This window comes from Pilimelia columellifera subsp. columellifera (assembly GCF_039532605.1).
In the GTDB taxonomy this organism is placed as follows: domain Bacteria; phylum Actinomycetota; class Actinomycetes; order Mycobacteriales; family Micromonosporaceae; genus Pilimelia; species Pilimelia columellifera.
The window spans coordinates 1-101,887 of the sequence record NZ_BAAARY010000015.1 but is presented as its reverse complement, the minus strand read 5'-3'; the positions used below and the strand labels follow the sequence as shown (position 1 = coordinate 101,887).

96 protein-coding genes and 2 pseudogenes are annotated in these 101,887 nt (G+C 71.2%); 62 read left to right on the top strand and 36 right to left on the bottom strand.

All coding sequences use genetic code 11. The features are described from left to right. Positions 1-177: 177 nt before the first annotated feature. Genes ABD287_RS15140 through ABD287_RS15130 form a run of 3 tightly spaced genes read left to right on the top strand, consistent with a single transcriptional unit; the run spans position 178 to position 4,558 of the window. On the top strand, positions 178-2,880 hold the full coding sequence (locus tag ABD287_RS15140; RefSeq protein ID WP_344173553.1) for a valine--tRNA ligase: 2,703 nt from the start codon (positions 178-180) through the stop codon (positions 2,878-2,880). Then, positions 2,877-4,220, top strand: a complete 1,344-nt coding sequence (locus tag ABD287_RS15135) for a bifunctional folylpolyglutamate synthase/dihydrofolate synthase (RefSeq protein ID WP_344173551.1) — start codon at positions 2,877-2,879, stop codon at positions 4,218-4,220. Before ABD287_RS15140 ends, ABD287_RS15135 begins: the two co-directional genes overlap by 4 nt. Beyond that, positions 4,217-4,558 carry a DUF4233 domain-containing protein gene (locus ABD287_RS15130; RefSeq protein WP_344173549.1) on the top strand — a complete coding sequence of 114 codons (342 nt, stop codon included), beginning with the start codon at positions 4,217-4,219 and terminating at the stop codon, positions 4,556-4,558. Before ABD287_RS15135 ends, ABD287_RS15130 begins: the two co-directional genes overlap by 4 nt. Here the strand turns inward: ABD287_RS15130 and ABD287_RS15125 are convergent. Further along, positions 4,469-5,641 (bottom strand): VOC family protein, encoded by a 1,173-nt coding sequence (locus ABD287_RS15125; RefSeq protein ID WP_344173547.1) that lies wholly within the window; start codon positions 5,639-5,641, stop codon positions 4,469-4,471. The two genes, ABD287_RS15130 and ABD287_RS15125, sit on opposite strands and share 90 nt — an antisense overlap. Positions 5,642-5,773: 132 nt before the next feature. Between ABD287_RS15125 and ndk the strand changes: the two genes are divergently transcribed. Next, positions 5,774-6,193 carry a nucleoside-diphosphate kinase gene (gene ndk / locus ABD287_RS15120; protein ID WP_344173545.1) on the top strand — a complete coding sequence of 140 codons (420 nt, stop codon included), beginning with the start codon at positions 5,774-5,776 and terminating at the stop codon, positions 6,191-6,193. Between the two features lie 68 nt (positions 6,194-6,261). Here ndk and ABD287_RS15115 read toward each other — a convergent pair whose 3' ends face one another. Further along, a complete protein-coding gene (locus ABD287_RS15115; protein WP_344173543.1) occupies positions 6,262-6,879 on the bottom strand; it encodes a DUF4360 domain-containing protein in 618 nt (205 codons plus the stop codon). 473 nt (positions 6,880-7,352) lie between these two features. Between ABD287_RS15115 and ABD287_RS15110 the strand changes: the two genes are divergently transcribed. Next, positions 7,353-8,021 (top strand): lysophospholipid acyltransferase family protein, encoded by a 669-nt coding sequence (locus ABD287_RS15110; RefSeq protein ID WP_344173541.1) that lies wholly within the window; start codon positions 7,353-7,355, stop codon positions 8,019-8,021. A gap of 125 nt (positions 8,022-8,146) precedes the next feature. Here the strand turns inward: ABD287_RS15110 and ABD287_RS15105 are convergent, their stop codons facing one another. Further along, the gene (locus ABD287_RS15105) at positions 8,147-8,815 is read right to left on the bottom strand and encodes a DUF4360 domain-containing protein (RefSeq protein ID WP_344173539.1); all 669 of its coding nucleotides are present in this window, start codon (positions 8,813-8,815) and stop codon (positions 8,147-8,149) included. Between the two features lie 331 nt (positions 8,816-9,146). Here ABD287_RS15105 and ABD287_RS15100 point away from each other — a divergent pair, with 331 nt between their 5' ends. From ABD287_RS15100 to ABD287_RS15090, 3 genes are read left to right on the top strand one after another with little or no spacing between them, the layout of a single operon-like run. Further along, a complete protein-coding gene (locus ABD287_RS15100; RefSeq protein WP_344173537.1) occupies positions 9,147-11,114 on the top strand; it encodes a TIGR03960 family B12-binding radical SAM protein in 1,968 nt (655 codons plus the stop codon). A gap of 9 nt (positions 11,115-11,123) precedes the next feature. Beyond that, the gene (gene rffA, locus ABD287_RS15095) at positions 11,124-12,296 is read left to right on the top strand and encodes a dTDP-4-amino-4,6-dideoxygalactose transaminase (protein ID WP_344173534.1); all 1,173 of its coding nucleotides are present in this window, start codon (positions 11,124-11,126) and stop codon (positions 12,294-12,296) included. A 19-nt stretch (positions 12,297-12,315) separates the two neighbouring features. Further along, on the top strand, positions 12,316-14,679 hold the full coding sequence (locus tag ABD287_RS15090; protein WP_344173532.1) for a hypothetical protein: 2,364 nt from the start codon (positions 12,316-12,318) through the stop codon (positions 14,677-14,679). A gap of 13 nt (positions 14,680-14,692) precedes the next feature. On the opposite strand, the gene ABD287_RS15085 is transcribed toward ABD287_RS15090, so the two are convergent. From ABD287_RS15085 to ABD287_RS15075, 3 genes are read right to left on the bottom strand one after another with little or no spacing between them, the layout of a single operon-like run. Further along, on the bottom strand, positions 14,693-15,448 hold the full coding sequence (locus ABD287_RS15085) for a class I SAM-dependent methyltransferase (RefSeq protein ID WP_344173530.1): 756 nt from the start codon (positions 15,446-15,448) through the stop codon (positions 14,693-14,695). Positions 15,449-15,476: 28 nt separating this feature from the next. Continuing rightward, the gene (locus ABD287_RS15080; protein ID WP_344173528.1) at positions 15,477-15,929 is read right to left on the bottom strand and encodes a GNAT family N-acetyltransferase; all 453 of its coding nucleotides are present in this window, start codon (positions 15,927-15,929) and stop codon (positions 15,477-15,479) included. A gap of 23 nt (positions 15,930-15,952) precedes the next feature. Beyond that, positions 15,953-16,942 carry a glycosyltransferase family 2 protein gene (locus ABD287_RS15075; RefSeq protein WP_344173526.1) on the bottom strand — a complete coding sequence of 330 codons (990 nt, stop codon included), beginning with the start codon at positions 16,940-16,942 and terminating at the stop codon, positions 15,953-15,955. Between the two features lie 156 nt (positions 16,943-17,098). On the opposite strand from ABD287_RS15075, the gene ABD287_RS15070 reads away from it, so the two are divergent. Beyond that, positions 17,099-17,482, top strand: a complete 384-nt coding sequence (locus ABD287_RS15070) for a GtrA family protein (RefSeq protein WP_344173524.1) — start codon at positions 17,099-17,101, stop codon at positions 17,480-17,482. Beyond that, positions 17,472-19,886, top strand: a complete 2,415-nt coding sequence (locus tag ABD287_RS15065; RefSeq protein ID WP_344173522.1) for a hypothetical protein — start codon at positions 17,472-17,474, stop codon at positions 19,884-19,886. The genes ABD287_RS15070 and ABD287_RS15065 overlap by 11 nt, the downstream gene beginning before the upstream one ends. Before the next feature lie 63 nt (positions 19,887-19,949). Here ABD287_RS15065 and rfbB read toward each other — a convergent pair whose 3' ends face one another. Both rfbB and ABD287_RS15055 read right to left on the bottom strand, forming a co-directional pair. After that, positions 19,950-20,921: a dTDP-glucose 4,6-dehydratase gene (gene rfbB, locus ABD287_RS15060; RefSeq protein WP_344173520.1), complete on the bottom strand. Its 972-nt coding sequence runs from the start codon at positions 20,919-20,921 to the stop codon at positions 19,950-19,952. Further along, a complete protein-coding gene (locus ABD287_RS15055; protein ID WP_344173518.1) occupies positions 20,918-21,985 on the bottom strand; it encodes a glucose-1-phosphate thymidylyltransferase in 1,068 nt (355 codons plus the stop codon). The genes rfbB and ABD287_RS15055 overlap by 4 nt, the downstream gene beginning before the upstream one ends. A 260-nt stretch (positions 21,986-22,245) precedes the next feature. On the opposite strand from ABD287_RS15055, the gene ABD287_RS15050 reads away from it, so the two are divergent. Together ABD287_RS15050 and ABD287_RS15045 are read left to right on the top strand one after the other, a co-directional pair. After that, complete coding sequence (locus ABD287_RS15050; RefSeq protein ID WP_344173516.1) at positions 22,246-22,995, top strand: TIGR03936 family radical SAM-associated protein; 750 nt, start codon at positions 22,246-22,248, stop codon at positions 22,993-22,995. 157 nt (positions 22,996-23,152) lie between these two features. Next, positions 23,153-26,089, top strand: coding sequence for an Rne/Rng family ribonuclease (locus tag ABD287_RS15045; protein WP_344173569.1), 2,937 nt, complete (start codon positions 23,153-23,155; stop codon positions 26,087-26,089). A 61-nt stretch (positions 26,090-26,150) separates the two neighbouring features. On the opposite strand, the gene ABD287_RS15040 is transcribed toward ABD287_RS15045, so the two are convergent. Beyond that, a complete protein-coding gene (locus ABD287_RS15040) occupies positions 26,151-26,471 on the bottom strand; it encodes a hypothetical protein (RefSeq protein WP_344173514.1) in 321 nt (106 codons plus the stop codon). 234 nt (positions 26,472-26,705) lie between these two features. Between ABD287_RS15040 and ABD287_RS15035 the strand changes: the two genes are divergently transcribed. The 5 genes from ABD287_RS15035 (at position 26,706) to ABD287_RS15015 (ending at position 29,795) form a co-directional block, all read left to right on the top strand. After that, on the top strand, positions 26,706-27,005 hold the full coding sequence (locus ABD287_RS15035; protein ID WP_344173512.1) for a hypothetical protein: 300 nt from the start codon (positions 26,706-26,708) through the stop codon (positions 27,003-27,005). A 215-nt stretch (positions 27,006-27,220) separates the two neighbouring features. Further along, complete coding sequence (gene rplU, locus ABD287_RS15030; protein ID WP_344173510.1) at positions 27,221-27,535, top strand: 50S ribosomal protein L21; 315 nt, start codon at positions 27,221-27,223, stop codon at positions 27,533-27,535. 9 nt (positions 27,536-27,544) lie between these two features. Then, positions 27,545-27,802, top strand: coding sequence for a 50S ribosomal protein L27 (gene rpmA, locus ABD287_RS15025; protein WP_344173508.1), 258 nt, complete (start codon positions 27,545-27,547; stop codon positions 27,800-27,802). Positions 27,803-27,904: 102 nt separating this feature from the next. After that, complete coding sequence (obgE, locus tag ABD287_RS15020) at positions 27,905-29,440, top strand: GTPase ObgE (protein ID WP_344173506.1); 1,536 nt, start codon at positions 27,905-27,907, stop codon at positions 29,438-29,440. Positions 29,441-29,555: 115 nt separating this feature from the next. Continuing rightward, positions 29,556-29,795 carry a hypothetical protein gene (locus ABD287_RS15015; RefSeq protein WP_344173504.1) on the top strand — a complete coding sequence of 80 codons (240 nt, stop codon included), beginning with the start codon at positions 29,556-29,558 and terminating at the stop codon, positions 29,793-29,795. Between the two features lie 127 nt (positions 29,796-29,922). Here the strand turns inward: ABD287_RS15015 and ABD287_RS15010 are convergent, their stop codons facing one another. The 3 genes from ABD287_RS15010 to ABD287_RS15000 form a co-directional block, all read right to left on the bottom strand. Continuing rightward, positions 29,923-30,510 (bottom strand): adenylate kinase, encoded by a 588-nt coding sequence (locus tag ABD287_RS15010; RefSeq protein ID WP_344173502.1) that lies wholly within the window; start codon positions 30,508-30,510, stop codon positions 29,923-29,925. A gap of 86 nt (positions 30,511-30,596) precedes the next feature. Next, positions 30,597-31,064, bottom strand: a complete 468-nt coding sequence (locus tag ABD287_RS15005) for a response regulator transcription factor (protein WP_344173500.1) — start codon at positions 31,062-31,064, stop codon at positions 30,597-30,599. A 341-nt stretch (positions 31,065-31,405) separates the two neighbouring features. Further along, positions 31,406-31,705, bottom strand: coding sequence for a MerR family transcriptional regulator (locus ABD287_RS15000; protein ID WP_344173498.1), 300 nt, complete (start codon positions 31,703-31,705; stop codon positions 31,406-31,408). A 514-nt stretch (positions 31,706-32,219) separates the two neighbouring features. Between ABD287_RS15000 and ABD287_RS14995 the strand changes: the two genes are divergently transcribed. Then, on the top strand, positions 32,220-32,795 hold the full coding sequence (locus tag ABD287_RS14995; protein ID WP_344173496.1) for a hypothetical protein: 576 nt from the start codon (positions 32,220-32,222) through the stop codon (positions 32,793-32,795). Between the two features lie 6 nt (positions 32,796-32,801). Here ABD287_RS14995 and radC read toward each other — a convergent pair whose 3' ends face one another. Further along, on the bottom strand, positions 32,802-33,464 hold the full coding sequence (gene radC / locus ABD287_RS14990; protein WP_344173494.1) for a RadC family protein: 663 nt from the start codon (positions 33,462-33,464) through the stop codon (positions 32,802-32,804). Between the two features lie 45 nt (positions 33,465-33,509). Here radC and pepN point away from each other — a divergent pair, with 45 nt between their 5' ends. The 9 genes from pepN to ABD287_RS14945 all read left to right on the top strand — a co-directional run bounded on the left by pepN (position 33,510) and on the right by ABD287_RS14945 (position 43,224). Then, positions 33,510-36,050 (top strand): aminopeptidase N, encoded by a 2,541-nt coding sequence (pepN, locus tag ABD287_RS14985; RefSeq protein WP_344173492.1) that lies wholly within the window; start codon positions 33,510-33,512, stop codon positions 36,048-36,050. Further along, on the top strand, positions 36,047-36,661 hold the full coding sequence (nadD, locus tag ABD287_RS14980) for a nicotinate-nucleotide adenylyltransferase (protein WP_344173490.1): 615 nt from the start codon (positions 36,047-36,049) through the stop codon (positions 36,659-36,661). Before pepN ends, nadD begins: the two co-directional genes overlap by 4 nt. Before the next feature lie 71 nt (positions 36,662-36,732). Continuing rightward, positions 36,733-37,158, top strand: a complete 426-nt coding sequence (gene rsfS, locus ABD287_RS14975; RefSeq protein ID WP_344173488.1) for a ribosome silencing factor — start codon at positions 36,733-36,735, stop codon at positions 37,156-37,158. Next, the gene (locus ABD287_RS14970) at positions 37,155-37,811 is read left to right on the top strand and encodes a histidine phosphatase family protein (protein ID WP_344173486.1); all 657 of its coding nucleotides are present in this window, start codon (positions 37,155-37,157) and stop codon (positions 37,809-37,811) included. The genes rsfS and ABD287_RS14970 overlap by 4 nt, the downstream gene beginning before the upstream one ends. A 13-nt stretch (positions 37,812-37,824) precedes the next feature. Further along, positions 37,825-38,292 carry a hypothetical protein gene (locus ABD287_RS14965; protein WP_344173484.1) on the top strand — a complete coding sequence of 156 codons (468 nt, stop codon included), beginning with the start codon at positions 37,825-37,827 and terminating at the stop codon, positions 38,290-38,292. A 218-nt stretch (positions 38,293-38,510) separates the two neighbouring features. Beyond that, the gene (locus ABD287_RS14960) at positions 38,511-39,278 is read left to right on the top strand and encodes a ComEA family DNA-binding protein (protein ID WP_425565636.1); all 768 of its coding nucleotides are present in this window, start codon (positions 38,511-38,513) and stop codon (positions 39,276-39,278) included. Then, entirely contained in the window at positions 39,275-41,779 is a 2,505-nt protein-coding gene (locus ABD287_RS14955; protein ID WP_344173480.1) for a ComEC/Rec2 family competence protein, read from the top strand. The genes ABD287_RS14960 and ABD287_RS14955 overlap by 4 nt, the downstream gene beginning before the upstream one ends. Further along, a complete protein-coding gene (gene holA / locus ABD287_RS14950; protein ID WP_344173478.1) occupies positions 41,733-42,719 on the top strand; it encodes a DNA polymerase III subunit delta in 987 nt (328 codons plus the stop codon). The genes ABD287_RS14955 and holA overlap by 47 nt, the downstream gene beginning before the upstream one ends. A gap of 1 nt (position 42,720) precedes the next feature. Further along, positions 42,721-43,224, top strand: a complete 504-nt coding sequence (locus tag ABD287_RS14945; protein WP_344173476.1) for a hypothetical protein — start codon at positions 42,721-42,723, stop codon at positions 43,222-43,224. Positions 43,225-43,498: 274 nt separating this feature from the next. On the opposite strand, the gene rpsT is transcribed toward ABD287_RS14945, so the two are convergent. Further along, on the bottom strand, positions 43,499-43,765 hold the full coding sequence (rpsT, locus tag ABD287_RS14940) for a 30S ribosomal protein S20 (protein ID WP_344173474.1): 267 nt from the start codon (positions 43,763-43,765) through the stop codon (positions 43,499-43,501). 287 nt (positions 43,766-44,052) lie between these two features. On the opposite strand from rpsT, the gene lepA reads away from it, so the two are divergent. Next, positions 44,053-45,927 carry a translation elongation factor 4 gene (lepA, locus tag ABD287_RS14935; protein ID WP_344173472.1) on the top strand — a complete coding sequence of 625 codons (1,875 nt, stop codon included), beginning with the start codon at positions 44,053-44,055 and terminating at the stop codon, positions 45,925-45,927. Between the two features lie 109 nt (positions 45,928-46,036). Beyond that, positions 46,037-46,321, top strand: a complete 285-nt coding sequence (locus ABD287_RS14930) for a GlsB/YeaQ/YmgE family stress response membrane protein (protein WP_344173470.1) — start codon at positions 46,037-46,039, stop codon at positions 46,319-46,321. Positions 46,322-46,491: 170 nt separating this feature from the next. Here the strand turns inward: ABD287_RS14930 and ABD287_RS14925 are convergent, their stop codons facing one another. Continuing rightward, positions 46,492-47,322 (bottom strand): hypothetical protein, encoded by an 831-nt coding sequence (locus ABD287_RS14925; RefSeq protein ID WP_344173468.1) that lies wholly within the window; start codon positions 47,320-47,322, stop codon positions 46,492-46,494. 128 nt (positions 47,323-47,450) lie between these two features. After that, positions 47,451-48,254: an enoyl-CoA hydratase-related protein gene (locus ABD287_RS14920; RefSeq protein ID WP_344173466.1), complete on the bottom strand. Its 804-nt coding sequence runs from the start codon at positions 48,252-48,254 to the stop codon at positions 47,451-47,453. Between the two features lie 45 nt (positions 48,255-48,299). Here ABD287_RS14920 and hemW point away from each other — a divergent pair, with 45 nt between their 5' ends. Beyond that, the gene (hemW, locus tag ABD287_RS14915) at positions 48,300-49,520 is read left to right on the top strand and encodes a radical SAM family heme chaperone HemW (protein WP_344173463.1); all 1,221 of its coding nucleotides are present in this window, start codon (positions 48,300-48,302) and stop codon (positions 49,518-49,520) included. An 82-nt stretch (positions 49,521-49,602) separates the two neighbouring features. Here the strand turns inward: hemW and ABD287_RS14910 are convergent, their stop codons facing one another. Beyond that, entirely contained in the window at positions 49,603-50,190 is a 588-nt protein-coding gene (locus ABD287_RS14910) for a DUF4870 domain-containing protein (protein ID WP_344173461.1), read from the bottom strand. 183 nt (positions 50,191-50,373) lie between these two features. Here ABD287_RS14910 and hrcA point away from each other — a divergent pair, with 183 nt between their 5' ends. The 14 genes and pseudogenes from hrcA to ABD287_RS14835 all read left to right on the top strand — a co-directional run bounded on the left by hrcA (position 50,374) and on the right by ABD287_RS14835 (position 63,799). After that, on the top strand, positions 50,374-51,396 hold the full coding sequence (gene hrcA / locus ABD287_RS14905) for a heat-inducible transcriptional repressor HrcA (protein ID WP_344173459.1): 1,023 nt from the start codon (positions 50,374-50,376) through the stop codon (positions 51,394-51,396). Between the two features lie 54 nt (positions 51,397-51,450). Then, positions 51,451-52,596: a molecular chaperone DnaJ gene (dnaJ, locus tag ABD287_RS14900; protein WP_344173457.1), complete on the top strand. Its 1,146-nt coding sequence runs from the start codon at positions 51,451-51,453 to the stop codon at positions 52,594-52,596. Continuing rightward, entirely contained in the window at positions 52,593-53,324 is a 732-nt protein-coding gene (locus ABD287_RS14895) for a 16S rRNA (uracil(1498)-N(3))-methyltransferase (RefSeq protein ID WP_344173455.1), read from the top strand. Before dnaJ ends, ABD287_RS14895 begins: the two co-directional genes overlap by 4 nt. Positions 53,325-53,431: 107 nt before the next feature. After that, entirely contained in the window at positions 53,432-53,779 is a 348-nt protein-coding gene (locus tag ABD287_RS14890; RefSeq protein ID WP_344173453.1) for a histidine triad nucleotide-binding protein, read from the top strand. A gap of 5 nt (positions 53,780-53,784) precedes the next feature. Beyond that, entirely contained in the window at positions 53,785-55,167 is a 1,383-nt protein-coding gene (locus ABD287_RS14885; protein WP_344173567.1) for a serine hydrolase domain-containing protein, read from the top strand. Positions 55,168-55,277: 110 nt separating this feature from the next. Next, positions 55,278-55,973: pseudogene (locus tag ABD287_RS14880) on the top strand (PhoH family protein); the annotation flags it as partial. A 927-nt stretch (positions 55,974-56,900) separates the two neighbouring features. Then, positions 56,901-57,242, top strand: a pseudogene (locus ABD287_RS14870) (PhoH family protein); the annotation flags it as partial. A 57-nt stretch (positions 57,243-57,299) separates the two neighbouring features. After that, on the top strand, positions 57,300-57,764 hold the full coding sequence (gene ybeY / locus ABD287_RS14865; protein WP_344173451.1) for an rRNA maturation RNase YbeY: 465 nt from the start codon (positions 57,300-57,302) through the stop codon (positions 57,762-57,764). A gap of 71 nt (positions 57,765-57,835) precedes the next feature. Next, the gene (locus tag ABD287_RS14860) at positions 57,836-59,134 is read left to right on the top strand and encodes a hemolysin family protein (RefSeq protein WP_344173565.1); all 1,299 of its coding nucleotides are present in this window, start codon (positions 57,836-57,838) and stop codon (positions 59,132-59,134) included. Between the two features lie 75 nt (positions 59,135-59,209). Next, positions 59,210-59,554, top strand: a complete 345-nt coding sequence (locus ABD287_RS14855; protein WP_344173449.1) for a cytidine deaminase — start codon at positions 59,210-59,212, stop codon at positions 59,552-59,554. Between the two features lie 163 nt (positions 59,555-59,717). Next, positions 59,718-60,629 (top strand): GTPase Era, encoded by a 912-nt coding sequence (gene era, locus ABD287_RS14850; RefSeq protein ID WP_344173447.1) that lies wholly within the window; start codon positions 59,718-59,720, stop codon positions 60,627-60,629. Between the two features lie 11 nt (positions 60,630-60,640). Continuing rightward, entirely contained in the window at positions 60,641-61,441 is an 801-nt protein-coding gene (recO, locus tag ABD287_RS14845; RefSeq protein ID WP_344173445.1) for a DNA repair protein RecO, read from the top strand. Further along, positions 61,438-62,244 (top strand): isoprenyl transferase, encoded by an 807-nt coding sequence (locus ABD287_RS14840; RefSeq protein ID WP_344173443.1) that lies wholly within the window; start codon positions 61,438-61,440, stop codon positions 62,242-62,244. Before recO ends, ABD287_RS14840 begins: the two co-directional genes overlap by 4 nt. Positions 62,245-62,710: 466 nt before the next feature. After that, positions 62,711-63,799 (top strand): helix-turn-helix domain-containing protein, encoded by a 1,089-nt coding sequence (locus tag ABD287_RS14835; RefSeq protein WP_344173441.1) that lies wholly within the window; start codon positions 62,711-62,713, stop codon positions 63,797-63,799. A gap of 57 nt (positions 63,800-63,856) precedes the next feature. Here ABD287_RS14835 and ABD287_RS14830 read toward each other — a convergent pair whose 3' ends face one another. The 4 genes from ABD287_RS14830 to ABD287_RS14815 all read right to left on the bottom strand — a co-directional run bounded on the left by ABD287_RS14830 (position 63,857) and on the right by ABD287_RS14815 (position 67,366). Next, positions 63,857-64,294, bottom strand: coding sequence for an RICIN domain-containing protein (locus tag ABD287_RS14830; RefSeq protein ID WP_344173439.1), 438 nt, complete (start codon positions 64,292-64,294; stop codon positions 63,857-63,859). A 273-nt stretch (positions 64,295-64,567) separates the two neighbouring features. After that, on the bottom strand, positions 64,568-65,326 hold the full coding sequence (locus ABD287_RS14825) for an energy-coupling factor transporter transmembrane component T family protein (RefSeq protein WP_344173436.1): 759 nt from the start codon (positions 65,324-65,326) through the stop codon (positions 64,568-64,570). After that, positions 65,323-66,768, bottom strand: a complete 1,446-nt coding sequence (locus ABD287_RS14820) for an ABC transporter ATP-binding protein (protein ID WP_344173434.1) — start codon at positions 66,766-66,768, stop codon at positions 65,323-65,325. Before ABD287_RS14820 ends, ABD287_RS14825 begins: the two co-directional genes overlap by 4 nt. A gap of 10 nt (positions 66,769-66,778) precedes the next feature. After that, positions 66,779-67,366: an ECF transporter S component gene (locus ABD287_RS14815; RefSeq protein ID WP_344173432.1), complete on the bottom strand. Its 588-nt coding sequence runs from the start codon at positions 67,364-67,366 to the stop codon at positions 66,779-66,781. 316 nt (positions 67,367-67,682) lie between these two features. Between ABD287_RS14815 and ABD287_RS14810 the strand changes: the two genes are divergently transcribed. Further along, positions 67,683-68,660: a permease gene (locus ABD287_RS14810; protein WP_344173563.1), complete on the top strand. Its 978-nt coding sequence runs from the start codon at positions 67,683-67,685 to the stop codon at positions 68,658-68,660. Further along, on the top strand, positions 68,660-69,397 hold the full coding sequence (locus ABD287_RS14805; RefSeq protein WP_344173429.1) for a TIGR03943 family putative permease subunit: 738 nt from the start codon (positions 68,660-68,662) through the stop codon (positions 69,395-69,397). The genes ABD287_RS14810 and ABD287_RS14805 overlap by 1 nt, the downstream gene beginning before the upstream one ends. A gap of 8 nt (positions 69,398-69,405) precedes the next feature. On the opposite strand, the gene ABD287_RS14800 is transcribed toward ABD287_RS14805, so the two are convergent. The 5 genes from ABD287_RS14800 to ABD287_RS14780 form a co-directional block, all read right to left on the bottom strand. Then, positions 69,406-69,801 carry a Fur family transcriptional regulator gene (locus ABD287_RS14800; RefSeq protein ID WP_344173426.1) on the bottom strand — a complete coding sequence of 132 codons (396 nt, stop codon included), beginning with the start codon at positions 69,799-69,801 and terminating at the stop codon, positions 69,406-69,408. Beyond that, a complete protein-coding gene (locus ABD287_RS14795) occupies positions 69,798-70,115 on the bottom strand; it encodes an ArsR/SmtB family transcription factor (protein ID WP_344173424.1) in 318 nt (105 codons plus the stop codon). The genes ABD287_RS14800 and ABD287_RS14795 overlap by 4 nt, the downstream gene beginning before the upstream one ends. 76 nt (positions 70,116-70,191) lie before the next feature. Continuing rightward, on the bottom strand, positions 70,192-71,079 hold the full coding sequence (locus ABD287_RS14790) for a metal ABC transporter permease (RefSeq protein WP_425565634.1): 888 nt from the start codon (positions 71,077-71,079) through the stop codon (positions 70,192-70,194). After that, entirely contained in the window at positions 71,076-71,783 is a 708-nt protein-coding gene (locus tag ABD287_RS14785) for a metal ABC transporter ATP-binding protein (RefSeq protein ID WP_344173559.1), read from the bottom strand. The genes ABD287_RS14790 and ABD287_RS14785 overlap by 4 nt, the downstream gene beginning before the upstream one ends. 59 nt (positions 71,784-71,842) lie before the next feature. Beyond that, positions 71,843-72,772: a metal ABC transporter substrate-binding protein gene (locus ABD287_RS14780; RefSeq protein ID WP_344173418.1), complete on the bottom strand. Its 930-nt coding sequence runs from the start codon at positions 72,770-72,772 to the stop codon at positions 71,843-71,845. A gap of 331 nt (positions 72,773-73,103) precedes the next feature. Between ABD287_RS14780 and ABD287_RS14775 the strand changes: the two genes are divergently transcribed. The 4 genes from ABD287_RS14775 (at position 73,104) to ABD287_RS14760 (ending at position 77,087) form a co-directional block, all read left to right on the top strand. Then, a complete protein-coding gene (locus tag ABD287_RS14775) occupies positions 73,104-73,445 on the top strand; it encodes an antibiotic biosynthesis monooxygenase family protein (RefSeq protein WP_344173416.1) in 342 nt (113 codons plus the stop codon). 24 nt (positions 73,446-73,469) lie between these two features. Beyond that, positions 73,470-74,039: an Rv0361 family membrane protein gene (locus tag ABD287_RS14770; RefSeq protein WP_344173414.1), complete on the top strand. Its 570-nt coding sequence runs from the start codon at positions 73,470-73,472 to the stop codon at positions 74,037-74,039. A 121-nt stretch (positions 74,040-74,160) separates the two neighbouring features. Then, positions 74,161-75,540 carry a glycine--tRNA ligase gene (locus tag ABD287_RS14765; protein WP_344173412.1) on the top strand — a complete coding sequence of 460 codons (1,380 nt, stop codon included), beginning with the start codon at positions 74,161-74,163 and terminating at the stop codon, positions 75,538-75,540. A 170-nt stretch (positions 75,541-75,710) separates the two neighbouring features. Further along, positions 75,711-77,087: a M14 family zinc carboxypeptidase gene (locus ABD287_RS14760; protein ID WP_344173410.1), complete on the top strand. Its 1,377-nt coding sequence runs from the start codon at positions 75,711-75,713 to the stop codon at positions 77,085-77,087. A gap of 642 nt (positions 77,088-77,729) precedes the next feature. Here ABD287_RS14760 and ABD287_RS14755 read toward each other — a convergent pair. The 3 genes from ABD287_RS14755 to ABD287_RS14745 form a co-directional block, all read right to left on the bottom strand. Then, positions 77,730-78,956: a trypsin-like serine peptidase gene (locus ABD287_RS14755; RefSeq protein WP_344173407.1), complete on the bottom strand. Its 1,227-nt coding sequence runs from the start codon at positions 78,954-78,956 to the stop codon at positions 77,730-77,732. A gap of 114 nt (positions 78,957-79,070) precedes the next feature. Beyond that, positions 79,071-80,141 (bottom strand): S-adenosylmethionine:tRNA ribosyltransferase-isomerase, encoded by a 1,071-nt coding sequence (locus ABD287_RS14750; protein WP_344173405.1) that lies wholly within the window; start codon positions 80,139-80,141, stop codon positions 79,071-79,073. Beyond that, positions 80,138-80,833, bottom strand: a complete 696-nt coding sequence (locus tag ABD287_RS14745) for an SDR family NAD(P)-dependent oxidoreductase (protein WP_344173402.1) — start codon at positions 80,831-80,833, stop codon at positions 80,138-80,140. Before ABD287_RS14745 ends, ABD287_RS14750 begins: the two co-directional genes overlap by 4 nt. A gap of 84 nt (positions 80,834-80,917) precedes the next feature. On the opposite strand from ABD287_RS14745, the gene soxR reads away from it, so the two are divergent. The 3 genes from soxR to ABD287_RS14730 all read left to right on the top strand — a co-directional run bounded on the left by soxR (position 80,918) and on the right by ABD287_RS14730 (position 84,598). Next, the gene (gene soxR / locus ABD287_RS14740) at positions 80,918-81,394 is read left to right on the top strand and encodes a redox-sensitive transcriptional activator SoxR (protein ID WP_344173400.1); all 477 of its coding nucleotides are present in this window, start codon (positions 80,918-80,920) and stop codon (positions 81,392-81,394) included. Positions 81,395-81,655: 261 nt separating this feature from the next. Then, the gene (locus tag ABD287_RS14735; protein WP_344173398.1) at positions 81,656-83,638 is read left to right on the top strand and encodes a sensor histidine kinase; all 1,983 of its coding nucleotides are present in this window, start codon (positions 81,656-81,658) and stop codon (positions 83,636-83,638) included. A gap of 204 nt (positions 83,639-83,842) precedes the next feature. Then, positions 83,843-84,598 carry a S1 family peptidase gene (locus ABD287_RS14730; RefSeq protein WP_344173396.1) on the top strand — a complete coding sequence of 252 codons (756 nt, stop codon included), beginning with the start codon at positions 83,843-83,845 and terminating at the stop codon, positions 84,596-84,598. Between the two features lie 57 nt (positions 84,599-84,655). Here ABD287_RS14730 and ABD287_RS14725 read toward each other — a convergent pair whose 3' ends face one another. Together ABD287_RS14725 and ABD287_RS14720 are read right to left on the bottom strand one after the other, a co-directional pair. Further along, a complete protein-coding gene (locus ABD287_RS14725; protein WP_344173394.1) occupies positions 84,656-84,937 on the bottom strand; it encodes an SHOCT domain-containing protein in 282 nt (93 codons plus the stop codon). A 29-nt stretch (positions 84,938-84,966) separates the two neighbouring features. Continuing rightward, complete coding sequence (locus ABD287_RS14720; RefSeq protein WP_344173392.1) at positions 84,967-85,410, bottom strand: DUF6325 family protein; 444 nt, start codon at positions 85,408-85,410, stop codon at positions 84,967-84,969. 210 nt (positions 85,411-85,620) lie between these two features. On the opposite strand from ABD287_RS14720, the gene ABD287_RS14715 reads away from it, so the two are divergent. The 6 genes from ABD287_RS14715 (at position 85,621) to ABD287_RS14690 (ending at position 92,672) form a co-directional block, all read left to right on the top strand. Continuing rightward, a complete protein-coding gene (locus ABD287_RS14715; protein WP_344173390.1) occupies positions 85,621-87,132 on the top strand; it encodes an MFS transporter in 1,512 nt (503 codons plus the stop codon). Between the two features lie 52 nt (positions 87,133-87,184). Continuing rightward, complete coding sequence (locus ABD287_RS14710; protein WP_344173388.1) at positions 87,185-88,414, top strand: DUF2786 domain-containing protein; 1,230 nt, start codon at positions 87,185-87,187, stop codon at positions 88,412-88,414. Between the two features lie 137 nt (positions 88,415-88,551). Beyond that, positions 88,552-89,394, top strand: coding sequence for a carbohydrate ABC transporter permease (locus ABD287_RS14705; protein ID WP_344173385.1), 843 nt, complete (start codon positions 88,552-88,554; stop codon positions 89,392-89,394). 22 nt (positions 89,395-89,416) lie between these two features. Beyond that, on the top strand, positions 89,417-90,745 hold the full coding sequence (locus ABD287_RS14700) for an ABC transporter substrate-binding protein (RefSeq protein ID WP_344173383.1): 1,329 nt from the start codon (positions 89,417-89,419) through the stop codon (positions 90,743-90,745). After that, the gene (locus ABD287_RS14695) at positions 90,742-91,782 is read left to right on the top strand and encodes an ABC transporter ATP-binding protein (protein ID WP_425565632.1); all 1,041 of its coding nucleotides are present in this window, start codon (positions 90,742-90,744) and stop codon (positions 91,780-91,782) included. The genes ABD287_RS14700 and ABD287_RS14695 overlap by 4 nt, the downstream gene beginning before the upstream one ends. Before the next feature lie 32 nt (positions 91,783-91,814). Beyond that, entirely contained in the window at positions 91,815-92,672 is an 858-nt protein-coding gene (locus ABD287_RS14690; protein WP_344173555.1) for a carbohydrate ABC transporter permease, read from the top strand. Between the two features lie 10 nt (positions 92,673-92,682). Here the strand turns inward: ABD287_RS14690 and ABD287_RS14685 are convergent, their stop codons facing one another. Beyond that, positions 92,683-94,896: a WD40/YVTN/BNR-like repeat-containing protein gene (locus ABD287_RS14685; RefSeq protein ID WP_344173381.1), complete on the bottom strand. Its 2,214-nt coding sequence runs from the start codon at positions 94,894-94,896 to the stop codon at positions 92,683-92,685. A 242-nt stretch (positions 94,897-95,138) separates the two neighbouring features. On the opposite strand from ABD287_RS14685, the gene ABD287_RS14680 reads away from it, so the two are divergent. Genes ABD287_RS14680 through ABD287_RS14670 form a run of 3 tightly spaced genes read left to right on the top strand, consistent with a single transcriptional unit; the run spans position 95,139 to position 97,542 of the window. Continuing rightward, entirely contained in the window at positions 95,139-95,717 is a 579-nt protein-coding gene (locus ABD287_RS14680; protein WP_344173378.1) for a copper chaperone PCu(A)C, read from the top strand. A 50-nt stretch (positions 95,718-95,767) separates the two neighbouring features. After that, the gene (locus ABD287_RS14675) at positions 95,768-96,955 is read left to right on the top strand and encodes a Dyp-type peroxidase (RefSeq protein WP_425565635.1); all 1,188 of its coding nucleotides are present in this window, start codon (positions 95,768-95,770) and stop codon (positions 96,953-96,955) included. 23 nt (positions 96,956-96,978) lie between these two features. Next, positions 96,979-97,542 (top strand): copper resistance CopC family protein, encoded by a 564-nt coding sequence (locus ABD287_RS14670; RefSeq protein ID WP_344173374.1) that lies wholly within the window; start codon positions 96,979-96,981, stop codon positions 97,540-97,542. Between the two features lie 12 nt (positions 97,543-97,554). Here the strand turns inward: ABD287_RS14670 and ABD287_RS14665 are convergent, their stop codons facing one another. The 4 genes from ABD287_RS14665 to ABD287_RS14650 are packed head-to-tail and all read right to left on the bottom strand — an operon-like array spanning position 97,555 to position 101,691. Beyond that, positions 97,555-98,055 (bottom strand): Pycsar system effector family protein, encoded by a 501-nt coding sequence (locus ABD287_RS14665; protein WP_344173373.1) that lies wholly within the window; start codon positions 98,053-98,055, stop codon positions 97,555-97,557. Beyond that, positions 98,052-98,858, bottom strand: coding sequence for a hypothetical protein (locus ABD287_RS14660; protein ID WP_344173372.1), 807 nt, complete (start codon positions 98,856-98,858; stop codon positions 98,052-98,054). The genes ABD287_RS14665 and ABD287_RS14660 overlap by 4 nt, the downstream gene beginning before the upstream one ends. After that, positions 98,858-100,897, bottom strand: a complete 2,040-nt coding sequence (locus tag ABD287_RS14655) for a hypothetical protein (RefSeq protein WP_344173370.1) — start codon at positions 100,895-100,897, stop codon at positions 98,858-98,860. Before ABD287_RS14655 ends, ABD287_RS14660 begins: the two co-directional genes overlap by 1 nt. Next, positions 100,894-101,691 carry a hypothetical protein gene (locus ABD287_RS14650; protein ID WP_344173367.1) on the bottom strand — a complete coding sequence of 266 codons (798 nt, stop codon included), beginning with the start codon at positions 101,689-101,691 and terminating at the stop codon, positions 100,894-100,896. The genes ABD287_RS14655 and ABD287_RS14650 overlap by 4 nt, the downstream gene beginning before the upstream one ends. Positions 101,692-101,887: the final 196 nt, after the last annotated feature.

The window sequence follows — 101,887 nt, the reverse complement described above, 5'->3', positions numbered from 1 at the left end:
GCACCCGAGAGAGTGTGGGAGAGTAGGACGCCGCCGGACAAAACAACCGTCACGCCCGGAGACCAACCACAGGTCCCCGGGCGTGACGCCATTCCACCCGTTGTCAGCGGCCCATCACCACGGCCTCACCAGCGACCGCGTCGGACCCCGGTCCTGGCCGCGCTCTAAACTCGTACGGTGACCGACGCGACTGAGCAGACCGCCCCCATGCACCCCCACGCCGTGGAGCCCGCGCCAGCTCCGGGCAGTGGCGACCAGGTAGCCAGTGGTGACCATGCAGCCGCACTCGCCAGCCGCTACCAGCCGGGCGAGGTCGAGGGTCGTCGGTACGCCCAGTGGGTGGCAGGGGGCTATTTCACTGCTGACCCGGCTAGCGACCGGGAACCGTTCACGATTGTCATTCCTCCGCCGAACGTCACCGGGTCGTTGCACATCGGCCACGCCCTGGACCACACGATCCAGGACTCGCTGGTGCGCCGTAAGCGGATGCAGGGTTTCGCGGCGTTGTGGCTGCCTGGCATGGACCATGCTGGCATCGCGACGCAGAACGTCGTGGAGCGGCAGCTGGCGGGCCAGGGGCTGTCCCGCCACGACCTGGGGAGGGACGCGTTCGTCGAGCGGGTCTGGGAGTGGAAGGCGGAGTCCGGAGGCGCGATCCTCGGCCAGATGCGCCGGCTCGGCGACTCGGTCGACTGGAGCCGTGAACGTTTCACCATGGACGACGGACTTTCGCGCGCAGTCCAGACGATCTTCAAGAAGCTGTACGACGACGGTCTGGTGTACCAGGCCGAGCGCATCATCAACTGGTGCCCGCGCTGCCTGACCGCGCTGTCGGACATCGAGGTCGAGCACTCTGACGATGACGGCGAGTTGGTGTCGATCCGGTACGGCGACGGCGCTGGCGGCGACGCGATCGTGGTCGCGACGACCCGGGCCGAGACCATGCTCGGCGACACGGCTGTCGCCGTTCACCCCGACGACGAGCGGTACCGTCACCTCGTCGGTACCGAGGTCGAGGTGCCGCTGACCGGCCGGCGGATTCCGATCGTGGCAGATGAGCATGTCGACCCGGCGTTCGGCACGGGCGCTGTGAAGGTGACCCCGGCGCACGATCCGAACGACTTCGAGATCGGCCAGCGGCACGGCCTGCCGAGTCTGACGATCATGGACGAGCGTGCGGTGATCACTGCGCATGGTCCGTTCCAGGGTTTGGACCGGTTCGAGGCCCGTCCGGCGATCGTGGCGGCCCTGCGGGCCCAGGGCCGGATCGTGGCCGAGAAGCGTCCGTACGTGCACGCGGTGGGCCACTGCTCCCGCTGCGGTACCACGGTCGAGCCCAGGCTCTCGCTACAGTGGTTCGTCAGCACGGGCCCGCTTGCCAAGGCCGCAGGCGACGCGGTGCGGGACGGACGGGTAAAGGTCGAGCCGCCGGAACTGGCAAAACGTTACTTCGCCTGGGTCGACAACATGCACGACTGGTGTATCTCCCGCCAGCTGTGGTGGGGGCACCGGATCCCGATCTGGTACGGCCCCGATGGCGAGGTTGTCTGCGTCGGGCCGGATGATCAGCCGCCCGGTGGCGTCGGCTGGCGTCAGGACGAGGACGTGCTGGACACCTGGTTCTCCAGCGGACTGTGGCCGTTCTCGACGCTGGGCTGGCCGGACGAGACAGCGGACCTGGCGAAGTTCTACCCGACCAGTGTGCTCGTCACCGGCTACGACATTCTCTTCTTCTGGGTCGCCCGGATGATGATGTTCGGTCTGTACGCGATGGACGGCCAGGCGCCGTTCCACACGGTCGCCCTGCATGGCATGGTGCGCGACCAGCACGGCAAGAAGATGAGCAAGTCATTCGGCAACGTGGTCGACCCGCTGGACTGGATCGAGCGGTTCGGCGCTGACGCGACCCGGTTCACATTGGCCCGCGGCGCGAACCCGGGCGGCGATGTCCCGATCAGCGAGGAGTGGTGCGAGAACTCGCGCAACTTCTGCAACAAGTTGTGGAATGCCACCCGGTTCGCTCTCATCAACGGGGCCACGGTCGCTGGGCAGCTGCCAGCGCCGGCGGAGCTGTCTGATGTGGATCGGTGGATTCTGTCGCGGCTGCAGGACACTGTCCGTCAGGTGGACGCGCAGTTCGAGGCGTACGAGTTCGCGAAGGTCTGTGACCTGTTGTTCCATTTCGCCTGGGATGACGTCTGCGACTGGTATCTGGAGCTGACGAAACCGGTGCTGGCGGCCGGCGGGGCGGACGCCGATCGGACCAGGCGGGTGCTGGGACACGTGCTGGACAACCTGCTGCGACTGCTGCACCCGGTCATGCCGTTCGTGACCGATGAGCTGTGGTCGGTGTTGACCGGCGCGGAGACGGTCGTCGTGGCGGATTGGCCGGTGGTCGACGGGGCCTACCGTGATCCGTCGGCTGAGCGGCGGATCGAGGCGCTGCAACGGGTCGTGACCGAGGTGCGGCGGTTCCGGGCCGATCAGGGGCTCAGACCGTCCCAGCGGGTTGCCGCCCGGATGTCGGGGCTGGACGGTCACGGCATCGACGACCACGAGGCGCTGATCCGAGCCCTGGTCCGACTGGACGAGCCAGGACAGGCGTTCGGCGCCACCGCGGTGCTGGCGGTCAGCGGCGACGTCACTGTGGAGCTGGACACCAGCGGCGCCATTGACATTGGCGCAGAGCGGGCCCGGCTGACCAGGGACCTGGCGGCGGCGGAGAAGGAGCTGACCCAGTGTCGGACCAAGCTCGGCAACGAGGCGTTCATGGGTAAGGCGCCGGCGCCGGTCGTCGACAAGATCAAGGCCCGGCTGGCAACGGCCGAGGCGGACCTGGAGCGGATCACCGCCGCCCTGGCCGCGTTGCCGAGCGCATGAGCGCCGGAGCGGAAGCGCGCGAGTTCGCGCAGGTCGACGCGGAGCTGCTGGCCCGGGGCAACACCCGGATGGTGTTCGATCTGGGCCGGATCACCCGGCTGCTCGACCTGCTGGGCAGCCCGCAGCGGGCGTACCCAAGCATCCACCTGACCGGGACCAACGGCAAGACTTCCACCGCCCGCATGATCGACTCGTTGTTGCAGGCGCATGGGCTCCACACCGGACGGTTTATCAGCCCGCATATGGAAACGGTCCGCGAGCGGATCAGCGTGGACGGCGAGCCGATCACCCCGGAGCGGTTCGTCGCGGTGTACCGGGAGGTCGCCCCGTTGGCAGCGCTCGTCGACGCCGGAGCGGACACCACGCTCACCTACTTCGAGATGACCGTCGCCATGGCGTTCGCGACCTTCGCCGACGCTCCGGTCGACGTGGCGGTTGTCGAGGTCGGGCTGGGCGGCGCCGAGGACGCCACGAACGTCCTCGAGGCCCCGGTGTGCGTGCTGACGCCGATCGGACTCGACCACACCGAATGGCTGGGGGACCGGGTCGCCGATATCGCCGACGCCAAGTCGGGCATCATCCACCCCGGCGCGACCGTGGTCACCGCGACACAGGACGACGAGGCGGCCGAGCCGATCCTGCGTCGCTGTGCCGAGGTCGGCGCGACGCTTGCCCGGGAGGGCGCCGAGTTCGGGGTGCGGGAGCGGGGCCTCGCCGTCGGCGGCCAGGTGTTGTCGTTACAGGGGCTTGGCGGCGTGTACGACGAGGTCTTCCTGCCGCTGCACGGGGCGCACCAGGCGCAGAACGCGGCCGTCGCGTTGGCGGCCGTCGAGGCGTTCCTCGGAGCGGGCAGAGCGCGGCAGCTCGATGCCGACGTCGTCCGGGACGGGTTCGCCCGGGCCAGCTCGCCGGGGCGCCTCGAAAGGGTGCGGACGGCGCCGACCATTCTGCTGGACGGGGCGCACAACCCACACGGCGTGCGGGCCACCGTCGCTGCGCTCGGCGAGGAGTTCTCGTTCCGGAGGCTGGTCGCGGTGGTGTCGGTCCTGGACGACAAGGACGCCCTCGCGGTGCTGGGGCTTCTGGAGCCGGCCGTGGACGAGATCGTGGTGACACGGAACTCGTCCCCCCGGGCGTTGCCGGCCGCGGACCTTGCGGCGCTGGCGGCTGAGGTGTTCGGACCGGAACGGGTCCACACGCACGCCGCGATGCCAGACGCGATCGAGGCCGCGGTCGCGCTCGCCGAGGAGGACGCCGACGCCGGAATCAGCGGCTCCGGCGTTCTCGTCACCGGGTCGGTGGTCACCGTGGGCGACGCCCGACGGCTGTTGGCCCGATGAGCGAGAGCGGGCTGCGGAACCCCGGCGCGGCCGCGCGTGGCCTCGGCGCCGGAGCATTGGTCATGGAAGTGATCGTGCTGCTGCTCGCGATCCAGCCGTTGCGGTTGGTGGGCGGCGGTCTCAGTCGTCCAGCGGTCATCACCGTGCTCGTCCTGGCGGTGGTCTCGTCGGCGCTGGCCGCCAGGATGGCGCACGAGTGGGCGTGGCGCGCCGGCGCCGGGTTACAGGTCGCGCTCGTGGCCGCCGGCCTACTGCACTGGGCGCTGGGCGTGCTCGGCGTCGTCTTCGGCATTGTCTGGTGGTACCTCATGCGTGTCCGCCGCGCCCTGGTCGGCTGAGACGGCGCGCCACTCGGTGAGCGCGACGCCATGACCGTCCGGGTCGCGGAAGGTCGCTGCCCACAACCGCAGCCGGTCGCCCTCGCCGACCACCCGCGGACCGGAGATGAAACGCACCCCCGCCGCACGCAGAGCCGTATGGCTGGCCGCCAGGTCACCCACGTCCAGATTGATATGGACGGTGCGGAGGGTCACCTGGGGCTGCCCTGGCGCGGAGCGCAGGACGAGGATCGTGTCGCCGGAGACCAGGATCGCGGCGTCGCCACCGCGGTCGATGATCGCGAACCCGAGCATGTCCCGGTAGAACGCCAGCGAGCGTTCCAGGTCGCTCACGGTCAAGGTCATGCCGACACCGTGGACGGCGCCGGCGACTGACGTGGCGCCGCCCGGCGGGGGACTGAGGTCGACGATCGTGGCCGGGCTGATGGTGGCGCCGACCGGGACGCCGGCGGCATCGCTGTGCTGCTGCTCCTGCGCCGGCGGGGCGTTCGTCGACGTGCCCGCGGTGGGATCGTCGGGGCGCCGGGCTGCTGGGATGTGCGCGACATCCGGGCGCGCCTCAAAACCCACGCCCGGGGCGGGGAGGTCTGGCTGTCCGTAGTCCAGGTCGTTGTCGTCCAGGTCATGGTGGGCGGGCGGGCCACCGTGCGCATCGACGTCATCCCACTGGATCCGCACATGGCGGCGGTCATCGACGGCTACGAGGACCGGCAGGGACGAGCCGGGGCGCGGCCACCGGATCAGCGGGGCACGCGAGTCGATCACCTTGACCGCTGTGGTCGGCAGCGACGGCGCCGTCAGCACCAGCTCAAGTTCGACCCGACCGTACTCAGCCTGATGGGTGGGGGGAGCCGTGGCGGTGATGACGTGGCCGGTCGCGGGGATCCACGCGCGCTCTCCTCCTCGCAGACCGTTGCTGAGCAGCAGTCCGCCGCAGGCGGCCAGGAGGACCAGGCCAACGAGGACCACCGGCCAGCTCGCCATGCCGGCGCCATAGGCGAGGATGAAGAGCGCGATGGCCCCGAGGGCCGCCGCGACGGCCTTGCGGGCGGTGCCGGTTGGCCGATTGGCGCCGTTCGTCACGTGCGAACCTCCGAGTGCTTTTCCGGACAAGGCTAGGCCCGGCCAGCCTGCCAGCCAAGCCCCACAGGCCGACGACGGCCATCAGAGCCGTAGGCTCTACCCCGGTCGCACAGGGACCTCGGGAGGAGCCACATGTCAGTCGGTGTAGAGCGCACGCTCGTTCTGATCAAGCCGGATGCTGTCCGTCGTGGGCTGGTGGGCGACATTCTGGCGCGTTGGGAGCGTAAGGGCCTCACCATTGAGGCGATGACGCTGCGGACGATGAGCGCGGAGCTGGCTGACCAGCACTACGCCGACCATGTGGACCGGGCCTTCTATCCGCCGCTGAAGGAATTCATGACGTCGGCGCCGTTGGTGGCGCTCGTCATCGCCGGCGATCAGGCGATCTCGGTGGTGCGGGGCATGATCGGGGCGACCGACGGTCGGGCTGCCGCCGCCGGCACCATCCGGGGCGATCTGTCACTGTCCAATCGGGAGAATCTGGTGCACGCGTCCGATTCCGCGGCCAGCGCCGCGCGTGAGGTAACGCTATGGTTCCCCGAACTGACCTGATCTGACCCGAGTGTGGGGGCGTCCCGATATCGGGACGCCCCCACACTCATTCGGCGGTCAGGCTGTCCTTAGCACTGCTTGGCGACGAGCTTGATGAACACGGCTTCCTTGACCTTCTCGCCCGCCGGGTAGGAAATCTCCACCGTGGACGACCCGTAACGGCTCTTTCCGGCCAGGACGCTGGTGTTCACGAGCAAGTCCCGCTGCTCGCCACACGTGGGGCCGACGGCGGCGTTGGACTGCACAGACGGATCAAAGGCGCCGGTGGTGTTGACCTCGTGCTCGAGGACCACCGAACCGCCCACGCCCGCGACGTTGGCGTCGACGTATAGCGATCCGTGCGCATCGCCTTCGATCTTGGCTTTTCCGTGAGCGCTGATCTTCTCGATGCCCCAGGTGTAGCCGGCGGGAACGCTGATACCTAGCTGCGCGTTGCAGTTCTTTCTGTTGATTCGCACCACCCCGATGGGTTCCGCCTTAATCGTCGGGTAGGTAACGGCCACCGTGCCGTCCGCCGTCGTGGTGACCTTGACATCGTCCTTGTCAGTGGATGCCTTCTTGCAACCAGAGCCACCGGCTGCGGTGAGCTTGGCGGCGATCGGCACCCCGGTGGCGCCGATCTGGATCGGGCTGGCCTGGGCCGGCGCGGTGAGTACGCTCGCGACGAGACCGGCTGCTGCCAGCATGATTCCGCCTGCGGTGAAGGTTGAGAGCTTGCTCATGTGCTTCCCCCTCTGGTCCGCGAGGAACTAACATTCCTCGCCTGACAAGCCGCACGTTAGACCCGGAATCGGCAACGATCACTTTCGACAGTCGGCTCTGATTTCTGGGCCATTTGCGACTTGCGCTGATGGATTTCTGTGGTAGGCCACGTCGGCGCTTAAGGCGCCGTCGGTGTGAGGGTTGACGGTGACCGTTCCAGCCGGCGCTTTGCCTCCGTCCACTATGGTGGCTTGAGTTTCCCTGTCAAGCGTTCCCGTGCCGGTGTCGACGCTTTCCCTGGTGGCGGCCATCTATACCAATTCCTTCATTCGCAAATTCCGACGTCGGTCGGGGCGTGTTGTCTAGTCTGCCGCCGCGCCGGACCGCACTCGGCAGCCAGCGGCCGCCCTCGGTTAGCGTGTACGTCGCAAGACTGTCGCCCCGAGGAAGGCTCTAGGTGCCCGCGCTCTACTCGATCGCAAAGTTGACCGTCGCCCCTGCGATGCTGACGGGCTGGCGGCCGCGCGTCGACGGGCTGGCGAACGTGCCCGTCGTCGGTGGCGCCATTCTGGCCGGCAACCATCTGTCGGTCGCCGACGAGCTGTTCGTCGGGTCGGTGGTGCCTCGCCATATCGCCTTCTGGGCCAAGTCGGAGTACTTCACCGGCGACGGTCTGCGCGGATGGCTCAGCCGCAGCGTCATGGAGGGAATCGGGGCAATACCGGTCGTCCGCGGCGACGGGCGTGCGGCGCTGGCCGCCTTCGACAACGCGCTGCCCGTGCTGCGTGCGGGCGGGCTGGTGGTTGTCTACCCCGAAGGCACCCGATCGCCGGACGGACGGCTGTACCGGGGCCGGACCGGCGTCGCCCGGCTCGCGCTGCGGGCCGGGGTTCCCGTCATTCCCGTCGGCGTGCGGGGGACCGAGAAGATCCAGCCGATCGGTGCCCGGATGCCTCGCCTGAGTGGCGTCCGGCCGTCGCTGAGCTTCGGCAGGCCGTTGGGCTTCGTTGGACGCCCGGACACCGCGACCGAGCGTCGGGCCATCACCGACGAGATCATGATGGAGATCCAGCGTCTCACCGGTCAGCAGTACGTGGGGCGTTACGCTCCGGCGCGCGCTGCCTGACGGCGGCGGCGGTATCGCCCGGCCACGGAGACACGCGCCACCGCTACGACAGACGGCGTTGCCGCAAGGCTTCCCTTGCGGCAACGCCGTTCTGATGATCGTCGGCTATCGCGCCGTCGGTCGGCTCACGAACAGGGCTTGATGCCCAGCTTCAGCGAGAACAGGGTGTCGTCGAGGCCACCCAGCTCCAACCAACTGGTTTCGGACTTGTCGCCGTCGCGGTGGTTGACCACGCCAGCGAGATTGACGTTGAGCCCGCGGGATTCGTCGCACTTGGCCCAGTTCGGCTCAGCCGGCTGGTCCGAATAGGTGAAGGTGTCATAGACGGGGCCGTCGAACGTCGCCTTCGCGGTGCTGCTGGCCGTCTCGCCAGCGAACTTGTAGGTAGCGCTCGCAGTGGCGGTGGAGCCGGCCGGGACGGTGGCATAACCGGTGCCATCGGCCCTGATGACGGCGTAGGTGTAGCCGACCGGCGGCGTGAGCTGCAGCGTAACAGCGCAGTTAGCGCGGGCCAGGTTCTTAAAGATGTGGCCGCCGTCGGGCTGGTTGTAGATGGCGCCGGCGAGGATGTCGATCGCGGGGTAACGGATCGCGATCGTGCCGTCATTGTTGACCGCGGTGACGGTGCGGTTGGGGCTGGCGCAACCCCCGCCTCCGCTGGTGACGGCGTCCACTGTGATCTGGGCGGCGGTGGGCGGCGGCGTGGGCTCGGCGGCGGCGAAAGCTGGCGTGGCCAGCATCGTCGCGGCGAGACCGGCGGCGGTGGCCGCAGCGCTACGAGCGGTGAGGTTCATTTTGGAGTCCCCCAATTGCCTTTTGTGACTGTGGGATTGCTTCCGAAGGCTAACCCACGTATCGATTTGTGTCAGTGTTCGTGCGGTCCGGTCGGGCGCTCACGGCACGGGTATGGCCGTTTGTTCGGCAGCGTTGTCCTGTCGGCTGAGCCGTCAGGAGCGGACTGCTGCTAGCCGCTGACTCTGCGTGAGTCGCGACGGGTGATCGTTCCTGAGGGACATAGCGACCCGTCTGTGCCGAGCGCCGCAGTGGCGTGGCGGGAGGAGGCGTGCCCGCCGACCCTGGCCGCAGCCCGCGTACCCTGGGTAATCGAAGATTCCAGGAGGTGCCATGTCCCAGGCCGAAAGCGTGTTTCCCCAGCTCGAGCGGCTTCTGCCGCTGGTGGGCAAGCCGATCCAGTATGTTGGTGGGGAACTCGGCGCGGTGACCAAGGACTGGCAGGACGCCGTCGTCCGGTGGGTCCTGATGTACCCGGACGCCTACGAGGTGGGGCTGCCGAACCAGGGCGTTCAGATCCTCTACGAGGTTCTGAATGAGCGCGCCGACGTCCTCGCCGAGCGCACCTACGCCGTCTGGCCGGACCTTGAGCGGCTCATGCGCGAGCACGGCGTCCCGCAGTTCACCGTCGACGCCCACCGGCCGGTGCGGGCGTTCGACGTCTTCGGAATCTCCTTCTCCACCGAGCTTGGGTACACCAACATGCTGACCGCGATCGATCTGGCCGGCATTCCGCTGCTGGCGGCCGACCGCACCGACGACGACCCCGTGATCGTGGCCGGCGGTCACGCCGCCTTCAACCCGGAGCCGATCGCCGATTTTGTCGACGCGGCGGTGCTGGGGGACGGCGAGGAGGCCGTCCTGGAGATCACCGATATCGTGCGGGCCTGGAAGGCCGAGGGCTCCCCGGGCGGGCGCGACGAGTTGCTGCTGCGGCTGGCGCGTACCGAGAGCGTCTACGTGCCGCGCTTCTACGACGTCGACTATCTGCCCGACGGGCGCATCCAGCGGGTGGTCCCGAACCGGTCCGACGTGCCGTTCCGGGTCCACAAGCGCACCACGATGGACCTCGACGCCTGGCCGTACCCGAAGAAGCCGCTGGTCCCGTTGGCCGAGACGGTGCACGAGCGGTACGCGGTGGAGATCTTCCGTGGCTGCACCCGGGGCTGCCGGTTCTGCCAGGCCGGCATGATCACGCGGCCGGTGCGCGAGCGCTCGATCACCACTGTCGGTCAGATGGTGCAGCAGGGGCTGGAGTTCTCCGGGTTCCGCGAGGTGGGTCTGCTGTCGCTGTCCAGCGCCGACCACTCCGAGATCGGGGACATGTGCTCCGGGCTGGCCGAGCAGTACAAGGGGACGAACGTCTCGTTGTCGCTGCCCTCGACCCGGGTGGACGCCTTCAACATCGACCTCGCGCAGGAGTTGTCGCGCAACGGCCGCCGGACCGGCCTGACGTTCGCCCCGGAGGGCGGCTCGGAGCGGATCCGCAAGGTGATCAACAAGATGGTGTCTGAGGAGGACCTCATCCGCACGGTGGTCACCGCCTACACCAACGGCTGGCGGCAGGTGAAGTTGTACTTCATGTGCGGCCTGCCGACCGAGACCGACGAGGACGTCCTGGAGATCGCCGGGATGGCCCACAAGGTCATCCAGGCGGGACGCGAGGCCACCGGCAGCAAGGACATCCGCTGCACGGTGTCGATCGGCGGGTTCGTGCCGAAGGCGCACACGCCGTTCCAGTGGGCGTCGATGGCGACGCCGGAGACGATCGACAACCGGTTGCGGATGCTCAAGCAGGCGATCAACGCCGACCGTTCGTTGGGGCGGGCCATCGGCCTGCGCTACCACGACGGGGAGCCGTCGCTCATCGAGGGACTGCTCTCGCGCGGGGACCGCCGGGTTGGCGCGGTGATCCGCAGGGTGTGGGAGGACGGCGGCCGGTTCGACGGCTGGAGCGAGCACTTCTCGTTCCGGCGTTGGGTTGACGCGGCCGAGGCGACGCTGCCGGCGTTCGGGGTCGATCTGGACTGGTACACCATCCGGGAGCGGGACGAGACCGAGGTCCTGCCCTGGGATCACCTCGACTCGGGCCTGGACAAGGAATGGCTGTGGCAGGACTGGCAGGACTCGCTGACCGAGTTCGAGCAGGACGACTGCCGTTGGACCCCCTGTTTCGACTGCGGCGTCTGTCCGTCGATGGATACCGAGATCCAGATCGGGCCGACGGGCAAAAAGCTGCTCCCGCTGACGCCGGTCAACACGGGCGTGCGCGTTATGACCGAAAGTGCCCGAAACGCCTAAAATAGGGGGGTGGATACGCTCTCCCCACCCCTTGTCCCTTTCCATTGCCCGTACCGGGCCAGCGCCGAGGTAAAGTACGTCCTCGACGCGCTGAGCAGCGGACACACCGAAGGCGACGGGCCGTATACCCGCCGCGCCGCCGAGCTGCTCTCCCGCCTCGTCGGCGGCGGCACGGTCCTGCTCACCACCTCCTGTACCCACGCGCTGGACATGACGGCGCTGCTGCTGCGCCTCAAACCGGGCGACGAGGTCATCGTCCCCTCGTTCACCTTCGTCTCGACGGCCAGCGCCTACGCGCTCCGCGGCGCCACCCCGGTCTTCGTGGACTGTCGGCTCGACACCCTCGGGATCGACGAGCGGGCCGTCGAGGCGGCGGTCACCGAACGGACCCGGGCGATTGTCGTCGTCCACTACGGTGGCGTCGCCGGCGACCTCGACGCCCTCGGCAAGCTCGCCGAGCGGCACGGGCTGGCGCTCATCGAGGACAACGCTCACGGCCTCGGCGGCGCCTACCGGGACCGGCCTCTCGGCGGCATCGGGTCGATGTCCACCCTCAGCTTCCACGCCACCAAGAACATCCAGTGCGGCGAGGGCGGCGCGCTGGTCCTCAACGACCCCGAGCTGGTCGAGGCGGCCGAGATCGTCCGGGAGAAGGGCACCGACCGGAGCCGCTTCTTCCGCGGCCAGGTCGACAAGTACCGGTGGATGGAGCTGGGCAGCAGCTACCTGCCCTCGGACACCCTCGCGGCGGTGCTCACCGCCCAACTGGAGGAGTTCGACCAGATCCAGGCCCGGCGCTCCCGCGTCTGGGACGGCTATCACAGCGGATTGGCCGACTGGGCCCGCGCGAACGGCGTCAGCCAGCCGATCGTGCCAGCTGACAGCAGACACACCGCGCACGTGTACCCGCTGCTGATGCCGGACCTGGCCACCCGCCGCGACCTCATCAGCCACCTCGCCGGACGCGGCATCCGGGCGAGCTTCCACTACCAGCCGCTGCACGCCTCGCCGGCCGGGCTTCGGCACGGCCGGGTCGGCCCCGGCGGCTGCCCGGTCACCGAGGAGGTCGCTGACCGGCTGGTGCGGCTGCCCCTCTACGCCGATCTGACCGCCGACGACACCGAGCTGGTCATCGACGCCGTGCGCGCGTTCCAGCCCCGGCCGGCGACCGCCCTCCGCTGATCGTCCCGAAAGGACTGACGTGACCTCATCCCTGGCCGCCCCGGCGACGCCCGCTGCCGGCGAGCTGGCCCCGCCGGCGTCCCCGCGGGGCCGGCGGTCCATCAGACTGCTGCGGTGGTTGCCGCTGCCCATTTTCGGGGTCCCAGCGCTGCTCGCCGCGCACCACTACGGGGCCGCCTGGGGCGACCTCGCCGTGTTCGCCGGCTACGGGGCGGTGGCGTTGGCGCTGCCCGGGACGCTGGTCTGGCGGGCGGCGCACCGACGCAGCCGTTCACTGGCCGAGGACCTCGCGCCGGGCCTGGCCGTCGGCTACGTCCTGGAGGTGCTCGGCTACTTCGCCGCCCGGACAGCCGGGGCGCCGTTGCTGCACCTGGCCGTGCCGGCGGCGCTGCTGGCCGTTTTCGCCGCCCATCCCGCGCTGCGCCGGTGCTGGCGCGCCGACCGGGACGCCGAGCGGGCGCCCACCGGTTGGATCTGGGCCACCAGCGGCATCGCCGGCCTGCTGCTGCTGTGGTCCTGCGTCTACTTCATGCGCAGCCGGGGCCTCGTCTACAGCTTCAACGACGCCGACCTTCCGTTCCACCTCGCCCTCATCGGCGAGCTCAAACACCACCTGCCGCCGAAGGTGCCGTGGCTGGACGGCGAGCCACTCAACTACCACTGGTTCGTCTACGCCGACCTGGCCGCCACCAGCTGGGCCACCGGCATCGAGCCCGAGACGCTGCTGCTGCGCCTGTACTACCTGCCGCTCATCGGCGCCCTGCCGTTCGCGCTCGGCGCCGCCGCCAGGCGGCTCACCGGCCGGTGGTGGCCGGGGCCGGTCGCCGCGGTGATCACCCTGTTCGGGGTGGCGCCGTACCCGTACGGCTGGGAGCTGCCCCGCACGTACGTCGCCAACGGCCTCGGACCCGTCGACGACGGGGTGCTGTTGCGCTTCGGTCTGTTCGCCAGCCCCACCCAGACCTTCGCGGCGCTGCTCGCCGTCCCGTTGGTCATGCTGGTGGTGGACCGGCTCCGCGGCGACGGATCTGGCTGGCCGCTTGCTGGCCTGCTGGCGGCGTTCGTGGCCGTCATCGCCGGGGCCAAGGCGACCTATCTTCCGATCCTCCTGTGTGGGCTGCTGGTGGTGGTCGCGGTGACCCTGGTGGTCCAGCGGCGTTGGCACCGGCCGGCGTTGGCGTGCGTGGCGCTGGTCGTGCCCGGCATCCTGTTCGCCCAGCTGGTGCTCTTCGGCGGCGCGTCGCAGGGCATGGTCGTCGAACCGCTCGGCGGGCTCGGCCGGTACGGGCTCGGCGCCTCGACCGGGCTCGGGGCCACCAAGTTCGGCGCGGTGCCGACCACCGGGGCGGCGCTCGTGGTCATCACGGTCGTGACGGTGCTGGCCTGGGTGGCGATCTGGGGCGGACTGGCGGGACTGTTCGTACGCCGGGGGCTGCTGGACCCGGCCGCGCCGTTGCTGCTGGGGATGGGGGCGGCCGGTATCGCAGCGGTGCTGCTGCTCAATCACTACGGCTTCAGCCAGACATGGTTCCTGGTCGCCGCCCGCCCCTACCTGGCGTTGGCGGCGGCGGCCGGGTTGGCGGCGCTTGTTCCGCGTCGCCTGAGCCGGTGCCAGGGGTGGTGGTTGGCCGCCGCGGCGGTCGGCGGCGCGACCGCGGTGTGGGCGCTGCGCCCGCTCGGTCCGTCAGACCCGCCGACGGTCAAACTGGTTGGCCGGGCGCAGGCGTTGGACGCCATCGTCGCCCCGAACCTGCTGCTCGGCGTCGGTGTGATCGCCGCCGCGGCGGTCGGGTGGCTGTTGGGGCGCCGGCTGGCGCCCGCCCTCGCCGGCCTGGCGCCGACGGTCGTCGTCGCGGTGCTCATCGGCGTCAGCCTGCCCTCGTCGGTGGATGTGCTCCGCCGGGACCTGCGCGCCGCCCACGCCGCGGGCTACCGACCCGCGCCGGCCGAGGACACGCTGATGCCGCCGGGCACGCGGGAGGCGGCCCGTTGGCTGCGCGACCACTCCGACCCGGACGACCTGGTCGCCACCAACGCCCACTGCCGCCGACCGGTCCCGTGCGACAACCTCCATTTCTGGTTCTCCGCCTTCGCCGAACGCCGGTTCCTGGTCGAAGGGTGGGGCTACACGGCGACCGTCAACAAGATCCAAGCGGAGACGGGGCTCGCCGGCAACGTCATCCCGTACTGGAACCAACCGTTGCTGGCCGTCAACGATGCGGCGTTCCGGGACCCTGGTCCGGCCACGATCGACGCGCTGCGCCGCCGCGGCGTGCGCTGGCTCATGGTCGACGAACGCGACCCGGCCACCGTCTCGCGGCGCCTGGCCGAGCACGTCACCCTGCGTCACCGCTCCGGCAGCGCCGCGATCTACCAGCTTTGACGGCAGGTCGCGCTCAGCGCGCCCCGGCGCCGGCCAGGGATGGCGCGTCGGCCGCGGCCGCCAGCGGGCGGCGTGCCCGCAGCATCAGCGACACCCCGGGCAGCGACTTCACCGGCAGGTACCGCTCGGCGGTGATGATGCCGGTCAACGCCCGGTTCACCATGCCCGGCAGCTCCTGGAGGTCATTGCCGGTGGCGTTCCGCCGCCGCAGGCGTACCACTGGACGCAGCAACACGTTCCAGCTCCACAGCTCGTCGACGACGAGCCCGGCGCCGGCGACGAGCGCCCGCAGCTGGGCGCGCTCGTAGCGACGGAAATGGTGCGCCGCCACGTCGTGGGCCGACCACAACCGCATGTCGCACGGGACGGTGACGAGCACGCTCCCGCCCGGACGCAGCACGCGACGGATCTCCGCCGCCGCCGTCGCGTCGTCCTCGATGTGCTCGATCACATCGAAGGCGGTGACCAGATCGAGGCTCGCGTCGCCGAAGGGCAGTCGGCAGGCGTCGCCGCGCAGGACGTCCAGGCCACGTTCCCTGGCCACCCGGGAGCCGTCCTCGCTGTGTTCCAGGGCCAGCGAGCGCCAGCCGTGCCCGCGCAGCACCCGGGTGTTCCCGCCGCCGGCCGCGCCGATGTCCAGCGCCAGGCCGGTCGGGACGCCGTCGCGCGCCAGTCGACGCAGCCAGCGGGCGAGGAGGGACCGGCGCTCGCGGAACCACCAGTGGGTGTCCTCCAGCGCCGCGAGTGTGCGGATGTCTCCAGCGTCCATGAGCTACGGCCTTCCTCGTGACGGCGGTTCAGCGTGGGTCGGGCGCGCGGCCCGGACGCTCCAGGTAGGTGTGGTCGGGCGGGCGGAATCCGGCTTTGGCGTAGAGGCCGTGGGCGTCGCCGGTGTGCAGCATCCAACGGAAGTGCGGTCCTTCGCTGCCCTCGATCATGTGGTCGACGAGCCGGACGCCCAGGCCGTGTCCGCGGTGCTCGGGCAGCACGAAGACGTCGGCGAGGTACGCCAGCGAGACGCCGTCGGAGATGGCGCGGGCGAAGCCGACCATGGCGCCGTCGGCGCGGTCGTAGCAGCCGACGACCCGCCAGGACGCGTCGATCTGACGGTCGACGATCCCGCGGCTGCGCCAGCCGCCCCAGTAGGCGTGTTCGGTCATGAACCGCCAGATGACGTCGCGGTCGATCCGGGCGGGGTCGGCGTCGAGCTCGTAGCGGGCGGTGGCCGGGGTGGCGTCGGCGAGGGTCATCGGGGGCCTTTCCGTCTTCCTGCTCAACTGGCTTTTTCGGTCTCCGGAGTGAGCGCGCCGACGTTGGCGGCCGGCTGGCCGGGGGCCGGCGCGTCCCCGTCGATCCGGTCCCGGATGACGTAGGTGGGTCGGCCCATGCCGCCGGTGTGGATGCGTCCGATGTACTCGCCGAGTACGCCGAGGGCGACCATCTGCGCCGCGGCGAATAGCGCCACCATCGAGGCGACGGTGGTGAACCCGGCGACGGTGGTGGCCCCGGTGACGTACCGGTAGACGACCTGGGCGAACAGCGCCAGGCCGACGAGCCCGACGGCGAATCCGGCGATGGTGACCAGCCGCAGCGGCAGCGTCGAGTATCCGAGGAGCATGTTGGCGGTGTGCCGGAGCAGCCCGCGCAGTGTGTAGCCGGACGTGCCGTTAGGGCGTTGGCGCATCCGCACGGTGGTGGCGGCGATCCGGGTCGTCCCCCAGGACAGCGCGACGTCGATGCAGGCGTGTGGGCCGGCGATCTGGTCGAGCCCGCCGGCGAGGAAGGACCGGAACGCCCGGAACGCGCTGATGTGTCGAGCGTCGCGGACCTTCATCGCCCGGGCCATCGACGACTTGACCAGTCGGGACGCCAGGCTCCGGGCGGCGCCGTGTTCCTCGTGGTCGGCCACCCCGTAGACGAGGTCCACGTCCTCGGTGAGCGCCGCGAGCAGGGTGGGGATCTGCTCGGGCGGGTGTTGCAGGTCGTCGTCCATGGTGACCACGACCTCGTATCGGGCGGCGCGGACCCCGGCGACGAGCGCGTTGTGCTGCCCGTAGTTGCGGGCCAGCCGGATGGCCCGGACGTTGGGCCGCTGGCGGGCCAGGGCGGCGGCGACGCGCCAGGTGTCGTCACCGCCGTCGTCGACGACGAGGACGACCTCGTAGGCGGTGGCGCAGCCGGGCATCACCGTAGCGAGGTGTTCGGTCAGCTCGGGCAGGGTGTCTGCGGAGCGGAAGCAGGGCACGACGATCGACACGAACACGGGTTGGTCCTCGCGGCAGCGGTAGACGGAATACCTTTCTCAGCCTATCTGTACGATTTGCCATAGGTTGCGGGCAACATTGCACGTTCGTGTGACCGTCCCAGAGGAGAAGCCCTGATCCGCTCCGCGCTCCGTCGGCTCGCCGCTGACCAACGCGTGCGTTACCTGTTCGCCGGCGGGCTCAGCTCGGCCATCTACTACGCCACCTTCACCGCTGGCTGGCTGGCCTTCGGCGACTGGACGCCGTACCTGCTCGTCGCCGTCGCCACCAACGCCTTCACCGCCGTCGTCACCTACCCGGTTTACCGGTGTGTGGTCTTCCGGGCCGACGGGCCGTGGCTGGCCGGCCTCGCCCGGTTCTATGTGGTCTGCCTGTGGGCGCTGGCGTTCGTGCTCGGCGGCCTGGCGCTGCTCGTGGAGATCGTCGGGCTGCATGTGCTGCTCGCCCAGGCGATCGTCATCGTCATCGGGCCCGTGATCAACTATCAGGCGGGACGGCTGTGGGCGTTCCGCTCCCGCGAGGTGCGCCATGCCGACTGACCTCACCGCCGTCGCCCCGGCAGTGGCCGTGACACCCCAGCCGCCTGCGACGTTGGCCCGCGCGCGCCAACTCCGTCGTCAGGTGTCGGCGTGGGCGCCCGCGGCGCTCGTGCTGGTCGCCACCGTCCTGGTGCTGCGCTACCACGGCGTCGGCCTCGCCGTCCAGGGCCGCTACCTGGCCTACCTGACGTTGGTGGTCCTCGTGCCGGGGACGCTGGTGTGGCGCTGCCTGCGCGGCGGACCGGGCCGGCTTCCGGCCGACATCGTCGGCGGGGCGGCGGTGGGTTACGCGTTCGTCGTCCTCAGCTACCTGGCCGGACGCGCCGTCGGGATGCCGTACCTGCCGGTGGCCGTCGCGGGCGCGGTGCTCGTGGCGTTCGGCGTCGTGCGGCCGCTGCGCCGGCACTGGCGCGGCGGCGGCGCGTCGACCGCGGTGGCCTGGAGCTGGTCGGTGGCCGCGGTGGCGCTGTTCGTCCTCGGTTGGGGGGCGTCGGCCTACTTCCGCGTCCACGGTCTCAGCTGGCCCGCGTCCGGAACGCCCTACACCGACATGGTTTTCCACCAGGCGCTGGTCGGCGAGCTGCGGCACCACCTGCCGGCGCAGATGCCGTACGTGGCGGGGTTGCCGCTGCGGTATCACTGGTTCGTCCATGCCGATTGGGCGGCGACCAGTTGGGCCACCGGCATCGAGCCGTTGACGCTCACCTACCGGTTGGGGACGCTGCCGGCGGCGCTGCTGCTTGTCGTCGGCGTCGCCGTGGCCGCCGACCGGGTCGTCGGCGGACGCACGACTGTCGGCGGCGACCACGCTGGCGTCGGGCTCGGGACGCGTTGGTGGGTCGGTCCCCTGGCGGCGGTGTTGGCGATCGTGACCGTGGCGCCGGACCCGGCGCGGTGGTCGACGGCCGTCGCGCCCACCGCGCACCTGCCGCGCACCATGTGGCTCAGCCCCACCCAGACGTTCGCCAGCCTGCTGTTCGTCGGATTGTTCCTCGTCCTGGCCGACCTGCTCGTCAGCCGCGCCGACAGGCGTGCCACCCCAGCGTCACGCTGGTTGTTGTACGCCCTGCTGGCCGTCGTGGTCGCCGGCGCGAAGGCGACCTACCTGCCGCTGCTCATCGCGGCGTTGGTCCTGGTGGTCGCCGTGGACCTGGGACGCCGGCGCGGACTCAACCGACCGGCGCTGATCGCCGCCGCCGTCGCCGCCGTAGCCATGGGCATCGCCCAGCTGACAATGTTCCGGGGCACCAGCGGCGGGCTGCTCATCGACCCGCTGGCCTCCCTCGACGCGGCGCTGCCGCGGCCGACCGGCAGCGGTTGGACCGTCGGCCACATCGCCGCGATCTGGGCGTTCACCTGGGCGGCGGTGCTGCTGGCCGGCGCGACGCTCCTGCTGCGCCGCCAGCTCGCCGACCCGCTGCTCCTGTTCTGCGTGGGGATGGGTGTAGCGGCCGTGGCGGTCGTGCTCCTCACCTACCAGATGGGCAACAGCCACCACTACTTCCTCCAGGCCGCCCGCCCGTTCGTCGCGATCATCGTGGTCGCCGCCCTCGCCCACCTGACCGTCGACCGCGCCGCGCCGGGCCGGGCCGGGCCAGCCGACGTCCGGACCGCGCCCGACCGGGCGCCCCTGGTCCGGGCGCTCGCGGTGGCCTTCGCGGTGGCGTGCGGCGCGGTCACCGCTGCCCAGGTCGCCGCGGTGACCGCCGATACCGCCCCGACCGCCGCGCAGGGCTGGCTCACCGTCCGGGCGCTGTGGCCGTATGCGGCGCCGGCGCTGCTGGCGGCGGCGTTGGCGGCGGTCGCGATGCTCTGGCCGGCGGCCCGGCGCAGCGCCATCCTGGTGGCGTTGGCGGCGCTGATCGGGGCGACGATCCCCAGCACCGTGGACGCCGTCGAGGTCATCGCGCCCCGCGACGGCCGGCTCCGCGACGTCATCGTGCCGGCCGGGCCCGCCCAGACCGACCCGGTGATCCCCGCCGGGGCCGCCCGAGCCGGCCGCTGGCTGCGCGCCCACACCAGCGTGGACGACCTGCTGGCCACCAACAACCACTGCCGGCTGGCGTCCGGCCCGTGCGACCCGCGGCAGTTCTGGCTCGCGGCGTTCGCCGAGCGTCGGGTCCTGGTCGAGGGGTGGGGGTTCACCGCCCCGGCGAACGCGATCGCTTCCCGGGACCGGCTCAGCTCCGACGAGGTGCCCTTCTGGGATCAGGCGAAGCTGGCCGAGAACGACGCCGCGTTTCTGCGCCCGAGCGCCGGCACGGTGCGCCAACTCCGCGACCGGCACGGGGTCCGGTGGCTGGTCGTGGACACCCGCCGACCGTACGACCCGGCGCTGGCTCGGCATGCGATGCCTCGGTTCGCCGCCGGTGAGGTCGCCGTCTACGAGATCCTGCCCGGCTGACGACGAAGGTGCGGGTGGCGGGCCTTTCCAGGGCGCCCGCCACCCGCGGCGACGCGCTCGGTGTCAACGGTTCTTGAGCGGGCGCCACCACGTCTCGTTGTCGCGGTACCAGGCCACGACCTCGGCCAGGCCACGATGGAACCCGACGGCCGGGGCGTACCCCAGGGCGGACAGCTTGGTGACGTCCACGCTGTACCGGCGGTCGTGCCCGGGCCGGTCGGCGACCGGCTTGACCATCGACCAGTCCGCCCCGAGCGCCTCCAGCAGCAGGCCGGTGAGCTCCTTGTTGGACAGCTCGGTCCCACCGCCGATGTTGTAGATCTCGCCGGGCGCCCCGCGTTCGACGACCAGTTGGATGCCCCGGCAGTGGTCGTCGACGTGCAGCCAGTCGCGAATGTTGCCGCCGTCGCCGTACAGCGGCACCGGCAGCCCGTCGAGCAGGTTGGTGACGAACAGCGGGATGAGCTTCTCCGGGTACTGGTACGGCCCGTAGTTGTTGGAGCAGCGGGTCACCCGCACGTCCATGCCGTAGGTGCGGTGGTAGGCCCGGCACATCAGGTCGCCGCCGGCCTTGGCGGCCGAGTAGGGCGAGTTCGGCAGCAGCGGATGGTCCTCGGGCCAGGAGCCGGTGTCGAGGGAGCCGTAGACCTCGTCGGTGGAGATGTGCACGACGGTCGGCACGTCGGCGGTGCGGGCGGCCTCCAGCAGGCAGTGCACGCCGAGGACGTTGCTGCGTAGGAAGGCCGTCGGGTCGGCGATGGAGCGGTCGACGTGCGTCTCGGCGGCGAAGTTGACGATGAGGTCGTTGCCGGGCACGACGGTCGCCAGGAGCGCCGCGTCGGCGATGTCGCCGTGGACGAAGTCGTAGCGCGGATGGTCGGCCACCGGCGCCAGGTTGGCCAGGTTGCCGGCGTAGGTGAGCTTGTCCAGCACGGTGACGTGCGCGTCCGCGTACATCGGGTAGGCGCCGCCGAGCATCGAGCGGACATAGTGCGATCCGATGAAGCCGGCCCCGCCGGTGACCAGGACTCTCACGGGCGTAGCCGGACGGTGCACTGGTCGCCGATGACCAGCTGGTGGGTGTTGGGGGTTCTGGGCGCCTGGGTCACCTCGACGTCCTTGCCGATGAGGGAGGCCTCGATCCGGGAGACGCCCCGGATCGTCGAGCAGCCGAACATGATCGAGTATTCGATCTCGGCGTCCTCCAACGTACAGCTGTCGCCGATCGAGGTGAACGGCCCGATGTAGGAGCGGACGATCTTGCTGTCCGCGCCGATGATGAGCGGCCCGCGCAGGACGCAGTCCTCGACGACGGCGCCAGCCTCGATGACCACCGGCCCGGTGATCTCGGTGCGGTCGTCGACGGTGCCGTCGATCCGGGGCGTGGTGGACTCCAGGACGATCCGGTTGCACTCCAGCATGTCCTGGACCTGCCCGGTGTCCTTCCAGTACCCGGTGACCAGATGCGAGTGCACCCGGTGCCCGGCGTCGAGGAGCCACTGGATCGCGTCGGTGATCTCCAGCTCGCCACGGGCCGACGGCGCGATCGCCCGGACCGCCTCGTGGATGGCGGGGGAGAACATGTACACCCCGACGATCGCCAGGTCGCTGGTCGGCGCCTCGGGCTTCTCCTCCAAGCCGACGATCTCGCCGCTGCGGCCGAGGACGGCCACCCCGTAGGAGCGCGGGTCGTCGACCGGGGTGAGCAGGATCTGCGCTGTGTAGTCCCCGGCGCGGAAGGAGCCGACCAGCTCGCCGATGCCGCCGACGAGGAAGTTGTCGCCCAGGTACATGACGAAGTCGTCGTCGCCGAGGAAGTCGCGGGCGATGAGAACGCAGTGCGCCAGTCCCAGCGGGGCGTCCTGCGGCAGGTAGGTGATCCGGACGCCGAAGCGCGTTCCGTCGCCGAGGGCGGCGCGGACCTCGGCGCCGGTGTCGCCGATGACGACGCCGATCTCGGTGATGCCGGCGTCCCGGATCGCCTCGATGCCGTAGAACAGCACCGGCTTGTTGGCCACCGGGAATAGTTGTTTGGCCGACGTGTGGGTGAGCGGCCGGAGCCGGGTGCCCCGGCCGCCGGCCAGGATGAGGGCTTTCACAGGTGGGTGTCCTTACGGTTGACGCGGCGCGGCCGGCCCGGGCGAGGGGCTGACACCCACGCCCAGAGGCTTCCGAATGCTGACATAACGGTCCAACGACGCGAACTGCCCGGTTGTGTCGCTGTGGCCCCCGCTGCCCGGCGGCGCGGGACCGGTGCGGGAGGATGTCCCGGTCGTACGTGAGGACGGCCACCCGGTCGTCGCGCCGAAGGAGCCCGACAATCAGCAGGAAACCGCAGCCGGAGGGCAACCAGGCCCCGGTGGTTCAGCGCGTCCGGATCCGCTACGCCAAGCGCGGCCGGCTGCGCTTCACCTCGCACCGCGACTTCGCCCGCGCCTTCGAGCGGGCGATCCGCCGGGCGGGCGTCCCGATCGCCTTCTCCCAGGGATTCAACCCGCACCCGAAGATCTCGTACGCCAGCGCCGCCCCGACCGGGGTCGCCAGCGAGGCCGAGTACCTGGAGCTGGCCCTACAGGCCGAGGTCGAGCCCGAGCAGCTTCGACTGGCCTTGGACGCGTCCCTGTCCGACGGACTCGACGTCCTCGACGCCGTCATCGCGGTCGCGCCCGGCGGCCTGCCCGACCGGATCGACGCCTCCCGTTGGCGGATCGAGCTTCCAGGCGTGCCGGACGACGACGCGCGGACCGCGGTCGCGGCGTTCCACGCCGCGCCGGAGATCCTGGTCGATCGGCTGACCAAGCAGGGACGTCGGACATTTGACGCCCGCGGGGCCGTGGCGTTGATCGAAGTGGCCGGGCCGGACCGCGTGGGAAGTGATCTACCTTCCGGGGCGGGAGACCACCTGTGTGCGATACTCGACCTTGTCGTGCGGCAGGTGACACCCGCCGTCCGACCCGATGACGTCCTGTCCGGCCTGCGCGTGGTAGCCGACCTGACGCCGCCGGCGCCCCCGCGGGTGACCCGGCTGGCGCAGGGCTCGCTGACCGCGCAGGGGGACATCGTCGATCCGTTGGAGGCGGATCGCGGGACACCCATCGGGGACCGTTAGCCAGCTCGGCCAACGGTCTCGGCAGACTTCGACGCCGATCATCGTGGCTCCGGCCTCAGCTGGAGCGTGATGCGCGCGGCGCCGTCAACACCCGCGGTAACCCTGCGTGGCAGCGTTTCGACGCGCCCGGGGAGTGCCAGAACTGGAGAGCTTCAGCATGCTCGACAACGAACCCGAAAACGGCGAAGTGACCGGAACACCGGCGACTGAGCTACCCGTCAAACGCACGCGTCGCCGGGCCATCAAGCCCGTCGTGGCCGACGCCGCTGCCACCACCAGCGAGGCTCCTGACGCCGGGACCGCCACGGACCCGCCGGCCGTCGAGGCCACTCCCAAGCGCCGACGCGCCCCGCGCAAGGCCGCGGCGGCCGCTGCGGTCGAGCCGACGCCCGGCGCTGAGGCGGCGCCGGCAGCCGAACAGCCCGTCGGCGGCGAGGTCCCCCCCGACACCGGCGTCGATCTCCCCGCCGAGCCGGCCCGTCGCGTCACCCGCCGCCGCAAGGCCGCCGCCCCGGTGGCCGAAGGCCCGGCAGTCGACGCCGCGGCCGAAAGCGGGTCGGTCGCGGCCACCACGCCGACGCCGACTCAGCCCGCCGCCGAGACGCCGGCTGCCGAGACGCCGGTCGCCGAGCCGGAGGCCGAAGCGCCGTCGCGCCGCCGCCGTAAGGCGCTGCCACCGGTCGTGCTGTTCATGCCGCCCGAGGTCACCGCCGCCACGGAGCCGGACACTCAGTCGGTCGCGCCCGCCGAGGCGGCGCCGGTGACCGAGCCCGCCACTGAGCGTGGTCGCCGGCGCCGTGGCCGCAGGGCCGAGCCGGAGCCGGTCGTCGAGGACGAGGTCGAGGCGGAGGAAGAGGAGCCGCTCGTCGCCGAGCTCGACGAGGACGACGAGGACGCCGGCGCACGCCGTCGCCGTCGTGGCCGTCGCGGTCGTGGCCGCGGCAAGGGCGGCGTCGACGATGTCGACGCCATCGACGAGCCCGCCGCCGCCGAGGAGGCCGAGGAGACGGACGAGGACGAGCCGCTCACCCGTCGCCGTCGCCGTCGTCGCCGTAAGGGCTCGGCCGACGACAACGCCGCCGAGGACGACGGCGTGCCGACCGTGGTGCGGATCCGCGAGCCGCGTCGGGTCTCCGACGAGGTGCAGGGCGTCACCGGATCGACCCGGCTGGAGGCCAAGCGGCAGCGCCGCCGCGACGGCCGTGACCAGCGGCGGACCCGTCCGCCGATCCTCACCGAGTCTGAGTTCCTGGCCCGCCGGGAGGCGGTCGACCGGGTGATGGTGGTCCGTGAGCGCGGCGACCGCACGCAGATCGCGGTGCTGGAGGACAACGTCCTCGTCGAGCACTACGTGACCCGGATGAGCGCCGGGACGATGGCCGGCAACGTGTACCTGGGCAAGGTCCAGAACGTGCTGCCGAGCATGGAGGCGGCTTTCGTCGACGTCGGTCGGGGCCGCAACGCGGTCCTGTACGCCGGCGAGGTCAACTGGGACGCCACCGGTCTGGCCGGCCGCGCCCGCTCGATCGAGCAGGCCCTCAAGCCCGGCGACCCAGTGCTGGTGCAGGTCACCAAGGATCCGATCGGCCACAAGGGCGCCCGGCTCACCAGCCACGTCGCCCTCTCCGGCCGGCACCTGGTGTACGTGCCCAACGGCAACGCGTCCGGGATCAGCCGCAAGCTGCCGGACACCGAACGCAAGCGCCTGCGGGACGCCCTGAAGAAGCTCGTGCCCGACGGCGCCGGCGTCATCGTGCGCACGGCCGCCGAGGGAGCGTCCGAGGACGAGCTGGCCCGGGACGTCAAGCGGCTGCAGGCGCAGTGGGAGGACATCCAGGCCAAGGTGTCCGGCGGCAACGCCCCCACCCTGCTGTACGAGGAGCCCGACCTGGTGATCCGGGTGGTGCGGGACCTGTTCAACGAGGATTTCCGCGAGCTGGTCATCCAGGGCGACAGCTCCTATGACGAGGTTGAGGCGTACCTGTCCCACGTTTCGCCCGACCTCATGGAGCGACTGCGTCGGCACACCGGCGCGGTCGACGTCTTCACCGCGCTGCGCATCGACGAGCAGATCATCAAGGGTCTGGACCGCAAGGTGTACCTGCCCTCGGGCGGGCATCTGGTCATCGACCGCACCGAGGCGATGACGGTCGTCGACGTCAACACCGGCAAGTACACCGGCGCCGGCGGCAACCTCGAGGAGACGGTCACCCGCAACAACCTTGAAGCGGCCGAGGAGATCGTGCGTCAGCTGCGGCTGCGCGACATCGGCGGCATCATCGTCATCGACTTCATCGACATGGTCCTGGAAAGCAACCGGGAGCTGGTGCTGCGCCGGTTGACCGAGTGCCTGGGCCGGGACCGGACCAAGCACCAGGTCACCGAGATCACCTCGCTGGGTCTGGTGCAGATGACCCGTAAGCGCATCGGCGCCGGCCTCATCGAGGCGTTCAGCGAGAACTGCGAGCAGTGCAAGGGCCGCGGTCTGATCATCCACTCGGAGCCGGCCCCGGAGCGCGCCAAGGGGGCCGGCGAGCGGGTCAAGGTCGTCGCGTCCGCGTCCGCGCCCGCGCCGGCGAAGGCGGAGCCTTCAGGTCGCCGTCGTGGCCGCCGGGGCGCGGTGGCCGAGGAGTCCCATGTTGACGAGTCGGCGGAGCGGCCTTTCGACGAGATCGCGCTCGACGAGCCGGAGCCGGACGAGGTCGTCGAGGTGTACCTGCCGATCGAGGACATCGCCGACGAGGTGAACGGCGACGAGGTGATTGTCGAGGAGTTCGTGGCTGAGCCGGTTGTCGCCCGGCGTGGTCGGGGCGCTTCGCGTCCCGGCCGGGCGGCCAGGTCGGCGAAGTCGTCCGTCGCGCAGGCGGCCATTGACGTCGTCGGCGCGGCGTCGGCCAATGGGACCTCGGCCGCCGTGACACCGGTCGAGCGGCTGGCATCTCCGGCGGCGCCGGGCGCGAGGGCGGCGCAGCTGCCGGTGTCCGGCGTCTCGGGAATCGCCCGTCCGGCTGTGGCCCCCGTCGTAGCTGAGAAGGCCGACGACGAGGACGACTACAACGACCCGCAGGGCTACGACCTGTCGCGGTTCGAGTAGGCCCCGGACCGCTGTCAGCGGGTGGTCGGCGCCGGGCCTTCCATCGGGCGGGGCTGGGGGATCAGCCCGCCTGGGGGAAGGCGTTGCTGAGCTGGCCCCGGGCCCAGGCCATCCGCCGGGCGGCGGTTTCGGGGTGGTCGCCGAACTCGCCGGCGACGACGGCGACGCAGCCGTCGGAGCCGTGGCGCAGGATCATCTCAGCGATTGCGTCGCGTACATCGTCGGCCTCGGGCTGTTGCGAAGGCTGGAGGTTCGAGGCGAACAGGGCCTCGGCCGCCAGCTCGGTCGTTGTGATGATCACGTCGTCCTCCTTGGCCTGCTCGACGCTGCGTGTGATCTCGCTGACACTCAGATAACGGGTATTCGAGAGCGGCGGCGGCATCGGATGGGTTGCTACGAAGTTGCGTCTGCGACGGACCTATGCCTTTAAAGTGAGGCAATCACTGATAGTCGTTCTTGTCGTTGGCGTGGCGGTCTGATAGCCGCCACGCTGGCGCTGTTCGTCACCCTGGCCGGGGCCTGCGGCGATGGCGCGTCGTCACCGCAGCCTGCGGCGACCCCCTCACTGCCAGCCGCCGACCGTGCCGTATGTCAACAGGTCAACGCTACCCACCGGGTGCGACAGGGCGCCTTCGCCCGGCGCTGGGCTGAGGTGGCCAGGGCGGCCGAGGACGGCGACGAGGCCACCAGCGCCAGCGTTGGCGAGATCGCCACCCAGGAGCTGTTCGAGTGGGGCGGCGAGCTGGAACAACTGCGCGGACAGGCGGCCGACCCGGCGCTGCGCGCCGCGATCGCCGCCGCCGCCGCCAGCCTCAAGCAGCTCGCGGCGGCCGAGGACCAGACGCCGGTGGGCGAGATGACGGCCCGCGTCGACGCGGCCCGGGCGAGCACCGCGCCGGTGTGCGGGAGCGATTGACCGACCCGTTTTTGCCGCCCGTCCCCGATGGCGTACTCTTACCTGCGGCGCACCGTCGTGCGCTGCGGTTTCCCATGTGCGCGTGACGCCGTTACGGGGCGCGCGACGCCGGTGAGGCCGAACCACGATCTGCCCGCAGCTATTCCGCCACAGCGTTCAGCGCTGGTTCCGGCCGGGACTGCTGTGTCAGTTTCACGACAGGGAGCACGCGACTGATGTACGCGATCGTCAAAACCGGCGGCAAGCAGTACCGGGTCGCTGAAGGCGACGTGATCGAGGTCGAGAAGCTCGCGGGCGAGCCCGGTGACGCTGTCTCGTTGTCGGCGGTCCTCGTCGTCAACGGCGACGAGCTGACGACCGACGCCGCCAAGCTGGCCAAGGTGTCGATCGCCGCCGAGCTCGTGGCTCACACCAAGGGCCCGAAGATCCGGATCCACAAGTTCAAGAACAAGACCGGCTACCACAAGCGCCAGGGTCACCGTCAGCCGCTGACCCAGGTCAAGGTCACCGGCATTTCCACCGGGAAGTAGGCGTTCACGATGGCACACAAAAAGGGAGCGTCCAGCTCGCGCAACGGCCGCGATTCCGAGTCCAAGCGGCTCGGCGTCAAGCGCTTCGGCGGCCAGCGCGTCAACGCCGGCGAGATCCTGATCCGTCAGCGTGGCACCAAGTTCCACCCAGGCGACCTGGTCGGCCGTGGCGGGGACGACACGCTGTTCGCGCTGGCCACTGGCAGCGTCCTGTTCGGCACCAAGCGCGGTCGCAAGACCGTCAGCATCGTGCCGGTCGGGGTCTGACACAGCGACTTCAACGGCGGGTCCGGGGCTTCGCGGCCCCGGCCCGCCGTTCGCGCGTTCAGGCCCTCCGGCGGCATCTTCTACAGGCGAGGAACGACACACATGGCCACGTTCGTTGACCGGGTGGTCCTGCACCTACAAGCCGGCAACGGCGGGCACGGCTGTGCGTCGGTCCACCGGGAGAAGTTCAAGCCCCTCGGCGGCCCCGACGGCGGCAAGGGCGGCCATGGCGGCGACATCACCTTCGTCGTCGACCCGGCGGTGCACACGTTGCTGGACTTCCACTTCCACCCGCACGTCAAGGCTGAGAACGGCAAGGGCGGCGCGGGCGCGAACCGGGACGGCGCCAACGGTCGTGGGCTGATCCTCAAGGTCCCCGACGGCACCGTCGTCCACAGCGCCGACGGCGAGGTGCTGGCCGACCTCGTCGGGATCGGCGCGACCTTCGACGTCGCCCGTGGCGGACGCGGCGGACGCGGCAACGCCGCCCTGGCCAACTCCCGGCGCAAGGCGCCGGGTTTCGCCGAGCTCGGCGAGCCGGGCGAGCAGGTCGACGTCGTGCTGGAGCTCAAGAGCGTCGCCGACGTGGGCCTGGTGGGTTTCCCGTCGGCCGGCAAGTCCTCGCTCATCGCGGTCATCTCAGCCGCCAAGCCGAAGATCGCCGACTACCCCTTCACCACCCTGGTGCCGAACCTGGGTGTCGTGCAGGCGGGCGAACACACCTTCACCGTCGCCGATGTGCCCGGTCTCATCCCGGGCGCCGCCACCGGCAAGGGCCTGGGTCTGGAGTTCCTGCGGCACATCGAGCGCTGTGCGGTTCTTGTCCACGTCATCGACATGGCGACGATGGACCCGGGACGCGACCCGCTCGCCGACATCGACGCCCTGGAGGCGGAGCTGGCAGAGTACGGCGGGCTGGCCGACCGCCCCCGGCTCGTCGCGCTCAACAAGATCGACGTTCCGGACGGGCGCGACCTCGCCGAGATCGTCCGCGCTGACGTCGAGGCGAAGGGCTGGCCGGTCTACGAGATCAGCGCAGCCACCCGTGAGGGTCTCCAGGAGCTCAAGTACGCGATGGCCGCGGCCGTGGTCGCGCACCGGGCGGCCAACCCGCCGCCCGAGCCGACCCGCGCCATCGTGCGTCCGAAGGCGGTCAACGACACCGGGTTCCTCATCGAGGCCGATGCCGACGGCGGGTTCACCGTCCACGGCGAGAAGCCCCGGCGCTGGGTGGCCCAGACGAACTTCGACAACGACGAGGCGATCGGTTACCTGGCCGACCGGCTCGCCCGGATCGGCGTCGAGGACGCTCTGGCCAAGGCCGGCGCGGTGCCCGGCTGCCCGGTCCGGATCGGGGGCCGCGAGTTCGATTGGCAGCCGTCGGTCTATGCCGGCGTCGAGTACGTTCCCGGCTCCCGCGGCGGGGACACCCGGCTTGAGGAGTCCCTCAACCGCGCCTCCGCGTCCCAGCGGCTCGCCGCCCGCAAGGCCCGCCGGGTCAGGTTCGAGGACCTGGCCGCCGGCCAGAGCACGCCCGGCGCTCCCGCCGCGGCAGCCGAGGGGGTCGCGACGGTGGGCGCCTCGGCGGCGGGCGCCGACGACGCGGACGACGCCGCTACCGACCCCGACGCTTTGTGACCGCTCCGGCCGGGCCGAGCGCAACGTGCCCGCAACCGGGGTGGCACTCGGTCGACAACCCGGCGCGGGTGAAGTAGTTCTTGTCAGCGACCGGCGGACACACGGGGGAACCGAGATGATCAGCACCGTCACCGATCTGATGGCCGAATCCCTGTTCGCCTCGGACCTGCAACCCTCGGAGCAGCCGGACACCGCCGCGATCAACGCCGCGATCTCGGCTACGCTGCTGCGGCACGGCGTCGAGGGCTGCGCGGCTGTCGTCGCCGCCGAGTACGGCGACCACCCGGAGACCGCTGTCGCCCGGATGCGCTGGTGCCGTGAGCGGGCCGGCGACGCCGTGGCCGTCGCCGCCTAACATCCGCTGTCGGCTGGTCAGGCGGGTACGTCGAGCCTGACGTCGCGCCCCGTCGGGTTTCGATGCGAAAGCGGGGGCCACGTGGGGCTCACGCGAGAGCGCTGCCGGACCTGTCGCCCGCGCTGTCTCAGGCCCCGTCGGGGCGCTGAGCTGCTTTGTCCAGCTCAGCGATGATCGTCGCGGTGACGTGGTCCACGGGTTGGTTGCCGTCGACGGTGATGAGGGTCTCCCGGCGCGCGTAGTAATCGAGCAGAGGGCGGGTTGACGCCTCGAACACGTCGAGCCGGTGCTCGACGACGGCCTGGGTATCGTCCGTGCGGTGCTCGTGTCGCGCCCGCGACAGCATCCGGCGGACCAGCTCGGGACGGGAGACGTCCAGGTGCACGGCGGTCCGTACCGAGGCGCCCAGCGGCCTGGCGACCAGGTACGCCGCCTCGGCCTGCTCGACGGTCCGCGGGAATCCGTCCAGCACGTACCCGCTGTGCCTGGCGGCCGACTCGACGGGCCGGCGCAGCACGTCCATGACGATTCCGTCCGGGACGAGATCCCCGCTGCGCATAAGGTCGGCGACGGCCCCGCCGATCGGGGTGCCCCGTTCGACATGGTCACGAAGCAGCGCGCCGCTGGAGATGTGCTCGATGCCGTAGTGGGCGGCGACCCGCATGGCCTGGGTGCCCTTGCCGCTGCCGGGTGGACCGATCAGTAACAGGCGCATCACGAGGCTCCCGGATCGAACGTGACCAGAGCCCGATTGTGCCCCGGATCGACCGCCGGGGCGGGGATGACGACCCTGCGTGCGCGTCAGGCGCTCTCCCTGGCCAGCTGGGGCTCCTCGGACCGTGGCGTCAGCGAGGCGGTGGCGGCCCTCAGGGCGAGGTTGGCCGCCCGCGCGGAGTGGACCGGAGACTTGGCGATGGCGGCGTCGAGCCGGTTGACGAGATCGCCGCGGTGGAACGGCTTGACGACATAGTCGTCGGCGCCGGCGGCCAGCCCGGCGCGGATGTGCGTGTCGTATGCCTGGGTGCTGACGATGACGATGGGCAGGTTGACCGTGGTGGGGTCCTTCCGGAGCCGGCGGCACAGGTCGATGCCGGAGCGCCCGGGGAGCCGGACGTCCAGCAGCACCGCGTCGATTCCGCCGTCGTGGATCGTGGTGATGGCCTCCTCGGCGGCGCTCACCGCGAGTGGCTCGTGACCGGCTCGGATGAGCGCCCACGCGAAGAGGCGTCGGTGATCGGCGTCGTCGTCCACTACCAGGATTGTGGCCACGGGGATCCTCCGGCTGCTCGGCGCGGTTGTCGACGCTGATCGGGTGTTGTTGCTCACTCAAGCCTGCGGTTGGTGCGGCGACGGTGCGGCGGCGTTGCCATCAGGTTGCCAACCGCCCGATCGGCCGACACGTTCGCACAGGTGCTGACGACGGAGCCTGATCGGGCAGGCCTGCGCTACCTAGATGCAGAATTAGCAAGATATGTAACTATTCGCCGAACCGGACACCGCCGACATCCCCATGAACGACGGCGACCAGTGGTGCCCAAGCCGTTCACGCGGGCTGAGCTGGAGGCTGGTGTCGACTCGGCGCTCGGCGCTCGGCGCGTCGTAACCGAGAGTCAGCGGTTCTCGAGTTGGCCGTTCTGCCGGAGCGCTTCCTCAAGCTGATCTTCCAGGATGATGATGCGACAGGCCGCTGCGAGGTCTGTGCCGCCGTCAGCCAGCTCACGGGCCCGGGCGGCGAGGCGTAGCTGGTAGCGGGAGTAGCGGCGGTGTCCGCCGTCGGAGCGGCACGGTTCGATCAGCTTCGCGTCGCCCAGTCGGCGCAGGAAGTCGGGCGAGCAGCCGATGATCTCCGCAGCGCGGCCCATGGTGTAGGCGGGATAGTCCTCGTCGTCGAGCATGTCGGGTTCTGCCATGTATGCCTCCACTGTGAGGGCCCCGGCGCAGTAGCGCCGGGGCCCAGGGTTTGTGGGTCAGAAACACCATTGACCGACAGAACGTCGGTTGGTCGCTGCCTAGCTGGCCCGTCTGTCGGGCCTCAGGCGCGCGGATCGCTTAATCGTGACCGGAGACCACCTCTCGTTCGATGGAAACAGCGGTGTCCGCCTCAGCCCTCGAGAGCAGCTGACTGCGGGCGATCCAACGGTGTACGCCCTCCCTTTCCTCTGGATTACTGGTGAATCTCCGGCAAGGCCGAACCTGAACGGCTCTACCGGCGTGGTGCCTCTGTCGCCGTCGTCTGGGCGGCGCGTCTGCGTCTTTGTTGCGTCTGCGTCTGCGTTATTCGCTCTTGACTGAAGAAACGGTACCCAACAGCCACCAGGAAGTCTAGTGCATCAAGGGCAGATTTTCTCGAAAAGCTCGCGATAGCGGTCCGGTCGGGTGGCGCGGAACTCCTGGATTAGCACACCTGTTCGATATGGTGTGGGAATGCTGATGCTCAGAGAACCGATCGGGCGGTACGACCGTTCGCTGACGGGGCCCCGTCACGAGTTCGTGCTGCTGGTCGAGGGCGCCGGCGCGTCTGGGCCCGGCCTGCCCGCGGCCGATTTGCCCGCCGGAGCGCGCGTCGTGGCCTCCCCGCTGGCTGGCGGTCGGGTGTGCGTGTATTGGCCAGGCTCCACTCGGGTGGCCGCCGTCGTCGCCGCTGTCCAGCACCTCGAGCGCGCCGGCTGCCGGGTCTGGCGGGTCGACGCCGGCGACATGGTCACGCTGACGGTAATCGCAGGGCGTGCCCAACGCTCCCGGGAGACAGTGCGGCTGTGGTCGCTGGGCTCGCTCGGCCCGGGCGGGTTCCCGCCGCCGCTCAACCCGGGCGCCTCGACCGCCCTCTACAGCTGGGCGGAGGTCCGGCGTTGGCTGCGCATACGTCTGAACGTCGACCTGCCCGCCGATCGGGCCGACGACGACGCGCTCGTCGCTGCGGACCTGGCGCTGCGGCTGCGCCGGATCGCCGACTGGCTGCCCGACCCGGCGCCGGTCTGGGAGCTGCTCATGCCGCCATGAATCGGATCAGCCGGTCAGCGGCACGACGCCCCAGCCCTCGTCGGTGACGACGACATGGTCGAGGAACCGGAGGCCTACCGCCGCCGCGGCCGCGGCCACCGATCGGGTCGCGGCGATGTCCGCGTCGCTGGGCGTGGCATCCCCGCCGGGGTGGTTGTGAGCCAGCGCGAACGCGACCCCGTCCCGACGCAGGACCGCCACGATGATCTCCCGTACTGGCGCTGCCACCTCGCCGGCCGCGCCTTCGGCCGCAACCTCCCGCGCCAGGACACGGTGACTGTTGTCGCAGGTCAGGAGCACCAGGCGCTCCCGTCGTCGGCCACGCAACAGCGGCGCCGCCACCGCCGCGATGTCGGCGGCGTTCGCCAACGTCGTGCCGGCGGCCGGCTGCCCGGCCCGCCGACCCAGCTCCCATGCCGCCGCCAGCGCGGCCGCCTTCGCCACCCCCACTCCCGGCACCCCGGCCACCTCGGCGGGGTGGGCGCTGGACAAGCCCGTCAGCGAGCCGAAACGGTTCAGCAGCAGCTCGCCCAACTGGTGCGCGCCGACGCCCCGCGCGCCGGTGCCGAGCAGCAACGCCAACAGCTCCCGGTCGGCCAGCGCCTCCGCCCCCCGGTCGAGCAGCCGCTCGCGGGGCCGATCGGCGAGGGGAAGGTCCACGATCCGCATGCGCGCACCGTAGGCCGTAGCTGCGACATCGGGCACGATAACCGGATGCCGAACCTGAACCGAGCGGAGGCCGTCGTTCGCGCCGGTCTGCTCAGTGACCTGTCGTACGAGGTCGACCTTGACCTGACCGGTGGCCCGGAGCGGTTCCGCTCGGCGACCACGATCCGTTTCCGGGCGCAGCGGTCCGCGTCGACGTTCGTCGAGCTGCGTCCGGCGGTGCTGCGCCGGGCCACCCTCAACGGCGCGGAGCTGGACCCGACATCGCTGGCGGACAACCGCCTTCCGCTGCCTGAGCTGGCCGAGACGAACGTGCTGGTCGTCGAGGCCGATATGCGCTACTCGCGCTCAGCCGAGGGCCTGCACCGGTTCGTCGACCCGGCGGACGAGGCGGTCTACCTTTACGCGATGGCGTTCCTGGACAACGCGCAACGCATCTTCGCCTGCTTCGACCAGCCCGACCTCAAGGCCCCGGTGACGATGACGGTGACCGCGCCAGACGACTGGACGGTCGCTGCCAACGGCGCCCTGGCTGGCCGCGAGGGCGGGCGCTGGCGGTTCACACCGACGCATCCGTTGTCGACCTATGTGGTCACGCTCATCGCCGGACCGTACGAGGCGCGCCGGACCGAGCACGACGGCGTCCCAATGGCCCTGTACGCCCGGCGCTCGCAGGCGGCGGCGCTGGACCGCGACCTCGACGAGCTGTTCGACATCACCCGCCGGTGCCTGGACCGGTTCCACGGGCTGTTCGACTACCGCTACCCGTTCGGTCAGTACGACCAGGCTTTCGTCCCCGAGTTCAACGCGGGCGCGATGGAGAACCCGGGCCTGGTCACCCTCCGCGACGAGTACTTGTACGAGTCAGCGGCGACCATGACGGAGCTGGAACGCCGCGCCGAGGTGATGGCGCATGAGATGGCCCACATGTGGTTCGGCGACCTGGTGACCATGCGTTGGTGGGACGACCTGTGGTTGAACGAGTCCTTCGCCCAGTACCTGGGGGTGCGGGTGGCCACCGAGGCGACCAGGTACCGGGCCGGTTGGGTCCGGTGCGCCATCGACAGCAAGCGTCGGGGTTACGCGGCCGACCAGCGTCCGTCGACCCACCCGGTGGCGCCCGGCCGGGTCGATGACACCGAGGACGCGTTGACCAACTTCGACGGCATCTCCTACGACAAGGGCGCCGCGGCGCTGCGTCAGCTGGTCGCGGCGATCGGGGACGAGGCGTTCGTGGCCGGTCTGCGCGCTCATGTGAGCGACAACGCCTTCGGCAACGCCACCCTGTCGGACCTGCTGGCGGCGCTGGGCCGCGCCAGCGGCCGGGACCTGACCGCCTGGGCGCAGGCGTGGTTGCGGTCGGCGCAGGTCAACACGCTCCGGGCGGTCACCGATGTCACGCCGGACGGTCGGTGGCGGTCGGTCGTCATCGAGCAGAGCGCCCCGGACAGCCACCCGGTGTTACGTCCGCACCGGCTCCGGTTGGGACGGTACGACCTGGTGGATGGTCGGGGCGTCGCGTCCCCGGCGGTGGAGTTGGAGGTGAGCGGCGCCCGCACGGAGGCGGCGGCGCTGGTCGGAGCGCCGGCCGCGGACCTGTTGCTGGTCAACGACGGCGATCTCACCTTCGCCAAGATCAGGCTGGACGACCGTTCGGCGGCGTCGTTGCCGTCTCTGCTTCCGCTGGTTGGCGATCCGCTGGCCCGCGCGTTGCTGTGGTCGGAGTTGATGGACCGGGTGCGCGACGCGCAGGCCCCGCTGTCGGCCCTGACCAGTCTCATGGCACAGGCCCTGCCGGGGGAGCGTTCCCTGACGATCGTGGACGCCGTGCTGGAGACCGCCATGCGGTTCGCCGGCGCCTATGTCAGCGGCGTGGCCCGGTCGGCGGCTCTGGAGGATCTGCGCGCGGTGGCCGCGGGACTGCTCGCCACCGCCGAGCCCGGCAGCCCAGCCCAGTTGACCGCCGCCCGGGTCGCGGTGGCGGTGGCGACGCAGCCACAGCCGTTGTGGGACTGGCTCGCCGGCGACGCGCCGACCGGACTCGCTCTGGACGCCGACCTGTGCTGGCGGATCAGATATCGGTTGGCCGTGCTGGGCGCCGCCGGTCCCGCGACCGTCGACAGGTGGCTGGCGCAGGAGCGTACGGGCGCCGCCGAGCAGTGGGCGGCCCGCTGCCGGGCCGCGATCCCGACAGCCGGGTCCAAGGCCGCGGCCTGGGCGCTGGTGACCGCCGACGACAGCGCCTCAAACCGGATCATCAGCGCGACAGCGGAAGGCTTCTGGCAGCCGGAGCAGGCGGCTCTGACGGCCGAGTATGTGCCAAGGTACTTCGCCGAGCTCGCGGAGGTGATCGCCCGACGCACGCCGTGGGTCGCCGAGACCGTCGCCCGGGACCTGTTCCCGTGGCCGGCCGTCGACCGGTCGACCCGCGAGGCGACAGCGACGCTGCTGGCGTCCGGGACGCTGCCGGCGCTGGCCCTGCGCAAGGTGATCGACGCCGACGACCAGGTGAGACTGGCCCTGGCGGCCCGCGAGCGGTGGGCGGCCAGCGCCGCCGGTGGTGATCAACGCCCTACGATGGGCGAATGAGTCGCGAGGACGACCGGCAGGCGGCCGGGCTGCGTCGACGTGTGGGCATCATGGGCGGCACGTTCGATCCCGTCCACCACGGGCACCTGGTCGCCGCGAGCGAGGTCGCCGACCAGTTCGGTCTCGACGAGGTGGTGTTCGTCCCGACCGGGCATCCCTGGCAGAAGGACGCCACGGTGAGTCCCGCCGAGGACCGGTATCTCATGACCGTCATCGCCACCGCGTCGAATCCCCGTTTCAGCGTGAGCCGGGTGGATGTCGACCGGGCGGGTCCGACGTACACCGTCGACACCTTGCGTGACCTGCGGGTCGCCTACGGGGAGAAGACCGAGCTGTTCTTCATCACCGGCGCTGACGCTCTCGACCGGATCCTGTCGTGGAAGGAGGCCGACCAGCTTTTCGAGCTGGCGCATCTCATCGGGGTCACCCGTCCCGGGTTCAAGCTCTCGGACGCCCATCTGCCGGCTGATTCGGTCAGCCTGGTGCAGGTGCCGGCGATGGCCATCTCGTCGACGGACTGCCGTGAACGGGTCAGCGCCGGCAAGGCGGTCTGGTACCTGGTTCCGGACGGCGTCGTCCAGTACATCGCCAAACGTCGACTCTACGTCTGACTGCGCCCGACCGGTCCCGTCTCGGCGGGTGTGAGACCCTAGACCCAGTACCCCCCGAGAAGAGGAGCCAGGTGCCCGCATCTGCCCGCGCCGTCGAGTTGGCCCAGGCCGCAGCCCAGGCCGCAGCCGACAAGAAGGCGCACGACATCGTGATCCTCGACGTCGGTGACCAGCTCGCCATCACCGACGCGTTCGTCATCGCCTCCGCGCCGAACGAACGTCAGGTCCAGGCCGTTGTCGACGCCATCGAAGAGCGGCTGCTCACCCTCCCCGAGAAGGCCAAGCCCACCCGGCGCGAGGGCGAACGCGCTGGACGCTGGGTGCTGCTGGACTACCTCGACATCGTCGTGCACGTTCAGCACGAGGAAGAACGTCAGTTCTACAGCCTCGACAGCCTCTGGAAGGACTGCGAACGCGTCCCGTTCGTCGACGCCGATGCTCCGCAGCCGGCCAGGACCGCCGAGACGGTCGGCGTGGCCGAGGGCGACGCTGCGTGACCGCGAGCCGTCTGGTCATCTGGCGGCACGGCAATACCGACTGGAATCGTGAGCGCCGCGTCCAGGGACACAGCGACATCCCGCTGAACCCGCTCGGACTCCGGCAGGCCGCGACCGCCGCCCCGATGCTGGCGGCGCTGCGGCCTGCCGCCGTCGTCAGCAGCGACCTCGCCCGCGCCCGCCAGACCGCCGACGCTCTCGCTGAGCGCGCCGGCCTGGCCGTCACGACCGACCCGCGTCTGCGCGAACGGCATTTCGGCCGGTGGCAGGGGCGCACCATGCCCGAGGTCATCGACGCGCACCCGCACGAGCACGCCCGTTGGGTGGCCGGCGACCCCGATCCCGGCTGCGAGATCGAGCCCCGCGACCGTCTGTTGGCCCGCGGCCGCACGGCGTTCGCCGCCGCGGCCGATCTGGTCTCCGACGGCGCCGTCGTCGTCGTGGTCACCCACGGCGGCACGGCCAAGCACGGCGTCGGCGGTCTCCTCGGGTGGCCGGACGAGCTGGTTCCCACCCTCGGCGGTCTCGGGAACTGCCGGTGGACGGTGCTGGAGCGCAGGGTCGCCGGATGGCGGCTGGCGGCCTACAACGTCGGGCCCTCGGTGCTGGCCGAGCCGGCGATCATCGCCACGGAACGCCCCGACGCCGGGTAACGTCCAACAGGTCATGACTACGACATCCAGCACCCGCCCGGTCGCCAGCGCCACCAGTCGGCCTCCCCGGGCCCGCGTCAGGGCGGCGTTGGTCGTCGCGGCGCTCGGTCTCGGCCTCGTCGGCTGCGCCGGACCGGCCGCTGATCCGGGCGGATCGTCGGCGCCGCCCGCCACCACTCCCGGCGGCGCGAGCAGCGCACCCGGTTCCGGATCGGGCGCCGAGCCGGCGGTGCCCGGCGTTCCCGGCGACGTCAAGCCCAGCCCGGGCGACATGGTGCTCAGCGGCACGATCGTCGCTGGCGTGGAAAGCGGCTGCCGTCTGATCCAGACCGCCGAGGGCGGTTACGTGATCGTCGGCGCCGCCGCCGCGAAGCTTCGCACCGGGGCCGCGGTCACGGTCCGCGGGCGGGTCCGCCCGGACATGATCACCACCTGCAACCAGGGCCAGGTGTTCGAGGTGACGGCGGTCGTCACCGGCTGAGCCGACCCCCCAGCGACGGCGACGGGTCGGGTGTCGCCCACGGCGGGTGTCGCCGCGGCGATGGGTTATCCACAGAGGGTCCCGTTGTCCACAGGCGAGACGCGATCCGGTCGCCCCGGCGGTCGGCGCCGTCTAGCTTCGGGCCGGTGTCAGCTCCGCGTTCAGACCTCCGCCGAAACCGCACCCCTGACCTGAGTCCCGCGCCGGGGGTCCATGAGCTGCGCCACCTGCGGACCGGGGAGTCGCCCGGTTCCCTCGGCGCGCCCGAGCGACCACGCCCGGCCGACGCCGGACCACCACCGGCCATCCCCGCGGCTGGCGACGATTCGCCAGCCGGTCGGCTGCTGCGCCTGGACCCTTTCGACCCGGGCCGCCGCGGCGTACGTGCCCTGGCGGTCGTCGCCGGCGTGGCCGTCCTTGTGGCCGCTGTGTTCGCCTGGCGGGCGCGCCCCGAGGTCGAGCACGCCGTCCCGGCGCTGGCCGGCCTGCCGTCCGCCGCCGCTGGCGATCTCCCCGCCCCGCCGGTGACGGCGCCGGCCGCCGCCGAGGTGGTCGTCGCCGTCACCGGAAAGGTGAACCGTCCCGGTCTCATCCGGCTCCCCGCCGGCGCCCGGGTGGCTGACGCGGTCAAGGCCGCGGGCGGCATCGCGCCCGGGGCGCCGGTCACCTACCTCAACCTCGCCCGGAAACTCGTGGACGGGGAGCTGATCGTGGTCGGGATCAGCGCTCCTCCGCCAGCCGAACCCGCCGGCCCAGGCGCCCCGGGCGCCGGGGAGTCCGCACCGGCGGCAGGCGGCGCCGTGAATCTCAACTCCGCGACGGCTGCCCAGCTCGAGGCTCTGCCGGGTGTGGGACCGGTGCTCGCCCAGCGCATCGTCGAGCATCGACAACGGCACGGCGCGTTCCGTTCGGTCGCGGATCTGCGCCGGGTCGACGGTATCGGGGCCACCCGGTTCGAACGCCTCAAAGCGCTGGTCACGGTATGAGCCCGAGCCAGTCGCCGCCGGATGTCGCCCAACCTCGGCGATCCGACCTGCGGCTCGCCGCCTTCGCGGTCGGCGTGTGGCTGGCCGCCCTGGCCGCGCTGGCGCTCCCCGCCCGGGGCGCCGCCGTGGGGCTCGGTGCGCTCGGCGTCGGCTGGCTCGTGATCGTGGCGGTCGCTCACCCCGCGGGTGCCGCCAGCCTGGGTCGCGCCGTCACCACGCCGTTCACCCCGGCCATGAGGGCGCCGGCCAGGGTCGCCACCGTGGCGTTGATCGGCGCGCTCGCCGGCGCGGGCTCTGCGCTGTTCGCGCTGGCCGTTCGTGACGCTGCCCCGGTCAGCGACCTCGCCCGCGAGCGGGCCGTCGTCGAGGCGGAGGTCGTGGTCCGCGACGATCCTCGCCCGCTGGGCGTCAGCGGCGGCGGGCCGGCCCGGTGGCTGGTCCCGGCCGAGACGATCGTGCTGACGACCGGCGGCCGGCGAATCGTCGCTACTGCGAAGGTTGTCGTTCTCGCCACCGGCCCAGGCTGGGCCCGCCTCTTGCCCGGCCAGCGCGTCCGGGTCGTCGCCCGGGCCGGCCCGCCCCGTGGCGTCAACGTCACCGCGCTCAGCCTGACAGCCACCGAACCGCCGACCGTGCTCGGTCGGCCGCCGTGGCTGCAGCGGGCCGCTGGCGCGCTGCGCGACGGTCTCCAACACGCCTGCCGCGATCTTCCCGCCGAGCCTGGCGGGCTCCTGCCCGGACTCACCGTGGGCGACACCAGCCGGCTCGACGCCGCTGTCGCCGCCGACTTCCGCACCACCGGAATGACGCATCTGGTCGCTGTTTCTGGAGGCAACATCGTGATCGTGGTCGGGGCCGTCGTGTTGTTGGCTCGGTGGGCAAGAGTCGGCCGGCGGACGGCGGCTGTTCTCGGCGGCATCGCGTTGGTCGGCTTCATCATCCTTGCCCGGCCTTCGCCGAGTGTCGTCCGGGCCGGGGTGATGGCTGCGATCGGTCTGCTGGCGCTCGGCGGCGGACGGCCCCGGGCCGCCGTCCCGGCGCTGGCCGCGACCGTAGCCCTGCTGGTGCTCTACGACCCGGCCCTGGCCGCCGACCCTGGATTCGCGCTGTCCGCCATGGCGACTGGTGGGCTGCTGCTGTTCGCCCCGGGCTGGCGGGACGGACTGCGGAGCCGCGGCGTGCCGGCGGGACTGGCCGAAGCCATCGCCATCCCAGCCGCGGCGCAGCTCGCCTGCGGTCCTGTGATCGCCGCCCTGTCCGCCACGGTCAGTCCGGTCGCGGTCGTGGCCAACCTGCTCGCCGGACCAGCCGTGGCCCCGGTGACGATTCTCGGCGTGCTGGCAGCAGTCGTCTCGCCGCTGTCCCCGGCGCTCGCCGAGGGCCTGGCGTGGTTGGGCCAGTGGCCCGCCCGCTGGCTGGTCGCGGTCGCCCGGTTCGGCGCCGACGCGCCGTTCGCCGAGCTGCCCTGGCCGGGCGGTGTCGGTGGCGGTCTGCTGCTGGCTGCCGTCACTGTGCTGATGCTCCTGGCACTACGACGTCGCGCTTTCCGAACCGTCGCGGCCACGGTGGCGGCCGCCACCATGATCGGCGCCGCGCCCGTGCGGATGTTCGCCAGCGGCTGGCCGCCGACCGGTTGGCTGGCGGTCGCCTGCGATGTTGGGCAGGGCGACGCCGCCGTGCTCGCCGCCGGCCCTGGCAGCGCGGTCGTTATCGACGCCGGCCCGGAGCCCGCGGCGGTGGACCGCTGCCTGCGGCGCCTTGGCGTCCGCCGTGTGCCGCTGCTGGTGGTGAGCCACTTCCACGCCGACCACATTGGAGGCGTCGCGGGGGTGCTCCGGGGTCGTCAGGTCGGCGCGGTGGTCACCGGCGAGCTGCGGGACCCCGCTGCCGGATACCACCATGTGGCCCGGGTGGCCGGTGGGATCCCGGTAGCCGCCGCCCGGGCCGGGTGGGTCACCCAGGTGGGTCAGGTCCGACTGGTGGTCCTCGGCCCTGCGGCGCCGCTACGGGCCACGAGATCGGATCCGAACAACAACTCGCTCGCCGTGCGGGCCGTCGTCGGTGGCGTCAGCTTCCTCTTCGTCGGCGATGCCGAGCAGGAGCAACAGCAGGAGCTGGTGAGCGCGGGTCTGGCGCGTCCGGCGGATGTGCTCAAGCTCGCCCACCACGGCAGCGCCTACCAGAGCGCGGAGTTTCTCGACGCGGTCCGACCGTCGGTCGCGCTGGTGTCGGTGGGTCGGCACAATCGTTACGGCCATCCGAACCCCGGCGTGCTGGGTCACCTGCGTCGCAATGGCGGCCGGGTGGTCCGAACCGACCTGGCGGGCGACATCGCGGTCGTCGCCGACGGTTCGCGGATCGCGGTCGCTGTCGCGGGCCAGGCGCCCGGTGGGGCCCCGACCGCGCGGCGGCGACGTCTCAGCCGTCGGACCGGGACCGTGCGACCATTAGGCGGTGACCCCCTCACCCCCCGCTCCGTTGCTGCTGATCCTCGGCGATGAGGAACTTCTCGTCGGCCGTGCGATCGCAGCGGCGAAGGCTGCCAATCCCGAGGGCGACCTTCAGGAACACGAGGCCGCGTCGCTGGCCGGCGGGCAGCTCGCGGAGGCGCTGAGCCCGTCGCTGTTCGGCGGTCGTCGCATGGTCATCATCACCTCCGGCCAGGACGCGCGTAAGGACCTCGTCACAGCGCTGCTGGCCTACGCTGTGCAGCCCGACCCGGACATCAGCGTGGTGGTCGCGCACGCCGGCGGCGCCAAGGGCAAGGCGTTGGCGGACGGCCTGCGCGCGGCCGGCGCCACTGTCGTGCCGGCGGCCAAGATCAAAAGCCCTCGCGACCGGGTGGATTTTGTCCGCAACGAGATCCGCCGACTTGGCGGGCAGGTGTCGCCGGAGGCTGCCGATGCCCTGCTTGAGGCCATCGGCCACGACCTGCGTGAAGTCGCCTCGGCGTGCGCTCAGCTCATCAGCGACGCCGGCTCCCGGGTCACAGTAGACACCATCGCCCGTTACTACTGTGGACGGGCGGAGGTCACTGGCTTTACTGTTGCGGACGCGACGATGGTCGGAGACGTGCCGGGCGCTCTGGAGTCGTTGCGCTGGGCGCTGCTGGTGGGAGTGGACCCGGTGCCGATCGCGGACGCTCTGGCCGACGGCGTCCGCACCGTGGCCAGGGTGGCGTCGGCGGGGCGGGCGAGCCCGTATCAGCTGGCCAGTTCGCTGGGAATGCCGGCGTGGAAGGTCGAGCGGGCTCAACGGCAGGCCCGTGGCTGGTCAGCCGAGGGTTTGGCGGCGGCGATGTCGGCTGCGGCCGTATGCAACGCCGCGGTCAAGGGCGCGGCGGAGGACAGGGGGTACGCCTTGGAGCGAACGGTTTTCGCGGTGGCTGCCGCGCGCGACACGACGTCGGCGGTTGTCGGCGCTCCCGGCCGGGGGCATTGAGGTGTCCGTCGGCGCTTTCCGCGGTAAGGGGCGTTCCGCGCCCCTGTACGCCCGGCTGCTGCGGTTGCGGCACCTGAAACTGACCGGTCTGCGCTGTCTGCTGCTGTGCGAGGTTCCCATCGGGCTCGCGATCCTGCTCGTGCTCGCCGAGATAGTTCCGTGGTGGTCGGTGCTGGCGATCCCGTTGACGATCGCCGCGATGGTCAAGCTCAACGACGCGCTCACCGCGGTCTTCCCGGCGCCTCAGCCGGCGGCGGCGCCGGCTGGCGCTCGGACGGCCGCGCACAACGCCGGCCGCATTGTCTCGCCCCCGACCCAGCGGCGGGCCGCTGGCGGCCCGCGCCGCCGACGCCCGGTGGCCGCGATGCTGCGGCCGGCGGCGCTGGGACCCGCGGTCGGGGGTTCGATGGACGAGACGATCGAGGTGCCAGCGTCGGCGTTCGCTGAGTCGCGCCCGTTGTGGGACTGGAGGGTGCGCCAGTCAGCCGCCCGCCACTACGACTAGCGGTGTCGCGGCGCCCCGAACAGCCTCGCAGGGCCTGAACACCGCCAACAGCCACGCCGGATCGGGGGAGTCCCGGCCGAGGAGGTCCGGAGTCCCGGACGACGATCAGCGGCCGGGCACGTGCCGCCGAAGCCCGAGCCTCAGGCCGGAGACTTCTGGCCGGAGCCGGACCGAGCCTGGCACGGAAAATCTGGCCGGGCACGAAAACAGGGCGTCGGCTGTTGGCCGACGCCCTGTCACGTTGGTCGGGCGTCTGTCGAGGGGACGCCGTCGCTCAGACTGAGAGGGTCTGGAGCTTCTTGGCGATGGCCGACTTGCGGTTCGCCGCCTGGTTGGAGTGGATGACACCCTTGCTGACGGCCTTGTCGAGCTTGCGACTGGCGTCCCGCAGGATGGTGGTGGCAGCCTCGGCGTCGCCCGTCGCCGCCACCTCGTGGAACTTACGGATGGCAGTCTTCAGCGACGACTTGACAGCCTTGTTGCGCAGCCGGCGCTTCTCGTTCTGCCGGTTGCGCTTGATCTGGGACTTGATGTTCGCCACGCGACAGCCTCGTCCTGTTAGCTCGAATCTTCCGGTTGACACGCCTGCGGAACAAGTCCCCTGCGGAACAAGTCCACCGCACACGCGATCGTTGAGACTACCAGGCTGTTCCGGGGCGGCCAAAGCGAAGGGCGGGACTCCCCGTCGGTGGCCTGGGCGGCCGGTGCGCCGAACCGGTTTCCGGTGACGTGGAATCATAGGGAGGCTCACCCGAGCGATCTTCCAGCGCAAGCGATCACCCCGCGGCGACGCCCCGCCGCAGCGATCACCCGGACGTAAGGACGACCGTGCCTCCGACGCAGCCCGGCCTGAGCCGCCCTGGCGCGACCGACCCCGCGCGTATCCGTAACTTCTGCATCATCGCGCACATCGACCACGGCAAGTCGACGCTGGCTGACCGGATGCTCCAGCTGACGGAGGTGGTCGATCCGCGCCAGATGCGGGCGCAGTACCTGGACCGGATGGACATCGAACGCGAGCGCGGCATCACGATCAAAAGCCAGGCGGTACGGATGCCGTGGACGATCCGTGACGGCGGGCGCGTCGGTGAGCAGGCCGTGCTCAACATGATCGATACGCCGGGCCACGTCGACTTCACCTACGAGGTTTCCCGGTCGTTGGCCGCATGTGAGGGCGCGGTGCTGTTGGTGGACGCGGCCCAGGGCATCGAGGCGCAGACGTTGGCGAACCTGTACCTGGCCATGGAGAACGATCTCAGGATCATTCCTGTCCTCAACAAGATCGACCTGCCGGCGGCGCAGCCGGAGAAGTACGCCGAGGAGCTGGCGCACCTCATCGGATGTGAGCCGGAGGACTGTCTGCGGGTCTCCGGCAAGACCGGCATGGGCGTGGCCCACCTGCTCGACGAGATCGTCCGTCAGCTGCCGGCGCCCTCCGGCGGGGACGCCGACGCCTCGCCCCGCGCCATGATCTTCGACTCGGTCTATGACATCTACCGAGGCGTCGTCACCTATGTCCGGGTCATCGACGGCAAGATCAGCGCCCGCGACCGGATCAAGATGATGTCCACCGGAGCGGTGCACGAGCTGCTGGAGATCGGGGTCATCTCGCCGGAGATGGTCAAGTCCGACGCGTTGTCGGTCGGCGAGGTCGGCTACCTCATCACCGGTGTGAAGGATGTCCGTCAGTCCCGGGTCGGTGACACCATCACCAGTCAGCACAAGCCGGCGACGCAGGCACTGGGCGGTTACAAGGACCCCCGGCCGATGGTCTACTCCGGCCTGTACCCGATCGACGGCTCCGACTACCCGGCGCTGCGCGACGCCCTCGACCGCCTCAAGCTCAACGACGCCGCCCTCGCCTACGAGCCGGAGACCTCGGCGGCGCTCGGCTTCGGGTTCCGCTGTGGCTTCCTGGGCCTGCTCCACCTGGAGATCATCGGGGAGCGGCTGGAGCGTGAGTTCGGGCTCGACCTCATCTCGACCGCGCCGAACGTCGTCTACCGGGTGATCACCGAGGGCGGCGACGAGGTGACCGTCACCAACCCCAGCGAGTACCCCGACGGCCGGATCACCGAGGTCCACGAGCCGGTGGTGCGGGCCACGGTGTTGACGCCCAACGACTATGTAGGCGCCGTGATGGAGCTGTGTCAGTCCCGGCGGGGGAGCCTGCAGGGGATGGACTACCTGTCGGCCGATCGGGTGGAACTGCGCTACACGCTGCCGCTCGCCGAGATCATTTTTGACTTCTTCGACCAGCTCAAGAGCAAGACCAAGGGCTACGCCAGCCTGGACTACGAGCCCTCCGGCGAGCAGTCGGCAGAGCTTGTCAAAGTCGACATCCTCCTGCACGGCGACGCCGTGGACGCCTTCAGCGCGATCGTGCACAAGGACAAGGCGTACGCCTACGGCACGTCGATCGCCTCCAAGCTGCAGAAGCTCATCCCGCGTCAGCAGTTCGAGGTGCCGATCCAGGCGGCCATCGGGAACCGGGTCATCGCCCGGGAGACGATTCGGGCCATTCGCAAGGACGTCCTGGCCAAGTGCTACGGCGGTGACATCAGCCGCAAGCGCAAGCTGCTGGAGAAGCAGAAGGAAGGTAAGAAGCGGATGAAGATGGTCGGCCGGGTCGAAGTCCCGCAGGAGGCGTTCATCGCGGCTCTGTCGACATCCGACTCGCCGGACCCGGGCAAGAAGAAGTAACGCCGTCCGGGTTCGGCAGGCAGCGCCGTCGGTATCAGGTTTGGCCCGGTGGTGCCGTGGGAATTCGGGAGTCGCTGTGGTTCACCTGGCGATGAATAGGAGTGTCCCCATGACTATCGGTGGAATCATCTCGGCGCTGGTCGTCGGCCTGATCATCGGCGCGCTCGGCCGTCTGGTCCTCCCCGGCCGGCAGAGTATTCCGGTCTGGCTGACTATGGCCATCGGTGTTGCCGCGGCGCTGCTGGGCACCGTCATCGCCCGCGCCGTGGGCATGGCGGACACCGCCGGCATCGACTGGACCGAGCTGGCGTTGCAGATCGCGCTCGCCGCGGCCGGTGTGGCGGCGACGGTGGGAATCATGGGCCGCCGGTCGGCGACCAGCTCGCGAATCTGATCGTCACGCCCAGGCTCGACCGCAAGACGCGAAGCTCGACCGCAAGACACCACGGGGGACTTCAGCTTCGGTGGCGGCCCGCTTTAGCGGGCCGCCACCGAGCATTCTGTCGACCAGTCGATGCGACTGGTTCCGGGTGGTCACCGCTGGCCGACGAGCGGGCGCCCACGTCACTGCGACGGAAACACCTCGGCGACCACCGCGGCTGGCCCATCGACGACCTCGCCGCGTAGCCACCGGCCTTCCCTGGCCGTCCACACCTGGCCAGCGAAGGCCACCCGGCTCACGTTCTGCCCTGCGGCGTGGGACACCAGCCAGTGCGCATACCGCCACCCTACGAGATCGTCATCGACGGGAACGCTGAAGGCGTCGGCGTTCAGCGGCACCGTGTCCAACTGGCCCCAGTCCAACAGCAGGCCCTGGGTGAGTTGGTCGGTGGCGCCGTCGGCTGGTGTGGCCGGTGTCGGCACCGAGCAGGCGACCGCGCCGGTGGCCCGGCCGGTCAGCGCCCGGGTGAGCACCTCGGCCTCGTCCGCCCACTTCTGGTACGCCTCCGGGTACGCCGACCGCTGCACCTTCTGGGCGGCGTCCGTGACCCGCATCCGCTGCCAACCGTCCACCTTGGCCAGTGACTGGTAGAACCGGCGGGCGGCATACCTCGGGTTGCGGATCTGCTGGGGCGAGCCCCAGCCCATGCTCGGGCGCTGTTGGAAGAGACCGATCGAGTCGCGATCGCCGCCTTCGAGGTTCTTGAGTTTCGATTCCTGGAACGCGGTCGCCAGGGCGACGACCACCGCGCGTTCGGGCATGGCCCGTCGCAGGCCGATCGCGGCGATGGTGGCGGCGTTCGCCATCTGGTGCGAGTCGAGGACGACCTCGCCGCTGGCGCGCACCACGCAGTGGCGGCCGTCAGCGGCGATCCTGAGGCCGGAGACGAGGTCACTGACCACGACGACGCCGGCGCCAGCGACCACGAGACCGAGGACGGTGGCCGTGGCCACCGCCTGCCGCGTCCGGCGGGCGGACCTCGCGCCCGCGGGCCTGCTGCCCCCCTGCACCGTTGCCCCCCAGCTTCGTCGCCTACCGCGTCCTGCCCGCTCAGATCTGCAGGAGTCGCGGTGGTCAAAGTCTACGCGCGCGGTTCAACCGGTGAGAGCGGCGGAATCCACGCGGCCGGCCGCTTCTCCTTGAACGCCGTGACGCCCTCGCGGCCCTCGTCTGAGCCGAAGTAGCCGACGGACAGCGCCGACAGCTCCGTCAACTCCTCCCGCACCGAGGCTCCGGCCGGCCTGCGCAGCAGCCGCTTGGTCTCGCCGAGGGCTACCGGCCCGCCACGGGCGAGCGCCTCGCAGTAGCCGGCCACGGCCCCGTCCAGCTCCGCCGCCGGCCTGGCCGCCGTGACCAGGCCGATCTCGACCGCCCGCCGGCCGTCGAACACCTCGCCGGTGAGGAACAGCTCGCTGGCCGCCCGCGGGGTCAGCCGACGCAGCACCGGGGCGGAGATGATCGCCGGCACCACGCCGATCCGCACCTCGCTGAAGGCGAAGGTGGCGTCCTGGTCACACACCGCGATGTCGACGGCCGCGATGAGCCCCAGGCCACCGGCCCGGGCGGCCCCGCCGACCCGCGCCACGGTGGGCTTGGGGAAGTCCCAGACCGCGGCGAGCAGCTCACCCAGCATCGCGGCCGGCAGCTCCGCCTCCCCGGCGAACGCGGCGGCGGTCTCCTTGAGATCGGCGCCTGAGCAGAAGACCGGCCCGGTGTGGGCGAGCACCACGGCCCGCACGGTGGCGTCGTCGGCGGCGCCGGCGAGGGCCGTGAGCAGCTCGTTCATCAGCGCCCGGGAGAGGGCGTTGCGGTTTTTGGGGCTGTCCAGGGTCAAGGTGGTGATGCCTCGCGCGGTCTGCGCGTGGACCAGGGGGGCGTCGCTCATGGAGGCACCTTAACGACCCGAGGCGCCGGCGCGGATAATGGGCGGATGCCTGGTGCGCTTCCGGACGGCGAGCCCGTCCCCGATGACGGCGCGTTGCCGGTTGACGCGCTGAGCGCCCTGAGCGGGCGCGGGTTCGGGGTCTACGTCCACGTCCCGTTCTGCGCCAGCCGCTGCGGGTACTGCGACTTCAACACCTACACGGCCGCCGAGCTGGGCGGCGGGATGTCCCGGGAGACGTACGCGGACACAGTCCTGGCGGAGCTGGCGCTCGCCGGCCGGGTCCTCGCCGAGCGCCCGCCGCCGGTGGCGGCGGTGTTCTTCGGCGGTGGCACCCCCACGCTGCTGCCCCCGGACGACCTGGGCCGGATCCTGGAGGCCATCGACCGGACCTGGGGACTGGCGCCGGGCGCGGAGGTCACCACCGAGGCCAACCCGGAGTCGGTCACGCCGGCGTCGCTCCGCAGCCTGGTCGGGCATGGCTTCAACCGGATCTCACTCGGCATGCAGTCGGCGTCAGCGGGGGTGCTGCGGGTGCTGGAGCGCCAGCACACCGCCGGACGTGCGCCGGTCGCCGCCGCCGAGGCCCGTGACGCCGGCTTCGCGCACGTCAACCTCGACCTCATCTACGGCACGCCGGGGGAGTCCGCGGACGACTTCGCGGCCTCGTTGGCGTCGGTCGTCGACGCTGGCGTCGACCATGTCAGCGCCTACTCGCTCATCGTCGAGGACGGCACCCGGATGGCGGCCCGGATGCGTCGCGGCGAGCTGGCGTACCCGTCCGACGACATGGCGGCCGACCGTTACCTGGCCGCCGAGGCGGCGTTGGGCGCGGCCGGTTTCGACTGGTATGAGGTGTCGAACTGGGCCACCTCGGAGGCCGCACGCTGTCGGCACAACCTTTTGTACTGGACCGGCGCGAACTGGTGGGGGCTGGGGCCAGGGGCGCACAGCCACGTCGGCGGGGTGCGCTGGTGGAATGTCAAGCACCCGGCCAGCTACGCCGCCCGGTTGGCGGCGGGCCGTTCGCCGGGGCAGGGCCGGGAGCTGTTGACGGCCGAGGACCAGCTCACCGAGGACGTCATGCTGCGGTTGCGGCTGGCCGAGGGGCTGCCGTTGGCGGCGCTTCCGCCGGCCGCCCACGAGGCGGCGGCCCGGGCGCTCGCCGACGGCCTGCTCGCCGCCGACGCCTACGCCGCCGGCCGGGCGGCGTTGACGCTGCGTGGGCGGCTGCTCGCCGATGGCGTCGTCCGCGACCTGTTGTCGTGACCTGTGCCCGGTCGACGACGAACGCCCTGGTCCCGCGATCCGATGGTGACCGATCGCGGGGCCAGGGCGTTGGCTACGTCGGTTACTTGATCATGCGGAACGTCAGCGGGTAGCGGTAGAGCTGCCCGTCGTTGGCCTTGATGCCCGCGATGACCGGCATGATGATCATGACCGGCACAATGATGATCAACCCGAAGCCGCAGGTCACACCGCCGCCAACGATGGCGATGAGCGTCCAGGTGATCTGGAAGTTGAGCGACTCGATCGCGTGCGCGCGCACCGTCGGCGACTCGTTGCCCTTGGCCAGCATCGCGACCAGTGGCGCGACGAACCCGACCAGCAGCGCCCCGAAGTGGGCGATGAGCGCCCAGGTCTTCTCGTCGCTGTTGGCATAGCCGACCGGTACGCCGGGCGTCGGGTAGCCAGGGCCGCCGGTGGGCGACCCGTAGACGTTGCCGGCCGGCGGCGGGCTGTAACCGCCCGGCGTTGGTGCGCCGTACGGGTTCTCAGGTTGCGGCGGCCCGCCGTACGGGCTCGCGGCCGGCGGCTGGCCGTAGCCGCCCGGCGGCGGCGCCGGCGGGAAGGCCCCCGGCGGCGGTGGCGGCGGCGCGGTGGGGTCGTTGTGGTGCCCGGGCGGCTGATCGCCCGGCTGCTGCGGTGACTCGGTCATGAGGCACACCGTACGGCCCGACGTCCATCGTGAGCCAGGCAACACGTCAGCTGGCCATGATCTGGCAGTTCTGCGGCGTTCCCGCAGCGGAGTAGACTGGCACTCGATTTTGCCGAGTGCCAGCATTCTCTCGCCGGGGGCGAGCGCCAGTTACGCCAAGGCCAGTTACGCCAAGGGGGTGTCGTGGGTCCCGACGATCGCAAGCTCGCCGTGCTCCGCGCCATCGTCGAGGACTACGTGCTGACCCAGGAGCCGGTCGGCAGCAAGGCGCTCGTGGAGCGGCACCAGCTCAACGTCTCGCCGGCCACGGTCCGTAACGACATGGCTGCCTTGGAGGACGAGGGTTTCATCCGGCAGCCGCACACCAGCGCCGGCCGGGTGCCCACCGACCGGGGCTACCGCATGTTCGTGGACCGCCTCTCGACGGTGAAGCCGATGTCGTCGGCCGAGCGTCGGGCGATCGAGCGGTTCCTGGTCGGGGCGGTTGACCTCGATGACGTGGTGCACCGGACGGTGCGGCTGCTGGCCCAGCTGACCAGGCAGGTCGCCGTCGTGCAGTACCCGAGCCTGTCCCGGTCCCGGGTGCGTCATCTGGAGCTGGTTCCGGTCTCCACGACCCGGCTCATGGTCGTCATGATCACTGACACCGGGCGGGTCGAGCAGCGGCTGGTGGAGCTGCCCGGCCCGGCGCCGGCCGACCAGGTGCTGAGCCTTCGACAGAAGATCAACGAGAGGCTCGGCGGGGTTCAGCTCAGCGAGACGCCTTCCCTGGTCCAGGGTCTGGTCGAATCGGTTGAGACGGCCGAGCGTCCAACGATGTCGGCGCTGGCGACCGTGCTGCTGGAGACCCTGGTCGAACGGACCGAGGAACGGCTGGCGCTGGCCGGCACCGCCAACCTGGCCAGGGCCGGGCTGTTCGACTTCCAGGGCTCGCTGCGCCCGATCCTGGAGGCGTTGGAGGAGGAGGTCGTCCTGCTCAAACTCATCGGCGAGGTCGGTCCGGCCATCACCCGGGTCCGGATCGGCGACGAGAACGAGATCGACAACCTTCGGACCACCTCGGTGGTCAGCACCGGTTACGGTCCCGGTACGACCATGGTGGGCGGGCTCGGCGTCGTCGGTCCCACCCGGATGGACTATCCCGGCACCATCGCGGCCGTCCGTGCCGTGGCCCGCTACCTGGGCGATCTGCTGGCGAAGAACTGACCGCCGGGGCCGACCCCCGGCGCCGCACCCGATCGACGCGAGGACATAGAGGCAGTGGCCAAGGACTACTACGGCATTCTCGGCGTGAACCGCACCGCCACGGATGACGAGATCAAGCGCGCCTACCGGAAGCTGGCCCGGCAGTACCACCCGGACATCAACCCGGACCCTGACGCGCACGAGAAGTTCAAGGACATCAACGCCGCCTACGAGGTGCTCTCCGACGACCAGAAGCGGCAGATCGTCGACATGGGCGGCGACCCGCTGGGCCCGGGCGGTGGTGGCGGCCCCGGCGGCGGCCCGGGTGGGCCGTTCGCCGGTTTCCAGGACATCATGGACGCCTTCTTCGCCACGGCGGGCGCCGGCGCCGGCGGTGGACGCGGCCCCCGTCCCCGCACCCGTCCCGGCGCGGACGCGATCCTGCGGCTTGAGCTGGACCTGTCCGAGACCGCGTTCGGCGTCGAGGCGCCGATCACCGTCGACACCGCGATCCTGTGTGCCACCTGCTCCGGCGCGGGCGCCGCGGCCGGCACCCACCCGACGCCGTGCGACACCTGCGCCGGTCGGGGCGAGGTGCAGACCGTCCAGCGGACCTTCCTCGGCCAGATGGTGTCGAGCCGGCCGTGCGCTGCCTGCCAGGGTTTCGGCTCGACCATCCCCTCGCCGTGCGCCACCTGCGCCGGCGACGGCCGGGTCCGGACCCGGCGCTCGCTCACCGTCAAGATCCCGGCCGGTGTCGAGGACGGCATGCGGATCAGGCTGGCCCAGCAGGGCGAGGTCGGCCCGGGCGGTGGCCCGGCCGGGGACCTCTACGTCGAGATCCACGAACGCCCGCACGATGTCTACTCCCGCAAGGGCGATGATCTGCACTGCCGGGTCACCCTGCCGATGGCCTCGGCGGCGCTGGGGACCAGGCTGACCATCAAGACGCTCGACAGCGAGGAGCAGATCGACGTCCGCCCTGGCACCCAGCCCGGCGCGACGTTGCGGCTGCGCGGCAAGGGCGTGCCGCATCTGCGCGGGCAGGGCCGCGGCGACCTGTTCGTCCATCTGGACGTGCGCACGCCGACCAAGCTCGACGCCGACCAGGAACGGATGCTGCGGGAGTTCGCGGCCGTCCGCGGCGAGGACGTCGCCGAGCTGAGCAAGCAGGGCGGCTTCTTCTCCCGGGTCCGGGACGCGTTCCACGGGCACGCGTGAGCGACCCGCTGTTCCTGGTCGACGCGCTGCCGACCGGCGACAGCGCTGTCCTGACCGGCCCTGAGGGCCACCACGCCGCGACGGTGCAGCGGCTGCGCGTCGGGCAGGGCCTTCTGCTCGGCGACGGGCGCGGCGGGATCGCCCGGGCCCGGGTGGCCGCGGTGGCGCGGGGCGAGCTTGAGCTGGCGGTCGGCGAGCGGTGGTTGACGCCGGCGGCCGATCCGCGGCTGGTCGTCGTCCAGGGCCTGCCGAAGGGGGAGCGGGGCGAGCTGGCGGTCCAGTCGATGACCGAGGTCGGCGTGGACGAGATCGTGCCGTGGGCGGCGGCCCGGTGCGTCACCCAGTGGCGCGGGGAGCGGGGCGCGAAGGCCCGCGGCAAGTGGGCCGCCGTCGCCCGGGAGGCGATGAAGCAGGCGCGGCGTAGCTGGCTGCCTTCGGTTGCCGGGGCGCCGGTCGAGTCCACGGCGATCGTCGCGGACCGGCTGCGAGAGGGCGCCTCCTTCGTCCTGCACGAGGAGGCCACGGACCGCCTGACCACGGTGGGCCTGCCGGCCGCCGGAGTCATCACGGTGGTCGTCGGCCCCGAGGGTGGCATCACCGCCGACGAGCTGGCCGCGTTCGCGGCCGCCGGGGCGCGCGCCGTACGGCTGGGCGATTCGGTGTTGCGCACCTCGACCGCGGGAGTGGCCGCGCTGTCGGTGCTCAACGCCCGCCTCGACCGCTGGTAGCCGTTCAACCGCTGGTCGCCGCGCTGAGCGCCGCGCCGTCCGGTTTGGGGGCTGTCCCGGCCGGGGGAGCGCGCGGCGGGCGTCGTCGGCGCCCATAGGATCGGGCGGTGAGCGACTGCCTGTTCTGCCGAATCGTGGCTGGGGCGATCCCAGCGGACAAAGTCATCGAGACCGGGGATACCCTCGCGTTCCGGGACATCGCGCCGAAGGCGCCGACGCACGTCCTGGTCATCCCCAAGGAGCATCACGTCGACATCGCGGCGCTGGCGCAGGCGGCCCCGGCTCTCGCCGGTCAGGTGCTCGCCACCGTCGCGGCGGTCGCCGATGCCGAGGGCCTGCGCGAGAGCGGCTTCCGGGTCATCTTCAACACCGGCGAGGACGGTGGCCAGGAGGTCCCGCATGTCCACGCGCACGTCGTCGGCGGCGCAGCGGTCGGCCCCATGCTGGCCCGGTGAGCGACGTGACGATCACCCCCGACGTCGCGTTCCGCCGGTACTCCCGCGCCACCGCCACCGCCCAGGCCGAGGGGCGGGTCCCGGCGCTGTCGGTGGCGTTGACCCGCGCCGACCGGCCGCTGTGGACGATGCAGATCGGCGACGCGGGCGGCGTGCCGCTCGACGCTGACACCCGGTTCCGGATCGGGTCGGTCACCAAGACGTTCACCGCAGTGCTGGTGTTGCAGTGCCGCGACGCCGGGCTGCTCGGACTCGACGACCCGGTCAGCGCCCATGTGCCGGTCCCCGGTCGCCTCGACGCCACCATCCGTCAGCTTCTGACGCACACCTCGGGAATGCAGCGGGAGCCGTTCGGCGACGTGTGGGACACCCTGGTCGCCCCGGACGACCGCCAGTTCCTCGCTGACCTTGCCCGCGCGGAGCGGGTTCTCGCCCCGGCCCGCCGGTACCACTACTCAAACCTGGCGTTCGCCCTCCTCGGCCAGGTCGTCGCGGCGGCGCGGCGTTGTTCCTGGGCGGACGCCCTGGGCGAGCGTCTGCTGCGTCCGTTGGGCCTGGAGGCGATCACGGTCGAGCCGACCGATCGGGCGGCGACCGGTTACCTGGTCGACGAGTACTCCGACCACGCCCGACCGGAGCCGGCGGTGGACTTCCGTGCCCTCGCGCCGGCAGCCCAGTTGTGGGGCACGGCCGCGGACCTGGCCCGGTGGGCGGCCTTCTTGGCCGATCCGGCGTCGATCGACCCGGCCGGGGCGGTGCTCGCCTCCGCGACGTTGGAGGAGATGCGCTGGCCGCAGACGGTCACCGACAACAGCCTCGGCGCGTTGCAGCTCGGCCTCGGGTTGATGATCCTCAACCGTCCGGACCGGGTGGTCCAGGTCGGTCACTACGGCGCCATGCCCGGGTTCCTGGCCGGGGCGTTCGGCCAGCACGGCGGGGCGGGAACGCCGCGTGCCTTCGGCTGCGCCGTCCTCGGCTCCGCGGGCGGCGCCGTGACCATCCTCGAACTGACGCATCAGCTGCTGGACCTGGCTGTCGCGGCCGACCCGGCTGACGTGCCGCCATGGCGCCCGGGCGAGCCTGCTCCGGAACAGTTCCGGTCGGTGTTGGGGCGGTGGTGGAGCGAGGGCTTCCCGCATGATTTCCGCTGGCGCGAGGGCCGGTTGGAGGCCCGGATGCCCAGCGCCCCGGCGAACCAGCCCGCGTCGGTGTTCGCTCAGGTTCCCGGCGAGCCGGATCTGCTGCGGACGGTCTCCGGCCGCGAGCTGGGGGAGCTGCTGCGGTTGACCCGGGACGCCTCCGGCGCGGTGGTCAGGATGCGCTGGGCGACCTACCGCTACACCCGGACGCAGGAGACGTTCGACGGCGTCCCGGTCAGCCATCCGTGAAGGGCGCCGGCGCGGGAATCGCTTCGCCGGCCGATCCGGCCAGCCGATACGATGGGCGTCTGCATGTCGCGTGAGGAAGCAGGTGGCGCAGGCCCGGTCAGGGCCGAGTTATGAGCGGGAAACCACCCCCCGGGGAGCCGCGGGTCCAGACCACGATCACGGTCCCTGATCCGCATGTCATGGTGCACCTGCTGGGTGCCCGAGATGAGCTGCTGCGTCTGGTCGAGAGCCAGGTGGGCAGCGACATCCACGTCCGCGGAAACAAGATCACCATCACCGGGTCGCCGGCGGACAACGCGCTGGCCGACCAGGTGTTCAGCGAGCTGCTCGAAATGATCAAGAAGGGTGAGACGCTGGACGTCGAGGCGGTGCGGCGCACCGTCGGCATGCTCGTCGAGGGCATCGACGAGCGCCCGGTCGACGTGCTCACCCACAACATCCTGTCCCGGCGCGGGCGTAACATCCGACCCAAGACGGTCGGTCAGAAGCGTTACGTCGACGCGATCGACAAGAACACCATCGTCTTCGGCATCGGCCCCGCCGGCACCGGCAAGACCTACCTGGCCATGGCCAAGGCCGTCCAGGCTCTGCACGGCAAGCAGGTCAGCCGGATCATCCTGACCCGGCCGGCCGTCGAGGCCGGCGAGCGCCTGGGCTTCCTGCCCGGCACCCTGTTCGAGAAGATCGATCCCTACCTGCGTCCGCTCTACGACGCCCTGCACGACATGATCGACCCGGAGTCGATCCCGCGGCTCATGGCGGCCGGCACCATCGAAGTCGCTCCGTTGGCCTACATGCGGGGCCGAGCCCAGCCGGTGACCACCCCGGTGCTCACCCCGGACGGTTGGCGCCCGATCGGTGAGCTGGCCGTCGGTGACCTGGCCGTGGGCTCGGACGGCACGCCGACCCCGGTGCTGGGCGTATACCCCCAGGGTCGCCGCCCGGTGTACCGCGTGGGCGCCTCCGACGGCGCGTCGACGCTGGCCTGTGGCGAGCACCTGTGGACCGTCCGTACCCCGGACGACCGTGACCACGGTCGGGGTTGGCGGGTCGTCCAGACCCAGGACATGATCGGCGACCTGCGGCGCGTGCCGGGGCGCCGGTATGAGCTGCCGTTGGTCGAGCCGGTCGCGTTCGTCCCGCAGGACGTTCCGCTCGATCCGTACGCGCTCGGGCTGCTGCTCGGCGACGTCTGCCTGACCACGACGGCCACGCCGGCTTTCGGCACGGCCGACCCGCGGCTGGCCGGGGCGATCGAGGCGGCGCTTCCCGAGAGCACGCTGGCCGGCACGCGGTCGAGCGCCGCATTCGTGCCGGAGGTCTATCTGTGGAACAGCGCGGCCGTCCGGCTTGCCGTGCTCCAGGGGCTTCTCGACAGCGACGGTGGGCCGGTGACCCAACGCGGTCGCGCCTGCCGGATTCAGTACACGACCTGCTCGTCGCGGCTCCGCGATGATGTGGTGTTTCTGGCGCGTTCGCTCGGTGGGGTCGCCGACTGGCGGCGCCGCCCCGTGCCGCACCGTGGCGACGCCTTCGTGCTGGATATCCGGCTGCCCGCGGGCGTGGCGCCGTTCCGGCTTGGCCGGAAGAAGGCGACGTACGACGCGACCGGTGGCGGACGTCCGAAGCGCTTCGTCCACAGCATCGTGCCGGCCGGGGAGGCCGAGACCGTCTGCATCCAGGTCGCGGCGGCGGATTCGTTGTATGTCACCGACGACTTCGTCGTCACCCACAACACCCTCAACGACGCGTTCATCATCCTCGACGAGGCGCAGAACACGACGCCTGAGCAGATGCGGATGTTTCTCACCCGGCTCGGCTTCGGTTCGAGGATCGTCGTGACCGGTGACGTCACCCAGGTGGATCTGCCCGGCGGGGTCCGGAGCGGGTTGCGGGTCGTGAAGGAGATCCTCGACGGTGTGGACGACGTGCACTTCGCCCAGCTCGGCAGTGGCGATGTCGTCCGGCACCGGTTGGTCAGTGACATCGTGGACGCGTACGCGCGGTGGGACGCCGTCCAGGAGGCCGGGCAGTCGGCCGCAGGGCCCGGCGGCCGCCCCGGTCGACGCCGGTGACCACAGACGCCTGGCGCCGCCGCCGAGGTCGCGCCTGTTGGGACGGGAGACCGGCACGTGTCAATTGAGATCGCCAACGAGTCAGGGGCGCAGGTCGACACCGAGGCGGTCCTCGCTGTCGCCCGGCACGCCCTGGAGCAGATGGGGGTCAATCCGCTGGCTGAGTTGTCGATTCTGTTGGTCGACATCGAGTACATGGCGGAGCTGAACCACCGTTGGATGGGCGGTGACGGCCCCACCGACGTGCTCGCCTTCCCGATGGACGAGGGCAACGTCGACCATGGTCCGGGCGAGCCCACCACCGGCGAGCCGGCGCTGCTCGGCGACATTGTCCTGTGCCCGGAAGTGGCCGCCAGGCAGGCCGTCGGCGCCGGCCACAGCCCCACCGACGAGCTGAGCCTGCTGACCATGCACGGCTGCCTGCACCTGCTGGGCTACGACCACGCCGAGCCGGAGGAGGAGAAGGAGATGTTCGGTCTGCAGGCCAAGCTTCTGGAGAGCTGGCGGAGCGCGGCCAAGTGACCGATCTGGTTCCGTTAGCGGGGCGGCTGAGCGCCGCACCGGTGGACCTGCCCGACGGGCAGCTGCTGTTCATGGCCGCCGGGCTGGTGATCCTCGGCGGGGTGTTCGCGATGAGCGAGGCGGCGCTGGGCGCGGTCTCGCCGGCCCGCGCCGCCGTCCTGGCCCGTGAGGGGGCCCGGGGCGCCGCCGCGCTGCACGCCGTCGCCGTCGACGTGGTCCGGCACCTCAACCTGCTGCTGCTGCTGCGGCTGCTGTGTGAGCTGACCGCCACCACGCTGGTGGCGCTGGTCGCGGTCGACACGTTCACCGCCGGCTGGCGGGCCGCCCTCATCACCGCCGGGGCGATGACCGTCGTGAGTTTCATCGTCGTGGGCGTGGCGCCGCGCACCATCGGCCGGCAGCACGCCTACGTCGTCGGGCGGATCTTCGCGCCGGCGGTGCGTTGGCTGGGTCGGGTGCTCAACCCGCTGGCGTCCCTGCTCATCGTCATCGGCAACGCGGTGACCCCCGGCCGCGGCTTCCGTGAGGGCCCGTTCGCCACCCAGGTGGAGCTGCGGGAGCTGGTCGACCTGGCCGAGGAGCGCGGGGTCGTCGAGCACGGCGAACGTCAGATGATCCATTCGGTGTTCGCGCTCGGCGACACCATCGCCCGCGAGGTGATGGTGCCGCGTACCGAGATGGTGTGGATCGAGTCCGACAAGACGCTGCGCCAGGCGTTGACCCTGTTCCTGCGCTCGGGGTTCTCCCGGATCCCGGTGGTCGGCGAGGGCGTCGACGATGTCCAGGGCCTGCTGTACTTCAAGGACGTCACCCGGCGGGTCAACGCCGGCGGCGGCGACGACCTGCTGGTGCCGGAGCTGATGCGCGAGGCGACCTTCACCCCCGAGTCAAAGCCGGTGGACGATCTGCTCTCGGAGATGCAGGCCACCCGCACCCATCTGGTCGTGGTCATCGATGAGTACGGCGGCACGGCCGGCCTGGTCACCATCGAGGACATCCTTGAGGAGATCGTCGGTGAGATCACCGACGAGTACGACGTCGAGCGGCCGCCGGTGGAACGGTTGGCTGACGGCGCGGTACGGGTGACCGCCCGGCTGCCGATCGAGGATCTCGGCGAGTTGTTCGACGTCGACCTGCCGGCTGACGAGGTGGAGACGGTCGGTGGTCTGCTCGCCCAGCAGCTTGGCCGGGTGCCGATCCCGGGCGCGACCGCCACCGTGGGTGGTCTGCGCCTGGTGGCCGAGGGCACGACCGGCCGCCGGAACCGCATCGACACGGTGCTCGCGCGCCGGGAGGAGGTCAGCGTGTCCGACGGTCAGCCGGCAACGTCGCGGGACGCCGACCGTCCCGCTGACATAGCCTCGGCCTGACGCTCGGCGGCCGGCGGCGCGGATGACCACAGTCGATCCCGTCGTCGGCGCGCCGCGCCTGCGCCTGGAGGTGTGATGTCATCGGTTCCGCCCGAGCAGGTGGACGCTGGCCTGCTCGCGCTGGCCCGGAGCGCCCGTGGCCGGACCCGGGCCGCCGAGGGCGCCGCCGTGCGGGACGCGGCCGGGGATGCCTACGCCGCCGCCAGCGTCTGTCTCCCCTCGCTGGCGATCACCGCGCTCCAACTCGCCGTGGCGACCGCGGTCACCGCGGGCGCGTCGCGACTGACCGGCGCGGTGGTCGTCACCGAGGCGTCAACCCTGGACGGCGCCGGTCACGCTGCGTTCCGGGACCTGGCCGGCGCCGTCCCGGTCGTCGTCGCCTCCCCGGACGGCGTCGTCCTGGGTCGGGTGACGGCATGAGGCGTTCCAGCCCGCGGCTGAAGGTTACCCAACGGTAGCCAAAGCGGTTTGCAGTAAGAACAGGCGCCGACGGCCACGGACTCCAGGTGGGGCGGCGCGGCGTCCGGCCCGGGACAGTCGCGCCGTAAGCTGGACCGATCACCCGAGCTACCGAGGGACGTTGTTGAAACAGCACAGAGGCGACGCGAAGTCCGACGGCGGCTACCGGGCGGGTTTTGCCTGCTTTGTTGGTCGGCCCAACGCCGGCAAGTCGACCCTCACCAACGCGATCATCGGACAGAAGATCGCGATCACGTCGAGCAAGCCGCAGACCACCCGGCACGTCATCCGTGGCGTGCTGCACCGCCCCGACGGGCAACTCGTCCTCGTCGACACCCCCGGCCTGCACCGCCCGCGCACCCTGCTCGGCGAGCGCCTCAACGACCTGGTCCGCGCCACCTGGAGCGAGGTCGACGTCATCGGCCTGTGCATCCCCGCCGACGAGGAGATCGGTCGTGGCGACCGGTTCATCTCCGGCGAGCTGGCCGAGCTGAAGGCCACCGTCCTGGCCGTGGTCACCAAGACCGACCTGGTCGGCAAGGAGCAGCTGGCCAAGCAGCTGCTGGCGGTCAGCGAACTGGCCGACTTCGCCGAGATCGTCCCGGTCAGCGCCGTCAGCGGCGACCAGGTCGAGCTTCTCGTTGAGGTCATGGGCCGCTACCTGCCGCCGTCGCCGCAGCTGTACCCGGACGACATGCTCACCGACGAGCCAGAGCATGTGCTCATCGGGGAGCTGATCCGCGAGGCCGCGCTGGAAGGTGTGCGCGACGAGCTGCCGCACTCGATCGCCGTGGTCGTCGAGGAGATCCAGCCCGAGGGCCGGCTCACCCGGATCTTCGCGGACCTGTACGTCGAACGCTCCAGCCAGAAGGCGATCGTCATCGGCGCCCGGGGCGCCCGCCTCAAGGAGGTCGGCACCCAGGCCCGTGCCCAGATCGAGGAGCTGCTCGGCACGAAGGTCTTCCTCGATCTGCACGTGCGGATCGCCAAGGACTGGCAGCGCGATCCCAAGCAGCTGCGCAAGCTTGGTTTCTGAGGCGCTGTCCCATGGCCGGGATGCGCCGCCCGCTCTACCGCGACGACGCGGTGGTGCTGCGGGCGCAGAAGCTCGGCGAGGCCGACCGGATCATCACCCTGCTGACCCGCCGGCACGGTCGGGTCCGGGCCGTCGCCCGGGGGGTGCGGCGTACCACGTCGAAATTCGGGGCCCGACTGGAGCCGTTCGGGCATGTCGACCTGCAACTCGTCGGTGACCCCGGCAAGATCGGCCTGCACACGGTGAGCCAGGCCGAGAGCATCGACCTGTTCGGCCGCCGGCTCAGCGGCGACTACCCCCGTTACACCGTCGCGAGCGCCGTCGCCGAGACCGCCGAACGGCTCACCCCGGTCGAGCAGGAGCCGGCGCTGCGTCTGTTCCAGCTCACCCTCGGCGCGCTGCGCGCCCTGGCTGAGGCGGCACACGACGGCGACCTGGTCCTCGACGCCTACCTGCTGCGGGCGATGACCGTCGCCGGCTGGGCGCCGGCCCTGGTCGCCTGCGCGGTCTGCGGGGCCGAAGGGCCGCACGGCGCCTTCGCGATCTCATCCGGCGGCGCGGTCTGCGGCCACTGCCGTCCGCCCGGCGCCACCCACCCCGCCCCGGCCACGTTGGCCCTCATGCTCGCCCTGGCCAACGGGGACTGGACCACCGCCGACGCCGCCGGCGCCGGCCCGCGGCGCGAGTGCGGCGGGCTCACCGCCGCCCTGTTGCAGTGGCACCTGGAGCGTGGCATGCGTTCACTACCGTTGGTCGATCGTGGCGGCCCGACCCGCCGCGCCGTCCCGCCCGCAACCCCGGAGGACCAGTGATCCGTACGTCCCGTCGCCCGGCGCTCGCGCCCACCCCGCACCCGTCCGGCGCCCGCCCGCCCGCGCTGCCGCCAGCCGCGATGCCCAAGCATGTGGCGCTGGTCATGGACGGCAACGGCCGGTGGGCCAAGGAACGCGGACTGCCGCGCACCGAGGGGCACACCCGCGGCGAGCTTTCGCTGTTCGACGCGGTCGAGGGCGCCATCGAGGCGGGGATCCCGTACCTGTCGGCGTACGCGTTCTCGACCGAGAACTGGAAGCGCTCCCCGGACGAGGTGCGTTTCCTCATGGGCTTCAACCGGGACGTCATCCGGCGCCGCCGTGACCAGCTGGTCGACCTGGGCGTGCGGGTGGTGTGGTCCGGGCGGCGCGGGCGGCTGTGGAAGAGCGTCATCTCCGAGCTGGAGACCGCCGAGCGGATGTCGGCCGACAACCGCACCCTGACCTTGCAGTTCTGCGTGAACTACGGCGGGCAGGCCGAGATCGCCGACGCGGCGGCCGCCATCGGCCGCGACGTGGCCGCCGGCCGCCTCGATCCGGCGAAGGTCAACGAGAAGACGTTCGCCAGGTACCTCTACCACCCGGAGGTGCCCGCGGTGGACCTGTTCCTACGACCTTCGGGTGAGCAGCGCACGTCCAACTTCCTCATCTGGCAGTCCGCCTACGCCGAACTCGTCTACCTGGACACGTTGTGGCCGGACTTCGACCGCCGGCACCTGTGGCACGCCTGTGAGCTGTACGCCCAGCGGGACCGCCGCTTTGGCGGCGCGCTGCCGAACCCGGTCCCCCCGCCGGCCCCGTAAGCGCTCGGCCTTCTGCTACACCCGCGTCAGACGTTCGTTCAGTTGATCTGAACGAAAAGCCACGGGGCGCGCCTCCATCCACATAGGTCTTGAACTTTCGGCTGCGCGCCACCCGGGACCGGTGCGTGGCGACTGTTTGCGCTCGGCGCTGCCGTGCTGCCGGTCCTGGCTCCGTCGACGGCTGCGGGCCAAGCGTTCGCGGCGTTGACAGCCGGCGGTGACGGCTTGCCGGACAAGCTGTTCTGGCTGTGACCGTGCGGGCCCGGCAAGGCGGCTGACGGTGGGACCCGGAGCTGGAGGCAGCCAGGGCAGGTGCGGTGAGGGGGCGGCTGCGGCGTAGCCAGCCGACGCCGCAGCCGCAAGCCCGATCGCGATTGGTCCTGCCATTGTGGACCTATCTGTCGGTATCATGCAGCGCATCGAGGCCGTGTCGAATCTGGCGAACCGTGAAGCTCGGAGGGGTGCTATGTCGGCGGAGACCTTGCCATCGTTGCTCACCAGCCTGAAGACGCGCAGCGGCCTGAGCTACGACGTCATCGCTCGGCGGGTCCACATCAGCAAGTCCGCGCTGCACAGGTACTGCCAGGGCGAGGCTGCGCCGCCAGACTTCAGCGCGGTGGAACGAATAGCCCGGTGTTGCGGGGCCAGCGACGACGAACGCCGGCGGCTCCACGACACCTGGCGGCGCGCCGCGGCCGGCGGGCTTCCAGGCCCTGAACCGACCCAGGTCGCAAACGTGCCCACCGCCAACGCGGAGCTCCGGACCGCTAAGGCCGATGTCTCGACCGCCAGGGCGGACCTCCCGGTCAGCAAACGGACGCGCTCGTTGACCGCATGGGGCAATGTCGCGCGGACGGGCCGCGGCTGGGCCGTCACCGTGCTCACGTTGCTTGCGATGATCGCCGCCACGGCCGCGTGGTGGCCGAACGCCCGGGCGACGGCTGGGGGTGTGGAACCGTTGCTAAGCGGCGCCTGCGCCGAGCCCGTGGCCCTCGGCCGGACGGATGGCTGTGTCAGCGAGCTGCAGCGGCTGCTGTTGAAGGCTGGCGCCGAAATCGAGATTGACGGCAGCTTTGGGCCGATCACGCAGAGTAAGGTCTCGGCGTACCAGGCGCTGGCTAATCTCCCGGTCACAGGGCAGGCGGACGACGCCACCAAGAAAGCCCTGTACGCCGGCACGGTGCCGCTGCGCTCGTGGCCCCGTGATCAGGTTGAGGCGCGTATCCGGCAGGTGTTCGTCGAGGCGCCAGACCTCGCGGTCCGGGTGGCCGAGTGCCGTTCCCACCTTGAGGCGTTGAGCGCGGCAGCGAACGCCGACGGCACCCATTCGTGGGGCGTCTTCCAGCTCACCGACCAGATGATCAAACAGCTCGAGGGTACCCGGCTGCTGGCATTGGATCCGGAATGGAACATTCGGGCCGCGCATCGCCGCTATCTCGCCCACGCTGACTTCGGTGAGCGATTCTGCGACCGGGCGGTCGCCCCGGGACCGACCGCCCGCCGATCCGTTGGGCTGGACACGCAACGCGCCGCGTCGGCTCCTGGCGGGGCGTGACCCACCTCAGCTGATCATCTGTGGTGGGTCACGCCCCGCCCCCGGGCAACGTTGGGTCTAGAAGACCCAGTTCTGGTGGTTGCCGCCGTTGGAGCCGATGGCGTAGACGGCGCCGTCGTGGTTGCTGTCCAGGCACCGCCCGGTGGCGACGTTCTCCACCCGGAGGCCAGCGCCGGTGCGGATGAGACGCCACTGCTGGTTGTTGCCGCCATTGCAGGCGAGGGTGTAGACGGCGCCGTCGCGGTCGCTGTCCAGACACTTGCCGGTGGCGGTGTTGTAGAACGTGGCGCCGTGCGGGGCGGATCCCCGGTGCCAGTTCTGGTGGTTGCCGCCGTTGCAGGTGAGGGTGTAGACGGCGCCGTCGTGGTTGCTGTCCAGGCACCGGCCGGTGGCGAGGTTGCGGGCCACGCCGGTGTCCGGGGCGGCCGCGGCTGCGGGGGCGGCGAACAGTGTGGCGGCGATCGCTGCGGTGCCGAGGACTGCCATGAGCTTCATGCTGATCTCCCTTTGAGGCGAGTGGTGCGTTCCGTGGGTCCGCCGAGGTGCGGCCCGCTTGGGAATGACCATCGACCAGGCGCCGGATACGGGACAACCTGCTGGGATGTCCCCGGGACGTGCGGGACACCGGGACATCGGGACACCTGGGACACGCGCCGCCCAGGTTGTCAGGCGCCGGTGACGGCGCCTGACGCGTTGTCCCCTGGATACGCAAACTGACGGCTGTCTGGTGACCTCATCTATGTCGAGGCGTCATGCCTTCACATGAGGTCACATGCCCAGGCCCGCGGTGATCATCAGGATCGTTGCGGCGAACGCCGCCGCGCCCGCCACCAACGCCCAGTCGCCTCCGGTGAAGCGTTGCTGTCTGGCCGCGGTGCGGGCGATGCCGGCGTCGAAGCCGCGGGCGTCCATGGCGGTGGCCAGCCTTTCCCCATCCCGGATCGCGCCCACCAGCAGGGAGAACGCCACGCCGCCGAGGCTTCGCGCCTGTGCGGCGGGGTTACGGCCAGGCGACAGACCCCGCGAGCGCCGGGCCAGGACGAGCTGCTGCCACTGGGAACGCAGCAGCGGCAGCAGTCGCAGCGCCGCCAGCGACCCGTACGCGAACCGGGCCGGCAGCCGGGCGTTCTGGGTGAGGGCGTCGGCGAGGTCGGTGGGGTCCATCGTGGCCAGGACGATCACCCCGGGCAGTGCGACGGCGAGCACCCGCAGGCCCAGCCCGACAGCGTCGACCAGCACGCCGTCGGTGATCTCCAATGGTCCGACGGCGGCGACGACCTGGCCATGCGGCTCGGCGAACGGGACGACGCTGAACAGCACGCCGACGGCCCCCAACAGCAGCGGCCCGGACCGCCGCGTCAACGCCGCCACGCTCACCCCGAAGGCGCCGGCGACGGCTATCGATACCGCGATCGCGAGCGTCGGTGTCAACGGGTCCAGGGTGCTCAACAGCGGCAGGCTGAACAGCAGCGCCGCGCCGACCCGCGCCAACGGGTTGCGCCTGGTCAGCGCGGCGCGCCGGGTCATCGCTCGCCCGTCGGCGGGCCGCCCAGGCTCATTACCCGGTCGGCGAGGGTCGCCAGCAGCTCGTCGTCGTGGGTGACGGCGACGATCGCCGCGCCAGCGTCGCGTAGGCCCGCCAGCAGCTGGACCAGGGCGATCCAGGTGTTGCGGTCCTGGCCGAAGGTGGGCTCGTCGAGCACCAGCACCCGGGGGGCGGCTGCCAGCGCCGCGCCGACGCTGAGTCGCCGGGCCTGCCCGCCGGAGAGCGTGAACGGGTTCGCCGCCGCCAGCGCCGCCAGCCCGAGGCGGTCGAGCAGGTCGTCAACGGTGGCGTCGACGTGCTCGCGCGGATGCCCGGCGAGCCGCGGTCCCAACGCCAGCTCGTCACGGACGTTGGCGCGGACGAACTGGTGTTCCGGGTTCTGGAACACCGAGCCGATCCGCGCGGACAGGCCGGTGGCGGGCCAGCGGTGCGGCGGCCCGTCCAGGCCGGCGGCAAGGTCTTCGGCGGCACGCAGCACCCCTGAGGTCGGGGCGATAAGGCCGCCGAGCAGCAGCGCCAGCGTCGACTTGCCGCCGCCGTTGGGGCCGACGACGGCCAGCGCCTCGCCCTCTCGGACGACCGCGTCGACGGCGGGGAGGGCGTCCCGGTCCGCGCCGTGACGCCGGTACCGGACCTTCTCGGCGCTCAGCAGCGGCGCGCCGGCGGGGCCCGCAGCGGGGAGCCGGGGCAGCGGATGTCCGGGAACCCATACGCCCGCGGCGGCGAGGGCCGGGCCGTGGTCGGCGAACACGGTCTCCGGCGGGCCGTCGGCCAGCAGGCCGCCGCCGGGCCCCAGGGCGACCACCCGGTCCACCAGTGGCAGCGCCGCCGCGATCCGGTGCTCCACCAGGACGACGGTGGTGTCGGCCCGGACCGCCTCGGCGAGCGCCGTCCGCACCAGCGCCGCCCCGGCGGGGTCGAGGTTGGCGGTGGGTTCGTCGAGCAGGAGCAGGCCGGGGTCGGTGGCCAGGGCGCCGGCCAGGGCGAGGCGTTGTTGTTCGCCGCCGGACAGCGCCGCCGTGGAGTGGTCGAGGTGGTACGGGAAGCCGACCCGGCGCAGCGCCCTGGCGACCTGGGGCCAGATCCGCTCCGGCGGCACGCCCCGGTTCTCGAGGCCGAACGCGACGTCGTCGCCGCAGCGGGAGAGGACGAGCTGGGTCTGCGGGTCCTGGAAGACGATCCCGACGCGTTCGCGGGCCCTGGCGACCGGGACGCCGTCGAGCAGCGCCTCGCCCTCGCCGTCGCCGGAGTCCGCCGCCAGCAGACCGGCCAGGGCACGCAGCAGGGTGCTCTTGCCCGACCCGGACGCTCCCAACAGCAGCACCCGCTGGCCTGAGGGGATCGTGAGGTCCAGACCACGTAACGCCCACTCACGGCGTCCGGCGTGCCGCCAGCCGAGGTCGCGGACCTGGACCTCTACCACCTGACCGCGGTCAGATCTTCACGACGTCACGGCCGGACGGGAAGCGCCGGAGGACGCCGGTGCGGGCCAGCGCCCTGGTCAGCAGCCACCCGCCGGCCCCGGCCACCAGCGCGGCGCTGAGCATGACGAGCCCGGTGTAGAGCAGCTTCCAGTCGGTGCTCCAGGTTGGGTAGTAGTTGACCAGGTCGAGCCCGGCGGCGGCCAGCCCGGCCAACGCCCCGGCGGCGACGGCCACCGGCAGCCGGAACGACCGGTACCACAGCGCGGCGAAGGCGGCCTCGCCGGCGATTCCCTGCGCCAGGCCGTAGATGACGACTGTCAGTCCCCAGGCCGACCCCAGCAGGGCGGACACGATCGCCGCCAGGACCTCGCAGAACAGGCCGGCGCCCGGTTTCCGGATCACCAGTGGTCCGACCACGGCGGGCAGCAGCCACACCCCGTAGACGATGGCGGAGGCAGGCTTGAACGCGCCGAACACGGCGGCGAACGGGCCGTTCCACAGCAGGCCCCAGGCCCAGAAGACGACCCCGAAGGCGACGGCCAGCACCGAGACGACCAGCACGTCGACGGTTCGCCAACGACGATTGGTGTCCCGCATCTTCGCACTCCGAACGTCAGTTGACCGAGATGAGAGGCGACCGAACCGGCCCAGCGCCGACGCTAACACCGTGGGCGTCGGCGGGCTCGGTCCGGACGCCGCTGGCCGGTCGATCTCGGCCCGAACGGAGAGTGGTCGCCTGACTGCATGGAGAAGTAGCCTGAGCTGCCCCTAGCCGACTATTCCATTGCCCCTTGTGAATCCCTAGGATCCTGACGTGACCGCGACCACACCACGAGCCAACGCCTCTCCCGCGAAAGCCGACGAGGCGCACGATCACGCCCATGGCCATGACCACGATCACGGCAAGCCACGGCTGTTCGGCGACCGGATCGGCTCGGTTGAGGTGCTCGCCGTCGTCCTCATCGCCCTGGTGATCTTCCGGGACCAGGTCGCTTCCGCGCTCTCCGCGCCGGCTCTGGCCGCCTGGACCACCGTCTTCGTATCGGTGCTCGTCCAGGCGATGCCGTTCCTGGTCTTCGGGGTGGCGCTGTCGGCGGTCATCGCCGTGTACGTGCCCCGCTCGTTCTGGGCGAAGGCGCTGCCGCGTCACCCGGCGTTGGCGGTGCCGGTGGCCAGCGTGGCCGGCGTCGTCCTGCCGGGCTGCGAGTGCGGCGCGGTGCCGATCGCCGGCTCCCTCATCCGGCGCGGCGTGACCCCGGCGGCGGCGTTGGCGTTCCTGCTGGCCGCCCCCGCGATCAACCCGATCGTGTTGACGGCCACCGTGGTGGCGTTCCCGAACAATCCTGAGATGGCGGTCGCCCGTGGGGCCGCTGGCCTGGTCGTTGCCATGATCATGGGCTGGCTCTGGACGCGGCTCGGCAAACAGGAGTGGATCAAGCTGCCCCGCCGGCCCGACCTGGAGAACGTCTCCAAGGCGCGGGCGTTCTGGACGTCCATGCGGCACGACATCATCCACGCCGGCGGGTTCCTGGTCGTCGGCGCCGCGGCCGCGGCGTTCATCAACGTCGTCATCCCGGAGAAGTGGATGCTCACGCTGGCCGAGAACGAGGTCCTGGCCATTCTCGCGTTGGCGATCCTGGCCGTCCTGTTGTCGATCTGCTCGGAGGCCGACGCTTTCGTCGCCGCCTCGCTGTCGCAGTTCTCGCTGACCTCGCGCCTGGTGTTCCTCACCGTCGGCCCGATGGTCGACCTCAAGCTGATCTCGATGCAGTCCGGCGTGTTCGGGCGACGCTTCGCCGCCCGGTTCGCCCCGGCCACCTTCGTCGTCGCGGTCATCATGGCCGTGGTGATCGGGTTCATCATGGTCGAAATGACTGGAAAGGGCGCCTGATGAACAAGCGCGCACAGGCCGTGGTGATGCTCCTGCTGGGCGGGGCGTTGATCCGGGCGACCCTGTCGGACCTGCATCTGCGTTACGTCAAGGAGTCCCTCGGTCCGTTCCTCATCGCCTCCGGGGTCCTGCTGGTGATCGCCGGGGCGATGACCCTGCTCTACGAGTTGCGGCCCGGCCATGGCGCCGAGGCGGTGCCCGAGTGCGCCGGCGACGGCGACGACGACCACGGCCACCACGAGCCGCGGGTCGGCTGGCTGCTGATCCTGCCGGTGCTCGGGCTGTTGCTGGTCGCCCCGCCGGCGCTGGGCGCCTACTCGGCCAGCCAGACCGGCAGCATCCTCAACGCCGCGAACCAGCCGTCGGACTTCCCGCCGTTGCCGCAGGGTGACCCGGTCGAGATCGGCCTGGCCGACTACGCCTCCAGATCGGTGTTCGACAAGGGCAGGACCCTGGCGGGACGCCAGATCAGGATGGTCGGATTCCTCAGCGCCAACCCGGACGGCACCCAGTACCTGACCCGGATGGTGCTGTCCTGCTGCGCTGCCGACGGCCGTCCGATCAAACTGGGGATGGCCGGCGACCCACCGGCCGGCCAACCGGACAACGGCTGGGTTCAGGTGGTCGGCACGTATACCGACAAGGTCGCCGAGGACCCGGTGAATCAGGCACAGATCCCGTTCGTGCAGGTGGTGAGCTGGGAGCCGATCGCGCCCCCGAAGCAGCCCTACGAGTAACCGCGCGATCAGCCGCAGCCGGGGCACACGCCGAAGATCTCCAGGGTGTGGCTGACGTCGCTGAACCCGTGTTCGGCGGCGACCTTCTCGGACCACTTCTCCACGGCCGGACCGGCGACCTCGACGGTGCGCCCGCAGGCCCGGCACACCAGATGGTGGTGGTGGCCCTCGCTGCACCGCCGGTACAGCTGCTCGCCGCCGGGGATCTGCATGACGTCGATCTCGCCAGCCTCGGCCAGACTCTGCAACGTCCGGTAGACGGTGGTCAGCCCGACCGCGTCGCCCCGACTGCGGAGCCTGGCGTGCAGCTCCTGGGCGCTGTGGAAACCGTCCACTTCGGCGAGCAGGGCGCTCACGGCGGTGCGCTGCCTGGTGTTGCGGATGCCGACGGCGGTGGGGTTCATCTGTGGTCCTCCCGTGCGTGGCTGACCGCGTCCGCCACGATGTGCGCGACGTGGTCATCGACCAGTGAATAGGCGATCTCCCGGCCGCTGCGGGCCCCCCGCACCACGCCGGCGCGTCGTAGCACCCGCAGGTGTTGCGAGACCAGCGGCTGCGGCGCGCCGACAACGTCGACCAGCTCGTGCACGCAGCGGTCCGCCGCCGCCAGCTCCATGACGATGGCGACCCGGGTCGGCGAGGCCAGCGCCCGTAGCAGGGCGGCGGCGGCCGCGTAGCTGGTCGTCGCGGACTCGACTGGTTCACTCGCCAGGGTCATGGCCGCAACGCTATCCAACGCCGCGTGCGCCGCTGACACGGCGGCGCGTGGTCGGGGCAGGCGGGGGATGGGGGCGTCAGCCATGACTCAGCCGCACGTCAGCCGGCTCACCGCTGGGCTCGCCGCTGGCCGGCGCCCGCGCTGCCGCCCGACGGCGCAGCGCCCGTAGGGCGCCGGCCGCCACAGCGGTGATGACGAACAGCGCGACGGCGAGCACCACGATGGTGGCGCCGGGAGCCGTATAGAGCTGCCAGGACACGGCCACGCCGCTGGCGGAGACGCCCAGACCGATTCCCATGGCCCCCAGCAGGGTGGCCCTGAACCCACGGGTGAGCTGCTGGGCGGCGCCCACCGGGATGACCATGAGCGCGCTGACCAGCAGCAGGCCCACGGTGCGCATGGCGACGGTGATCGTCGCGGCGGTCGTCGCGGCGAGCAGCAGGTTGAGCGCCCGCACCGGCAGGCCGGAGACGCGGGCGTACTCCTCGTCGTGGCAGACGGCGAACAGGGCCGGACGTAGCAGCAGCATCAGCGCCACCAGCAGCGCCCCGACGCCGGCCATCGCGGCCAGCTCGGCGTCGGTGGCGGTGCCCAACGATCCGAACAGGTAGGAGGTGAGGTTGGCGTTGGACCGGTCGTCGGAGAGCCCGACCAGGACGACCCCGCCGGCGATGCCGCCATAGAACAGCACGGCCAGAGCCAGGTCGCCGGGGGTGCGGCCGCGTTCACGTAGCAGCTCGATGCCGACCGCGCAGATCGTGGCGACGACGACGGCGGTGAGCACCGGGGACGTCTTGAGCAGCAGCCCGAGGCCGACGCCGGTGAGGGCGACGTGACCGATGCCGTCCCCGATCATCGACATGCGCCGCTGGACCAGGTAGGTGCCCAGGGCGGGCGCGGAGACGCCGACGATGACCGCCGCGATCAGCGCCCGGATCATGAGGTCGGAGAGGTAGAGGCTCACCCGGGGAACACCTCGCCGCCGTGGTGGTCGGGCCCGTGCGGGTGGACGTGTTCGTGTCCGGGCAGGGCGTGCCAGCCCACCGGCTCCGGCGGCGGTCCGTCGTGGGCGATCCGACGGTCGTGGACGACGATGGCCCGGGTGAGCAGCGGGCGCAGCGGCCCGGCCTCGTGCAGCACCACGATGGCGGTGCCGCCCTCGGCGACGAAACCGTCGAGAGCGGCGGCGAACGCCTCCTGGCTGGCGGCGTCGACGCCGGCGGTCGGCTCGTCGAGGATGAGCAGCTCGGGCTCGCCGGCGAGCGCCCTGGCGATGAGGACGCGCTGCTGCTGACCGCCGGAGAGGGTGGACACCGGGTCACGGGCCCGGCCGGCCAGGCCGACGGCTGTCAGGGCGCGGGTCACCGCCTCCCGGTCGGCGTGCCCGGCCGGTCGCAGGATGCCGCGACGGGCGAGCCGGCCGGCGGCGACCACCTCGGCGACAGTCGCCGGCACCCCGCTGGCGGCGGTGAGCCGCTGCGGGACGTAACCCAGGCGGCGCCACTGCCGGAACCGGCGCAGCGGCTGCCCGAACAGCCGGATCTGGCCACCGCTGACCGGGACCAGGCCGAGCGCGGCCCGGATCAGCGTCGACTTGCCCGACCCGTTGGCGCCCATGATCGCGACGACCTCGCCAGCGCCGATGGTGGCGCGGATGCGGCTGAGCACCGGACGCTCGCCGTAGGCGACGGTGACGTCGTCGAGGGCGACCAGCGGGTCGGCGTGGCTCACTTGCAGCTCAGCGCTTCGCGGAGGGTGGCGAGGTTGCGGTTCATGACGACGAAGTAGTCGTCGTCGCCGGTGACGCCCTCGATGGGGTCGAGAACGGCGGTCTTGGCCCCGCTGCTGCGGGCGACGGTTTCGGCGACCTTGGGACTCACCAGCGTCTCGAAGAAGATCGTGGTGGCGCCGCGTTGCTTGGCCTGTGCGGCGATCTCGGCCATCCGGCGTGGTGCCGGCTCCTGGTCGGGGCTGAGCCCGGAGATCGGGATCTGCTTGAGTTTCCAGCGGGTGGCCAGGTAGCCGAAGGCGGCGTGATTGGTGAAGATCTCCCGACGCTGGCAGTCGCGTAGTCCCTTTTCGTACTTGATGTGGCTGCCGGCGAGGTCCTTCTGGAAGGCCAGCAACCGGGCCCGGTAGTCGGCTGCGCCGTCCGGGTCGGCGGCGGCGAGCTGGTCGGCGATCGCCGCGGCGAGGGCGCCGTAGCGTTCGGTGTCCAGCCACAGGTGCGGGTCGACGCCCAGTTCCTCCCCGGCGTGCTCGCCTTCCTCCTCAGCGTGCTCGTCCTCGTGGGTGGCGGGGGTCAGCGGCACGGCCTCGGCGACGTTGAGGCGCTTGCCCTTGGCCTGCTTGACGGCTTCGTCGACGGCGGGTTGGAAGCCCTTGAGGTAGACGACCAGCTCGCCGGCGGCCACGGCCTCAAGCTGCGGCGGCGTGAGTTCGAGGTCGTGTGGCTCGGCGCCGGCTTTGGTGAGGTTGGTGACGGTGACCCGGCCGCCGCCGATCCGTTCGGCGACGAACTGCAGGGGGTAGAACGCGGCGACGACGTCAACCCGCGCGGGGTCGCTCTGGACCTGCTTGCCGGCGCAGGCGGTGACGGGGAGCAGGACGGCGAGGCAGCTGAGCGCGGCGGCCGTGCGGGGGGATCGATACCACATGATTCCTACTGTCCGTGACAATGACAACGATTGTCAACATCGCATCGCTGTGGGTCGCTTGCTCACGGCAGCTTTGCCCACTGCTGCCGTCCCAAGCATGACAACAATGCCGGCCGGATGACACGGGCGCCCGTCGGCCGCGCAGGACAGGACGCCGTCGCAAGCCCGCCCGGGGCCGCGGCGGGCAGGACGAGCAGGGCGTTGACGGCGCCTGGAGCGTAGATCGCCGCCAATTCGTAGGCAATGCTGCCGAGGAGGACCGGTGTTCGGCGCACCTTTAACCTGACCGGGGACACCGTCCCGGCCCGTCACACCCGTCCCAGGAGGCGCCGTGCTCGTCGTCAACCGGTTCACCATCGCCGATCCCGCCGTCGCTGGCTTCACAACGCGCGCACACGCGGCGCTGGCGGCGCTCGCCGGCCGGCCGGGCTACCGCTGCGGACGCCTCACCCGCGCCCTCGACGACCCCCGGCACTGGTGCCTGATCACCGAGTGGGAGTCCGTCGGCGCCTACCGACGGGCGCTGGGCGCCTTCGACGTCAAGATGCACGCGACCCCGTTGCTGGCCGAGTCGCTCGATGAGCCGTCCGCGTACGAGACCCTCGCCTCGGCCACCCCCGAGGGCGAGGTGGTCGCGTATGCCAGCGACCGCGCCGGTGACCCCGGGCGGTGAGCGCCGCGCCGCTAGGATCGCCCAATGACCGCTGCGGGGACCGAGGGCGAGCCGACGCCTGAGCACTGTCCGGCCTACCACCCGTCGCCGGCGGGGCAGTGGGCCTCCCCCTCACCGCCGCCCCCGCCGCCCGGTCCCGGGGTGGCTCCGCCGTTCCCCGCCCCGCCTGGCGAGGGCGGCTCCGCCCGGCTGGGGCTCGGCCTGGGGATCGCCGGCGCGGCGCTGCTGTTGTGCTGCGGCGCCGGCCTGGCGGCCTGTGTCGGCCTGACCGTCACCGGGGCGAGCGCGATCAACGAACAGGGCCGGGCCGCCGTCGGCGACTACCTCGGCAGCCTCCGCGACGGCGAGTACGAGGACGCCTACGAGGCGCAGTGCGAGTCCGAGCGCGACCGGGAGACGGCCGCCGAGTTCGCCCGCCGCCAGGCCGCCGAGTCGCGGATTCGTCGGTACGAGGTCGAGGACATCGACATCACCGGCGAGCTCGCCGCCCCGGTCGAGGTCACCTACGTGGACGGGCGGTCGGAGACCCTCCGGTTCCGGCTGGAGCAGGATGGCGAGACCGGCAAGCTCAGGGTCTGTGGCGTCGACCGATAGGCTGACCGCGCCCCCGCCCACCGGGGCGAAATGTCAGCCGTGGTCGGCCCTCGCCTTGTTACGGTGAGCCGTCCCGCCCACCGCAGTCCCCGCCGACCGCCAGTCGGCGTAGGAGGAACCCATGTCAGCAGACCGTATCGACGCCATCGTCAGCCTCGCCAAGCGCCGTGGCTTCGTCTTCCCGTCCAGCGAGATCTATGGCGGCACCCGATCGGCCTGGGACTACGGCCCGCTGGGCGTCGAGCTCAAGGAGAACGTGCGCCGCCAGTGGTGGCGCGCTACGGTCCAGCAGCGCGACGACGTCGTCGGCCTGGACTCCTCGGTCATCCTGGCCCGTGACGTGTGGGCGGCCTCTGGCCACCTTGAGGCGTTCGTCGACCCGCTAACCGAGTGCCAGTCGTGCCACAAGCGTTACCGGGCCGACCACCTCGAAGAGGCGTACCAGGCCAAGCACGGCCGTCCGCCGGCGTCGTTGTCGGAGTTGAACTGCGCCAACTGCGGCAACAAGGGCACCTTCACCGAGCCGAAGCTGTTCAACGGTCTCATGAAGACCTACCTGGGCCCGGTCGAGAGCGAGGAGGGCCTGCACTACCTGCGGCCCGAGACCGCGCAGGGCATCTTCGTCAACTTTGCCAACGTCATGACGTCGGCGCGCAAGAAGCCCCCGTTCGGCATCGCCCAGGTCGGCAAGTCGTTCCGGAACGAGATCACTCCGGGCAACTTCATTTTCCGGACCCGCGAGTTCGAGCAGATGGAGATGGAGTTCTTCGTCGCGCCGGGCGAGGACGAGCAGTGGCACGAGTACTGGTTGCAGCAGCGCTGGGACTGGTACCTCGACCTGGGCCTCAGCGAGGCGAACCTGCGCCGTTACGAGCACCCGGCGGAGAAGCTGTCGCACTACTCCAAGCGCACCGTGGACATCGAGTACCGGTTCCAGTTCGGCGGCACGGAGTTCTCCGAGCTGGAGGGCGTGGCCAACCGCACCGACTATGACCTCACCACGCACGGCAAGCACTCCGGCGTCGACCTGTCCTACTTCGACCAGGAGAAGAACGAGCGCTGGGTGCCGTACGTCATCGAGCCGGCGGCGGGCCTCACCCGCGCGGTGCTCGCCTTCATGATGGAGGCGTACGACGTTGACGAGGCCCCGAACACCAAGGGCGGCGTGGACAAGCGGACGGTCATGCGCTTCGACCCTCGGCTGGCGCCGGTGAAGGTGGCGGTGCTGCCGCTGTCGCGGAACGCGGATCTGTCCCCGAAGGCCAAGGACCTGGCCGCGGCCCTGCGCCGGCGCTGGGTGGTCGAGTTCGACGACTCGCAGGCGATCGGTCGGCGCTACCGTCGCCAGGACGAGATCGGCACCCCGTTCTGCGTGACGGTGGACTTCGAGACGCTCGACGACAACGCTGTCACCGTCCGCCACCGGGATTCGATGACCCAGGAGCGCGTTTCGCTCGACCGGGTCGAGTCGTATCTGGTGGAGCGTCTTCCTGGCTGCTGAAATGCGGCCTTACCTGGCAAATAAGACGTGGAAAACGTAGTTGCCGCCCCGGATGACGCATTGAGGCATTCAAGTTCGTGACTTTCTCGGCTCGGGCTGGTGTGATGGAAGTCATCTGCTGGCATCCCCCGCTCTCCCCCCGCCCTCAGCCTGATGAGTGAGGAACGAACATGACCGCTCCGTCTTCCCGGTGGCCCGGCCGGCGAGCCCTGGCGGCCGTCGGCGTCGCCACCGCCGCCGCGCTCGCGCTGCCCCTGCTCGGCGCCCAGACCTCCGCCAACGCCCAGCAGGCCCCCGCGGCCCAGGCGTCCGCCCCCCAGGGCTATTACCTGGTGGCCCGCAACGGCGTCGACCACTCGCTGCTCGCCAACCGCCTCGACGAGCGGCTATTCGACCTCGTCGGGCACGACGACATGAAACACGGCGTCCAGATCGTCGGGACCGACGCCGACGCCGCCAAGCTGCGTGCCGAGGGGATGTCGGTCACCTACCTCGCCCCGCTGCACCAGCCGGTCCCGGCCGCGTTCGCGGCGAACGCCGACACCTACTACGGCGGGTACCACACCGTCGAAGGTCACCGGAGCCACAACGCGGCGATCGTCAGCGCCAACCCCACGCTGGCCCGGAAGCACGTCATCGCCCAATCGTGGAAGAAGACCGTCGGCAAGGGCGGCCACGACATCGAGGCCGTCTGTATCACCAAAATCGCGGCTGGTGACTGCGAGCTGAAGAACACCGGCAAACCGAAGTTCACGGTCATGTCGCAGATGCACGCGCGTGAGCTTGCCAGCGGCGAGCTGTCCTACATGCTCATGGACCACCTGGTCGCCAACTACGGCAAGGCCGCCGACGTCACCAGCCTGCTCGACACCACCGAGGTCTGGATCATCCCGATCGCCAACCCGGACGGCGTCGACATCGTCGCTTCCAACCCGAACAACCCGATCTCGCAGCGCAAGAGCGCCAAGGAGAACGGCTGCCCAGGCACCGGGTTGGGCACCGACCTCAACCGCAACTCCAGCTACCACTGGGACGTCAACCAGGGCGGCAAGTGCAGCCAGACGTACCCGGGCACCGGCCCGGCCAGCGACCCCGAGGTCGCCGGCATCCAGAAATTCCTGTCCAAGATCTACCGGGACACCAAGCCCGCCGCCGACAAGGCGCCCGCCACCGCGGACACCACCGGCGTCTTCATCACCACGCACAGCTACTCGCAGCTGAACATCTTCCCGTACGGGTGGACCAACGACCTGGCGCCGAACCACAACAGCCTGAAGGCGATCGCGGACGCAATGGCCAGGCACAACCGGTACCAGGTCGTGCACGGTGATGGTGGCCTCAACTACTTCGCCCCCGGCGCCACCGACGACTGGGTGTACGGCGAGCTGGGCGTCCCCGGTCTCACCATCGAGATCGGCCCGGGCACTGGTGCCTGTGGCGGATTCTTCCCGAAGCACTCGTGCATGCAGGACTTCTGGAAGCTCAACTACCCGGCGTACATGGCCGCCGCGAAGTACGCTGCCAAGCCGTACGCGACCCGTCGCTGACGCTGCCCTGATCTGAGCCGGCCCCGGTCCCCGGAAGCACCACTTGTGAGGCCCCACCGAGCACTACCCGGTGGGGCCTCATTCGCACCCCCACCCACCCGCCGCCGGGCGGTGCGCCCCGAAACGGGTCAGGCGGTGTGGTCTGGGGCGGTCGGGGCGCTCTGGCGCGGGGCGATACACCAGGCGGCGCCGCCGAGCGCCACGTCAGCCCCGCGCAGCGGCCAGCCGCTGACCGACCCGCAGCATCGCTGCCCGGTCCCTTCCCTGACGGCCGACGCCCGGCCAGGCCCGCGGACACCAGCAGCAACGCCATCACCCCGGTAGGGATGTGCTCGACCGCCAAGAAGTAGCGAGTGGACTAAGCAGCAGCAACATGGGCACGCCTAGCCCTGCCTCGTACGCGTGACGGGCCAAGATCGGCATGAGGCGGTAGCCGGCCGCCGAGGCGATGACCAGCAGTCGGCCGCGGGCTGGCGGGAACATCGGCGAGGTCATCACCTCCTCGTACGAGGCGAGCGCCTCTGCGGGCGACGGGCAAGGCCCGCCGATGCGGCGCGGCGACCCTGCTGCTGGCCTACTGACCAAGCGTGATGGGCGGGTCGGGCCACTGGCCCGACCCGCCCATCACGGTGTGGCTGCGGGTCAGCGGATCCGGTTGTCGATCATTGACTGGATCTCGGGGTAAATCTTGTCGATCCGGTTGCTGCCGTTGTCGTTCGGGCACCGCCCGGTGTTGTGCAGGGAGATCGCCTTGTGCGAGGTGGCGGAGAGGACCGGCGAGCCGGAGTTGCCGCCGGAGGTGTCGCAGTTGTAGCTGGTGCGGTTGCCGGACACCTTGTAGACCGTGCAGGTCTGCGGCGCGCCGGGCTCCTCGACGATGCTGATGCGCTTCGGCTTGCCGTCGCCGTGTCCCGGGATGTAGATCTCTTCGCCGGCGACCGGGATGCGCGGGTCGAGGTAGATGGTGCCGAACGAGGTGACCGCCTCGAACCGGTCCATCGAGAAGAGCGTGTAGTCGAGGGTGGCGTTGGTCTTGAAGAACTCGGCGCCGGAGACCTTCGTCGGGGTGACCGGGTCGTTACGGCCACAGGTGGCGCAGTCGTAGCCGAACTGGACCTCGGTGGTCCGGACGGCATTGGCGGCCTTGATGCAGTGGTTGTTGGTGAGCATCCGGTTGGTGTTGCCGACCCGCCAGGCGGTACAGCTGCCGGAGCCGTTCATGATGATCTTCGCGGTGGCCTTGGATCGTGCGTAGTGGGTCGGGTGGCTCTGGGCGTAGCAGATCGCGTCCTGGCGGGCGTCCCGGCCGCAGACCGCCCGGGTCTGGTCGGCGAGGCGCTCGGCGTCGGTGAGCCCGCGCCACACCCGGTCGATCCGGACGCCGTGGCCGGCCCGGTCCAGTGAGCGGGCGCTGGCGCGGCTGGTCTTCTCGATGGTGACGACGGCGGTGTCGCCGTCGATCGACATGGCGCCGAAGCCTTGGGTGCGGTGGAAGGTGGCGCTGCTGTCGCTGGACGGACGCGCCGAGCGGCTCGGGTCGGCGGTGTAGACGTGCCGTTCCCGTCCGGCCGGGTCGCTGACCACCAGGCGGTCGCCGGCGGCCAGCTTCATCGCGTTGACGTGGACCTTGACATAGGCCGCGCCGGGGTAGCTGATGACGGTGCGGGGACTGGTGTAGAGCACCGTGTCGTTGCGGGTCAGCTCCTCACCGGTGCGCTCACCGGTGATCTCCGCAGCGACGGTGGAGACGCCGACGTCCATCGGGCGGGCGGCCAGGTTGTCGGCGGATTCCTGGGCGTACGCCGCCGAGCCGATGAGCGGCAGGGTGAGAGCGGCGGCTACGACGGGGATACGAAGTTTTCTCAGCATATGACTGAGCCCTTTCGTCTGTCAGGGCGGGGCGGGGGATGGGGATAGAAGGCAATCTATTTTATGAATCCACAAATGTCGATGGTTTCGGCGAGTCCCGCCCCGCCCTGGCAGCTACGGCAGCAGGAGGCAGGAATCACCGAACTCGTGCCACAGGTACCGCCGCTCCACCGCCGCGTCGTAGGCCCGCTGCGTCAGATCCGGTCCGGCCACCGCCTCCACCAGCAACAGATGCGACGCGTCCGGGTTGTGCCAGCCGCTGATGAGGCCGTCCACCACCCGCGCCGGATGATCCGGATCGACAATGTGGTCGGTCCAACCCGCGCGCTCCTGCGCCCAGCCGTCCGGACCGACCGCCGACTCCAACGCCCGCGTGACCGTGGTGCCCACCGCCACCACCCGGCCGCCGCCGGCCCGGACCGCGTTGACCAGGCGCGCAGTAGCCGCAGACACCCGGAACCGCTCCGGCTGCGGCGGCTCGCCGGCATCTTGCGACGACACCCCGGTGTGCAGGGTGATCGGCGCTACCGCCACCCCGGAAGACACCAACCTGGTCACCAGATCCACCGTGAACGGCCGACCCGCGCTCGGCATCTCGGCGCTGCCGGGCTCCCGGGCGAAGACCGTCTGGTAGTCGGCAAGCGGCCACCGACGGCTCAGGTAGCCGTACGCGATCGGCCGCCCGTGCGCCGCGAGCGCCGCCGCCAACGGGAGGGCCAGGTCGAGCCGGGCCCGCCACAGCCGGTTGCCGCGGCCGGCGGGCGAGCCGCCGCCGTCCGGGTACGGGTCGAGTAGCTGGATCGCGCCGACCTGCGACCGTAGCGTCACCCGCTCCCGGGCGCTGGCGTCCAACACGGGGCGGGCCGCGTCCGGGGCGGTGCGCAGCTCGACCACCGCGTGCCGCTCGTCCAACGCCGTGGCGACGTGGACCACGACGGCGCCGCCGTCAGCGCGGGCGCCGTCCAACTCGGCGGCGACTGTCGCAGAGTTGTTCACCACCACCAGGTCCCCCGGTCGCAGGTGCTCGGTGAGCTGGCCGAACGTGGTGTGGGCGATGCTATTCGGGCGGGCTACCAGCATCCGGACGCCGTCGCGGGCGACGCCTCGCCGCTCTGGCGGCTCGGCGGCGGTGAGATCGTCGGGGGAGTCGAACCGCGTGGTCGGGGCGTGGGCGAGCGCGCTCATTGGTGTGCCACCTCGGCTAGCAGCGAGCTGGCCCGGTAGCGCCCGCTGGCCGGGCGGGCGTCCACCAGCCGCAGCAGCGCCGGGACGACCGTCTCCGGCGGCGGGCGGTCGCTGATGTCCTCGCCTGGAAAGGCCGCCTGGTGCATGGCGGTGCGCATGTCCCCGGGGTCCACCGCGTACCAGCGCAGCTCGGGGATCTCAGCGGCGAGCGTCCCGGTGAGGTGATCGAGGGCGGACTTGGCGGCGCCGTAGCCGCCCCAGCCGGGGTAGTGCTCCACGGCGGCATCGGAGGACACGTTGACAATCGCCGCGTCCGAGCGCAGCAGCAGCGGCAACACCGCCTGGACGAGTCCGAGCGGGGCGGCGACATTGGTGTCGTAGATCTTTATCAGGTCAGCCGGCGTCAGCGCGGCCAGGCGCGGCAATGGCGTCGGTCCGAGGGCGCTCGCGTTGTTGACGAGAAGGTCGAGGCGACCGGCGGCGCTGGCCGCCCCGGCGATCTGGGCCCGGTGCGCCGGGTCGGCGACATCGCCGGTCACGGCGGTCGCAGCGCCGCCCAGCCCGGCGGCGACAGTGGCGAGCGGTCCGGCCCGCCGGCCGGTCAGGATGAGGTCCCAGCCGCGGGCGGCCAGGGCGGTGGCGAGGGCGCGGCCGAGTCCGGCGGACGCTCCGGTGATGACGGCGACTGGCATGAGAGTTACCCTTCGGTCGGTGTCTGGCGCCAGTCTTCAAGTTGAAGCAAGGTTGAAGTCAATCCCTGCCGTACCGTGGGGCCGGTGGACGCCCATCAGCTGTTGACGATCTCCGAGGTGGTGCGGCGCAGCGGCTTCGCCGCGTCAGCCCTGCGGTACTACGAGTCCGTCGGGCTGGTTCCGGCCACCCGCACCGGCGGCGGCCAACGCCGCTACGAACGCGCAGTGCTGCGCCGCCTGGCCTTCATCCGGGCGGCGCGCAACGTCGGGCTGACTCTCGACGAGATCCGCGCCGAACTCAGCGAACTGCCCCGGGAACGCACCCCGACCAAAGCCGACTGGAGCCGGATCTCGCGCCGCTGGCGTGGCCGGCTCACCGAACAGATCGCGGCATTGACCGCGCTTCGCGACGGCCTCGACAGCTGCATCGGCTGCGGCTGCCTGTCGCTGCGCCAGTGCGGCGTCTCCAATCCGCGGGACGCCGTCGCCGCCGAAGGCGGCGGCGCTGGCGCCCTCCACCTTCCGGCCCTGGTCCGCCGACAGCCCCCGTTGGGACGCTGACCACAGCGGACGACGCCCGGACTGTTGGGGCGGCCGACCTGGGCCGCCACGACGATTCCGGCGGCCACGAGGCGTCCGGAACGTCAGGTCGCCGGTCGTGGCCACCGAGCGTCCGATCTATTGTCGACAGCTCCGGGGCGGATCAGCCTTCCGGAGCGCTCCGAGCGCCCTTCGGCATCACCCGGCAAAGACGTAGTCTGGAGAGCTGACGTGGTGTGAGCGCGGCGGCCAGCGGCCGCCGCCCGGCGAGGTGGGTAAGCGGTGGCTGCTGCCGAGGTATTCCGATGGGGCACAGCGGCGGTCAACACCGGGATGCTGCTGTACGCGCTGGCGTCATTCGCCCGTCATCGGGACGTCCTGCGGGGACTGCTGGTGCTGCTGTACTCCACCTGCGTGGTCATCTCGGCGGTGGAGGCGTATGTCCGTCTCGTGGCCGGGCCGGAATGGGTCGGCGTCAACATCGCCGCGACGGTCTACCTGTTCCACCCGGTCGTCTCGTTGGTGTTGGCCAGCAAACTGCACCACGTGCCGCGGCGGTGGATCATCGCGTCGGTGGCGGCCGCCACGGCGTTGGCGATCCCGAACACGGTGCTGGAGCGGGCCGAGGCCCCCGGCATCGGGGCGATCTACGTCGTGCTGTTCGTCGCCGTGCAGGCGGCCGCGGCGCGTACCTTCGCCAAGGAGGCGCGGTCGCGTCGCGGCATTTCGGCGATGCGGCTGCGCAGCGCCGCGCTGGCGGCCTGGTGCCTGGTGTTGGCGGTCTTCGTCGCGATGGCGGGGGTCATCGCCGGGCTGACCGTGTCGCGAAGCAATGACACGGTCACCGTCCAGCCGGCCGGTGACGTCGTGGTGCTCATCTCGCATGCGGCGCTGGCGGCCTCCGCGGTCGGCTACCTGTTGGCGTTCGTTCCGCCGCAGTGGCTGCGTCAGGTGTGGGCGGCCCGTGCGCTGCGCGCCGTCACCCGGCGGTTGATCGACGCGCCGGCCACCGAGACATCGGACCAGGTGTGGCGGCGTTACGCCAACGCGGTCCGCGAGGTGATCAGCGCGGATGCCGTCGATGTCGTCCTTATCGGACATACTGGGGAGCTGTTGTTCCCGGGCCGCGATCCTCGGCGCGGGAGTCCGCCGGAGGGTCTGCGTCAGGATGATCTGAACCAGCTGGTCGCGGCCAGACAGCCGGTCGAGCTGCGGTGGGCCCTGGGCGAGCGGCCATTTCGGCAGGCGCGACGGGGCTCCGACGTGGGGGTGGCCCGTCACTACGCCCCGTCGTACCCGACCGCCCAGCTCACGGCGGTGCCGATCGTCGCCCCTCGGGTGCGCGGCGGCGCGCTCGTCGTGATCGACCAGCGGCGCAGCCTGTTCGCCGCCGACGACCTACGGCTCCTGGCTGATCTGGCCGGTCAGGCGGCGGTGCTGGCGGAGCGGGGCGCCATGCTTCAGCAACAGCAACGGATGGCCGACGACCTGTCGTCGACGGTGACCGCGCTGACGCGGGCGAACAGCGCCAAGAACGACTTCCTGGCCGCGATGAGCCACGAGCTGCGCACCCCGTTGCACGCCGTCATCGGCTTCAGCGACCTGCTCCGCGATGACCTGGCCCAGGACGGCCGGCGCCTGGAGTGGCTCGACCATATCCACCGTGGCGGACTGCACCTGCTCGCCCTCATCAACGGCCTGCTGGACCTCGCCAAGATCGAATCTGGTGAGCTGGATCTGCGGCGGGTCCCGGTCCGCCTGGACACCGCGATCGAGGATCTCGTGGCGTCGCTGCGACCGCTGATCGCGCGTCGGGAGCTCCAGATCGCCCTGCAGCTCCCGACGGTGACGGCTCAGGTGGACGCGATGCGGTTTCGCCAGATCGTCGAGAACCTGCTGTCGAACGCCATCAAGTTCAGCGACGCCGGCGGCGTGATCACCGTCCGGCTCACCACTGACGAGGCGGACGCCACGGTCAGCGTCGCCGACACCGGGGTCGGTATCGCGGCGGAGGATCAGCACCAGATCTTCGAGGCGTACCAGCAGGTCCGCACAGCTGACAAGCGCGGCGGCACCGGCCTGGGCCTCACGCTGTCCCGACAGCTCGCGCGGGCGCACGGGGGCGACCTCACCGTCCAGTCCGCGCTCGGGCTGGGCACCACCTTCACGCTCGCGCTGCCCGGGGCCGTGGGCGGAGGCGCCGCGCCGCCGCAGGCAGGCGCCTCGGCCCAGCCACCGCTGGCGGGCGCGTCCTCGGCCCCCTGAGCCGCCCGTCGGCACTCCACTCCAGCCGCGAATGATCGACAACAACAGCAACGTTCTGGTGTCCGAACGTCTCTCAACTTCTGGCTGGGTGGTCGCGGGTCCTGGCTGGGCGTCCGAAAAAGCTGGCCAGACATATACCCTCATCCATCTCGATGGCCTACGGTGAGGTCGGTCGAAGCCCCATTCCCATTGCTAGGAGTCAATGTGAAAACGCGTTTGCGTATCACTGTCGCCGCCGTGGTGGCCCTCGCCGCGGTGGGCGTGGCGTCGGTGGCCCACGCCGCCCCGAGCGACCCCGACGCCCGCATCATCGGCGGCAAGGTGTCGACAGAGAAGTACCCCTACACCGGCCAACTCGGCGGCTGCGGCGCGAGTCTCATCGCTCCGAAATGGCTGGTCACCGCCGCGCACTGCACGTCCATCGCCCGGCAGGTGCGGTTGGACAGCAACAGCGCCAACTCCGGTGGCGAGGTGATCAGCATCGCCCGTAGGATCAACCACCCCCGGGGCAAGGACATCGCCCTGCTGGAACTCTCCCGGCCCGCCGTCACCGCCCCGATCGCCATCGCGCCCTCGCACCCGGTTGTCGGCACGAAGACCCGGATCATGGGCTGGGGCTCGACGACCCCCGACGGCAGCAGCCAGTCGAGCCGCCTCAAGGAGCTTGACACCAGCGTCCTCGACGCGCGTCAGTGCGCGAACCTGCCCGGCGGCGTCCCCGCTGCCGACCCGAACGTGGAACTGTGCACCGAGAGCCCCAACAGCCAGGGCGCCTGCCACGGGGACTCCGGCGGACCCCAGATCGCCCAGATCGACGGCGTCTGGCACCTCGTCGGCGCGACCAGCCGTGGCGCCCCGCGGGCCTGCGCCGTGCGCTCCTCCCCGTCGATCTACATGAGCGTCCCTGCGTTCCTCGACTGGATTCGGACCACCACCGGGATCAGCACGCTGGGTCAGTAACCCACGGCGCGGCGGGCCGGATGCCACGTAGGCGTCCGGCCCGCACCCGACCGGTGGTCAGCTGGCCAGGACGCGCGCCTTCTGCTGCTGGAACTCGTCCTCGGTCAGCAGGCCCTGAGCCTTCAGCTCGCCGAGCTCCTTGATCTGGGCCAGCCGGCTGTCGGCGCCCGACTGCGGCGGCGCGGCCTGCTGGGCCTGCTGGTAGGCGTCGGCCTCGTAGGCCTGCTGGTCCTGGGCGGCCCAACGGCCAGCCTGCCGCCGTGACACCCGGTTGGACACCGCCGTGGCGGTCCCCGCGATCACTGCTGTCCGCGCCACACCACGTAGTAGGCCAGGCATTCTCGTCCCCTCTCGGATCTATGGATGCGTCAGACCGACGCGGGTTCGGTGGCGTCGAGGGCGGCCATGAGGTCGTCGGCCGTGACGCGACCGCTGGCGACCAGCTGGGCGCCGCCCTCGCGGAGCGCGGCGGCGAACGGCGCGGCCCAGAGGTTCTCGTAGATGAGGATGCCGGCGGAGTTTCCGGGTTCGAGCACCTTCGCGGCCTCGTCGACATCAGTCTGGTCCAGCAGCCCGGACGACGCTCCCTCGAAGACGGCCAGGTCGAGGGCGCCGTCCCGGTCGAGGTCGGCGATCGTCAACCCGACGACCGAACCGTCCATCTCCTTCCTGACGAACGTCAGGTCAATGATGCGAATGATGCCGCGCTCGACCAGATCCATGAGGATCGGAAAGCCCCGGCCCGTCATGTTGCTGCCGGGAAACTCGACGACCAGGTAGTCGATCGGACCCAGCTGGCTCTTCTTCTCCATGTCAACCTCTCACCGGTTCGCGTGCTACGCGTTCGACGCCGACGCCTCGGAGCGTCCGCTCGGTACTGCGGTGCGGTCAGCGCCGATATGCGCTGACGCCAGAATACTGGCGACCGGTGTTCCGCTGGCCCAAAATCGTTTTTCCTCAGTCCGCATAGTCCACTCCCGCCGGGGAAGTACCAACGCGACTACGGCAGATGCGGGGTTGCGGTGCGACAGAGATCCAGCGGTGACGTCCACGGTGACGCCGACATCGGGGCGGTCGCCGCCCGGAAGGTGGTGCTGCCCCTGGCGTTGGCCCAGTTCATCGCCAGCTACGCCGGAACCAATATGAACGTCGCCATCAGCACGATCGCCGAGAGCCTCGACACGACGGTCGTCGGCATGCAGACCACCATCACGTTGTTCACGCTCACGATGGCGTCATTGATGATTCCGGGCAGCAAACTGTCTGATATCTGGGGACGCAAGGTCTGCTTTATCGCCGGTCTGACAATTTACGGGACCGGGGCGTTCCTGGCCCTGCTCGCGCAGGGACTCGGGCTGATGGTCGTCGGATACTCCCTGCTCGAAGGTGTCGGATCGGCGCTCATGATCCCGCCGATCTACATCCTCATCACGGTGTTGTTCAGCGATATCCGCAGCCGGGCCAAGTATTTCGGCGTGGTGAGCGGCGCGGCCGGCCTCGGCGCCGCCGCCGGCCCGCTCATCGGCGGTCTGCTCACCAGCGCCATCAGCTGGCGGGCGTCGTTCCTGGCGCAGGTGCTCGTCGTGGGCTGGATCATCTTCCTCGCACGCAAGATCGTCGACCCGCCACGACAGACGCCCGCCCCGCAGTTCGACCTTCTCGGCGCGGCGCTGTCGGCGGGTGGTCTGTTCTTCGTCGTGCTCGGCTTCCTCCAGTCCAGCAAGTACGGGTGGTTCAGCTCGTCAACCGATCTGGTGGTGGGGGACACCGTCGTGCTGCCGGCCGGCGGGGTCTCGCCGGTGTGGATCTCGGTGGCGGTCGGCGCGCTGTTCCTGACCGGGTTCTTCTGGCACAGCCGGTCGCGGGAGCGCCGGCGGCGGGACCCGCTGGTGCCGACGCGGCTGTTCCGCAACCGGGTCTCCAACCTCGGACTCACCACCCAGCTGATCCAGTGGCTCATCCTCCAGGGCTCCTTCTTCGTCATCTCGGTGTTCCTGCAACAGGTGCGCCAGTTCAACGCGATCGAGACCGGCCTCATGCTCACTCCAGCCACCATCGGCATCCTGGCGGCGGCGGCTGCGGCCGAGCGGCTGGCTGGGCGGCGGTCGCAGCGGTGGCTGATCCGTTCCGGTTTCGTGGTCACGAGCCTCGGGATGGCGCTGGTGCTCGCCCTGGCCCGGGAGGATTCCAGCGTGTTCAGCTTCGTGCCCGGCCTGCTCCTCATGGGCATCGGCATCGGTGTGATGCTGACGTCGTCGGTGAACGTGGTCCAGTCCGCCTTCCCCGACACCGACCAGGGCGACATCTCGGGCGTCTCGCGCAGCTTCTCCAACCTGGGCTCGTCGCTGGGCACCGCCCTGGCCGGCTCCGTCCTCGTCGCCGCCAGCGTCCCGGGCGGCAAACCGTTCGCGCTGGCCCTCGGCACCCTTCTGGTGATCTCCCTCATCGGCCTCGGCGCGGCCATGTTGCTGCCGCCCGACCGGAAGACCACGCCACGGGCCGGGGAGGCGCCGGCGCCGTCCGGGTCAGGGTGACCGGACGACGCCGCGCGGTGCGCCACCGGGGCCGCGTGGCACGCTTGCCGGCGTGACCCGTCCGCCCCGTGTTCCGCCGCCCGACCCGGACCTCCTGCTACAGGCGGCCGCGCTCGGGCCCGACGGCTCGCTGCGCCGCGACCTGGCCTGCGGTCAGCTGGCGGCCCTGCCGCCCCGGCCCGTGGACCAGGCGATTCTGGCGGGCCTCCGACGGCACGTCAGCCAGGCGTGGCGTCGGGGCTGGTTGCCTGCCGACCTGCTGCGGTTGGTCCGACGCGACTTCGGGGACCTACGCCACGGCATGACCATGGACGCCGTCGTCGCCGAGCTGGATCAGCACGGGCCGGCCGGGGTGGCGTCGTCCTGGCGGGCGCAGCTGGGCGAGGCGACCCGGTGGTGGGCCGACGACGCGACCTGGGCCAGCGAGTGGGCGACCGGCCGCCGGGTGGACCGGATGGCGATGGTGGCCGTGGCCGCGGACGTGCTGGCGCTGCTGTCGGATCTGCCGCGGTTGCCGCTGCTGGGGCCGCCGCCCGGCCAGCCTGGGCACGTCACCACCGCAGGCGAGGACGGACTGGACGAGCGGACCCTGGGCCGGGTTCGGGCGTTGCTCGCCAAGGCCGAGTCCACGACCTTCGCCGAGGAAGCCGAGGCGTACACCCGCAAGGCCCAGGAGCTGATCGCCCGACACCGCGTCGACCGCGCGCTGGTGGCCGCCGCCTCGCCACTGCGCGCCGCGCCGACGGCGACCCGGGTCGGGGTCGACGCCCCCTACGAGGCGGAGAATTCGCTGCTGCTGGCCGGAGTCGCCACCGCGAACCGCTGCCGGTCGGTGTGGTCGACGAACCTCGGCTTCGCCACAGTGTTCGGATTCGCCGATGACGTGCGCCTGGTGGAGCTGCTGTACACGTCGCTGCTGGTGCAGGCGGGCGTGGCGATGGCCGCCGTCGGCGCCGGTCGCGACCGCGCCGGTCGATCGATGCGGCGTTCGTTCCGGCAGTCCTTCCTCGCCGCCTACGCGGTGCGGATAGGCCAGCGTCTGGACGACGCCTCCCGGCTGGAGAACGAACGGGCGGCGGCGGGTCAGCCGGCGTTGCTGCCCGTGCTGGCCGCCCGGGACGAGGCGGTGACGACCCGCGCCGAGCGGATGTTCCCGAAGCTGTCGGCGACGCGCCTGCGGATCAAGGACGGCGCCGGCGCGACTGCCGGCCGCGACGCCGCCGACCAGGCATTACTGCGCCAGGCCGCCATGCCGGCGCTGGGGTCGGCGATGTCGGGCTGAGCGGATCGGCCATGTCGCGGGCGCGCGCCCGCGGTCCGGACGTTGTGTCATCGATCGACGTGTGTCAGTCTTCCCGGACCGGCCCGACCACGGCGCCCGATCGGCGGCGCGTGAGCCGGGACGATGGTTGGGGACCGATGGCCAACACCAACTCCGGGCGCCGGATCACGCCCCCGGCGAGCGGCGCGGACGACACGCGCTCCCTCGCCGTGCTCGGCGTCGTCGCCGTGTTCCTGCCGCCCCTGGCGCTGCTCGTCGCGGCCTCCCTGCGGCCGCCGGGCTCGCCGCCGCCCGCGACGCCGCAGTGGCTGCCCGACCCGGCGTCGCTGGCCGCCTACCCGCAGGCGGTGGCGGTCGCCGGGCTGGCCCAGGCGGCGCTCAACTCCGCCATCGTCTGCCTCATCGCCACACCGCTGAGCCTGCTGGTCGCCTCGTGGGCGGGCTTCGCGCTGAGCCAGGCGCCCCGCCGGGCACGACGCGCCGTCGTCGCGGCCTCGCTGCTGGCGCTGACGGCGCCGGCCAGCGCCCTGCTCGTGCCCCGGTTCGCCCTCTACCGGGGGCTGCACCTGACTGACACGCTCGTCCCGCTCATCGCCCCCGCGCTCATCGCCACCTCACCGCTGTACCCGCTGGTGTACCTGCTGGCGTTCCGCGCCATTCCCGCCGACCTGTACGAGGAGTGCCGGTTGGCCGGACTGTCGCCATGGCGGACCTGGTGGCGGCTGGGAGTTCCGCTGACCGTTCCGGTCTCGGCCGGGTTGGGCGCGTTCGTCTTCGTCACCACCTGGTCGAACGTCGTCGACCCGCTGATCTACCTGTACGACCGGGAGCGCTTCACCGTGCCGTTGGCGCTGCGCTCGCTGACGACGCTGGACACCACCGACACCCCCGTGCTGCTCGCCGGCGCCGTCCTGGCCACCGCTCCCGCGTTGCTGGTGTTCGGCGTCGCCCAGTGGCTGATGCGCCGGCGTCACAGCTGACCGACGAAGGAGAACACACGACATGGGACTGCGTCGACGCATCATCGCCGCCGTGGCGGCGGCGACCCTGGTGGCCACGACGGCCGGCTGCTCGGGGGAGGACGCCGCGGACGGTCGGGTGTCGCTGCTGGTCTTCGGCAGCCCCGACGAGCTGGCGGCGTACCGGACCCTCGCGTCGGCGTACCAGAAGACCGCCGGCGGCGCGACGGTGTCGCTCATCGAGGCCACCGACCGGGAGGACCTCATCACCCGGCTCAGCACCTCCCTGGCCGGCGGCGAGCCGCCGGACCTGTTCCTCATGAACTACCGGTTCTACGGCCAGTTCGCCGCCCGCGACGCCCTCACGCCCCTCGACGAGCGACTCGCCGCGTCGACAACCCTGCGGGCGGCGGATCTGTACCCGCAGGCGACGGCGGCGTTCCAGTGGCGGGGCCGGCAGCTGTGCCTGCCGCAGAACGTCTCTAGCCTCGTCGTCTACTACAACCGGGACCTGTTCCGCCGTTACGCCGTGCCCGAGCCCGCCGCCGACTGGACCTGGAACGACTTCGTCGCCACCGCGATCGGTCTCACCCGTGACGTGCATGGCCGGACCGTCAAGGGCGCCGAGCCGGAGACCGCGCCGGCGCCGGTGGCCGTCCACGGGCTGGGCATGGACCCGGAGCTGATCCGGTTGGCGCCGCTGGTGTGGTCGTTCGGCGGCGCTCTCGTCGACGACCCGCGGCGGCCCACCCGGTTGACGCTCGACACGCCGCAGGCGCGGGCGGCGCTCGCCGAGTTCGTGGCGCTGCGCGGCACGCACGGGGTGACGCCGCTGGACGAGGAGGCGGAGAGTCATGATCTGGAGAGCCGCTTCGTCAACGGCAAGCTGGGCATGCTGATGTCGTCCCGGCGCTCCACGACGACGCTGCGACGCAGCGCCGGCTTCGACTGGGACGTGGCGCCGTTCCCGGTCGCCGGCACGCCCGCCGGCATCCTGCATTCCGACGCCTACTGCATGCCCCGGGGCGCGGCGAACCCGGACGGGGCGTGGCGCTTCGTCGAGTACGCGCTCGGGCCAGCCGGCGCCAGGGTGATGGCCGCGACCGGCCGCACGGTGCCGTCGCTGCGGTCGGTGGCCGAGTCCCCGGCGTTCCTGGACCCCGGCGCCCGGCCCCGGCGGGCGAAGGTGTTCCTCGACGCGATCCCCACGATCCGCCGGACCCCCGCCATCTCCACCTGGCCGCAGATCGAGGACATCACCGCCGACCTGTTGGAGAACGCTTTCTACCGCGGCGACGACCTCACCACGGTGGTGGCCGAGCTGGACCGGCAGACCCGTCCGCTGTTCGCCCGCGGCGAGGCGTCGTCGTGACCGACCTGGCGACCGCCGACGGCGTGCGGCTCAGCGGCCTCAAGGTCGCCCACGGCGACGTGGTGGCGCTGCGCGGCGTTGACCTGACCGTGCGGCGCGGGGAGCTGCTGGTCGTGGTCGGCCCGTCGGGGGCGGGAAAGTCGACGCTGCTGCGCGCCGTCGCCGGCCTGGAGAACCCGTGCGCCGGAACCGTCCACTTCGGTGACCGGGAGGTCACCCGGGTCCGGCCGGGCGAGCGCCAGGTGGCGATGGTGTTCCAGTCCTACGCCCTCTTTCCGCATCTGGATGTCGCCGCGAACATCGCCTTCGGGCTGCGGGCCCGCGGGGTACGGAGCGCCGAGGCGCGGCGCCTGGCCGCCGCGGCGGCGACCGTGGTGGGCTGCGGTCACCTGCTGGCCAGGCGCCCGGCGCAGCTGTCCGGCGGGGAGCGGCAGCGGGTGGCCCTGGCCCGCGCGTTGGTGCGCGAGCCAAAGGTCCTGCTGCTGGACGAGCCGATGTCGCAGTTGGACCCGCAGCTGCGGGTGAGTATGCGCGCCGAGCTGCGCGCCCTGCACGACCGGGTGGGCGGCACGACGATCCACGTCACCCACGACCAGGCCGAGGCGATGGCGCTGGCGGATCGGCTGGCGGTCCTCAACGACGGCGTCGTCGTGCAGGTCGGCACGCCGACGCAGGTCTGGGGGGCTCCGGCGACGGACTTCGTGGCCAGGTTCGTCGGGGCGCTGCCGATGAACCTGTTCCCGGCGGACGCCCCGTGGCGTCCGGCCGGGGTCCGGCCGCCGACCGGCGGCCAGTGGGGGGTGCGTGCCGAGGCCGTCGGGCTGGCGCCGGCGGGCGCGGACGACGACGGGCAGGCCGAGGTGGTCCGGGTGGAGCCGATGGGCGCCGACCTGCACGTCCACCTGCGGGTGGGCGGGAACCCGCTGGTCGCCCGGGCGCCGGCCGGCACGGTCGACGGGCTGACCGGGCGGGTGACGCTGCGGGTGGACCCGGCCGCCGTGCACCTGTTCGACGCCGATGGCCGGCGGCTGCCGTGAGCCGGACCCGGGACGGACGGCAGCTGTCCATGATGCTGGCGCCGTACCTGGTCGGTCTGGTGGCGCTGGTTTTCGTGCCGGCCCTGGTCACGGTGGCGATGTCCGGCACGGAGTGGGACCTCATCACCGCCCCGCGCTGGGTGGGCGCGGAGAACTTCATCGAGCTGGCGCGCAGCGACGCGTTCCGCGCCGCCCTGTCGAACTCGTTGACCTTCGCGGTGGTCGCCGTCCCGCTCCGGTTGGCGTTGGCCTGCGGTCTGGCGTTGCTGTTGCAGCGGCGCACCCGTGGGGTGGGCGCCGCCCGGACCGCCGCGCTGTTGCCCACGGCGGTGCCGGAGGTGGCGTACGGCCTCATGTGGCTGTGGCTGCTCAACCCGCTGTACGGGCCGTTGAACCAGCTGCTCACCGTCGGCGGCGAGAACGGCCGCACCGCCTGGGGCACGCTGCCGCCGCAGTGGCTGACCGATCCGCAGCACGCCCGGGCCGGCATCGTCCTCATGAGCGTGTTCACGATGGGTGAGATGCTGGTGATCCTGCTGGCCGCGCGGCGGGCCCTGCCGGCCGACTGCTACGCGTTGGCCGCGCTGGAGGGCGCCCGGCCGTGGCAGGTGCTGCGCCGGGTGACCCTGCCGTTGATCGCGCCGGTGCTGGCGCTGCTGACGCTGCGTGACACGATCGGCAGCCTTCAGGTCTCGTTCGTGCCGGCGCTCATTGTCACCGACGGCGGGCCGCCGCAGTACGCCACGACGTACCTGTCGTACTTCGTGTACCGCAACGCGTTCGAGTACCTGCGGTACGGATACGCGGCGGCGGCCACCGTCCTCATGCTGCTGCTGACGGTGGCCGCCGTGGTGGCGCAGTGGCGGTTGCTGCGCCGGATGCGGTGGTGAGCGGCGACGCTCAGCCGGCGAGCCGGTAGATACCCAGCCCGAAGGTGGCGGCGGTGACGAGCGTGCGACCGCCGGAGGTGGTGGTCTCCAGGTCGAACACCGGGACGTTCGGCAGGCCGGCGCCGGCAGGCGTCCACTCGCCGCCGGCGCTGGCGGCGGTGAAGACGCCGACGTCGGTGGCCACGTACAGCCGCTTCCGGTCAGCCGGGTCCACCACGACGTCGTTGACCGGCGCGTTCGGTAGCCCGGTGGAGATGTTCCGCCAGGACCGGCCCCCGTTGGTGGTCTCGAAGACGTGCGACGCGTGGTCGTCGACGGTGAAACCGGAGAGCGTCACGTACGCCCGTTCGGCGTCGGTGGGATCGACGGCTACCCGCGTGATCCACCGCTGAGGCAGTCCGGCGGTGATCTCGGTCCAGCCCTGGCCGGTGTTCCGGGTGATCCACATGCGCCCGTCGTCGGTGCCAACGTAGATCACCTTGGTGTCGCTGGCGGCGATGCCGATCGTGCTGATCGTGTTGTAGCTGCTGCTGCCGGAGGGACCCCGGCTCAGGTCGGGGCTGATCGCGCTGAACGCCGCGGCGGAGTTGGTGGAGCGGTTCAGCCGTTCCCCGCCGTAGTAGACGACCGACGGGTTCTTCGGGTCGAGAACGACCGGTGTCAGCCATGCCCGCCGGGATGAGGTGGTCTGGCCGAACGGCTGCATCGAGTTGCCGCCGTTGGTGGAGTAGCTGCACGCGCCGTTCTGCGAGCAGGCATACAGTTTGTCGCGGTTGGTCGGGTCGATGACGTTGGCCAGGCCGTCGCCGCCGAGGTGCGAGCCCCAGCCCGCCCAGGACCGGACCGACCCGTTGTCCTGGAGGCCGCCGGCGATCCGGGACGGGTCCTGCGCGGACACGGCGACGGTGTAGAACTGCATGTTCGCCAGGTTCCGGGCCCTGGTCCACTGTCCGCTGACACTGCCGCCGGTGGTGGACCGGTAGAAGCCGCCGTCGTTGCCGATGAACACCCGCCCGGCCACGCGCGGATCGAACGCCAACCCGTGCTGGTCGGCGTGGATGCCGCCGCTGCTGCGCCAGGTCTGTCCGGCGTCGGTGGACTCCTGCATCGGAACGCCCGCGGAGAAGACCCGGGTCGGCTTGGCGGGGTCGACCCAGAGCCGTCCGAACCACCAGGCGAAACCGCCGGTGGACAGGCCGCTGCCCATCGCCTTCCAGGTGGCGCCCTTGTCGGTCGAGGTCCAGGCGCCGAGCAGTTCGCCGGCGTCATCGGACCAGATGGTGTAAACGCGTTGCGGGTCGCTCGGCGCGACGGCGACGCCGATGCGGCCGCCCCGGGGTCCGGCCGCTGGCAGTCCGCCGGCGAGGCGGGTGAACGTCGCGCCGCCGTCGGTGGAGCGGTACAGGCCGCTGCCGGGCCCGCCGTACGGTCGGGTCCCCGGCGTGCGGCGGTGCTCCCACGCCGCGGCGAAGATCGTGTTGGGGTCCGCGGCGCTGATCGCGACGTCGATGACGCCGGTGGCGGGGTTGTCGCCGGCCAGCGCCAGCTTCCAGGTGTCGCCGCGGTTCGTGGAGGCGTAGAGGCCGCGGGATCCGCCGGCGCCGAAGAGCCGGCCGCTGGCGGCCACGAAGACCCGATTCGGGTTGGTGGGGTCCACGACGATCCGGCCGATCCGTTCGGTGTCGGTCAACCCGATCGACTGCCAGGTCGCGCCGGCGTCGGTGGAACGGTAGACGCCCGCGCCGCCGAACGAGGTGCTCCCGCCGCCAGGGTTGGACTCGCCCGTGCCGGCGTACAACACGCCGTCGGAGCCGATGGCCAGCGCGCCGACGGGCTGCGGCAGCTCCGGCGACCAGGCGTAGGCCATGCTCTGCCCGCCGTCGGTGCTCTTCCAGACGCCGCCGGAGGCGGACGCGGCGTAGACGGTGTCGGGCCGGATCGGGTCCACGACGACGTCGGTCAGCCGTCCGCCCAGGTTGCTCGGGCCGAGCGCGGACCAGCTCGCGGCATCGGCGCGCAGCCCTCGGCGCAGGGTCGCGGCCTGCGCCTGCGCCTTGAGCCCCCGCTGCCCGATGTCGACCGTGCCGCCGCTGGCGCGGGCGCGGTCGAACCATTCGTCCGCGCCCGCCGGGCCCTGTTCGCCTGGCGGCTCGGCGACGACGGGACTGGCGCCGCCGGTGTCGCGTGCGGCGACGGCCGCCGTGACAGCGAGGGCCGCTGCCACGAGGCCGATTCCGGCTCTCCGGGCAAAAGTATTCATCTTAGCCGCCAAGGTAGCTCGATAGACAAGTTCCGATATTCTCGCGCGTCCTGGCGGCTGAGGGAAGCGCCGAATATTCCACGGTGGCCGAGGCTGTGATCGGCCGGGTGCGGCCACCGCGGACAAGGCGCCCGTAAATGGTGGGAACTTTCACCCGGGCCAGGACGACTACCAGGTAGTCATCCACTGCAATGGGAGGATCCTCGATGCGTCACACCTCTGCGCGCGGCTGGGCCGTCCGGTCTGCCGCCCTGCTCGCCGCCACAGTTTTGGCCGCGCCGCTGGCCGGTTGCGGGTCGGAGGATTCGTCGTCCACGGCGGCGCCGAGCTCAGCGGCCGCCGAGCCGGTGCGGATCGAAGACCCGTGGGTCAAAGCCGCCGACAAGGGGATGACCGCGGCGTTCGGGACGCTGGTCAACGACTCCGAGACCGATGTGACCGTCACCAGCGCCGCGACCGCCATCTCTCCGGTCGAGCTGCACCAGATGGCCATGAAGGACGGCAAGATGGTCATGCAGGTCAAGCCGGGTGGCCTCCTGGTCAAGGCCAGGAGCTCTCACAAGCTGGAGCCGGGCGGAGACCATCTCATGTTGATGGCGCTCAAGGGTCCGGTAGCCGCCGGCGAGCAGTTGTCCTTCACCCTCACCCTCGCCGACGGCAAGACCGTGGCCTTCAGCGCCGTGGCCAAGCCCTTCACCGGCGCAGGCGAGGACTACGTGCCCGGCCATGGCGAGAGCCCGGCGCCCAGCGCGAGCGCCAAGCCGTCAGCCACCGCTAAGCCATGACCGAGGGGTCCAGCGACGGCGCGACGAGCGGCGGGTCCTACCGCGCCGCGGTGAGCCGGCGCTCGCTGCTCACCGGCGGCGCGGTCGCGGCCGGCGGTGTCCTGGTCGGCGGGGCCGCGACCGCCGCCGACAGCTCCGGCGCTGGCCTGTCCTCGCCAGGGGCGACGCTGATCGCGTCGTCGGTTGAGCCGTTCCATGGCCCTCGCCAGGCAGGCGTTGGCACCGAAGCGCAGGCCCACGCGGCGTTCGTAGCGTTGACGCTGCGCCCTGGCGTCGGGCGGGTCGAGCTGGGTCGGATGCTGCGGCTGCTCAGCGACGACGCCGCCCGACTCACCCAGGGACGACCGGCGCTGGCCGACACCGAACCGGAGCTCGGTCAGCTCCCGGCCCGGCTCACCGTCACCTTCGGCTTCGGCCCCGGCCTGTACCGGGCGGCGGGTCTGGAAGCCCGCCGCCCGACCTCCGTCGCGGACCTGCCCTCATTTCCGATCGACCGGCTCCAACCCCGGTGGTCCGGCGGCGACCTCCTGCTCCAGGTCTGTGCCGACGACCCGATCACCGTCGCGCACACCCAACGGGTCATGATCAAAGACAGCCGTCCGTTCGCGACCGTGCGCTGGGTGCAGCAGGGCTTCCGCAGGGCCGCCGGCGCCGAGCCCGGCCGCACCCAGCGGAACCTGTTCGGCCAGCTCGACGGCACCGCCAATCCCGTCGGCGCGCCCCTGGACACGGCGGTGTGGACGCCCGACGGGCCGGACTGGCTCCGCGACAGCACCACCCTGGTGCTGCGGCGCATCAGCATGAACCTGGAAACCTGGGATCTGCTCGGCCGCCCCGAACGGGAGCTGGCCGTGGGCCGGCGCCTCGACACCGGCGCCCCGCTCACCGGCGCCGCCGAACACGACGCTCCGGACTTCAAGGCCACCGGCCCCGAAGGCCTGACCGTCATCCCGGACTTCTCCCACATCACCCGAGCCCACGTCACCGACGACCGGCTCAGGATTCTGCGGCGTCCGTACAACTACGACGGGACGCCCACCGCCCAGGGCAACGCTGACAGTGGACTGATCTTCGCCTCCTACCAGGCCGATATCGCCCGGCAGTTCGTGCCAATCCAGCAGCGCCTGGCCCAGAAGGACCTACTCAACGAGTGGACCACCCCGATCGGCTCGGCGGTCTTCGCCATCCCACCCGGCTGCCCGCCCGGGGGCTGGATCGGCCAGCAACTACTCGGTTGACAACCGGAACCAGGAGAGCGCCGATGCCAGCACCCACCCGACGCCGGACAGCCAAGGTTCTCGCCGCGTCCGCGGCTGCCGCGCTGCTGGTGGCGCTCGCGCCAGCCGCGCCCGCAGCGGCGCACAACCAGCTCCTGTCGGCCGTACCCGCGAAGAACGCCACCGTCACCAAGGCCCCGAAGGCGATCGACCTGGTGTTTCTGGAGGAGCCCGACGCCGGGTTCACCACGGTCCTGCTCACCGACGCCGCGCAACAACAGACGCCCCTGGGCCCGCCGACGGTCCGCGGGACCAAGGCCACTGTCGCCGTCACTGGCCAGCTGGCCAACGGCGTCTACCAGGTGGCATACCGGGTGGTCTCCATCGACGGCCATCCGGTGCAGGGCTCCTTCCGCTTCACCGTCGCCGACCCGGCCGCCCCGCCGCCGGTGGCCGTGACACCGTCCCCGGCGGCGCCGACCGCCGACGCCGGGTTGGCGGCGTCGGCCAGCGGCTGGCCGACGTGGTCGCTGGTCGGCGGAGGGGCGGCCGTCACGGCGCTCATCGTCGGCACTCTGTTCCTGACCCGCCGCCGATCCGGTCGGTAGTCCCGATCGCCGTCAGATGAAAACGACCGCCGCCAGCCACAACGCCACCGCCGCGTACAGGAGACGTAACGCCAACGCCACCCGGCGGAATTTGTCGTCGGCGATGATGTTGGCACGCCACAGCTGTTCGGCCAGCGCATCGCTGAGCGTCGCCGGGTCGCTGCTGGCACGCAGCCAGTCCGATAGGAACAGCTCCTTGTCACAGCGGTATTGCCGGGCAAGCCGTCCGCTCTGGTGCACCGCGCCCATCGCCTCCTCGGCCGGTCGTGGGGCCAGGGTGGCAAGTGCTAGCAGCGCGCTGCCGACGACCACAACCAGGACGCTGCCGACGAGCAGGCCGGTGCGGCTGCCGACGCGCCCCGGAACGCCGGTGTGGACAATGAGTCCGGTGAACACCCCGGCGATGGTGAGTACCGCGCCGGCCTTGACGTCGGCGAACCGGATCGCCTCCTGAACCTGTTGCAGGGCCCGCCAGGTGGCGTCGAGGCGGTGGGCGGTCGCGTCGGCGGTCATGCCTCGGCCTCCAGTCGGGTGGCGCCGTTCGGGTCGGAGCGAGGCCGCGGCGGCTGGGTCGGTGGCAGCTCGTCGACCAGCTCGTCCTGGCCGTAGGCGCGGAAAATGGCCGGTAGCTGCCGGATCAGGTGCGTCCGCTCCAGCGGCTGAAGGCCGCCGAGGAATCGCTCGATCGTCGTGGCCAGGGTGCTGCCTTCTGGTTCTCGGGACGGTGCGGTAGCGCCGCCGGTGAGGGCTTGGGCAATCGCCTCGAAACGGCCGCCAGCCAGCGTTTCCAGGTCGTTCGGGTGTTCGGTGTGCCAGTACATTCGGGCGAGGTCCGGCTTGCTGAAAATCTCGTCGCGCAGGTACACGCGTTCGGCGTGCCTGGCACGGCGTTCCGCCTCCAGACGAACCAGCTCACCGGCCCGCCGCTGATGTTCCGCGGTGCGGGCGAGCGCCTCCGCGTTGGTCAGCACTGTGGCCCGAAGGCTCACGACGACCGCGTCGAGACCGGGAATCTGGCGCGGCGCCCGGCCGGCCGTATCGACCATCCCGGCGAGGCTGGCCGCCTCGGTGACCGGCAGCAGTCGGGAGCGCGCGGCAAGTTCCTGCCGCAGGCGTTCGCGGACCGTCTGGCGGTCCGCCCGGCCTTCGACGGTCGTGGTCAGCACCACATCGAAGGCGACGTCTGGCACGACGCTGGGCAGTTGCGCCACATAGTCGTCGTGCCAGACCGGCGATGGCGCCGGCGGAACCGCCGGCTCTACCAGCGGGCCGAACAAGGTGTCGGCCAGCAGCCGTAAGAGCGCACGGACTCCCATCAGCTGATTCCTCCCGTGTTCAGCGGATCGGCGCGGTGCAGCGCGCGGTGGACGACGTCGCGGGTAGCTGCCACCGCCGGCGTCCGGTCGTCGGGGCGCCAGTGGAAGGCGAGCGCGCACATGCGCGCGGCGCGGCGGGCGCCAGCGCCGGGCTGGCTGACCACTTCGGCCAGCAACTCCGCGACGACGGCGGTATCTTCCTGACTGACGTGGCCGGCCTCCAACAGCGCCCAGATCAGCGCGGCGCCACCTTCCGGGGTGACGATTCCAGCGAATGGCGTGGCCAGCGACTCCACCAGCTCCTGCCGCCACGGGCCGGGACCGGAAATCATGTGGAGCAGATCGGCGCCGGCGAGGTCGGCCAGCGCCAGCCGCCCGGTACGGGCGCGTGGCGCCTGGCTGGCGCACCACGTTGTCAGCCGGCTCAGCACGGTGGGGCGCAGCGCCGGTTGGCGCCACATGCTCGCCACCGCGGACCGTACCTCGGCGCTGAATTGGTCGTCGGCGCGGTCAGCGATGTGACCCAGCCGGGTCAGCGACACCCGTGGGTAGAGCGTCGCGAAGTCGTCCCGGCAGACCGCGGCGACCACGGTGCGCCGTGCCACGTCGCCGTCCTGGGACCACTCGTACAGGCGTTGGCGCACATGTCTGCCGACCTCCTCGCTTGCCGCCAACGCGGTGACCGCGTCGACCAGATAGGGCCGCAGGCTGGGGATCTTCGCCCAGTGGTGAAGGTGGGTGACCAGGGAGTGGTCGCGGTGACGCATCGACATCCGCACCGTGAGATCGGCAAGCCGGCTGGCGAAGGCGCGTTGCAGGTCTCCGCTGGGGTTGCCGGCGTAGCGCGCCGCCCACCCCCACAGCTGCGGCCAGACCGCCGCCGACCGGTCTTTTCTGACGAACGCCACAATGCTCTCGGCGTACTCGGCGCGGGGGAACCGCAGCCCGCTCGCAGCTTCCTCCGCTTCGACCTGCTTGGTCAGTTCCCGTAGACCCGCACAGCCCAGCCCCTCGCGGTGCTCGATCGGGATCTCGCCCAGCTCGCGGCCAAGATGATGCGCGGCGTCGAGGATCACCGGTGCGGGCAGCCCTTCCAGCATCGCCGCGGCGACGGCGAAATGCCGCTCCCGCACGTCGGGATGCTGGCGGAACCAGTCGGCGAGCACGGCGGTCCAGTCGTGGTAGGCGGCCCCGATCTCCTCGGCCCAGTCAGCCGCCGTGGCATGTGGCTCTGCCGCCACCACCTCAGCGGCGATTCCCGCCAGCCTCACCGCGTCGCTCGTGGTCGCCTGCGCCACCAGTCCGGCGATCTCCGGCGTGTGCAGCAGCGCCGCGGCCTCGGCCGGACAACGCTGCCGCAGCACGGCGGCTGGGGCCGGCGGACGCACCCGCAGCACCCCAGGGTGGTGGTGGCCGCCGAGCGCCACCCAGCCGTCCGGCGTCGCTGTCACGACGAGCCGGGACCCGTCCCGCCGTAGTCGGTTGGCGAATCCCTCGACCAGCGTCGCCAGCTCAGCGTTGCCCGGCGCCTCCTCAAGCCGCAGCAGGTAACCAGCCTCCGCCTCAGCGACGATCTTGTCCGGATTGAAGTCGTCAGCTACATCGGGAATCGCGTGCAGCGGCCGTTGTGGGAGCAGCCCGTCCAGGAAGGCCACCGCGGCGGTGCGGAGGCCGGTGCCCGGCTTGCCGAGGAGCACCACATAGGACGAGTCCTTGACCTGCGTGATCGCCGTCGCCAGGTCCATCACATGATCAGGCTGGTCGACCTGGGTGATCTCCCGCTCCACGTATCCGGCGACCATCCGCTGGACCGTGGCCGGCGCGAGCATCTGCGCGGCGATGAAACGGTCCAACACGGTCCTGATGACCACCTGCCCGACGCCGCTGATGTGAGCGTTCTCCGCCATGTCGATGGAGAGGCTCCCTTCGAGGGTCTCCACCATCACCCCATGGTTGTCCCGCACCTGACTGACCGGCGCCGGTTCCGGCGTCGGGGTCTCGTGACGGTCAGACTCGGCCGGGTGTTCGTCGTAGGTCATGCCGGGCCGCCGGCGCCGATGCGGCCGATGTGCATGGTTCCGCTCATCCGGTCGATGACCTGACCGTGGTTGGTCTGCACCGACGCTCTGGCGCGGGCCGGCGTGGCAGCGGGCGCGCCATCGGGCCTCACGGCGTCGCCCGCTAGGGCTGGAGCATCGCCGCCGCCGCCAGAGGGCGCCGGCACATACACCCACGCCGGCTGCTGGAACGACTTGCCCGCCACGGTGGCCGTGACCGCGCGGAAGTGGTCGATGTGCAGGCCCGCGTAGCCCGCGTCCACAACGTCGTGGAAGACCCGGTCGGAGATGACCAGCGCGACCAGCGTCACCCGCGCGCTGTTGCGGGCGAGCGCGTCCTTGACCGCGTCGCAGTCCAACAGGCGGTGGGTGTCGTTGCGGGCGTCCCCGTTACCGCTCACCCCGTAGGCGCCGACCTCGGTAGGCAGGGGGCCAACGTGGACAGCCACCCGGAGGCGCAGCGCGTCGCCGGTCTCCCTACGCAGCCGGTCCAGCCGCTGTTGCAGCAGGTCCGGGAACGGATGGATGAGGTAGGGCAGGCAGCGGGTGGGCAAACCGGCGGCGAACCCGTCGCCGGTGTGGCCAAAGAATCCCCGCGACGCCCATTCGTCGGCCATCCCGGCGGCCGAGACCACCTCGCCGACGAGCGTCGGGATGAGCTGTGCCACGTGGTCGTGGCTGCTGCCCGGCCGGCTGGTGAACCCGGCGGCGTCTACCGCCAGAATCGCCTGGTACGGCGGCAGGGGACGAGACTGTTCGTAGGGGGTGAACTGCACGATCGCTCCTCAGGTCCAGGTGACTGACGAGTCGATCGTGCAGAGCGAGGGCGGGTCTGCGCTGCCCAGAACTGGGCAGCGGGACAGTGGGACATCCGCTAAGACCGTGTGTCAGTTGGGGTTGTTGCTGGTCAACAGGTCGAGGCGGACGGCGCGGCGGTAGCAGATGACAGCGCATGCAGCAGCAACGAATGCG

Excerpts from the sequence above, each read along its gene's own strand:
- nadD (WP_344173490.1), top strand. The coding sequence starts at position 36,047 with ATGAGTCGCGAGGACGACCGGCAGGCGGCCGGGCTGCGTCGACGTGTG.
- ABD287_RS14830 (WP_344173439.1), bottom strand. The coding sequence starts at position 64,294 with ATGAAGCTCATGGCAGTCCTCGGCACCGCAGCGATCGCCGCCACACTG.
- ABD287_RS15135 (WP_344173551.1), top strand. The coding sequence starts at position 2,877 with ATGAGCGCCGGAGCGGAAGCGCGCGAGTTCGCGCAGGTCGACGCGGAG.
- ABD287_RS15045 (WP_344173569.1), top strand. The coding sequence starts at position 23,153 with ATGCTCGACAACGAACCCGAAAACGGCGAAGTGACCGGAACACCGGCG.
- ABD287_RS14965 (WP_344173484.1), top strand. The coding sequence starts at position 37,825 with ATGACTACGACATCCAGCACCCGCCCGGTCGCCAGCGCCACCAGTCGG.
- ABD287_RS14770 (WP_344173414.1), top strand. The coding sequence starts at position 73,470 with ATGACCGCTGCGGGGACCGAGGGCGAGCCGACGCCTGAGCACTGTCCG.
- ABD287_RS14815 (WP_344173432.1), bottom strand. The coding sequence starts at position 67,366 with ATGCGGGACACCAATCGTCGTTGGCGAACCGTCGACGTGCTGGTCGTC.
- ABD287_RS14690 (WP_344173555.1), top strand. The coding sequence starts at position 91,815 with ATGCTGGCGCCGTACCTGGTCGGTCTGGTGGCGCTGGTTTTCGTGCCG.
- ABD287_RS14825 (WP_344173436.1), bottom strand. The coding sequence starts at position 65,326 with ATGACCCGGCGCGCCGCGCTGACCAGGCGCAACCCGTTGGCGCGGGTC.
- ndk (WP_344173545.1), top strand. The coding sequence starts at position 5,774 with ATGTCAGTCGGTGTAGAGCGCACGCTCGTTCTGATCAAGCCGGATGCT.
- obgE (WP_344173506.1), top strand. The coding sequence starts at position 27,905 with ATGGCCACGTTCGTTGACCGGGTGGTCCTGCACCTACAAGCCGGCAAC.
- ABD287_RS14955 (WP_344173480.1), top strand. The coding sequence starts at position 39,275 with ATGAGCCCGAGCCAGTCGCCGCCGGATGTCGCCCAACCTCGGCGATCC.
- ABD287_RS14910 (WP_344173461.1), bottom strand. The coding sequence starts at position 50,190 with ATGACCGAGTCACCGCAGCAGCCGGGCGATCAGCCGCCCGGGCACCAC.
- ABD287_RS14780 (WP_344173418.1), bottom strand. The coding sequence starts at position 72,772 with ATGTGGTATCGATCCCCCCGCACGGCCGCCGCGCTCAGCTGCCTCGCC.
- ABD287_RS14930 (WP_344173470.1), top strand. The coding sequence starts at position 46,037 with ATGACTATCGGTGGAATCATCTCGGCGCTGGTCGTCGGCCTGATCATC.
- ABD287_RS14760 (WP_344173410.1), top strand. The coding sequence starts at position 75,711 with ATGACCGCTCCGTCTTCCCGGTGGCCCGGCCGGCGAGCCCTGGCGGCC.
- ABD287_RS14805 (WP_344173429.1), top strand. The coding sequence starts at position 68,660 with ATGAACAAGCGCGCACAGGCCGTGGTGATGCTCCTGCTGGGCGGGGCG.
- ABD287_RS14835 (WP_344173441.1), top strand. The coding sequence starts at position 62,711 with ATGTCGGCGGAGACCTTGCCATCGTTGCTCACCAGCCTGAAGACGCGC.
- ABD287_RS15115 (WP_344173543.1), bottom strand. The coding sequence starts at position 6,879 with ATGCTGGCAGCAGCCGGTCTCGTCGCGAGCGTACTCACCGCGCCGGCC.
- ABD287_RS14725 (WP_344173394.1), bottom strand. The coding sequence starts at position 84,937 with ATGCCTGGCCTACTACGTGGTGTGGCGCGGACAGCAGTGATCGCGGGG.
- ABD287_RS14860 (WP_344173565.1), top strand. The coding sequence starts at position 57,836 with ATGGCCGCCGGGCTGGTGATCCTCGGCGGGGTGTTCGCGATGAGCGAG.
- hemW (WP_344173463.1), top strand. The coding sequence starts at position 48,300 with ATGCCTGGTGCGCTTCCGGACGGCGAGCCCGTCCCCGATGACGGCGCG.
- ABD287_RS15010 (WP_344173502.1), bottom strand. The coding sequence starts at position 30,510 with ATGCGCCTGTTACTGATCGGTCCACCCGGCAGCGGCAAGGGCACCCAG.
- recO (WP_344173445.1), top strand. The coding sequence starts at position 60,641 with ATGGCCGGGATGCGCCGCCCGCTCTACCGCGACGACGCGGTGGTGCTG.
- radC (WP_344173494.1), bottom strand. The coding sequence starts at position 33,464 with ATGCGGATCGTGGACCTTCCCCTCGCCGATCGGCCCCGCGAGCGGCTG.
- ABD287_RS15065 (WP_344173522.1), top strand. The coding sequence starts at position 17,472 with ATGCCGACTGACCTCACCGCCGTCGCCCCGGCAGTGGCCGTGACACCC.
- rplU (WP_344173510.1), top strand. The coding sequence starts at position 27,221 with ATGTACGCGATCGTCAAAACCGGCGGCAAGCAGTACCGGGTCGCTGAA.
- ABD287_RS15080 (WP_344173528.1), bottom strand. The coding sequence starts at position 15,929 with ATGACCCTCGCCGACGCCACCCCGGCCACCGCCCGCTACGAGCTCGAC.
- ABD287_RS15015 (WP_344173504.1), top strand. The coding sequence starts at position 29,556 with ATGATCAGCACCGTCACCGATCTGATGGCCGAATCCCTGTTCGCCTCG.
- ABD287_RS14745 (WP_344173402.1), bottom strand. The coding sequence starts at position 80,833 with ATGCCAGTCGCCGTCATCACCGGAGCGTCCGCCGGACTCGGCCGCGCC.
- rpmA (WP_344173508.1), top strand. The coding sequence starts at position 27,545 with ATGGCACACAAAAAGGGAGCGTCCAGCTCGCGCAACGGCCGCGATTCC.
- ABD287_RS14920 (WP_344173466.1), bottom strand. The coding sequence starts at position 48,254 with ATGAGCGACGCCCCCCTGGTCCACGCGCAGACCGCGCGAGGCATCACC.
- ABD287_RS14655 (WP_344173370.1), bottom strand. The coding sequence starts at position 100,897 with ATGACCTACGACGAACACCCGGCCGAGTCTGACCGTCACGAGACCCCG.
- ABD287_RS14720 (WP_344173392.1), bottom strand. The coding sequence starts at position 85,410 with ATGGAGAAGAAGAGCCAGCTGGGTCCGATCGACTACCTGGTCGTCGAG.
- ABD287_RS15085 (WP_344173530.1), bottom strand. The coding sequence starts at position 15,448 with ATGGACGCTGGAGACATCCGCACACTCGCGGCGCTGGAGGACACCCAC.
- ABD287_RS15130 (WP_344173549.1), top strand. The coding sequence starts at position 4,217 with ATGAGCGAGAGCGGGCTGCGGAACCCCGGCGCGGCCGCGCGTGGCCTC.
- ABD287_RS14670 (WP_344173374.1), top strand. The coding sequence starts at position 96,979 with ATGCCAGCACCCACCCGACGCCGGACAGCCAAGGTTCTCGCCGCGTCC.
- ABD287_RS14800 (WP_344173426.1), bottom strand. The coding sequence starts at position 69,801 with ATGAACCCCACCGCCGTCGGCATCCGCAACACCAGGCAGCGCACCGCC.
- ABD287_RS14705 (WP_344173385.1), top strand. The coding sequence starts at position 88,552 with ATGGCCAACACCAACTCCGGGCGCCGGATCACGCCCCCGGCGAGCGGC.
- ABD287_RS15040 (WP_344173514.1), bottom strand. The coding sequence starts at position 26,471 with ATGCCGCCGCCGCTCTCGAATACCCGTTATCTGAGTGTCAGCGAGATC.
- ABD287_RS14660 (WP_344173372.1), bottom strand. The coding sequence starts at position 98,858 with ATGGGAGTCCGTGCGCTCTTACGGCTGCTGGCCGACACCTTGTTCGGC.
- ABD287_RS15000 (WP_344173498.1), bottom strand. The coding sequence starts at position 31,705 with ATGGCAGAACCCGACATGCTCGACGACGAGGACTATCCCGCCTACACC.
- ABD287_RS14795 (WP_344173424.1), bottom strand. The coding sequence starts at position 70,115 with ATGACCCTGGCGAGTGAACCAGTCGAGTCCGCGACGACCAGCTACGCG.
- ABD287_RS15105 (WP_344173539.1), bottom strand. The coding sequence starts at position 8,815 with ATGAACCTCACCGCTCGTAGCGCTGCGGCCACCGCCGCCGGTCTCGCC.
- ABD287_RS15100 (WP_344173537.1), top strand. The coding sequence starts at position 9,147 with ATGTCCCAGGCCGAAAGCGTGTTTCCCCAGCTCGAGCGGCTTCTGCCG.
- ABD287_RS14995 (WP_344173496.1), top strand. The coding sequence starts at position 32,220 with ATGCTGATGCTCAGAGAACCGATCGGGCGGTACGACCGTTCGCTGACG.
- ABD287_RS14680 (WP_344173378.1), top strand. The coding sequence starts at position 95,139 with ATGCGTCACACCTCTGCGCGCGGCTGGGCCGTCCGGTCTGCCGCCCTG.
- ABD287_RS14755 (WP_344173407.1), bottom strand. The coding sequence starts at position 78,956 with ATGCTGAGAAAACTTCGTATCCCCGTCGTAGCCGCCGCTCTCACCCTG.
- ABD287_RS14700 (WP_344173383.1), top strand. The coding sequence starts at position 89,417 with ATGGGACTGCGTCGACGCATCATCGCCGCCGTGGCGGCGGCGACCCTG.
- ABD287_RS14665 (WP_344173373.1), bottom strand. The coding sequence starts at position 98,055 with ATGACCGCCGACGCGACCGCCCACCGCCTCGACGCCACCTGGCGGGCC.
- pepN (WP_344173492.1), top strand. The coding sequence starts at position 33,510 with ATGCCGAACCTGAACCGAGCGGAGGCCGTCGTTCGCGCCGGTCTGCTC.
- ABD287_RS14855 (WP_344173449.1), top strand. The coding sequence starts at position 59,210 with ATGTCATCGGTTCCGCCCGAGCAGGTGGACGCTGGCCTGCTCGCGCTG.
- ABD287_RS14765 (WP_344173412.1), top strand. The coding sequence starts at position 74,161 with ATGTCAGCAGACCGTATCGACGCCATCGTCAGCCTCGCCAAGCGCCGT.
- ABD287_RS14750 (WP_344173405.1), bottom strand. The coding sequence starts at position 80,141 with ATGAGCGCGCTCGCCCACGCCCCGACCACGCGGTTCGACTCCCCCGAC.